94 protein-coding genes, 3 tRNA genes and 1 pseudogene (2 of these 98 cut by a window edge) are annotated in these 112,731 nt (G+C 71.0%); 45 read left to right on the top strand and 53 right to left on the bottom strand.

Annotated features, from left to right (window positions below; translation table 11 throughout):
• The 3 genes from AB0P24_RS04270 to AB0P24_RS04260 all read right to left on the bottom strand — a co-directional run.
• A protein-coding gene (locus tag AB0P24_RS04270; RefSeq protein WP_365790639.1) for a hypothetical protein crosses the window boundary here: on the bottom strand, positions 1-630 show its 5' end (the start). Its footprint begins 648 nt before the window's first position; only the first 630 of its 1,278 coding nucleotides appear in the window; the start codon lies at positions 628-630; the stop codon falls past the left edge of the window.
• 29 nt (positions 631-659) lie between these two features.
• On the bottom strand, positions 660-1,166 hold the full coding sequence (locus AB0P24_RS04265; RefSeq protein ID WP_365790638.1) for a SigE family RNA polymerase sigma factor: 507 nt from the start codon (positions 1,164-1,166) through the stop codon (positions 660-662).
• A 91-nt stretch (positions 1,167-1,257) separates the two neighbouring features.
• Positions 1,258-1,851, bottom strand: coding sequence for a TetR/AcrR family transcriptional regulator (locus tag AB0P24_RS04260; protein ID WP_365790637.1), 594 nt, complete (start codon positions 1,849-1,851; stop codon positions 1,258-1,260).
• Positions 1,852-1,951: 100 nt separating this feature from the next.
• Here AB0P24_RS04260 and AB0P24_RS04255 point away from each other — a divergent pair, with 100 nt between their 5' ends.
• The gene (locus AB0P24_RS04255) at positions 1,952-2,854 is read left to right on the top strand and encodes an NAD(P)H-binding protein (protein ID WP_365790636.1); all 903 of its coding nucleotides are present in this window, start codon (positions 1,952-1,954) and stop codon (positions 2,852-2,854) included.
• 167 nt (positions 2,855-3,021) lie between these two features.
• Here AB0P24_RS04255 and AB0P24_RS04250 read toward each other — a convergent pair whose 3' ends face one another.
• A complete protein-coding gene (locus tag AB0P24_RS04250) occupies positions 3,022-4,191 on the bottom strand; it encodes a serine hydrolase domain-containing protein (RefSeq protein WP_365790635.1) in 1,170 nt (389 codons plus the stop codon).
• 142 nt (positions 4,192-4,333) lie between these two features.
• Between AB0P24_RS04250 and AB0P24_RS04245 the strand changes: the two genes are divergently transcribed.
• Positions 4,334-5,038: a Clp protease N-terminal domain-containing protein gene (locus tag AB0P24_RS04245; protein ID WP_365790634.1), complete on the top strand. Its 705-nt coding sequence runs from the start codon at positions 4,334-4,336 to the stop codon at positions 5,036-5,038.
• A 192-nt stretch (positions 5,039-5,230) separates the two neighbouring features.
• Positions 5,231-5,707 carry a hypothetical protein gene (locus AB0P24_RS04240; protein WP_365790633.1) on the top strand — a complete coding sequence of 159 codons (477 nt, stop codon included), beginning with the start codon at positions 5,231-5,233 and terminating at the stop codon, positions 5,705-5,707.
• Between the two features lie 265 nt (positions 5,708-5,972).
• On the opposite strand, the gene AB0P24_RS04235 is transcribed toward AB0P24_RS04240, so the two are convergent.
• From AB0P24_RS04235 to AB0P24_RS04225, 3 genes are all read right to left on the bottom strand, one after another.
• Positions 5,973-6,650, bottom strand: coding sequence for an SMI1/KNR4 family protein (locus tag AB0P24_RS04235; RefSeq protein WP_365790632.1), 678 nt, complete (start codon positions 6,648-6,650; stop codon positions 5,973-5,975).
• A 334-nt stretch (positions 6,651-6,984) separates the two neighbouring features.
• Positions 6,985-7,179, bottom strand: coding sequence for a hypothetical protein (locus AB0P24_RS04230; RefSeq protein ID WP_365790631.1), 195 nt, complete (start codon positions 7,177-7,179; stop codon positions 6,985-6,987).
• A gap of 8 nt (positions 7,180-7,187) precedes the next feature.
• Positions 7,188-8,039, bottom strand: a complete 852-nt coding sequence (locus AB0P24_RS04225; RefSeq protein WP_365790630.1) for a helix-turn-helix transcriptional regulator — start codon at positions 8,037-8,039, stop codon at positions 7,188-7,190.
• A gap of 263 nt (positions 8,040-8,302) precedes the next feature.
• Here AB0P24_RS04225 and AB0P24_RS04220 point away from each other — a divergent pair, with 263 nt between their 5' ends.
• Positions 8,303-8,959: an ATP-binding protein gene (locus tag AB0P24_RS04220; RefSeq protein WP_365790629.1), complete on the top strand. Its 657-nt coding sequence runs from the start codon at positions 8,303-8,305 to the stop codon at positions 8,957-8,959.
• Positions 8,960-9,034: 75 nt separating this feature from the next.
• Here AB0P24_RS04220 and AB0P24_RS04215 read toward each other — a convergent pair whose 3' ends face one another.
• From AB0P24_RS04215 to AB0P24_RS04200, 4 genes are read right to left on the bottom strand one after another with little or no spacing between them, the layout of a single operon-like run.
• Positions 9,035-10,900 (bottom strand): DUF1998 domain-containing protein, encoded by a 1,866-nt coding sequence (locus AB0P24_RS04215; RefSeq protein WP_365790628.1) that lies wholly within the window; start codon positions 10,898-10,900, stop codon positions 9,035-9,037.
• Positions 10,897-14,151, bottom strand: a complete 3,255-nt coding sequence (locus AB0P24_RS04210) for a helicase-related protein (protein WP_365790627.1) — start codon at positions 14,149-14,151, stop codon at positions 10,897-10,899. Before AB0P24_RS04210 ends, AB0P24_RS04215 begins: the two co-directional genes overlap by 4 nt.
• Positions 14,148-16,052, bottom strand: a complete 1,905-nt coding sequence (locus AB0P24_RS04205) for a UvrD-helicase domain-containing protein (RefSeq protein ID WP_365790626.1) — start codon at positions 16,050-16,052, stop codon at positions 14,148-14,150. The genes AB0P24_RS04210 and AB0P24_RS04205 overlap by 4 nt, the downstream gene beginning before the upstream one ends.
• On the bottom strand, positions 16,049-20,524 hold the full coding sequence (locus AB0P24_RS04200) for a DEAD/DEAH box helicase (RefSeq protein WP_365790684.1): 4,476 nt from the start codon (positions 20,522-20,524) through the stop codon (positions 16,049-16,051). Before AB0P24_RS04200 ends, AB0P24_RS04205 begins: the two co-directional genes overlap by 4 nt.
• A gap of 87 nt (positions 20,525-20,611) precedes the next feature.
• Between AB0P24_RS04200 and AB0P24_RS04195 the strand changes: the two genes are divergently transcribed.
• On the top strand, positions 20,612-20,773 hold the full coding sequence (locus AB0P24_RS04195) for a hypothetical protein (RefSeq protein WP_365790625.1): 162 nt from the start codon (positions 20,612-20,614) through the stop codon (positions 20,771-20,773).
• Positions 20,774-21,032: 259 nt separating this feature from the next.
• On the opposite strand, the gene AB0P24_RS04190 is transcribed toward AB0P24_RS04195, so the two are convergent.
• A complete protein-coding gene (locus AB0P24_RS04190; protein WP_365790624.1) occupies positions 21,033-21,161 on the bottom strand; it encodes a hypothetical protein in 129 nt (42 codons plus the stop codon).
• 604 nt (positions 21,162-21,765) lie between these two features.
• Between AB0P24_RS04190 and AB0P24_RS04185 the strand changes: the two genes are divergently transcribed.
• Genes AB0P24_RS04185 through AB0P24_RS04175 form a run of 3 tightly spaced genes read left to right on the top strand, consistent with a single transcriptional unit; the run spans position 21,766 to position 25,790 of the window.
• Positions 21,766-23,916, top strand: a complete 2,151-nt coding sequence (locus AB0P24_RS04185) for a helix-turn-helix transcriptional regulator (protein ID WP_365790623.1) — start codon at positions 21,766-21,768, stop codon at positions 23,914-23,916.
• A 3-nt stretch (positions 23,917-23,919) separates the two neighbouring features.
• Positions 23,920-24,915 carry a hypothetical protein gene (locus AB0P24_RS04180; protein ID WP_365790622.1) on the top strand — a complete coding sequence of 332 codons (996 nt, stop codon included), beginning with the start codon at positions 23,920-23,922 and terminating at the stop codon, positions 24,913-24,915.
• On the top strand, positions 24,912-25,790 hold the full coding sequence (locus AB0P24_RS04175) for a DUF6339 family protein (protein WP_365790621.1): 879 nt from the start codon (positions 24,912-24,914) through the stop codon (positions 25,788-25,790). The genes AB0P24_RS04180 and AB0P24_RS04175 overlap by 4 nt, the downstream gene beginning before the upstream one ends.
• Positions 25,791-25,807: 17 nt before the next feature.
• Here AB0P24_RS04175 and AB0P24_RS04170 read toward each other — a convergent pair whose 3' ends face one another.
• From AB0P24_RS04170 to AB0P24_RS04155, 4 genes are all read right to left on the bottom strand, one after another.
• On the bottom strand, positions 25,808-27,163 hold the full coding sequence (locus AB0P24_RS04170; RefSeq protein WP_365790620.1) for a DNA cytosine methyltransferase: 1,356 nt from the start codon (positions 27,161-27,163) through the stop codon (positions 25,808-25,810).
• An 11-nt stretch (positions 27,164-27,174) separates the two neighbouring features.
• Entirely contained in the window at positions 27,175-28,170 is a 996-nt protein-coding gene (locus AB0P24_RS04165; protein ID WP_365790619.1) for a DNA cytosine methyltransferase, read from the bottom strand.
• On the bottom strand, positions 28,167-28,568 hold the full coding sequence (locus AB0P24_RS04160) for a very short patch repair endonuclease (RefSeq protein ID WP_365790618.1): 402 nt from the start codon (positions 28,566-28,568) through the stop codon (positions 28,167-28,169). Before AB0P24_RS04160 ends, AB0P24_RS04165 begins: the two co-directional genes overlap by 4 nt.
• A gap of 396 nt (positions 28,569-28,964) precedes the next feature.
• Positions 28,965-29,978, bottom strand: coding sequence for a hypothetical protein (locus AB0P24_RS04155; RefSeq protein ID WP_365790617.1), 1,014 nt, complete (start codon positions 29,976-29,978; stop codon positions 28,965-28,967).
• A 56-nt stretch (positions 29,979-30,034) separates the two neighbouring features.
• Here AB0P24_RS04155 and AB0P24_RS04150 point away from each other — a divergent pair, with 56 nt between their 5' ends.
• Positions 30,035-30,325 carry a DUF1905 domain-containing protein gene (locus tag AB0P24_RS04150; protein WP_365790616.1) on the top strand — a complete coding sequence of 97 codons (291 nt, stop codon included), beginning with the start codon at positions 30,035-30,037 and terminating at the stop codon, positions 30,323-30,325.
• Positions 30,326-30,368: 43 nt separating this feature from the next.
• Here AB0P24_RS04150 and AB0P24_RS04145 read toward each other — a convergent pair whose 3' ends face one another.
• Both AB0P24_RS04145 and AB0P24_RS04140 read right to left on the bottom strand, forming a co-directional pair.
• Complete coding sequence (locus AB0P24_RS04145; RefSeq protein WP_365790615.1) at positions 30,369-31,475, bottom strand: alpha/beta hydrolase; 1,107 nt, start codon at positions 31,473-31,475, stop codon at positions 30,369-30,371.
• A 97-nt stretch (positions 31,476-31,572) separates the two neighbouring features.
• Entirely contained in the window at positions 31,573-33,045 is a 1,473-nt protein-coding gene (locus AB0P24_RS04140) for a beta-1,6-galactanase (protein ID WP_365790614.1), read from the bottom strand.
• A gap of 327 nt (positions 33,046-33,372) precedes the next feature.
• Between AB0P24_RS04140 and AB0P24_RS04135 the strand changes: the two genes are divergently transcribed.
• Positions 33,373-34,143: a class E sortase gene (locus AB0P24_RS04135; RefSeq protein WP_365790683.1), complete on the top strand. Its 771-nt coding sequence runs from the start codon at positions 33,373-33,375 to the stop codon at positions 34,141-34,143.
• A 46-nt stretch (positions 34,144-34,189) separates the two neighbouring features.
• Here AB0P24_RS04135 and AB0P24_RS04130 read toward each other — a convergent pair.
• Positions 34,190-34,549 (bottom strand): annotated as a pseudogene (locus tag AB0P24_RS04130) (signal peptidase I); the annotation flags it as partial.
• Positions 34,550-34,635: 86 nt separating this feature from the next.
• The gene (locus AB0P24_RS04125) at positions 34,636-35,841 is read right to left on the bottom strand and encodes a glycosyltransferase (RefSeq protein WP_365790613.1); all 1,206 of its coding nucleotides are present in this window, start codon (positions 35,839-35,841) and stop codon (positions 34,636-34,638) included.
• A gap of 212 nt (positions 35,842-36,053) precedes the next feature.
• Here AB0P24_RS04125 and AB0P24_RS04120 point away from each other — a divergent pair, with 212 nt between their 5' ends.
• Entirely contained in the window at positions 36,054-36,743 is a 690-nt protein-coding gene (locus AB0P24_RS04120; protein ID WP_365790612.1) for a hypothetical protein, read from the top strand.
• 435 nt (positions 36,744-37,178) lie between these two features.
• Here AB0P24_RS04120 and AB0P24_RS04115 read toward each other — a convergent pair whose 3' ends face one another.
• Genes AB0P24_RS04115 through AB0P24_RS04090 form a run of 6 tightly spaced genes read right to left on the bottom strand, consistent with a single transcriptional unit; the run spans position 37,179 to position 43,892 of the window.
• Positions 37,179-38,189 (bottom strand): oligopeptide/dipeptide ABC transporter ATP-binding protein, encoded by a 1,011-nt coding sequence (locus AB0P24_RS04115; protein ID WP_365790611.1) that lies wholly within the window; start codon positions 38,187-38,189, stop codon positions 37,179-37,181.
• Positions 38,186-39,250: an ABC transporter ATP-binding protein gene (locus AB0P24_RS04110; RefSeq protein ID WP_365790610.1), complete on the bottom strand. Its 1,065-nt coding sequence runs from the start codon at positions 39,248-39,250 to the stop codon at positions 38,186-38,188. The genes AB0P24_RS04115 and AB0P24_RS04110 overlap by 4 nt, the downstream gene beginning before the upstream one ends.
• Complete coding sequence (locus tag AB0P24_RS04105) at positions 39,243-40,211, bottom strand: ABC transporter permease (protein WP_365790609.1); 969 nt, start codon at positions 40,209-40,211, stop codon at positions 39,243-39,245. The genes AB0P24_RS04110 and AB0P24_RS04105 overlap by 8 nt, the downstream gene beginning before the upstream one ends.
• Before the next feature lie 4 nt (positions 40,212-40,215).
• Positions 40,216-41,235 carry an ABC transporter permease gene (locus tag AB0P24_RS04100; RefSeq protein ID WP_365790608.1) on the bottom strand — a complete coding sequence of 340 codons (1,020 nt, stop codon included), beginning with the start codon at positions 41,233-41,235 and terminating at the stop codon, positions 40,216-40,218.
• Positions 41,232-42,971: an ABC transporter substrate-binding protein gene (locus tag AB0P24_RS04095; protein WP_365790607.1), complete on the bottom strand. Its 1,740-nt coding sequence runs from the start codon at positions 42,969-42,971 to the stop codon at positions 41,232-41,234. The genes AB0P24_RS04100 and AB0P24_RS04095 overlap by 4 nt, the downstream gene beginning before the upstream one ends.
• 24 nt (positions 42,972-42,995) lie before the next feature.
• On the bottom strand, positions 42,996-43,892 hold the full coding sequence (locus tag AB0P24_RS04090) for a proline iminopeptidase-family hydrolase (RefSeq protein WP_365790606.1): 897 nt from the start codon (positions 43,890-43,892) through the stop codon (positions 42,996-42,998).
• Positions 43,893-44,220: 328 nt separating this feature from the next.
• On the opposite strand from AB0P24_RS04090, the gene AB0P24_RS04085 reads away from it, so the two are divergent.
• Complete coding sequence (locus AB0P24_RS04085) at positions 44,221-44,937, top strand: FCD domain-containing protein (RefSeq protein WP_365790605.1); 717 nt, start codon at positions 44,221-44,223, stop codon at positions 44,935-44,937.
• Between the two features lie 188 nt (positions 44,938-45,125).
• On the opposite strand, the gene AB0P24_RS04080 is transcribed toward AB0P24_RS04085, so the two are convergent.
• Positions 45,126-46,439: an MFS transporter gene (locus AB0P24_RS04080; RefSeq protein ID WP_365790682.1), complete on the bottom strand. Its 1,314-nt coding sequence runs from the start codon at positions 46,437-46,439 to the stop codon at positions 45,126-45,128.
• Positions 46,440-46,600: 161 nt separating this feature from the next.
• Here AB0P24_RS04080 and AB0P24_RS04075 point away from each other — a divergent pair, with 161 nt between their 5' ends.
• Both AB0P24_RS04075 and AB0P24_RS04070 read left to right on the top strand, forming a co-directional pair.
• Positions 46,601-47,128: a helix-turn-helix domain-containing protein gene (locus AB0P24_RS04075; protein ID WP_365790604.1), complete on the top strand. Its 528-nt coding sequence runs from the start codon at positions 46,601-46,603 to the stop codon at positions 47,126-47,128.
• 129 nt (positions 47,129-47,257) lie between these two features.
• Positions 47,258-48,115 (top strand): fumarylacetoacetate hydrolase family protein, encoded by an 858-nt coding sequence (locus AB0P24_RS04070; RefSeq protein ID WP_365790603.1) that lies wholly within the window; start codon positions 47,258-47,260, stop codon positions 48,113-48,115.
• A 105-nt stretch (positions 48,116-48,220) separates the two neighbouring features.
• Here the strand turns inward: AB0P24_RS04070 and AB0P24_RS04065 are convergent, their stop codons facing one another.
• Together AB0P24_RS04065 and AB0P24_RS04060 are read right to left on the bottom strand one after the other, a co-directional pair.
• Complete coding sequence (locus AB0P24_RS04065) at positions 48,221-48,721, bottom strand: heme-degrading domain-containing protein (RefSeq protein WP_365790602.1); 501 nt, start codon at positions 48,719-48,721, stop codon at positions 48,221-48,223.
• A complete protein-coding gene (locus AB0P24_RS04060) occupies positions 48,721-49,800 on the bottom strand; it encodes a Gfo/Idh/MocA family oxidoreductase (protein ID WP_365790601.1) in 1,080 nt (359 codons plus the stop codon). Before AB0P24_RS04060 ends, AB0P24_RS04065 begins: the two co-directional genes overlap by 1 nt.
• 111 nt (positions 49,801-49,911) lie before the next feature.
• Between AB0P24_RS04060 and AB0P24_RS04055 the strand changes: the two genes are divergently transcribed.
• The 8 genes from AB0P24_RS04055 to AB0P24_RS04020 all read left to right on the top strand — a co-directional run bounded on the left by AB0P24_RS04055 (position 49,912) and on the right by AB0P24_RS04020 (position 60,197).
• Complete coding sequence (locus tag AB0P24_RS04055; RefSeq protein ID WP_365790681.1) at positions 49,912-50,967, top strand: ROK family transcriptional regulator; 1,056 nt, start codon at positions 49,912-49,914, stop codon at positions 50,965-50,967.
• Between the two features lie 235 nt (positions 50,968-51,202).
• Complete coding sequence (locus tag AB0P24_RS04050) at positions 51,203-52,210, top strand: hypothetical protein (protein WP_365790600.1); 1,008 nt, start codon at positions 51,203-51,205, stop codon at positions 52,208-52,210.
• A 617-nt stretch (positions 52,211-52,827) separates the two neighbouring features.
• A complete protein-coding gene (locus tag AB0P24_RS04045) occupies positions 52,828-53,607 on the top strand; it encodes an HAD-IIA family hydrolase (protein WP_365790599.1) in 780 nt (259 codons plus the stop codon).
• Between the two features lie 117 nt (positions 53,608-53,724).
• The gene (locus tag AB0P24_RS04040) at positions 53,725-54,291 is read left to right on the top strand and encodes a hypothetical protein (protein ID WP_365790598.1); all 567 of its coding nucleotides are present in this window, start codon (positions 53,725-53,727) and stop codon (positions 54,289-54,291) included.
• A gap of 13 nt (positions 54,292-54,304) precedes the next feature.
• Positions 54,305-54,976 (top strand): class F sortase, encoded by a 672-nt coding sequence (locus AB0P24_RS04035; RefSeq protein ID WP_365790597.1) that lies wholly within the window; start codon positions 54,305-54,307, stop codon positions 54,974-54,976.
• A gap of 341 nt (positions 54,977-55,317) precedes the next feature.
• A complete protein-coding gene (locus AB0P24_RS04030; RefSeq protein WP_365790596.1) occupies positions 55,318-56,346 on the top strand; it encodes a glycoside hydrolase family 6 protein in 1,029 nt (342 codons plus the stop codon).
• Between the two features lie 496 nt (positions 56,347-56,842).
• The gene (locus AB0P24_RS04025; protein WP_365790680.1) at positions 56,843-59,254 is read left to right on the top strand and encodes an SdrD B-like domain-containing protein; all 2,412 of its coding nucleotides are present in this window, start codon (positions 56,843-56,845) and stop codon (positions 59,252-59,254) included.
• A 250-nt stretch (positions 59,255-59,504) separates the two neighbouring features.
• Complete coding sequence (locus tag AB0P24_RS04020) at positions 59,505-60,197, top strand: hypothetical protein (RefSeq protein ID WP_365790679.1); 693 nt, start codon at positions 59,505-59,507, stop codon at positions 60,195-60,197.
• Positions 60,198-60,204: 7 nt separating this feature from the next.
• Here AB0P24_RS04020 and AB0P24_RS04015 read toward each other — a convergent pair whose 3' ends face one another.
• The gene (locus AB0P24_RS04015) at positions 60,205-61,545 is read right to left on the bottom strand and encodes a right-handed parallel beta-helix repeat-containing protein (RefSeq protein ID WP_365790678.1); all 1,341 of its coding nucleotides are present in this window, start codon (positions 61,543-61,545) and stop codon (positions 60,205-60,207) included.
• 90 nt (positions 61,546-61,635) lie between these two features.
• On the opposite strand from AB0P24_RS04015, the gene AB0P24_RS04010 reads away from it, so the two are divergent.
• On the top strand, positions 61,636-62,793 hold the full coding sequence (locus AB0P24_RS04010; RefSeq protein WP_365790595.1) for a Dyp-type peroxidase: 1,158 nt from the start codon (positions 61,636-61,638) through the stop codon (positions 62,791-62,793).
• A gap of 18 nt (positions 62,794-62,811) precedes the next feature.
• Here AB0P24_RS04010 and AB0P24_RS04005 read toward each other — a convergent pair whose 3' ends face one another.
• The 3 genes from AB0P24_RS04005 to AB0P24_RS03995 form a co-directional block, all read right to left on the bottom strand.
• Positions 62,812-64,746 (bottom strand): kelch motif-containing protein, encoded by a 1,935-nt coding sequence (locus tag AB0P24_RS04005; RefSeq protein ID WP_365790594.1) that lies wholly within the window; start codon positions 64,744-64,746, stop codon positions 62,812-62,814.
• Complete coding sequence (locus AB0P24_RS04000) at positions 64,743-66,719, bottom strand: cellulose synthase catalytic subunit (protein ID WP_365790593.1); 1,977 nt, start codon at positions 66,717-66,719, stop codon at positions 64,743-64,745. The genes AB0P24_RS04005 and AB0P24_RS04000 overlap by 4 nt, the downstream gene beginning before the upstream one ends.
• A gap of 468 nt (positions 66,720-67,187) precedes the next feature.
• A tRNA-Lys gene (locus AB0P24_RS03995) sits at positions 67,188-67,261 on the bottom strand.
• A 186-nt stretch (positions 67,262-67,447) separates the two neighbouring features.
• Between AB0P24_RS03995 and AB0P24_RS03990 the strand changes: the two genes are divergently transcribed.
• The 5 genes from AB0P24_RS03990 (at position 67,448) to AB0P24_RS03970 (ending at position 73,025) form a co-directional block, all read left to right on the top strand.
• Positions 67,448-68,749 carry a peptidoglycan-binding protein gene (locus AB0P24_RS03990; protein WP_365790592.1) on the top strand — a complete coding sequence of 434 codons (1,302 nt, stop codon included), beginning with the start codon at positions 67,448-67,450 and terminating at the stop codon, positions 68,747-68,749.
• A 57-nt stretch (positions 68,750-68,806) separates the two neighbouring features.
• Positions 68,807-69,937, top strand: coding sequence for an SPFH domain-containing protein (locus AB0P24_RS03985; protein WP_365790591.1), 1,131 nt, complete (start codon positions 68,807-68,809; stop codon positions 69,935-69,937).
• Between the two features lie 131 nt (positions 69,938-70,068).
• Positions 70,069-70,674 (top strand): lytic polysaccharide monooxygenase, encoded by a 606-nt coding sequence (locus tag AB0P24_RS03980; RefSeq protein WP_365790590.1) that lies wholly within the window; start codon positions 70,069-70,071, stop codon positions 70,672-70,674.
• 129 nt (positions 70,675-70,803) lie between these two features.
• The gene (locus tag AB0P24_RS03975; RefSeq protein WP_365790589.1) at positions 70,804-71,277 is read left to right on the top strand and encodes a DUF3592 domain-containing protein; all 474 of its coding nucleotides are present in this window, start codon (positions 70,804-70,806) and stop codon (positions 71,275-71,277) included.
• 140 nt (positions 71,278-71,417) lie between these two features.
• The gene (locus AB0P24_RS03970; RefSeq protein ID WP_365790588.1) at positions 71,418-73,025 is read left to right on the top strand and encodes a long-chain-fatty-acid--CoA ligase; all 1,608 of its coding nucleotides are present in this window, start codon (positions 71,418-71,420) and stop codon (positions 73,023-73,025) included.
• 70 nt (positions 73,026-73,095) lie between these two features.
• Here AB0P24_RS03970 and AB0P24_RS03965 read toward each other — a convergent pair.
• The 6 genes from AB0P24_RS03965 to ehuB all read right to left on the bottom strand — a co-directional run bounded on the left by AB0P24_RS03965 (position 73,096) and on the right by ehuB (position 77,378).
• Positions 73,096-73,169: transfer RNA gene (locus tag AB0P24_RS03965), tRNA-Lys, on the bottom strand.
• A gap of 110 nt (positions 73,170-73,279) precedes the next feature.
• Positions 73,280-74,038, bottom strand: coding sequence for an IclR family transcriptional regulator C-terminal domain-containing protein (locus tag AB0P24_RS03960; protein WP_365790587.1), 759 nt, complete (start codon positions 74,036-74,038; stop codon positions 73,280-73,282).
• A gap of 269 nt (positions 74,039-74,307) precedes the next feature.
• The gene (ehuA, locus tag AB0P24_RS03955) at positions 74,308-75,090 is read right to left on the bottom strand and encodes an ectoine/hydroxyectoine ABC transporter ATP-binding protein EhuA (RefSeq protein ID WP_365790586.1); all 783 of its coding nucleotides are present in this window, start codon (positions 75,088-75,090) and stop codon (positions 74,308-74,310) included.
• Positions 75,080-75,730, bottom strand: coding sequence for an ectoine/hydroxyectoine ABC transporter permease subunit EhuD (gene ehuD / locus AB0P24_RS03950; RefSeq protein WP_365790585.1), 651 nt, complete (start codon positions 75,728-75,730; stop codon positions 75,080-75,082). Before ehuD ends, ehuA begins: the two co-directional genes overlap by 11 nt.
• The gene (gene ehuC, locus AB0P24_RS03945) at positions 75,727-76,443 is read right to left on the bottom strand and encodes an ectoine/hydroxyectoine ABC transporter permease subunit EhuC (RefSeq protein WP_365790584.1); all 717 of its coding nucleotides are present in this window, start codon (positions 76,441-76,443) and stop codon (positions 75,727-75,729) included. The genes ehuD and ehuC overlap by 4 nt, the downstream gene beginning before the upstream one ends.
• A complete protein-coding gene (gene ehuB / locus AB0P24_RS03940; RefSeq protein WP_365790583.1) occupies positions 76,440-77,378 on the bottom strand; it encodes an ectoine/hydroxyectoine ABC transporter substrate-binding protein EhuB in 939 nt (312 codons plus the stop codon). The genes ehuC and ehuB overlap by 4 nt, the downstream gene beginning before the upstream one ends.
• 47 nt (positions 77,379-77,425) lie before the next feature.
• Between ehuB and AB0P24_RS03935 the strand changes: the two genes are divergently transcribed.
• Positions 77,426-77,920: a DUF3830 family protein gene (locus tag AB0P24_RS03935; protein ID WP_365790582.1), complete on the top strand. Its 495-nt coding sequence runs from the start codon at positions 77,426-77,428 to the stop codon at positions 77,918-77,920.
• Between the two features lie 310 nt (positions 77,921-78,230).
• Here AB0P24_RS03935 and AB0P24_RS03930 read toward each other — a convergent pair whose 3' ends face one another.
• A complete protein-coding gene (locus AB0P24_RS03930) occupies positions 78,231-79,637 on the bottom strand; it encodes an amidase (RefSeq protein WP_365790581.1) in 1,407 nt (468 codons plus the stop codon).
• 17 nt (positions 79,638-79,654) lie between these two features.
• Positions 79,655-80,608, bottom strand: coding sequence for a D-2-hydroxyacid dehydrogenase (locus tag AB0P24_RS03925; RefSeq protein ID WP_365790580.1), 954 nt, complete (start codon positions 80,606-80,608; stop codon positions 79,655-79,657).
• A 160-nt stretch (positions 80,609-80,768) separates the two neighbouring features.
• Between AB0P24_RS03925 and AB0P24_RS03920 the strand changes: the two genes are divergently transcribed.
• From AB0P24_RS03920 to AB0P24_RS03910, 3 genes are all read left to right on the top strand, one after another.
• Positions 80,769-81,569, top strand: coding sequence for an aspartate/glutamate racemase family protein (locus AB0P24_RS03920; RefSeq protein WP_365790579.1), 801 nt, complete (start codon positions 80,769-80,771; stop codon positions 81,567-81,569).
• On the top strand, positions 81,566-82,297 hold the full coding sequence (locus AB0P24_RS03915; protein ID WP_365790578.1) for a decarboxylase: 732 nt from the start codon (positions 81,566-81,568) through the stop codon (positions 82,295-82,297). The genes AB0P24_RS03920 and AB0P24_RS03915 overlap by 4 nt, the downstream gene beginning before the upstream one ends.
• 401 nt (positions 82,298-82,698) lie before the next feature.
• Positions 82,699-83,796, top strand: coding sequence for an LLM class flavin-dependent oxidoreductase (locus AB0P24_RS03910; protein ID WP_365790577.1), 1,098 nt, complete (start codon positions 82,699-82,701; stop codon positions 83,794-83,796).
• Here AB0P24_RS03910 and AB0P24_RS03905 read toward each other — a convergent pair.
• Positions 83,766-85,619, bottom strand: coding sequence for an EAL domain-containing protein (locus tag AB0P24_RS03905; protein ID WP_365790576.1), 1,854 nt, complete (start codon positions 85,617-85,619; stop codon positions 83,766-83,768). The genes AB0P24_RS03910 and AB0P24_RS03905 overlap by 31 nt on opposite strands.
• A 374-nt stretch (positions 85,620-85,993) precedes the next feature.
• Between AB0P24_RS03905 and AB0P24_RS03900 the strand changes: the two genes are divergently transcribed.
• On the top strand, positions 85,994-87,208 hold the full coding sequence (locus tag AB0P24_RS03900; RefSeq protein WP_365790677.1) for a M6 family metalloprotease domain-containing protein: 1,215 nt from the start codon (positions 85,994-85,996) through the stop codon (positions 87,206-87,208).
• Between the two features lie 73 nt (positions 87,209-87,281).
• Here AB0P24_RS03900 and AB0P24_RS03895 read toward each other — a convergent pair.
• The 7 genes from AB0P24_RS03895 to AB0P24_RS03865 all read right to left on the bottom strand — a co-directional run bounded on the left by AB0P24_RS03895 (position 87,282) and on the right by AB0P24_RS03865 (position 93,861).
• Positions 87,282-87,355, bottom strand: a tRNA-Lys gene (locus AB0P24_RS03895).
• Positions 87,346-87,954, bottom strand: coding sequence for a bifunctional DNA primase/polymerase (locus AB0P24_RS03890; RefSeq protein ID WP_365790575.1), 609 nt, complete (start codon positions 87,952-87,954; stop codon positions 87,346-87,348). The genes AB0P24_RS03895 and AB0P24_RS03890 overlap by 10 nt, the downstream gene beginning before the upstream one ends.
• 105 nt (positions 87,955-88,059) lie before the next feature.
• Positions 88,060-88,422 (bottom strand): hypothetical protein, encoded by a 363-nt coding sequence (locus tag AB0P24_RS03885; RefSeq protein WP_181806901.1) that lies wholly within the window; start codon positions 88,420-88,422, stop codon positions 88,060-88,062.
• Between the two features lie 254 nt (positions 88,423-88,676).
• On the bottom strand, positions 88,677-90,032 hold the full coding sequence (locus tag AB0P24_RS03880) for an AAA domain-containing protein (protein WP_365790574.1): 1,356 nt from the start codon (positions 90,030-90,032) through the stop codon (positions 88,677-88,679).
• A 184-nt stretch (positions 90,033-90,216) separates the two neighbouring features.
• Positions 90,217-91,812, bottom strand: a complete 1,596-nt coding sequence (locus AB0P24_RS03875) for a hypothetical protein (protein ID WP_365790573.1) — start codon at positions 91,810-91,812, stop codon at positions 90,217-90,219.
• On the bottom strand, positions 91,803-93,011 hold the full coding sequence (locus tag AB0P24_RS03870; RefSeq protein ID WP_365790572.1) for a hypothetical protein: 1,209 nt from the start codon (positions 93,009-93,011) through the stop codon (positions 91,803-91,805). Before AB0P24_RS03870 ends, AB0P24_RS03875 begins: the two co-directional genes overlap by 10 nt.
• Positions 92,908-93,861 carry a phosphatase PAP2 family protein gene (locus tag AB0P24_RS03865; protein ID WP_365790571.1) on the bottom strand — a complete coding sequence of 318 codons (954 nt, stop codon included), beginning with the start codon at positions 93,859-93,861 and terminating at the stop codon, positions 92,908-92,910. The genes AB0P24_RS03870 and AB0P24_RS03865 overlap by 104 nt, the downstream gene beginning before the upstream one ends.
• Positions 93,862-94,084: 223 nt before the next feature.
• Here AB0P24_RS03865 and AB0P24_RS03860 point away from each other — a divergent pair, with 223 nt between their 5' ends.
• The gene (locus tag AB0P24_RS03860; protein WP_365790570.1) at positions 94,085-94,681 is read left to right on the top strand and encodes a histidine phosphatase family protein; all 597 of its coding nucleotides are present in this window, start codon (positions 94,085-94,087) and stop codon (positions 94,679-94,681) included.
• Positions 94,682-94,922: 241 nt separating this feature from the next.
• On the opposite strand, the gene AB0P24_RS03855 is transcribed toward AB0P24_RS03860, so the two are convergent.
• A complete protein-coding gene (locus tag AB0P24_RS03855) occupies positions 94,923-96,392 on the bottom strand; it encodes a hypothetical protein (protein ID WP_365790569.1) in 1,470 nt (489 codons plus the stop codon).
• A 254-nt stretch (positions 96,393-96,646) separates the two neighbouring features.
• On the opposite strand from AB0P24_RS03855, the gene AB0P24_RS03850 reads away from it, so the two are divergent.
• Together AB0P24_RS03850 and AB0P24_RS03845 are read left to right on the top strand one after the other, a co-directional pair.
• Positions 96,647-97,024 (top strand): hypothetical protein, encoded by a 378-nt coding sequence (locus tag AB0P24_RS03850; protein WP_365790568.1) that lies wholly within the window; start codon positions 96,647-96,649, stop codon positions 97,022-97,024.
• A gap of 36 nt (positions 97,025-97,060) precedes the next feature.
• Positions 97,061-97,933, top strand: coding sequence for a fused MFS/spermidine synthase (locus AB0P24_RS03845; RefSeq protein WP_365790567.1), 873 nt, complete (start codon positions 97,061-97,063; stop codon positions 97,931-97,933).
• Between the two features lie 167 nt (positions 97,934-98,100).
• On the opposite strand, the gene AB0P24_RS03840 is transcribed toward AB0P24_RS03845, so the two are convergent.
• Positions 98,101-98,625, bottom strand: a complete 525-nt coding sequence (locus AB0P24_RS03840) for a hypothetical protein (protein ID WP_365790566.1) — start codon at positions 98,623-98,625, stop codon at positions 98,101-98,103.
• Between the two features lie 98 nt (positions 98,626-98,723).
• On the opposite strand from AB0P24_RS03840, the gene AB0P24_RS03835 reads away from it, so the two are divergent.
• From AB0P24_RS03835 to AB0P24_RS03825, 3 genes are all read left to right on the top strand, one after another.
• Positions 98,724-99,434 carry a response regulator transcription factor gene (locus AB0P24_RS03835; RefSeq protein WP_365790565.1) on the top strand — a complete coding sequence of 237 codons (711 nt, stop codon included), beginning with the start codon at positions 98,724-98,726 and terminating at the stop codon, positions 99,432-99,434.
• Positions 99,431-100,849, top strand: a complete 1,419-nt coding sequence (locus AB0P24_RS03830) for a HAMP domain-containing sensor histidine kinase (protein ID WP_365790564.1) — start codon at positions 99,431-99,433, stop codon at positions 100,847-100,849. Before AB0P24_RS03835 ends, AB0P24_RS03830 begins: the two co-directional genes overlap by 4 nt.
• Positions 100,850-100,981: 132 nt before the next feature.
• On the top strand, positions 100,982-102,460 hold the full coding sequence (locus AB0P24_RS03825) for a cellulose binding domain-containing protein (RefSeq protein ID WP_365790563.1): 1,479 nt from the start codon (positions 100,982-100,984) through the stop codon (positions 102,458-102,460).
• A gap of 58 nt (positions 102,461-102,518) precedes the next feature.
• On the opposite strand, the gene AB0P24_RS03820 is transcribed toward AB0P24_RS03825, so the two are convergent.
• The gene (locus AB0P24_RS03820) at positions 102,519-103,934 is read right to left on the bottom strand and encodes a GH1 family beta-glucosidase (RefSeq protein ID WP_365790562.1); all 1,416 of its coding nucleotides are present in this window, start codon (positions 103,932-103,934) and stop codon (positions 102,519-102,521) included.
• A gap of 628 nt (positions 103,935-104,562) precedes the next feature.
• On the opposite strand from AB0P24_RS03820, the gene AB0P24_RS03815 reads away from it, so the two are divergent.
• The 6 genes from AB0P24_RS03815 (at position 104,563) to AB0P24_RS03790 (ending at position 111,354) form a co-directional block, all read left to right on the top strand.
• On the top strand, positions 104,563-105,879 hold the full coding sequence (locus AB0P24_RS03815; protein ID WP_365790561.1) for an extracellular solute-binding protein: 1,317 nt from the start codon (positions 104,563-104,565) through the stop codon (positions 105,877-105,879).
• Entirely contained in the window at positions 105,879-106,028 is a 150-nt protein-coding gene (locus AB0P24_RS03810; RefSeq protein ID WP_365790560.1) for a hypothetical protein, read from the top strand. Before AB0P24_RS03815 ends, AB0P24_RS03810 begins: the two co-directional genes overlap by 1 nt.
• 534 nt (positions 106,029-106,562) lie before the next feature.
• Positions 106,563-107,555, top strand: a complete 993-nt coding sequence (locus AB0P24_RS03805) for a sugar ABC transporter permease (protein WP_365790559.1) — start codon at positions 106,563-106,565, stop codon at positions 107,553-107,555.
• 14 nt (positions 107,556-107,569) lie between these two features.
• Complete coding sequence (locus AB0P24_RS03800; RefSeq protein ID WP_365790558.1) at positions 107,570-108,490, top strand: carbohydrate ABC transporter permease; 921 nt, start codon at positions 107,570-107,572, stop codon at positions 108,488-108,490.
• A 255-nt stretch (positions 108,491-108,745) separates the two neighbouring features.
• Complete coding sequence (locus tag AB0P24_RS03795; protein WP_365790557.1) at positions 108,746-110,203, top strand: GH1 family beta-glucosidase; 1,458 nt, start codon at positions 108,746-108,748, stop codon at positions 110,201-110,203.
• A gap of 95 nt (positions 110,204-110,298) precedes the next feature.
• On the top strand, positions 110,299-111,354 hold the full coding sequence (locus AB0P24_RS03790; protein WP_365790556.1) for a LacI family DNA-binding transcriptional regulator: 1,056 nt from the start codon (positions 110,299-110,301) through the stop codon (positions 111,352-111,354).
• Positions 111,355-111,420: 66 nt separating this feature from the next.
• Here the strand turns inward: AB0P24_RS03790 and AB0P24_RS03785 are convergent, their stop codons facing one another.
• Positions 111,421-112,731, bottom strand: partial view of a hypothetical protein gene (locus AB0P24_RS03785; RefSeq protein WP_365790555.1) — the 3' portion only. 135 nt of this gene lie beyond the right edge of the window; 1,311 of the gene's 1,446 nt are visible here — the last part of the coding sequence; its start codon lies off the right edge, out of view; its stop codon occupies positions 111,421-111,423.

Genomic DNA, 112,731 nt, shown 5'->3' with positions numbered 1-112,731 from the left:
GCGCCGGTCGGGGTACTCGTACCCCTTCACGACGGTGACGACGGAGGCGTCGGCCAGATGGCTGGTGACACAACTGTCGTAGGAGACGTACACCTTGTCGGGGCACTGGGTGACCTGACGGGCGTCGTTCCCGCCGGGCAGCACCCGGTTCACGGCCACGCTGATGGCGGCGGCGCCGTGCCCGTCGTCGTACACGACCTGCGCGTACGGCGCCACCAGCGGGTCGCTCGCGTCGACGCCCCGCCCCTGCGCCTTGCCGAACTTCCCCCCGGGCAGCAGCTTCTCCAGCGTGCTGATCATCTCGTCCGAGGTGACGCCACGGGCGGTGGGGGAGAGCGTGGGGTACGGGGTGGTGCGCACGGCGGAGGGGGACTGTCCGGACGACGACCCGCTCCAGGGCACCAGCAGCGCCCCGCCCACACCGGCCAGCGCGACACCGGCGGCGCCGCCCAGCACGGTGGCCCGCCGCCGCAGCCGTCGCCGCCGCCCCCGCGCCGCACCGGCGGCGACGAGCGCGCCCCGGTCGGCCTCGAAGGTGTCGCCGGCGTCGTGCAGGGCGGCCGTGAGCCGCACCTCGAAGGCCTGGTCGTTACCGCTGTCGCTGTCGTTGTGCCGCTGCTCCACGGGCATGACGAACCACCGTTTCCACAAGGTTGATGTCAGGAGCGGGCGTACTCGGCGAGGTCCTCGCCCAGCAGTTCGCGCAACCGCGCGAGGGCGCGCACGCACCGCGTACGGACGGCGGCCGAGCTCATGTTGAGCGCGTCCGCGGTCTCGTGCACCGACCGGTCCTCCCAGTACCGCAGGACGACGACGGCCCGGTCCTTGGCGGGCAGCCGCGCCAGCGCGTCGAGGAGGGTCAGCCGCAGCGAGGGATCGGCGCCGGTGTCGGCCAGCTCGGGAAACGAGTCCCGGGCCCGCTCCCTGCTGCTGAACCGCCGCCGGTGGGCGAGAAAGGTCCGGCTGAGGACGGTCTGCGCGTACCCGGCGGGGTTCTCGGCACGGGAGACCCGGCCCCAGCGGACGTAGATCCGCCCGAGGGCCTCCTGCACCAAATCCTCCGCGAGGTGGGTGTCCCCGGCGGTGAGCAGACAGGCGGACCGGTACAGATGCCCGGCCCGTGCCGCGGCGAACTCGGCGTAGTCCTCGCCGGCCTTCTGACTCATCCGCAAGCTTCCCCCGTTCCCGGCACTCTGCCGCTCACCTCACTGATGCGGTGGGCCCGGGAAAATGTTTCAAAGGACTTTCAGGGGAATCTCACTGGAGCGAGTCGAGCCAGTGCAGGAGACGGGCGCCTTCGCGAGTCATGACGTCCGGGTCGCGCAGCGCGTGGGCCATCAGCGACATGCCCTGGTAGCCGGCGACGAGAGTGAGGGCCAGGTCGTCGGGGTCGTCCGGGCCGGACAGTGCCATCTCACGGAACTGACGTGCGGCCCAGTCCAGCAGCCGCCGGATCACCGCGCCGGCTTCCGCGTCGAGGGTCCCGTCAGCGCGCTTGCCGAGTTCGGCGGCCAGGGTGCCGGTGGGGCAGCCGTACCGGGCGGCGACGGCACGCTGCTCGACCCACGCCTCGACCAGCGCCCTGAGCCGGTCGCGCGGGTCGGGCAACCGGTCGAGCCGGCCGGTGAGTTCGTCGAGGTACGCGGTGTGCTCGGAGAGGGCGGCCTGGACCAGCTCGTCCTTGGTCTTGAAGTAGTAGTAGACGTTCCCGACCGGGACGTCGGCCTCCCGCGCGATGTCGGCGAGCGTGGTGCGCTCGACGCCCTGCTCGTGCAGGACCTTGGCGGCGGCCGCCATCAGCCGCTGCCGCTTCTGCGAGGCCCGCGCCCGCCGATCTACTGAGTTGGTCACCCAACTGACTATAGACAGCCGCGGGGTTGTCCGTGCTAGCGTCTGCGTCAGCCGAGTAAGTTAGTCAGCTAACTAACTAGCTAATCAAGGGGAGACGGCAATGATCACGGTGACGGGTGCGACCGGCAACATCGGCCGGACACTGGTGGACCTGCTGGCCGAGGCGGGCGAGGAGGTGGTGGCGGTGTCCCGGAGCCCCCGGGACTCCCGGGACCCCCGGAGTCCCCGGGACTCCCGGATCCCCGGGCATCCCCGGCAGGCGTCGTCCGCCGTCCCCGGCGTCCGGTGGGCCGAGGCCCATGTCGGGGACGCGGCGAGCATGCGGGAGCCGCTGACCGGTGCCCGGGCCCTGTTCATCGTCCTGGGCGGCGAACTCAACGCCTTCGGCGAGCACCCGAAACTCCTGCTCGGGGCGGCCGCGGACGCCGGCGTCGAACGGGTCGTCCTGGTCTCCTCCCAGGTCAGCGCGACCCGCCCGGAGGCACCCTCACACGCCCGCCTGCGCGAGTACGAGGCGGCGGTACGCGCGTCGGGCCTCGACTTCACGATCCTGCGCCCCGGCGGCTTCGCGTCGAACGCCTTCGCGTGGGCCGAGGCGATCCGCACCAAGCGCACGGTCTTCGCCCCGTTCGCCGACGTGGCCCTCCCGGTCGTCGACCCGGCGGACATCGCGGCGGTGGCGGCGAGGGCGCTCCGCGAGGACGGCCACGGGGGCCGCGTGTACGAACTGACCGGCCCGGAGCCGATCAGCCCGCGTCAGCAGACGGCGGTGATCTCCGCGGCCCTGGGCGAGAAGGTGACGCTCGTGGAACTCCCTCGCGAGGAGGCCCACGCGGCCATGTCCCGCTTCATGCCGGAGGAGGCGGTCACGGGCACCCTGGACGTCCTGGGCGCACCGCTCCCCGCGGAGCTGAGGGTCAGCCCTGACGTGGAGACCGTACTGGGGCGCCCGGCGGGCGGGTTCGGGGGATGGGTGGGGCGCAACCTGCCGGCGTTCCGGTAGCGGGTGTCCTGGGCGCACGGAGTTCTGTACGCCCAGGACACCCACGGCGGCCGGGATGGCTGGGGTGGCCGGGATGACTGGAGTGGCCGGGCTGGCCGGGCACCGCGGCGAACTCACCCGCTCTCACCCGCTCTCACCTGTTCTCCCCCCTTCCCACCCGTTCCCGGTCACAGCGCGGCCCGCACCGCCTCGACGAGCGCGGCGGCACGCGTGTCCTCGGCGCCCTCGACGATGCTGTTCATGACGTACCCGAAGGCGATGCCGTGCTCGGGGTCGGCGAAGCCCAGCGACCCGCCGCGGCCGGGGTGGCCGAAGGCGCTGGGACCGGTCAGGGGGTTGGTCTCCACCGGCAGCATGTACCCGGAGGCGAACCGGACCGGGAACATGATGACCTTGTCCACCCCGGCAGCCTGCTCCGCGGTCGCCGACGCGAGCGTCTCGGGGCTGAACAGCCGCACCCCGTCCACCTCCCCGATCAACGCGGCGTACATCCGCGCGAGGCCGCGGGCGGTGCCGATCCCGTTGGAGGCGGGCAGCTCCGCGGTCTGCACCTCGGCCGAGTTGAAGTCGATCTCGACGGGGTCGGTGACGGTGAACGCCCTGTTGCTCAACGACCGCGGATCCTGTAGCGCGGCGACGAACTCCCGCGCCTCGGTCGGCACGAGCTCCAGCGGTACGGTGCTCAGGTCGACCTCCGGCTTCGGATACACCATCCGGCTGACCCGCCCGCGCTCGGCCGCCGGCAGCCCGATGAAGAAGTCGAGGCCCAGCGGCCCGGCGACCTCCTCGGCGAAGAAGCGCCCGGGCGTACGGCCGTCCACCCGCCGGACGACCTCCCCGACCAGCCACCCGAAGGTCCGCCCGTGATACCCGTGCGCGGTCCCCGGCTCCCACTCCGGCCGCTGCGCGGCGAGGGCGTCGACCATCGGCTGCCAGCGCAAAGCCTCCGCCAACGGCACGGGCGGCTCGACCGTGACCACCCCCGCCCGATGCGACAACAACCACCGCACCGGGATCTCCGCCTTCCCCGCCGCCCCGAACTCGGGCCAGTAGGCGGCCACCGGCGCATCGAGGTCCAACTCCCCACGCTGGGCGAGCAGATGCGCGACGGTGGCGGTGGCCCCCTTCGTCGCCGAGTACACGAGCTGCAAGGTGTCCCGCTGCCACTCCCGCCCGGTGTCGGGATCGGCGACCCCACCCCACAGATCCACCACCGGCCGCCCGTCCCGGTACACGCAGACGGCGGCTCCGACATCCCCCCGCTCCGCGAAGTTGGCGCGGAACGCCTCCCGTACACCCTCGAACCCGTCGGCCACTTCCCCGTGGATCGTCGTCATGCCGTCATCCTCGCATCGAGCCCGCTGCTTTCAACCGGCGTTTTCCCCGCACGAGTTGGTGCCACGGGCAGCGCTCTGACGGATCGCCAACAATCGTCAATTGCAAGTTGACGACGCGGGATCGTCAATTTAAAGTTGACGCATGAGCCCACTCGACATCAGTCTCGCCGACCTGATCGCCCGACTCGACGAGGAACTCCCCGACGCCAGCGAACTGGCCCGCATCAGCGAGGCCCGGCTACGCGCCCAGACCCTGTCCGACCTCGGTGACCAACTCATCGACCACTACGTCAGCAAGGCCAAGCAGACCGGCGCGTCCTGGACCGAGATCGGTGACGCCATCGGCGTGTCCAAGCAGGCCGCCCAGCAGCGCCACGCGCCCACCGCGTTCGAGCGGTTCACCAACCTGAACAGGCACAGCATCGTGCTGTCACAGGAGGCCGCCCGCACGCACAAGCACGACGCCATCGGCACCGAACACCTCCTGCTCGGCCTCCTCGGCGAACCGAAGGGCCTGGCGTACGAGCTGCTGCTCGCGAAAACCGAGTCCGAGCAACCCATCCGCGACGCGATCCAGGAAGCCCTGCCGCCGGCCGGGAAGAAGGCGCCGCGAGGCCACATCCCGTTCCACCCGGAGAGCAAGGAGGCCATCGGCCAGGCCCGCCGCGCGTCATCCGACCTCGGCCACGACTGGGTCGGCACCGAACACACCCTCCTGGGCCTCATCCGCGTGGTGCAGAGCCCGGCCGCCCAGATCCTGCGCGACCTCGGCTTCACGTCGGAGGAGTTGCACGAGACGGTGAAGACCGAGATCACCAGGCGCCGGGCCGCGGACGGCAACCGGTGACGAGGCGACCGGCCGCCACGGGGGACCGGCTCGACCGGTCCCTCAAAGGCCCAGGCGCCTCAGGCCCACCGGCAGAGACCGGCCCGCTGGGCAGCCGGCGGCCCTGGCCTGTTCCCGCTCGGTCTCCGGCCTGCCCGGCATGAGACAGTCGGGCACCACCGGCCACTGAGCCCTGCCGAAGAGAAGAGCATCATGAGAACGCTGCCCGCCGTCACCGGTCGCGATGAGTTCGACGCCCTGGTTGTCAGGACCGACTACGAGGACGACCGCACCTGGCAGGACGTGACAGCGGCCCTGCTGGCTCCTTGGGGAGACGGTGCGTACGAGGCACGCGTCCACTTCGTCGACGACCCGGCCTGGGCGGACGCGACCGCCGAGGACATACTTCCCGTGGTCTCCGCCGACGAGAACCTCGCCGTGGTGTTCCTGGCCGACCGCACGACCATGCGGACCGAGGGCCACCCGCTGCTCGCGATCACCACCCTCACGCGGGAGGAGTGCGTGGACGACGAGGACTACGACCAACTGACCGAGTTCGGAACCGAGTTCCGCACCACTCCGGCAGGCGTCCACGACGTCCACGCGAACCTCGGCATCGGCAACCTGGGCTTCGAGGAGTACGCGGCGTGGGCCCACGACGACGCCGAGGGGATCTACCGGTCCGCCTGACGGAGGACCGGCGCCCGGCGCGTGGACTCAGAGTTTGGGCTCCACGGGAAACGGCAACTTGTCCCGAAGGCGTGGGCCGACAGGAATACCAACGCGCCGTAGGTCGCGCTGACCCGCCTGTCGCCCAGGGGCCCACAGCCGGTGAAGAGAGCCGCGAACCACCCGACGAGCACCCACCCCCGAAAGGTGATGGGTGCGGTTCCTTTGCGGGGAAGGGTTGAGCAAGCCGCTGTGCGGGGAGCGGGCCAGAGTCACCGGCCCTTGATCATCGAGCTGCTCCCTCGCGTTGCTCGAGCCACGCGAGGTACCAGCTGTGGAAGGTGTGACGGTTTCCGTTTGCGTCGACGTACGCCTTGAAGGGCGGGTTGACCGCGCAGTCCCGGTCGCGGAGTTCCCCGCGGTGTGGGCCGACGACGACGAGCCAGCCGGTCATCCCGCATCCGTTGTCGCTGATGTGGATCGCACCCCGCCCGCGTTCCAGGTGCCAGACTTCGTCGCCGGCGTCGCCGAAGACCTTGCGGTAGTCGTCCAGATAGTCGTCGTCTTCGTCACGGGTGGTGGGTTCGTACCCGGCGGCGCGGAGGGTTGCTATCTGTTGGTCGGCCCAGTCTTCCGTTTCGACGAACGGCCCACTGGGGTCCAGCAGCCAGGGATTCTCCTCGTCGTTGTCCCAGACCCATCCCCACTTCCCGTCGATTCGGCGCAATGATGTGAGCTCGAGTGCCGGTCCGGGGCCGCCGGCTCCGACCTCCGCCAGAAACGTGCGGTACTCGTCGGGGAGCGCGACACCGAACTGCGCTTCGACCTCGGCGATCTCCGCGGGAGTCAGGATGGGTTCGAATGTCGGGTAGTGAGATGGCCCATGGCCTCGGACCCGACGCTCGGCCTCCTCCACGGCGATGACGCGTTCCCGAACTCCCGACCAGTGCACGTGTGTGTTCACGACTCTCCTGTCGACGGCGGGACGGACATTAGTCCCTGCCACCGACATCCGACCTGCCTCCGGGGTGTGTTCGCGGCTGCTCGTCTCTACCGTGGTGATCGAGGTGAGGTGACAGATGGGCTCGCCGTTCGAAGAGTTAGAAGCTCATCGACGCTTCGTAGCCACGTGCACAGCATGATCTGCCGACGCCTCTGCACTATGGCCCCCGTTCATCCCCTGCGGCTCGTCTGTTGTGACCAACTGTCCTAGGGAGTACGGGCGGTGCCAACAGCGGGTTGGTGTTCGAAGAGGCGAGTAGTTCCAGGCATCACTGAGCAGGCGTTCGCTGCGGCCCTCACCTCAGCAGGTGGTCCGCCTTGCCGGCCTTGATGTCGAGGATCATGGTTCGCAGAGCGTCCCGACTGTCGGTGATGAAACGGTCCTCCTGGCCGTTCACCGCTATGAACGCGTTGCCCGAGTCGTCCACGCCTATCCGGAAGCACGAGTTGCCTTCCCCGCAGAACGGCTCTTCCCACTGAATCTCTGGCATGACGTCTCCTAGAGTTCGCGCGCGATGGTATGGATGAAGGCTCTTGAGTCGTCGGGGGACAGTGCCAGTTCCTCCATCCGGTTCAAGTGAGCGCGGTACTTGGTCAATTCTGCCTCTCCGTAGAGGAAGTCCGGGCCGTGGGAGTTGTCGATCTGCACGGTGTCCAGCTGCTCCGTCGGCCCTTCCGCGTACAGAACGGTCTGTCCTGCACCTGGAAAAGCTCCGCTGGTGAAGGGGACGACCAGAACCGTGCGGCCGTCCCTTTCGGACTGGTCCAGCAGGTGTTCGAGCTGCGCCCGGCTGACCCTGGGGCCTCCGAACTGCATCCGTAGCGCCGCCTCGTGGACGATCCCGGTGAAGGCGGGTGCAGCCTCGGAGGCGAGGACCTCCTGACGGTTGTTGCGGTGGGCCGCCCTCAACGTCACCTCATGTTCGGGTAGTTGCGGAAGGACGGCGCGGAAGACCGCGAGGGCGTAGTCGGTCGTCTGGAACAGGCCGGGAATGTGCACCGTGCATGCGGTACGCATGCGAATGGCCTGCCACTCCAACTCGGCAATGTCCAGCAGCCCTTGAGGAAGGGTTCCGCGATACCGCTCCCACCAGCCCGAGGTGCTGGGGGAGGCCATTTCGACCAGGGCGGCCACGTACTTCTCGTCGTCGCAACCGCAGTGGTGAGCCAGGGTGCGCAGGCGGTCCTCGCTGATGTTCCGGACCCCCGACTCCATGTTGGAGATCTTTCCTCGGTCCACGCCGAGGAGATTCGCGGCCTGCTCCGCGGACACGCCTGCGGCCATCCGCATCCTGCGCAACTCGTGACCGAGGCGCCTCTGACGTTGCGTCGGTACTGCCCTCGGGGCCATGTCGATCCTTCCGTTTCGGGCTCGGAGGGCAGTCTGCCGTGCCGGGCGACTCGTGAGCCACGATCGAGCTAATTTGCCGAAGGAGGTGGCAAATTTGCCGGACGTTCTTCTAGCTTGGACAACGCGCCGCTCACGCACAGCGAGCAGAAGCGCATCGCGTATGCCCCTGTTCTCTCCTGCCCTGGGAGGGGTGGCCTGCGCCAGGGCGACAGGCCACTGCTTCACGAGCAGCGCAACGGAACAGGCGGACCAAGGAGTTGGACATGGATTGCGGTGGATGTACGCCGAGAAGGCCTTGGGATCATTCTTTCTCTGCCGAGCCGGCGGAAGTAGCGGCGCTGCGGCGCTTGCTTCGGACTCATCTGGGCCTCTGGGGGCTCGCAGAGTTGACGGAGTCGGCCCAGCTCTGCCTGAGCGAACTGGTCTCCAACGTGATCACTCACGTGGGCCCCGGCACCCCGACGACGCTCTCCGTCTCCGTCAGCGGTACGCGTCTGCGCATCGAAGTCCATGATCCCGACACTCGGGCCTTACCGTGTCTGATCGACTCGGCCGGCGACGCCGAGGCGGGGCGCGGTATGTCTCTCGTAGCCGCGATGTCCGAGCGCTGGGGCGTGCAACTCCTGCCCGATCGCAAGATCACGTGGGTCGAACTCGCGTCGGAACTGACGGAGGTGAACGGCCATAGCAAGGACGTCCGGGTCTCCAGGGCCACGAGTTGCCTGCACCTCTACACTGCGGGGCTGCCGACCCACCTGTCGGGATCGAGCAGGCTGAGTGTCATCGCAGCGGAGGAAGTGGCGATCGACGTCATCGCCGATGTTCTCCACTGGCTTCGAGCCCATGGCCATGACGCCGACGAGGCGCTCGACCGCGCTCAGATGCAGTTCGAGGCGGACACGTTACGACCCGCACGGTGACGCGAGGATCTCTGCCTTGCCAAACAGGTGAAGACGCCGATCCGTGGCGGCGTCTTCACCAAGGCAAGGCGGGCGTCAGGGATTCAGGATGCCGGCGAAGAAGCCCACTTCGGGCTCGTCCGGGGTTCCGACGAGCAGCGCTCGATCCAAAAGGATGTTGTTGTGCTCGCAACTCGTCTCCGGGAGCATCACACAGGCATGGCAGGCCGCCAGGTTGATTCCACCGGCGCCGGACGCCTCGGTCTCCATGCAGAGCGGGTCCGAGGAGCACCACTCGGCGCGGCGGACGGCCGAACGGACTGTGCGAGCGAGAATCTCCGGCTCACCTTGAGCGACTAGGCCACCCAGACTGCCCGCGGAATCGCTCGTCGCCGTGTAGACGAGCACCCCGGCCATGTCGTCGGCGGCGTAAAGGCGTTCGCGCAGGGACGCGGCCGGATAGCCCGCCTCCAGGCTCCACTCGTTGATGAGGACATGGGCCAAGGTGTGCAGCAGCACCATGCGAGGGGTGGCGGGGGAGGGGAGGACGCGGCTCGGGTCTTCGGCCCGCTGCTCCAGCACCCGCTGGTGGGCGGCACGCATCCGTTCGATCCGGGCTGCCACCGCCGGAGCCTTCTCCCAGGCGTCCAGCCGGTCCTCGTCCAGGCGGAGGAAGACTCCCTCGCCTCGCACCTCCATGGCCGGGAGCCAGCGCAGGGGGCGTTCGGACAGGGGCATCTCCTTGGAGTCGGTCGTCGACTCGGCGTCGACGAGCCGGGTGAACGCCTTGAGGGCGCGCACCTCGCGGAGCTTCTTGACCAGCATCGGGCCGGTGACACCGAGTGGATCGAGCAGGCTCTGGTCGCCCAACGGGGTCTCGCAGACGAACTGCTCGTCGCGGGTGTGCTCGCTCTCGTCGTTGCCCGCGCGGAGACGCTCGTACTCCTTGTTGCGGAGGGCGCGGTAGCGGTGGTCGAAGGTGGGGGCCGCCTCGCCGTCGGGGTCCTCTTCGCGCTCCGCGTCGAGCAGCGCCATCACCTCGTCCAGCGGCACGGGACACTTTCCCTTGAACACACCTTTGAGATAGATCTCGACGTGGTCGCGCTCGTCGTACTCACGAAGCGCGTCCCAGTGTTCCGCAAGTGGATCCGCGCGGCCGTCGCTCCACGGCGGGATGGAGAGCGCAGACTTCAGCACCGGTTGCCATACCGCAGAAGAACCGCGCTGCAACGTGCGCAGGGGAAGTCCGCACTCCTGGACCGGGGCGGAGGCACCGAGCCATGGACGGGGGCCTCGGCACTTGAGGCCCAGGTCCTTGAGCGCGTTCCTGCGGAAGGAACCCTCCATCGAGACCTCGGGAGCCTGCCCACAGGTGCAGGAGACCAGGATGGAGCGGAGCGAGGCAGTGTGACCGGACGTGCGCAACTTGAGCTTTCCTCCGCACTGTGCCGTCGGCGAGGCACCACGGTCTTTGGAGCGGTGCACCCACTGCCAGTACGGAAACTCACCGAGATGTCCGGCCTCGCACGCGACGACGAAACGGGAGGGGACCAGGTCGACCTCACATGTGCCGCAGACGCTTCTACCGGCGGGCGGGTTGAAGTCGCGGTGCCGCTGCAGGTCATTGCATTCCGGGCAGGAGTGCATCAAGGGGAAGCGGCGGACCCGGAGGCCGTCCTTGCTGGTGTCGTCGGAAGCGGGCGGCAGCCGGAAGTAGTCGACGTCGAGCAGCCGGGCCAGGCGCCGTTCGTGGATCCGCGGGGACTCGTCACGACTCCAGCTCTGCTCGGCCTCGTCGAGCCCCGAGACGATGAAGGACTCATGATCGACGGCGATCAGCGAACCTACGCCGTAGGTGGTGATCGCCTGGGCGCGACGGACCGCACCCCGCCGTGGAAGGTTGTGGGCGGGTGCGGCGCCGTTCGTACCGGTCCGGCGACGGCGGGCGGGAGGCGGGGTCATCGGGTTCCCTCCATGAACAGGGCGGTCTCGGCGTCGACGTCACGCAGGCTCCACAACGTGGACCACGCGTCCACGTCCTCGGACTCGTCGTCGTACGCCTTCAGCAGCGAAGGAGTACGACGGCCCCTCTGGGGTTCGAACAGCAGGCCGCTGTGGATGTCGGCTTCCTTGCACCACCAATCGACGAACTCGTCGAAGGCCTGGGACACGGCATCGCTCTCCTCCGGGGTGACCGCCTCGACGCGTTCCAGGAGGATCGACTTGATGCGACCGCGAAGCACGTCTTCATAGGACTCGACCTGGCCGGCGCCCTCATTGGGGCGGGCCGCCGGGATCATGATGCGGGCGAGGGCGACGATCACCGCGTGCAGGCCCCGGTCACGGGAGCGGGCGGAGAACGGGGTGACGGAGGTGGACTCGACCTCGCGGTACAGGGCCGAGTGGAAATGCTGGAAGCTCTCGTAGTGGGAACGGTCCCTGGAACGCGTCGAGTTGAGCATGACCGCGACCAGGCCGGGGTGTGCGCGGCCGACCCGGCTGGTGGCCTGGATGTACTCGGCGGTCGTCTGCGGTTGGCCCATCACGGCCATGAGACCGAGACGGTCCACGTCCACACCGACCGCGATCATGTTGGTGGCCAGGAGGACGTCCACGGCGTCGTCGTCGGGCCACCGCTTCTCGATGCCCTTGAGGCGGGTGGGGATCTCGCTGGCGTCGATACGGCTCGTCAGCTCCGAGTAGTTGGCGACCGCGCGGACCTCCACCCCCTCGCGCGCGGCGAGCAGCTCCAGGTAGGCCACCACGTCGTCATGGACCTGGAGTTCGGCCGCGGACAGCAGCCGGAGGCTGTTGAAGTAGCCGACGAGACTCCAGTACGCGTCGCGCACCTCGTCCTCGGTCTTCGCCTGCTTGGCCCGGTGCAGCAGGGTGGCGTACGTACGGATCAGCAGGGTTGACTGACTGGTGCCGGGGGCCAGGAGGCCGACGTAGCGTCGGCTCGCTTTCTCCTCGCGTGGTGTCTCCACGGCGAACCACGAGTCGCGGGCATCCAGGCCGGCGGGCGGGAACTGCCGTACTTTGCGGGCGAATAGGTGGCGTCCCTGGTCGGCGGCGCGACGGATGGTCGCTGTGGAGGCGATCACCTTGGGCCGGTCGGCCAGGGCGTCCACGGCGGTCTCGTAGAGGCCGGTGAGAGTTCCCAGTGGGCCGGAGATCAGGTGCAGTTCGTCCTGAACGATCAGCTCCGGGGGAGGGGTGCCGTCAGCCGGGTCGTCGAGGTTGAAGAGTGCGGAGGTGGCCGGCCGCCACGGCATCGACGCGAACTTGTCCACGGTCGCGATCACCAGGGTCGGCCGTGCGTCGTACACCGACTCGTCGATCAGGTGGACGGGCAGGCCGTCGGCGAAGTCGCAGCCCACGCCGGGGCATCGGACGTACATCCGCTTGGCGTCCTCGTCGACTTCGTAGTTCCGTGCGTCGAGGCGGGTCCCGCACCAGGGGCAGGCGTGCAACTGGACGGGATTCTCGGTGGCGAGGCGCTTGTCGAGGTTCCTCTGCAGTTCGTCGAGCTTCAGTCCGGCGGCGGCCAGTGTGTTGGGGGTGGCAGAACGCCCCACCCACATGCCGACGGAGAACTCATCATGGCCCAGCTCGGGTGTCCGGCGTCGCATGTGCTCCATGGCGCAGAGCAGAATCGCCGCCCGCTCGAACTGCTGAAGGGTGAGCAACCGCAGCGTGTAGCGCATGAGGACTGTAACCCCACCGCCGTTCGAACCCTTACGGATGCGACGCAGGAACGACGTGAGGGCGATCAATCCGAGGTAGGCCTCTGTCTTGCCACCGCCGGTCGGGAACCACAGCAGGTCGGACACGTGCCGATCGTCGTGCGCAGGGTCGTCGATGCCGGCCAGGCAGAGCAGCAGGAACGCGACCTGGAACGGGCGCCAGCGGCCGGCGGCCGGGACGGGGACGCCGACTCGGCCGTCCTTCACCCACTTGCTGCGGGCGCGCTGCTCCGCCATGGCGCGGTTCGCGAGGCGGAACGCACGCATGAGGTCGGGCTTGGTCCGCAGCAACTCGATGCCTTCACGGATACGGTCGAGTGCCTCGCGGCAGGCGCTCACCTGGTCCCGGGCGGGCTTCTCGTAGACGGTGCCCGTCAGAGCGTCAGCTTCGGCCGACTTACGGTCGATCCAGTGTTCGTAGCCCGTGGCCAGCCCTTCCAGAGCGTCCACGATTTCGGCGTCGGACTGCTCGGCCAGTCCCAGCATCGACAGTGCCGAGCTGTCGATCTCCGGGTTGGAGTCGGTCAGCAGCACCTCCACCGTGGGCACGAACTGGCTTCGCACCTCGGGGACAGCCGGCGTTTCGGCCTCGGTCATACCGATCGGCTGGGGAGTCCAGTCCCACTCGGCGGCGCATCCATGGCCGACTGCGAAGGTCGGGGCGTGGCGGTGCAGCAACCGACTCGCGGCGATCTCGGGGTCGTGGGCGGCGGCCGGGGCCGGACGCTCGACGAAGGCGGTGGAGCCGTCGGCGGCCCGGACCGTCAGACCGCACTGGAACAAGGAGAAGGCGTCCTGAAGATCCCGCTCGCCGACTTTCTGCCTATTGATCAGCGTGACCGTGACCGTGACGGTGTTGTTGACTTGATCGAAAGGGCGGACGTTGACGTGCAACGCGACTTTCGGAGTGAGTTTGATCGTCTTCTTCGGATCCGGTTGGGTCACGTCGATGTGCTGGTCGGGGAGGTCGAGTTCCTTGCGCCGCCACTGCTCCCGCTGGTCGGCGGTGGTACGGGCCTCGGCGCGGCGGGCCGGGACGGGCTTGCCGTCGGCATCGGTGGGTTCGTAGACGGCCGCGCGGGCGGAGACCACGATGACTTCGCTTATGGTCGGGCGGACTGCGAAGGTGAGACCCATCGAGGAAGGACGCCTGTCCCCTGAAGCGCCCACCTCCTGCGCGGTGCCGGACTCCTCGACGTCCTCCCGGGTGAGCAGAGGGGCAGCGTCCAGGCCTTCCTGCTCGGCCGCGTCCTCGTCCTTCCGTTCCTTCGCGGCTTTGTCCGCAGCACGCGGATACAGCACGCCGGTCAGATAGCGGTCAATCGGCGCGTCCTGGGCGAGTACCTCGCCCTTGTCGTCCGGCTTGGCATCCGTGGTGGGGCCGAGGAGTTCACGGCGGAGCCCCACCAGAAGTTCTTCGTCCCGGACCCGGTAGTGCTCGGCGTGGGGACCTGACACCTGCGTCATGCGCGCTGCTCCTCGTAGTCGTCGGCTCGCCGGTACCGGCCGATGCCTGTGATCCGCGGGGCGATCCACACACCTCGCTCACCGAGTCCGGCGTTCGTGCCGGCCGCAGGACTGCCCGTCACGGTCTCCAGGGTGTCGATCCGCAGGTCGTGGATCTCGTCGGGCCACCAAGGGTCCCAGGTGCGGTTGACCTTCTGTACCTGGAAGAGATCCTCGCGGAACCGCTGCGAGGCCTCCCCGATCTCCTTGCCGTCGTGCATCAGGGCGTACGGGGGGCTCTCGACCTCGCTCATCGGCAGGTCGTGGCGCTTGCGCAGCAGCACCTTCTGGCCGGGGCGCACCTGTTCAAGGAGATACGCCTGGGTGGCGACGGCGTCGCTCTGCTGGCCGGGCGGGTCGTCCCGGCAGACGTCTCCCGCCTCGGCGACGATTCCGTACCTGTCGTACGACCGCCATGACCCGAGGTATAGACGGCCATTGCGGCTGCTCCCCGCCCGCTTGAAGTGCGGCAGTTCGGGTGCGGCCACGTGGTACAAGTCCTGGCGGGCACGCGTCATGGCCACGTACAGGGCGCGTGCTTCGGCGGGAAGGTCCAACTCATCCTGGTATCGCTTGTGCAGCTCGGCGAGGGTCGGCGGCGTCAGGACGATCACCCTGTCGAACTCCAGCCCCTTGGCTCGGTGCACCGTCGAGACGACGACGCGGGCCTTCTCCGGGTCGGCCGCTTCGTCCGGGAACCTGCCCTCGGCGACCGCGCGGCGCAGTCGATCCAGATCGAGCATCGCGCGCCCCGCTCCGCGCGCGACCCTACGCAGCACTGTCCACAGGGCGGCGGCGTCGGGTTCGTAGGGGAGAGGGATCTCTGAGAGGAGCGTACGGAACCGGTCCTCGGTGAGGCCGGTCGCCTCCGTGCTGCGCAGCAACTCGGCCACCCAGTAAGGCACCGGACGCTCTTCCAGGGGACGTCGCAGCCGATGGTCGATGCCGTGCGCGTGAAGCAGCCCGGAGGTCACGAGGGCTTGCTGATTGTCGCGGGTGAGGACGGCGCAGGTGTCGGGGAGGTCCCGCAGGCCGTCCAGGGTGAACTCGTCGGCGAGGTCGCCCATGCCGTTCACCGGATCCAGCAGGAGATCGCGCAGTTCGTCGTAGAGCGTTCCCGCCTCGTCCGGATCGCTCAGCTGCTGGAGACGGGGGCCGTGCGCCAGTGCGATCCGGGCCTCGGCGGTGGTGGCCCGGAAGTTCCGCGTGAGACGCAGCTCCACCAGATCGTCGGGGTAGGAACAGCGCAGCCAGTCGAAGAACCGACCGGTCTCGTCGGCACGTTCGCCCAGGTCCGCGATCTGGAAGCCGTACACGGACTGGGCGGCGTCTCCGACGACGGTGAAGCCGCAGCTGTCCTGGTACCGGTCGAGAAGCGTCTCCACCAGCTCGCGGCGCCCGCCCAGCAGGTCCTGCACCTCGTCGATCACGACATGGGCCGGTGGCACCGCGTCGCCGACCTCCAGCGCGCCCTTCTCGATCGCGCGGGTCGCGGCCGCGATCCGCTCGTCGAAGCCGACCGCGCCCCACTCGCCGTCCGGCTGTGCCTGAAGGAGCACCTCGTAGGCCCACGCATCGAAGGTGCGGGCGCGTACTCGGTGAGCTCGTTCCCCGTGCCGAGAGATCCGTTCACGCAGTTCCCGAGCCGCCGCTCGGGAGAAGGTGAGCACCAGGATCTCGGCCGCCTCCAGCGCCTGTTCGGGGTCCTCGTGGCCGCACAGTGCGTCGAGCCGGCGTACCAGGGTGTGCGTCTTACCCGCCCCGGCGCCCGCGGTGACCAGGACACGCGCGTCCCAGGGCTGTTCGACGACGGCCAGTTGCTCGTCGGTGAGCGGGGGGCTGTCCTGGTAGACGTCGGTCACTTCCGGCTCCAGAGGTGCTCGAACTGCGTGAAGGCGAGGTGCGTGTCGAAGTTGGCGATGTTGTCGCTGACGTTGAGGATGAGACAGCTGTCCTTGCCGCCGTTCAGTGGTCCACGCAGTCCACGACCGATCATCTGCTGGTACACGTTGGTGCTGTAGACCGGCCGGGCCACGACCACGACACGAGTGGCAGGTGCGTCGAATCCCTGGGTGAGCACACCGTAGTTGGTGAGGACTCGGATGCGTCCGTTTCGGAAGTTCTCGATGCGGTTGCGGCGGTCCTGTGTGCTCGTCGTCGAGTCCACGGCGGCGGACGGGACACCCCGGTCGTTGAGCATGGCGGCCAGGTATTTGGCGTGGTCGACCGATGTGGCGAAGAGCAACGTGGGCCAGTCCTCGGGCAGATCGGCCACGGAGTCGACAATGCGCCGACTGCGCGCGTGGTCATCGGCGAGCCGCTGTTCGGCTGAGCGGGAGAGCATGGCCATGCGATCGGCGTGCGTCTTCTCGTCCCGTGTGAGTTCGATACGACCGCCCTCAAGGGTGCGGTGCTCGACCTGGGCCAGGATGCGCCAGTCCTGGAGGTCGCGATACGGGTCGCCCGACGGGAACACTCCTTCGTCGAGTCGCCGATTGCCGAAACGGCTGACGAGACGACGGGTCTCCTCCTCGTTGGTGTTCCGGAACGGGGTGGCGGTCAGACCGAGTAGATGCCGGTTGGTCTCGTACTGGGTGAGTCCCAACTGGGCGAGGATCTCGGTGTATCGCTTCGAGATGGCGGTGTGAGCCTCGTCCACGATCACCAGCGCGGCCTGGCGCAACCAGGCGTACTGGTCGGTGTCCAGGCACCGCTCCAGTTTGGCGTCGGTCGCGACCACCAGGTGCGGGTGGTCCACGACATTTCCCACCTCGTAGGTGCTCCACAGCCGACTGATGGTCAGCGGTCGTTCGGCACCGACCTTGTTCCAGACGAACTTCCAGCTCTGGACTGCCTGTTCACACAGCTCCTCGGTCTGGGCGATCCACAGCAGCGGACCCTTCAGGTCGCCGACCCGCTTCACCCAGCGGATCACGGCCTCGGCGGTGACCCGGGTCTTGCCGGCGCCGGTCGGCAGCGACAGCATGCCGCGCTGGGGCGCCAGTCGGTCGAGCATGGTGGAGATGTTCCGAACCAGGTCCTCCTGGTAGCCGTGGAGGCGGGGGAAGTCCCGAGGGCCCTCGACGGTCTCGAACGGTGGCGGAGACGGAGTCTTCGAACCGGCGAACGCGACCGGCAGCCTCATCTCCGAGACGAACGCGATGGCTGCGGACGAACCCCCGTACGCGACCGGTGCATTGGGAAAGCGCGCCTGGATGTCGCGGGCGTGCTGCTGGAGCACTCCGTCACCGTGCGCGTTGAACGCCATCTGCGCGATCCGGCGCCCGGAGGGCTCCACGCCGTCGGTCGCCTGCATCTCGGCCTCCATCAGTCCCTCGGGGAGGCCGGCCCGGAGTGCGTCTGCACCGATCAGCAGCTCGATCTTGGTCACCACGTCCGCGGCCTCGCGCACGGCCTTCTGCGCCGCCTTCAGCTCGCTGTCACGAGCCATGCGGTCCTGGTGCTCCAGGACCGCACGGCAACCGGCGGCGCCGAGACCGAGGCCGAGTTCGCGGTCGATGAGACGAAGCATCGGCTCGGGCTCCAGCGGCACGCGGACCTTGACGGTGCCGTCCTGGCGCACGGCGTCCAGAGGGGAGGCGTGCGTGCCGTTGGGCGTACGGACGACCTCCTCCAGCTCGCTGCACCTTTGCACCATGCTGTTCCGTTGCCCGCTGTTCAGGCGCTGCCGCAGGGCAGGGAAGAGCTCGACCAGAGGGACGGGGTCACCCTCCGGTTCTTCACGGGTCTCCCGGCTGATCACGTCGGCATAGCGGAGCATCCCCCACTTCTCGATCATCAGCTCGGCATCCTCGGCGGTCGGCACGAGGAGCGCAGGGAGCTGTTCGGCGCGCAGCGCTTGGTACTGAGCGGTCCCGACGGCGACGGTGATCTCGCCGTCTGGCCGCGTTTCCCATGTGTCGCCGGTCCGGCAACGGGTCAGCGAGTCCTCGGGGAAGTTCGCGCCGAACCGGGTCAGCATCACGTAGGTGGCGCCGACGAAGGAATCGTCTTCGCTGCGGGTCACCTCGTCGAGGAGCGCGTCCCAGCGGTCGGCGGGGACCTCGTCGACGGTGGTCGGGAGCCTCAACTTACGGGCCTTCTCCGGAGAGATCTCGGCCACCGGCAATACGTCGCGGTAGGCGGCGAGCTGAGGGCCGACGGCTTCCTTCAGCGGCTTGATCCCCTGGGAGGTGACGGCCGTCCCGTACTTCCACAGCATCCACCGGATCGGTGAGGCGACCGGTTGCCGGGTGTTGGTCTGCGTACCGATCTGGCGCGTCCAGTTGTCCACCACAGCGTCGTCAGGCAGCACCTTCAGGAAGGCGGCGCGGGATTCCTCGGAGAGCCCGCGGAAGAGATGGAGCGGGCCGCCGATCGGGGCGCCATCGGTCTTCATCCGGTTCAGCGCGGGGCGCGGGGCGCTGCTGTCCAGGCGGCGCAGGTAGGAGGTGTGGAGGGCTTCGCGGTACTCGTCGTACCACGCCTCGCCCTCCTTGGGCCGAATCCCGCCGATCGGTCGTTCCCGCAGACCGACCTGGGAGAAGAAGGGGGTGTCGTCGGAGTGGAACGCCATGTCGACGGCGATGCTCGGGTCCCGCTTCGCGTCGGCCACGACACCCGGCAGCATGCAGTCCTCTACCGGCCGGAACCGACCGTCGGCGGTGCGCACCCGGAGCGTCGAGCGTGCCGCGGGCACCCGCTCCAGGACCTTGTGGGTCAGGCGACTGACCCCGGCCTGACGGAACAGCTCCCAGAACTGCTCCCAGTCCGACTGGCTGTAGTGATCAAACCCCTGATCGAGAACGCTGTCGAACCGACCCTCGACATCGGCCTCTCGAATGCCCAGGACGTCAAGCGCGTGCGCCAGCGAGGGGTCCTGGGCGAGCTCGTCGACCACGTACACAAGGGACTCGCGCAGGCCGTCCTGGTCGGTGCGGCGGTAGACCTTGCCGTGCACAGGTGCGACGAGTCCATGCTCCTCGGTGAGGACGATGTGGGCTTTGCGGGCGTCCTCGACGAACGGCGACCCGACCTCGATCATGTCGGCGAGGATGCGGACTGCCGTCGCGGATGCCTGCGCGGTGCCGCTCTCGACAAGGGCCTCCAACCAGTCGCGAACGTCGGATCGTTGGTGCTTGGCTGCATCAAGGATGTGCTCGACCTTGCCGGAGCGCAGAGAATTCGCTTCGACGCTCGGATGCAGCCAGTTCACCGGACGGTTCGGGCATTCGTGCCACCACCGCAGCCAACGCAGCAGAGACTTCGATTCCTTCCGCGGGTCCTTGGGACGCGGATGCACCCGCAGCTCCGTCGGCACGCGCAGCACGCCGTCCTGGTCAGGAAGTGATGCGTTCACCGCGGTACGCATCCAGATCTCTTCGGTCAGGAACTCGTCCGCCCAACTGATCGCCTCCTTCACACGGCCGGGCAGCAGGGGAAGGTGGGCGGCCGGGTCCTCGACGGTTGCCAAGGCCGGGAGCGATTCGACGACCAGCTGCGCCGCCGCTCGGATCATCTCCTGGTTGAAGGGCGAGGAGTCGAGGAGATTCTGCCGGTCCTCATTCGTCTTCCAGGCGCCGTTGAGAATGCCGCTCAGCGACATCTCGTACTTGGTCGGGAAGAAGGACCAGAACTTGCCGCGTCCACGTGATTGCGGGCTGACGTACAGGCCGCTCTCCCGATCCTTCTCCAGGGCCGGGACGGCCCACGCGAGGTCGAGTGAGAGCCGGTCGTGCAGTTCTCCGGCATCGTCGCGGGCCGCCGGACCGGGTTCGTGGCACGTGGTGAACACGCGCCACTGGTCGGTGGTGACGGCCTTCCCTGTCCGCTCCTCGACCACTGTGTGCAGGTCGCCGCTCTGCCGGGCGGTCAGCGTCCGGCGGGCCATGGGCCGGGGCCGGCGGTCCTCCAACACGACCTTCGCAACGTGCGGTGAGAAGAGTTGGAAGCCGGCCGGGAACTCCTCGCGGGGTTCGCCCTGGTCCTTGCCACGTCCGCCGTGCATGTCTCGGCCCAGCCGGTCGTCGGCCTTCGGGAGCAAGGGCAGGCGAACGACGGTGGTGGCCCAGCTCAGCAACTCGTTCAGGACGTGATCGGAGGCGCGCTCGGCCTGCACGTCCAGAGGCCGGGCCATCCGCAGCACGGGGGCGTCGAACTCCGGGCCGTAGCGTGCCGTCATGCCAGGCACGGACTTGATCTGCTCGTACGACCAGGCGCGGTCGAATCCGAAACTTCCGGTGGTGCTGAAGAATTCCGGTGCATCGGTCACCACGAGAACCGATTTGACGCCCACACCGAAACGCCCGATCTGGCCCCCACGCTTCTTCGACATACTCATCCGAAGAATTGTCTCCGCGCCTTCCGGGGTTACCGGATTACCCTCGTTCGCGCAGTACAAGTGGGTTTCCGTGAGGACGACATGAACTCGTCCGCCCTGCTCGTCGGCCATCTCATCCGCCGCGTTCTGGACGAGTTCGAAGAGCTGGCGGTCGCCATATCCGCCCTGAGTGATCCGGCGCTCGCCATTGGCGTGTTCGGCCACGAGACCGGGGTCCACCGCATAAGTCTGCAGGACGCGTGAGGATTGTTCGAGAACGGTTTGCTCTACCGAAAGGAACGAAGACGGCACTGCTCTGCACTCCTGGGTCGTAAAGGTCCGAGTGAAATATCAGTGATGGGGCAGGCCGCGCCGGCTTCGTCGAAGCCGGCGCGCGCCTGTCGTGGTGCTGGGTATTGGCGTCACAGTGCGTAGGAGAATGTGAAGGTGTAGAGGGGTTCGTTCACGTTGGCGAGGACCTGGTCAAGGCTTGACCTGCCCTTCTGCTGCCCGGCTCAGGTGTTCAGGCGGTGGGGGACTGGTCCGGCGGAAGTCCGGGGACCATGCCGTCAGGAAAGTCCTTCTCGGACAGGTCGTAGTACTGGAGAATGCTCATCACCTCGGCCTCGGTCTTGGCCGCGCTGATTTCCAAGTCGAATGAACTCAATTCCCGAGATGAAAACAAGAAGTCGTTGTATCCCTGCTCAATCATTGTTGGCATACCCCTATTCAGGTTGCACAGGGGTAAATTGGGCACGCATCCCCCCGCGAAAATGGATGAAATCAGTGTCGAATCGGCCCGTAGGGACTCTTGTTGGCTGAGGACACTAGCGCTTTCTGGCCCAGTGTCGCCAGTCCTTCGTCGAGATACTTCCGTAGCGGTGGAGGCGACTTGGTGTGTGCCTCGATTTCTGTTGCGCGGGGCTGAATTGGGATGCACTTCTCCCCCGGCCGCCCAGTCTTCCCCAATTCGGGTTTCGTGAGCGAGATGGGATCCCCATCGTCAACAACGGTACCGGTGGTCACACGAACGTGCAACCCAACTCCCGCTCGTTTAAGGGGAGTTAATTGCTCCGTTCATGGAAACCCCGCATGCGTGGCGATAGTTGGCTATTCAGGGCAAGTCGGACACCTGGTTGAAGAGTTCCGTACGGCAGGATCGATCAACTCCCGGTTGACGCTTCATGGTTTGTCAAATTAGCCTCGTGGTCCACAGCACACGAGCGGCGTGAACTCCTAGAAAGAGCAGGTGACGCGTGGAGACAGGCGAGGAGTTCGGGCCCTGGTTGGCCCGACAGCTCAAGCTCGCGGGGAAGACTCAGGCCGAACTGGCCGACGAGCTCCAGCTGACTCGGGCCGCCGTGTCCGCCTGGATCACGGGCCGGTCGACGCCTCGCCCCACCGTGATGACAGACATCGCAAAGGCGCTCGGCACCGACGTCGGGACGGTTCACACCCGTACTACTGACACCCAGGCTGGCCTCCCGGTGACCTGGTACCACCGCCCGGGTTACCCCGACGGTGGCCGTGACCTGGGCAATGCCGCAGCCTTCGCCTTCGACGCCGACGTGCAGGTTCTCGCTCGCGAGACTTGTCAGAACAGCCTCGACGAGCGGCTGACGGAGAACGGCCGCCCGGTCCGGGTCCGTTACACCCTGCACGAGCTCACCGGTGAGGCCCTGGACTCCTTCCGTGAGGCGATCCTCTGGAACGATCTCTTCCCGCACTACTCCGCCGTCTCGGAGGCCGCCGGTAGCCAGAAGGTCGGTCGGGTCGTGGACGCCGGGGTGCGCGACATGTACGAGAAGGGCCGCCTGGTCCTGCTGCGTGTTGACGACTACAACGCTTCCGGGCTCATCGGCGACGACTACGCGGACGGCAAGTTCGCCGCGGTGGTCAGGCGCCAGCTGGAGAGCCTGAAGTCCGGCCCCGGCGCGGGTGGTTCGTACGGCCTGGGTAAGGCGACGCTGTGGGCCACCAGCGCCCTCGGACTCGTGCTCATCAACTCGACTCTGTCCGTGCCTCACGAGGGACGTACCGAGCGAAGGGTCATCGGCCGTCTCGAACTGCCGTGGCGGGAAGTGGACGGCGAGCCGTACGCGGGTCCGGCCTGGTTCGGGCGCCCCGATCCCGATTCGCCCGGTGCCATGGTCGCCCGTTCCTGGTGGGCTGACGAGGAGACCGTCGCACGCCTGTATCTGACCAGGGAGAGCGACGAACCCGGTACCTCCTTCCTCATCGTCGGCGCGCACGACGTCGCCAGTCTCGAGAGCAGGTCCGACGCCGACGACGAGTCCGACGGGGTCGAGGACGGCGACGAGGACACGCGTGACATCCGCAAGATGCACGGTCGCCTGGTAGAGGCGCTGGGACGTGACTTCTGGGCCGCGATGACCGGCGGAGGCAGCCGGCTTCCCCTCCTGGAGGTCTCTGTCCGCGCCTTCCAGAACGGCAAGGAGGTCGTGCCGGAGAAACAGGTCGACCCCTCTGTCGAGCAGCCCGCCCGGACCCGTGCCCTGAGGGCGCACTACGAGGGCACCACGGTGGATCGTCTCACCGAGGCCGGGCAGGTAGCGGCGCGGAACGTCCCGCTGAAGCTGCCGCTCTCCGGCGGAGCACACGGGACGCTCGGTACGCACCAGGCGGTCCTGCTGGTCACCGAGGCCGACGGGGATAGGGACGGCGATGGAGGGAAGAACCAGGTCCACTCGCTGCGCGGCAACCGCATGACCGTCAGGAGGGCTGGGGTCCAGAGGCTGCCGCTCGGGACCAACCCCTTCCAGGCCGTTCTGCTGGTGGGCGAGGCAGCCGGAGAAACGGCTCCTTTCGCGAAGGAGGCCGAGGAATTCCTGCGTGCGGCGGAACCGCCTGAGCACGACCGCTGGGGACAGACGGAGGAGCTGACTCTGCGCTGGTCCCCGACCGCTTATCGGCGGATCGGCGCGCTCACGGCTGAGGTCAACAATGCGGTCAGGGAACTTGTCGCGCGTCCGAAGCGCACCAGCCGCGAGGGCGGGGAGGTCGTGCGCAAGGCGTTGACCGTGAGAACGAGGCCCAAGGCGAAGACGCCCGCCGGGCCGGTGGTTCCGCTGCTGGACAAGCTCGACGCGACAGTCGGCGACGAAGGGGAGTGGCGGATCACCGCCGAGGTGAGCATCCCGCGTGGCGACGAGATCGTCCCGATGGTGCCGGTCGCGCAACTGGATGTGCGGTCCGGAGGCCGTCCGAAGCTGGACTGGGCGGAACTCGTGGCTGTCGAGGGCTGCGAGGTGGAGGACGGGATCCTCCGCTTCACTCCCGGCGCGCGTCGCGCGAAGTTCCAGGGATCCACCGATGTCACCAGTCATCCGGTCAGGACCGCGCTCACCCGCCTCGTCCTCGAACTCCGCGCCGGAAAGGGGGAGTGACGCGTGAAGATCTACCCGTACAAGAGGCTCAACCGGCCGATCGCTCTCAGAGTGACCTCGGTCTCCCTCAAGCTCTCGGACGGCACCCGTGACCAGCTGGAGACCACCGCGTACTCGACCCAGCAGCAGTCCGTCGCGCTCGGCATCGCCGGCCACACCGACTGGGTGAGCGCCACGATCGGCCTCTCGGCGACGCTGCCACCCGGCGGGAACGCGCCGGACTCGGCCTGGTCCGATCTGCGTGTCCTCGCCGTGCTGACCGACGGCGAGACCAACGTCCGCACCTCCGCGGATCTCACGCTTGACGCAGAGGGCGGACGGGACTGGTCGGGATCGCTGGAGGTACTCCGCGACGACCACTTGGGTCGGGCCTCCCTCGCCGTGTACGCCGTCGGGACGGTGGACGGAGTACGCGGACGGTCGATCGCCGAGACCGACCGGAGCTGGATCGTCGACACGGTCTCCGACGAGCCGGTCCGTGGACTCCAACTGGACGTCCAGACAGCATCTTTCAAGAGAAGCTCCCGGGAGTGGCTTCAGGCCTATGCGGACGCGCCCTGGATCGTGGACGTCTCGGCCAGAGTCCCCACCGTGTTCGTGAACACCGACGTCGAGGGTGTCATCGGGCTGCTGGACAGCAACGGCTCGGGAGTGGACAGCAAGGTACGTGACCTATTGGTCGCCCAGATGGCCACCGACGTCTGGACCGCGGTGTTCCACGGTGCCATCGGCGATCTGGAGGTGGAACCTGGCGGGAGCCCGGTCTTCCCGACCGACTGGCAGGGCGAGGTGCTGCGGGAGATGCTCCCGGACGTCGTTCCCGGCGTACACGTCGAGGAGGCCCTACGGCAGGTGCACCGCCGACGTACCGGCGAATCGGGCTGGGTCGAACTACAGACCCGTATCCACTACGCGGCGGTCCGCCGTGCCGATGCCACCAAGGCGCTTGCCTATGTGATCCGCAGTCTGGAACAGATGAACCGGGAGAGCGAGACGTGATCACGCAACCGAACCACGTACCGGAGCGCCTGGCGCTGCTCGCCACCTCGGCTGTCGATCCGTTCCTCACCGAAGAGCTGCTCAGGGGCGAACAGGTTCACGGCGGCATCGACCTCGCCAAGGTCGTCGAGCCGCTTCCCGAGGACGACGCCAGATGGTGGGTCGAACCGATCCGGAGTCTGGTGGAAGACGCCATGTTCGAGTTCCGGGAGGACCGCACCCGAGCCGACGCATGGCTCGCGCCACGGCTCCACGCGACGCTGCGCCTGACACGGCGAGAAGCGGCGGACAAGCGTCTGTGGAATCACATCGCCTTGGCTGTGGCCCCTGACTACGTCGTATGGCGCCACCTGCCGGAACCGACGGTGAACAGGCCGGAGACACGCGTCGCTGCGGAGCGTTTTCGTGGCCCCGCGGACCGTCAGTGTTTCTCCCGTCTGTGGTGGGCGGCGGAACTGTTCCGGAACGGATCGGACTACCAGCCGGTCGAGGTCGCATGCGGAAATCAGGACCTCATCCACACCGTTCTACGGATGGATGTGATCGACCACCGTCCCACCGCCCAGGCGCTGGTTCGTCTTCTGGAGAGTGGGTCAGTCACTACCGGACGAGAGATCAATGGTCTCGGCGTCGCGATCAGTACGGCCGGAGCGACCCTGACATATGACGTCCTCGCACCGGACGAGCCCAGAGACCCCACGCATCTGCGCGACTGGATCGCGGAAGCGGAATCGGCGCCACCGGTCGAGCGGTACGAACTTCCGAAGGGGCCCGACGAGGACCCCGTGCCGGAGGATTCCGTGGCCGCGCTCACCAGCTACTTTGCAGAGCTGTTTGAGACCGCGCCGGTCAGGGGCCGGAAGATCGGGGACTGACCGGCGCGGCGCTCGGGCTACTTGGTTGCCGCCTTCTTGCTCTTGTTGCTCTTGCGCGGGCGCATGGAAGAAGGCGGCGGCACCTGGTCCTTGGCCTGAGGACACCTGTCGGTGCAGGCGTCGGCGGCCCCGCAGCCGTTGCTTCGCAGCTTGGCCCGCTGCTCCTCCGTGGCCGGCTGCCAGGGCTTCCTCAGCGCCTCCGGGTCCGGCTTGGGAAGTCCGAGAGCGGAACTCAGCAGGTGCGCACCGAACAAGGGTGGTACGGCATTGCCCACCTGCTGGGCCTGCGCCGTACCGGACCACGGATAGTCCGGCGGGAAGCTCTGCAGCATGCCCGCTTCGTTCATGCTGAACCGCGGGCCTTCGTGGACGACCTTCTCGTTGAGATGCTCGAAGACCACGAAGCGGGAGATACGGCCGGTGACGGTGGTGGCGGGCTGCTGGTCGGTCCGCACTCCACGCCTCCCCGGGTGTCCCGAACTGCCGTAGTTCGAGCGGACCAAGAATGGAGTGACACGCCCGGGATGTGATCCCACCGGGTCCGAGAGGGCATCACGCATCGACCTCCAGGGGAGCCTGCCCTCGTCGCTTTCCGACGTGGCGCCCTCGTCCAGTGTCGGCTGAAGGACCTGGTCAGGTACGCTCGTCAAGTTGTTGCGGTTCCATTCCTTCGGATCGTAGGAACGGTGTGTAGGGGAGGGGAGCGAGGGCTCGCCGAGTCCTTCCCGCCGAGCGATCAACACCGCGCGAGATCGCGTCTGCGGTACCCCGTAGGTCTCGGTGTCCAGAACGCCGACGACGACCTTGTATCTGGTCCCGTCGGGGAGTCCTGTCTCAGCCAGCACCTTGGCGTAGTGCTCCCAGAGCGGAGCCACTGCGGGGACCTGCTCCAGGACGATCACATCGTACGGTCGGTTCTCGCGATTGGGGCTCCGCGTTGCCTGAATCGCGTACCGGAGGGGTTCGAGAACCAGTGCGGTGCGTGGATCGGGGAGGTCCTTGAGTTCTTCGTCGATCTTCTTGTCCGAGTCACCTGGCATCAGACGATCGATGTACTTCTTGACTCTGTCCAAGGCCTGGCGCCCGGCGCCGTGCCCGGCCACCGAGTACGTCTGGCACGGAGGGCCGCCGGCGAGGACGTTGATCTCCGGCGGCAACGACTCGAAGGCATCCCTGCGTATCGCGCTCACATCGGCGTGAAGGGTGTCCAGTCCGGCGGCGTACCGGGTCAGGCACGCGCTCCTGTCCCACTCGATACCGAGACTCGGGATGTCGAGCGAGTGACCGGCGACGTCCAGCCCGCCGGGACCTGCGAAGAGGTCAAGGACGCGAGGCTGGTCGAGGATGGGCTTGTGGGACGCCGTGCTGGTCATGTGGCGGAAGTCTAGCCGGCCGAGGGGACTGGTGGATCCAGAATGAGCGCTGCGGCGACAGCCCGCCCCAGCGCTTTCCCCACGGGCGGTGGTGTCGCGTGGCCGATCTGGCGGTACCGGGCGGTCTTCCGCCCGGTGATCTCCCACGTCTCGGGAAAGCCTTGCAACAGCGCCGCCTGCCTGGGCGTGATCTTCACCATGTGGTCCCTGCCGAGTTCGGGATCCCATACGAAGTCCCCGTCCGGAACCTCGTCACCCACGGTGTGACCGTTGACGCCCATGGTCGCCCAGGTCTGCTTTGCTCCCGTGGGTCCCAGGTCTGCGCCGCCCCGGTTCTTCGAGCCGCCGACCAACGTCGGAGCCGGTCGATCGGCCTGGGCGGCCCAGCGGGCGGCGTCCCGCCAACCGCGGGAGGCCATGGACGGTCCCAGAACGGCACCGACCGTCATCGGCTGTTGCACCGTCGGTGCGGGCGGCCGGAACGCCTCGGCCCACTGGCGCCCGATGGCGACCAGGACGCCCTGCTTGCGGTTCTGGGGGACGCCGAAGTCGACAGCGTTCACGACAAACCAACTGAACTCGTACCCGAGGTGAGCCAGTTCGGCTCGCGCGAACTCACGGAACTGCTGGTAGGCGTCCGAGTATGCGAGCCCGGGGACGTTCTCGATGAGTACCGCACGAGGCCTGATCGCATGGACCAGGTAGACCGTGGCCCTCAACAACTCTTCCTCGGCAAGCGAATCCGCGCGTCCGACGGTCGCACTCGACTTTACTCGTGGCAGGCCGGCCGAGAGGAGATCCACGTCGAGGCTCACGGGGTGCTCGGCCGGATCGAAGTCCAGCAGGTCGGTCTGAAGCACTTCCCAGTGCGGTCGGTTCGCCCGCAGAGTACTGACGGCGAGTTCGTCGTCGTCCAGCAACAGGCGCGGCTCGAACCCTGCCTGCTCCAGTCCGAGGGCGAGCCCACCGGCCCCTGAACACACGTCGACGAAAGTCAGTCCGCTCATTCTCTTCTCCCCCGTATCGCTTCCGTCCGACGCTGCTCCACAGCCGCCGCCACCCGTGCGGCCACTTTCCCAGGAGCCTCGTGCTCCCAGAATCGCAGCACAGTCCAGCCTTCCGCGATCAGATGCTCGGTCGTCTCTCGGTCGCGGGCCATGTTCCGATCCAGCTTGCGGCGCCACCAGTCCGCGTTGGCCTTCGGGTGAGTGGCGTGCTGGGGACAGCCGTGCCAGAAGCAGCCGTCGATGAGAACCGCGACCTTGGCCCGCGTGAAGGCCACGTCGATCCGTCGCCGGGGCATGCCCGGCACGGGGTACTCCACGCGATAACGCAGTCCGGCCGCGTGCAAAAGCCGTCGTACGGCCAGCTCGGCCTCCGTGTCTTTGCTCACCTGCTTGCTCATGCGGGCGGAAACGGCAAGAGAGGAGGGGACGAGATTGGGCACGGGATCATCCTGCCGGCGTAGGTGGAGCGGCGTGTAGCCAGGGAGGGACTCGCCCCATTGGAATGGGCGACATCGGCAGAGGGGCCGCCCGCTTCTTTCCAGTGTCGTGCCTCCGCGTCCCGCCTCAAGGGCGCTCCCGCTCCGCTGCGCTCCGCGTCCGCGTCGGCTGCGCCGATGGCCCTGCGGGCCACCCTTGACCCGGGCCGCTCCAGCACGGGGGAGAAGCGAGCGGGCGGCCCGGGGAAAGTGGGCGGCTTTCCGGGGTGTGCCTGGGGTGGGCCGTGGTTGGGGGCGCGTCGGACCGGTCGGGCACGCCGGGTGGGATGGCGGCTCGCCGGTCGGTCGGGGAGGGGCCTATGCGCCGTGGCAGGCGTCGTACGGCTGGTCCTGGCCGCACCAGCACTCCGACGTCCGCTGCGGCGGCCAGGCCACCGCCCGCCCCCGCGCCGCCAGGGTCGTCGCGTACTGGGGGAGGAGGGTGGTGTCGCTCGGGGAGGAGCCCTCCGATGCCGCGAAGGCCTCGTAGGAGGGGACCGTGCCGGTGACGATGCCCAGGTTTCCGGTGCCGGAGGCCGAGAGTTCGCGGAGGGAGGACTCTATGGTCGCGAGGTGCTCGGGGTGGGAGGGGTATTCGGCGGCCAGGTCGGGGTACGCCGACAGGAGTTCCGTCAGTTCGGTCGCCGGCCAGTGCAGGACCGCTACCGGGAAGGGGCGGGAGAGGGCCTCGCGGTGGGCGCCGAGTTCGGCGCGGAGGCGGGAGATCTCCGCCGCCAGTTCCTCGGGGTTGTCCGAGCCCAGGGACCAGACGCGCTTGGGGTCGTGGAGTTCGTCCAGGGAGATGGAAGAGGAGGAGTGGAGGGTGTCGGCGCGGGCGTCCCAGTCGTCGTGGGGGAGGCCGAGCATGCGGCGGACCCGGTGGCGGCCGATCAGCACCGGGTGCGTGGCGTAGGGGGGGTCGGTGACGTCCGTGAGGAGGAGGGTGGCCGCCTCGGTGAACGTGTCGTGCGCCGCTTCCAACTCGTCGTGGGATTCCAGGGATTCGGCGACGATCACCCAGGGGGCCGGGTCCCTGGGGGCCGTGGTGCGGATGCCGTCGATGATCGCCCGTGCCTCGGCCTCGTGGTCGTACTCCCACAGGTTCGACGCCTTGAGGGCCCGGACGAGGGGCGCGTTCTCCAGGGTGTCCGGGGTGGCGAGGAGGCGGTCGTAGAGCGCGGTGGCGGCGGGGCGGTCGTCGGCCAGTTCCAGGTGGGCCGCGGCCTGGAGGAGCAGGGCCTCGGCGTCCTCCGGGTACAGGCCGGCGGTCCGCTCCAGGCGTGCCGCTTCGGCGGTGTGGTCGACGTTCTCGGCAGGCGTGTCGGGGCGCATGAACGACACCGTACTGCCCGTCGGTGACATAAGGAGAGATGGGCGAGACTCCTCTCATGCAGCTTTCCTTCGGCGGGCAGGTCATCGAGTGGCGGGGGCCCGCGCCGTACTACTTCGTTCCCGTGCCGCAGGACGAGTCCGAGGACATCCGGGCCGTGGCCGCCATGGCGTCCTACGGGTGGGGGGTCATACCCGTCGAGGCCCGGATCGGGGGCGTCGTCTTCGAGACTTCGCTCTTTCCCAAGGACGGCGGGTATCTGCTGCCGCTCAAGAGTGTCGTGCGCAAGCCGGAGGGGCTGTCGGTGGGGGATCAGGTGCGGGTCGAGATGACCGTCCGCCTGGGGTGAGGAGGGGCCGGGGACGCGGCGGGCCCGCACCCCCGGCCCCTGCTCACGCGGCCGGGACCACCCGTGTCGTCGACGTGACGCCCGGCAGGGGGCGTTCGCCGGTCAGGGTCGGCAGGGCGGAGCGGTCACCGTAGAGCTCGAAGCGGTAGAAGGCGGTCGCGTAGGTGGTGAGGGCGTTCTGCTGGGTGGCGGGGGTCAGTTCCCGGGCGGGGCAGGTGCTGTCGTCCTCGCCGAAGAGGGCGGGGGGCGTCCACGCGGTGTTGTAGTAGTTGTGGTTCGCGTTCGACAGGGACACCGAGTAGTCGGTCGCGGTGTTCAGGCCGGTGACGTCGCCCAGGTACTCCTGGCCCGCCTCGTGGACCGCGCCGTCGCAGGAGCTGGTGACCACCGTGAACGGCAGCCTGGTGATGAGGGTGTCGCTGTGGTCGCCCTCCGGGTCGTCGAACTTGACCGGTGCCAGGCCCAGGACCGCCCGGACGCGCACGCCGGCCGGCCATTCGTCGCGGTGCTTGTCGGACGCCTGCCACATCACGCCCTTTCCGCCGCGTGAGTGCCCGAGCGTGCCGACGCGGCTCATGTCGACGTGGCCCGTGAAGGGCGGGGAGACGGGGCGGCCGGAGGCGGTGGTGAAGTGTCCTGCCAGGGGGCCGGTGCCGGTGGCGGACAACTGCTGCCAGAGCCGCAGGTGTTCGTTGATGAGCCGGGCCCGGTCGCCGTAGTCGAAGGACGTCATGTTGATGCCGTCCGCACTGAGCGATACGACGACGAAGCCGCGGGCGGCGAGCGCGGCGCCCAGGTAGTCGTAGCCGCGGTAGCTGGGGAACGGCCGTGAGCCGGCCGGGCAGGGCCAGGTGTCGGCGTCCTGGGCGTCGCAGGCCCACCAGGAGCCGTGGGCCATGACGATCAGGGGGAGCCGGCCGGTCAGGTGGCGTGGGTAGTGCACGACCGCGCGCAGCTCGCTGACCGTGCCGGACTGGGGATCGGTGAACGCCGTGTCGCCCAGGTCGTATGCGGCGACCGAGACGGGGACGGCCGGAGTGTCGCCGTTCTCGGCCCGTGCCGGCACCTGGGCGGCCGCCGTCAGGGCGGCGGCCATGAACAGCAGTGCGGTCAGCAGGCGGAGCGCCGGGCTGTGGAGTCGTAACCTCATGTCTCACTCGACGTTCGCCACGCCTCCGGCGTTGCCTCCATGCCGGGACTGGGCGCACGGCCACCGGAGTCAGGCCGTGCGCCCCCGTCGCGCCCCTCTAGATCGTGACCCCGTCGATCTGTAGCGTCTGCACCGCCTTCGCCGCCACCGACACCGCCACCGTCTTCCCGGACAGGTAGGTGTCCGAGTACGACTTGTACGCGTCCCCGCCCGTCGTCACCGTGTTCCAGCGGGGGACCAGGCCGCCGGAGCCGCCGGTCACCGTGGTGAAGCCGGAGAGGTTGAAGGTGAAGGTCTGGGCGGACGTGGCCGTGTTGAGGGCGACGATGACCAGGCGCTTCGCCGAGGAGTCGTACGCGGCGACGGCGTTGCTCACGCCCGTGTCGAGGATCTTCATCCCCGGGCGGATGTGGCGGCTGAACTGGGCCATCACGTAGTACTTGGTGGTGACCGCACCGGCGGCCAGAGTGCTCGCGTCGTAGGCGATCATCGCCCAGTTCGTGGAGGGGTCCATGACCTGCCAGTAGACCCAGGCGGTGGGGTGCAGCCAGCGGAAGTCGTAGAGCAGGTTGAAGGCCATGGTGTAGCCGGTGCCGTCGTTGTCGCCGGTCTCGGAGTTCCACAGGGCCTTGCCGGCCGTCGTCACGACGTCCGTGTAGAGCAGGTCGCGGCGGCCGCCCGAGCCCTGGTAGCCGTGGACGTTCACACGGTCCACGTAGCCCTTGGTGGTGGCGGAGAAGGCGCTCCAGGTGGTGCGGGCCAGGTCGTAGCTCGTCTCGTCCGAGGCTGAGATCTTGGTGCCGGTCAGGCCTCGGCTGTTCAACTCGCTTCGGAGGTAGGGGAGTACGGCTGCCTGGACCGTCGAGTCCATGTGGCAGCCCTCCTGGGTGCCCGTCGCCGTCCACCAGGAGGACGACGGTTCGTTGAAGGCCTCCACCGTCGCGAAGTTCACGCCCCAGTTGTTCTTGGCGTACAGGGCCACGGAGGCCAGGTGGGAGGCGTGCTGGCGGTAGTTCCAGGACTGGAGGTTGTTGCCGCCGTCGGAGGCGCCGGACGGGTTGTGGTTCAGACACATCCACCACATGGGGGAGTTGGCGAAGAGCTCGGCCGTCGCGCCGCGGTTCACCGCCTTCACGAGCATGGCGCGCTGGGTGGCGTCGGCGGTCCAGTCCCAGGCCGAGGAGGTGGGGTCCTCGTTGTTCCAGTCCTGCCAGTAGCCCTCGATCTGCTTGAACGCGGGGATGTTGGCGGAGGCGACCATCGTCGTGCCGCCCACGCTGTTCCAGCTGCTCGCGCCCAGGTTGTAGCGGGCGATGTTCAGGCCCAGGCCGGGGAGCGAAGTGCCGCTGTACGTCGTCGACTTTGTGGTGAAGAAGATGTCGGCGAAGTCGTCGCGGGTGCCGAAGACGTTGCCCCACCAGGCCAGGGAGGTGCCCCAGCCCTCCCAGGTGCCCCAGGAGGTGGACGGGCTGACGGCGATCGTGGCGTCGGCGCGGGCCGTGCCGGTGGCCAGGGCGCTGCCCAGGAGGCCGCCTCCCGCGGCGGCCAGGAGTGTTCTGCGTCGGATCATGGCTGCTTCTCAACCTCTCCGTGCGGCTCAAACACCGGTTCCCGGACCGGCGTCGACTCGTCCCCCCGCATGCCAACAGGAAGCATCAGGTGTGGCGTGTGAGGTTGTCGAGGGTTGTGACCGTGCTTTCTGACAGTGCTTTCTAAAACCAGTGGAGAAAGCGCGGGTGGGGAGGTCCGGTGACGGGAGGTCCGGTGGCTCTGGTGAGTTGGCGGCGGGCGCCTTATCGTGCGGGACCGACCGGGTCGGCAGGGCCGACCAGGGGCCGGCGAGCCCGGCCGGGGCGGCCGGGTCGGCCGGGGCGGCGGGAGGTGCGCGGTGCGGGTCGTGGGGCACGGTGAGCGGCGGTGGCGGGCGCGGCGCCGGCGGGTGCTGTGGACCGGGGGCGAACTCCTCGTCACCGTGGGCGTGGTGCTCATGCTCCTCGTCGTGCACCAGCTGTGGTGGACCAACCGGGAGGCGAAGCAGGGGGCCGAGCGGAAGGTGGAGGCACTGGAGCGGGAATGGGGGGACTCCGGGAGCGGCAGTGGTTCCGGTGGCTCGGGCGGCGGAGCGAAAGGCGGCTCCGGTACGACCGGTTCCTCGTCGGCCAGTCGTTCCGGCACCGGGCGGCAGCAGCCGTCGTACACCACCCGGGTCGTCGCCTCCCAGGCGTACGCCGTCCTCGTCGTCCCGCGGCTCGGGCTGCGCGTCCCGGTCGCCGAGGGGGTCAGCAAGCCGAAGGTGCTCAACCACGGGTACGTCGGCCACTATCCCGGCACCCAACAGCCGGGCCAGGCCGGGAACTTCGCCCTTGCGGGGCACCGCAACACCCACGGCGAGCCGTTCCGCTACCTGCCCCGCCTCCGGCGCAAGGACACGATCGAGGTCGAGACCAGGTCGGCGACGTACACCTACGTCGTGGACCAGATCCTGCCGCAGACCTCGGCGCGTGACTCGGGGGTGGTCAGGGCCGTACCGCGTTCGATCGTGAAGCCGTCGTACGGGTACCAGGAGCCGGGGTACTACATCACGCTGACCACCTGCACGCCCGAGTTCACCTCGCGGTACCGGATGGTGGTGTGGGGGAAGCTGGTGTCGACGCGGCCGCGGGCGTGACGCCGGGAAGCGGCCCGGTCCGCGCACTCGCCGGGTCTTCCGCGTGCGGTACCGCGTATCCGGACACGGAAGGCCAGCGCACGGTCAGCACCACGGAATCGTCCTCGGCCGCCCAGGAGTGATCCACCCCCTGGCCCCAGACGACGTAGTCGCCCTGCTCTTCCAGCAGGACGCTACGGCCGGGGAACTCCAGGCGGAAACGGCCCGAGACGAGGACCAGGAGAGCCGTGCGCACCTCGCCCGTCACCCACTGGTCGCGTCGCTCACCGCGCGGATGGACGCCCCACTTGACCTCCACGGCGTCGCTGTGGCGAGGATCCCCGTGCTCCCTGAAATGGCCGAGCAGCCATCCCCGGTCCGCTGTCGCGTCCTTGCCGGCGTTGCCTACGTACACGCGGTCTTCCATGCGCCCGAACGCTAGCAGCCGGCCGCTCGGCCGGCTCGGGACGCGAACGGAGCCCCGGCCGGCTTCCCGCCGGCCGGGGCTCCTGCTCACCGGAGGGCGTCGACCAGCAGGTTCGCGGCCACCGCCGCTCCGTCGGTGCGGATCTCGGCGCCCAGCGCCTCGGCGCGCGCACGGGTCTCGGGTGCCAGGGCCGTCTTGAACGCCAGGCTCAGGGAGTCGACGGCCGGAGCGGGACCGTCGAGTGCCGCGCCGATGCCCAGGTCCGCCACCCGGCCGGCCCAGTACGGGTTGTCCGACAGCTGGACGGCCACCACCACCTGCGGGACGCCAGCCCGGGCGGCCGTCGCCGTGGTGCCCGCGCCGCCGTGGTGCACCACGGCGGCCACCTCGCGGAACAGACGCTGGTGGTTGACCTCGCCGACGGCGAAGCAGTCGTCCCGGTCGTCGACCAGGCCGAGGTCCGCCCAGCCGCGGGAGACGAGTGCGCGGTAGCCCTGTGCGCGGAGCGCCTCGATGACCGAGCGGGCGATGTCCTGCGGCGGGATCATGCTGCCGAAGCCCACGTAGACCGGCGGATCGCCCGCCTCCAGGAAGCTCACCAGGTCGGCGGGGAGCGGCCGTTCGTCCGGCAGGCTCCAGGTGCCGGTCTGTGTCACGTCGAGGCCCGGGGTCTCGCGCCACGGTCCCAGGGCCGGGTCCGCCGCCAGCCACGGGCGGTCGGTGAGGACGTGGTCGCGGACGTTCTCCACCGGTGGCAGGCCGATCGACGCCCGGTGGTCGTTGAGGGTCTCGCCGAACTCCGCGTTCACGGCGCGGGCGTCAAGCTCCCAACGCGTCCGGTTGTCGGGCACCTCCGGCTCCGGCCAGCCCGGTCGCGGCGGCGGGGCGTGGTACGGGGACGGCAGGTGGACCGCCGCGTAGCTCGCGTACACGTAGCGGACGCCCGCGGCCTCGGCGGCGGACCGCGCGGCTATCTGGGCCAGGCCGGCCGCCACCAGGGCGTCGCATCCGTCGAGCGCCGCGGGGAAGACGTCGAACTGCGTGCCGACCAGCTCGGTCCGGTACCGGGACAGGTCCGCCGCCGACGGCAGGGCCGTGCCGCGCATCAACTCGCGGACCGGCGGGCCGACGGGCACCGGTTGTATCCCGAGACCGTCCAGGCGCTGTGCGAACTCCTCGTCCGGCGGGACGCACATCCGCACCTCCACGCCGAGCGCCCGTAACCGCACCGCGAGTGCCACCAGCGGTTCTACATCGCCACGCGTTCCGTATGTGGACAACAACACCCGCATTCCGCGCCCTCTTTCGCTCCGGCTTCCCATGCGTTTCGGTCCGTACCCTCCGGGGCTTCGGGCAATGCCCGTTTACGGCGTTGCGGTCGGGCGTAGGAATATGCGGGCAGCAGGGCGCCGTCCTCGGTGGCCGCGGGGAGCGCCGGCGTGCCTTCCAGGCCGGCTTCCGATCGTCAACACAACCTGAGGGCTGCTCCATGCATGGTTCGTCAGTGTTCATACCTGATGTTTCGGTCATCCTGCCCTGCGCTGGATTCGGAACGCGATTCAGCGCGCCCTACCCGAAGGAGTTGCACTGCCTGGCTCCCGGGGTCACGGTCCTGGACCGCAGTCTGGAGGCCGTTGTCAACCTGGCGAAAAGCGGACTCAATGTGCGTCTGGTCGTCGTGTTCGGGGCGCATAAAATGGACACCGTGCGTTATCTCGCGCGTTATGCGGAGACCTTTCAAATGGTTTTCGTGTACCAGAACGAGTCGTTTGAACCGGGTCTCGACGGAGCGATCCGGTCCGCCCTGCCCATGACGCAGGGGCCGGTGGCGCTGGTCCTGCCTGACATCGTTGTTTCCGACGCGGACGGCGCCGGCAGTCTCCTCGCCGCGCTGCGGCACACGGCGGTGACGGGGTGGAGCGTCGTGGCCGCCGAAGAGCGGGATCCCGGCATCCTGCGGCAGATGGGCGCGCTGGCCGTGGTCGAGACGGGCGGCTTCCTGACGGTGGGGGCGGCCATCGACAAGCCGACGGATCCTTCGGGCTTCAACGCCTTCTGGGGCATGGTCGCGGCCGCCGAGAACGAGGCGCACCGGTTACCCGACGTGGTGGCGGAAGGGGCGGCCAGCCCCCTGGCCGGTGCGGTCGCTCACATGGTGGAGCAGATCGTCAACTACAACACTCCGGAGGGCTGAACTGCCGGGCGCCGACCTCCCGGGCGCCGGGCGCCCGGCGCCGGGCGAACGGCTCGGGTGGGGCGGGGCAGGGCAGGTGCGGGCCGCGCTGCCGGAGGCGAGCCGGCAGGCGGTGGCCGGGCGAGCCGCGCCTTGACGCCGACCGCGCGGTGCCTCGGGTCGTGCGAGCCGCTGAAACGGATCGTGTGTAGTAGACAGACGGATGTGTGAACTCCCGCTCACGATGGCGCCCGCCCCGCCGCCGTCCGCTGGTGTCAATGCGGCCGCGGGCGTAGAGCCGAAGAGACGCGGAGTGCCGCGGCCGAGGTCCCGGAGCGCTTGCCGATCTGTGCGCCGGCAGTCGGCGGGCGGCCGCCAGGTCGGGCGGTTCGCCTGGCGGGAGAGTGGATGGCCCGGGATCTCGATCCCGGGCCGTCTGTCGTTCTGTCGTCCTGTTCAGTCGGCCAGCGGGAAGTGGCAGGCCACCTGGCGGCCGGAGGTGGCCGGTGCGAGCCGGGGGCGTTCCGTCGTGCACCGCTCCCGGGCGTAGGGGCAGCGGGTGCGGAACGGGCAACCCGTGGGCTTGTCCGCAGGGTTGGGCACCTCGCCCGTCAGGACGATCCGTTCCCGGGGCGGCCCGTCGTCCGCGAGCCTGCCGTCGTCGATGTCCGGGACCGCCGACAGCAGGGCCTGGGTGTACGGGTGGGCGGGGGCCGTGTACACCGCCTCCGTTGCGGCGAGTTCGACGATCTCGCCGAGGTACATGACGGCGATCCGGTCCGACACGTGCCGTACGACGCCGAGGTCGTGCGCGATGAAGACGTAGGTGAGGGCGAACTCCTCCTGGAGGTCGGCGAACAGGTTCAGCACCTGGGCCTGGATCGACACGTCGAGCGCGGACACCGGTTCGTCGGCGACGATCAGCCTCGGGTTGGTGGCCAGGGCTCGCGCGATGCCGATGCGCTGGCGCTGGCCGCCGGAGAACTCGTGCGGGTACCGGTCCAGATGGGCCGCCGCCAGCCCTACGACGTCGAAGAGCTCGGCGACCCGCCGGCGCACCGCGCCCGCGTCGCCGTACCGGTGCACGAGCAGCGGCTCGGCGACGATGTCCCCGGCGCGGCGGCGGGGGTTGAGGGAGGCCTGCGGGTCCTGGAAGACCAACTGCATGCCCGGCCGTACCGGGCGCAGCCGGCGCGTGGAGAGGGTCGAGATGTCCTGTCCGCCGAACTCGATCCGCCCGCCGGTGAGTTCCGTGAGCCGGACCAGGCAGCGGCCCAGCGTGGACTTGCCGCAGCCCGACTCGCCGACGACACCGAGGGTCTCGCCGCCGCGCACCTCCAGGGAGACCCCGTCGACGGCGCGCAGGACCCGGCGCGGGCCGCGCAGAGGATAGTGCTTGGTGACGTCCGTGGCGCGCAGCAGCACCTCGTCCGCGGCAACGGTCGTCCCGTCCTGTGCTGTCGTCACGACGCCACCTCCGTGTCCCTGCCCTGCTTCTCGTCCTGCTCCCCGCTCTGTTCTTCGCCGGCCGCTCGTGCGGTCAGCCGCAGTCCCGCGCGGTCGTCCGGCGGGAGCCAGCACGCGTCCAGGTGGGAGGCGTCGTCGCCGAGGGTCAGCACGGGCCGCTCATCGCAACGGTCGTGGCGCAGCCGGCAGCGCGGGGCGAACGCGCAGCCCTCCGGGAGGGCACCGGGTGAGACCGGTACGCCCGCGATGGTGGGCAGCCTGCGCAGCCGGGGACCGCCCACGCGGGGCACCGAGTCCAGCAGGCCCCACGTGTACGGGTGCCGCGGGCCGTGGAACACCGCCCGCCGGGGGCCCTCCTCGGCGGCCCGGCCGCCGTACATGACGAGGACCCGGTCGGCGATCTGCGAGACCACGCCCATGTCGTGGGTGATGAGCACCATCGCCGAACCCCGGGTGTTCAACTCCCGCATCAGATCGAGGATCTGCGCCTGGACCGTGACGTCCAGCGCCGTGGTCGGTTCGTCGGCGATCAGCAGCGCGGGATCGCAGGAGAGGGCCATCGCGATGACCGCGCGCTGGCGCATGCCGCCGGAGAACTCGTGCGGGTAGGCGTGCACCCTGGAGGCCGCGTCGGGGATGCCGACGTCGGAGAGCAGTCGTACCGCGCGGGCCTCGGCCTCCTTGCGGGAGACCCGCTCGTGTGCCCGGATCTGCTCGGCGATCTGCCAGCCCACGGTGTAGACGGGGGTCAGTGCCGTCATCGGATCCTGGAAGACCATGGCGATCTCCCGGCCGCGTACCGCCCGCATCTCCTTGCCGGGCAGGGTCAGCAGGTCCCGTCCCCGGAAGCGGACCTCGCCCGAAACGGTGACGTTCGGGTTGGTCAGCAGCTGCAGCACGGCCAGCATCGACACGCTCTTGCCCGAGCCCGACTCGCCCACCACGCCCAGGACCTCGCCGGGCGCGACGGAGAAGGAGAGTCCGTCGACGGCGGTCACCAGGCCTTGGCGGGTGCGGAACCGCACCCTCAGGTCACGTACGTCCAGCAGGGGTTCAGGCATGGCGGGCCCTCGGGTCGAGTCGCGCGTACAGGATGTCCACCAGGGCGTTGGCCAGGACCACGAAGAACGCCGCGTACAGCACGGTCCCCATGATCACCGGCAGGTCGAGGTTCTGGAGGGCGTCGTAGGTGAGCTTGCCGATGCCGGGCAGCCCGAAGACCACCTCGGTCAGCAGCGCGGCCCCGCCGACGAGCGCGCCGAAGTCCAGGCCGAACAACGACACGATCGGGATCAGGGAGCAGCGCAGCGCGTGCCGGAGCAGGATCCGCCGTTCCGAGAGGCCCTTGGCGCGGGCCGTGCGGACGTAGTCCTCGCCCAGCGCGGTGACGACCTCGCCGCGCAGCAGCCGGGCGTAGATCCCGGCGTACAGCAGGGCCAGGGTCAGCCAGGGGAAGAGCATGTGCAGTGCCCACTGGCCGGGGTTCTGGCCCAGGCCGACGTAGCCGGGCGGCGGCACCCAGGAGAAGAGGGAGTCGTGGAACTGCTTCTGGGTGAGGAGGTTGACGACCTCGCCGAGCCAGTAGGCCGGCAGGGAGACGCCGACGACACCGACCAGCATGATCAGCGGGTCGGCGGCCTTGCCGCGCAGGGTCGCCGCCGCCGTGCCCATGAGGATCCCGGCCGTCATCCAGATCAAGGCCGCGCCGACGACCAGCGAGAGGGTGACGGGGGTGGCCTGCAGGATCTGCGGGATCACCTTGGAGCCGCGGTTGACGAACGACTCCAGGTCCCGGTCGATCAGCAGGTGCCGCATCATCAGCAGATAGCGGACGGGCAGCGGCCGGTCGAGGCCGAAGGAGTGCCGCACCTGGGCGAGGGTCGCCGCGTCGGCGTTGCGGCCCGCGATCCGGGCCGCCGGGTCGACGCCCGGGGTGGCGAAGAAGATCAGGAACACCAGCACGCTGATCGCGAACATCACCAGCAGGGCCGAGCCGAAGCGTTTGAGGGCGAAGACGAGCATGGGGTCACATCCCTCCGCGCAGCCGGGCGCTCGGGTCGAGGGCGTCGCGCACCCCGTCACCGAGGACGTTGAGCGCGGCCGTGGTCAGCGCGATCAGCAGACCGGGGGCGATGGTCACGGCGGGGCGGGTGTAGAGCAGCCCCAGACCGTCCTGGATGATCGTGCCCCAGCTGGCGTCGGGCGGCTGGACGCCCACCGACAGGAAGGACAGCGCCGACTCGGTCAGCATGGCCAGCGCGGTCATCAGCGGCACGAACACGATGGCCGTGGGCACCACGTTGGGGAGCACCTCGCGACGCAGGATGCGCGAGGTGGGGGCGCCGGAGCCGATGGCCGCCTGGATGTACTCCTTGTTGCGCAGTACCAGCACCTGACCGCGCAACGGCCGCGCGATGTACGGCACGTAGATAGCCGCGATGATCGTGATCGGCAGCCAGAGACTTCCGGCCTCCACGGTGACGGGGCCCAGTGTGAGGCCGTTCGTGAGGAGGACCACCGAGAGACAGATGGCCAGCAGGTACACCGGGAACGCCCAGATGACGTCCAGGATCCGGGAGACGACCGAGTCCACGACGCCGCCCGCGTACCCGGCGACCACTCCTACGGCCGTTCCGACGGCGCAGGTCAGCAGGGCCGCCGTCACCCCGATGAACAGGCTCGTCCGGCCGCCGTACAGCAGGCGGGCCATGACGTCGCGGCCCTGGTTGTCGGCGCCGAGGAAGTAGTGGGCGGGGTTCCAGGTCGGGCCGATGGGTGTGACGCCGAGGCCGAGGCCGGTGCTGCTCGGGGTGAGCACCGGCACTGTCTTGCCGTCGACGACCGTGGTGCCGGAGACATCGGACCGGAACGGGTCGGTGTGGGCGATGTGGTCCGCGTACAGCGGTGCGCACAGAGTCGCCAGTACGACGAGGAGCAGGACCGCGGCGGCGGCCAGTGCCGACCTGTTGCGGAGCAGGTCGGAGGCGGCCGTCCGCCAGGGGCCCGGCGAGCGCGGGGCCCCGGTCGACGGGGCAGCAGGGGTCACTTCACCCACAGTTGCCCGACCAGCATGTAGAACTGCTTGCTGAACCGGTAGTCGCCCACCCGGCGCGAGGTGAAGTCGATCATCTTCGGGTTGATCAGCGGGACCACCGGCGACTCGCCCATGATCTCCTGGTCGATGGCGCCCCACTGCTTGTCCGCGCTCGTCCGGTCGGTCTGCGCGGTCTTGATCGCCGTCTGCATCCGGGCGTCGACACTCTTGTCGCAGAACCCGGAGATGTTGATGCTGGAGTCGCTGCCGGGGTGGTAACTGGCGCAGGACAGGAGCACGTTGAGGAAGTCGGAGGCCGCCGGATAGTCCTGGTACCAGGAGGTCAGGGCCAGCTGCACCTTGTTCTTGGTGTTCTGGATGTAGGTGAACTGGATGTTCGCCGACAGCGGCTTGAGCGTCGCCTTGTAGCCGAGCTGGGTGAGCAGGCTCTGGAGGTACTGCCCGATCGATTTGTTGACGTCGTCGTCCTGGACGACGATCCCGACCTCCTGCCCGGCCGTGCCGGACTTCTTCACCAGCTCCTTGGCCTTGGCGAGGTCCGCGGCCTTCCAGGTGGTGCCGCCGCCCTTGGTGTAGTCGCACGTGTCGACGTGCCCGGGGAAGCCGGGCGGCAGGATCGTGCAGGCCGGTGAGGCGAGGTTCGTGCCGCCGTACAGCCGGACGACCGCGGACCGGTCGACCGCGTAGTTGATCGCCTGGCGTGCCAGCTTGTTGTCGAACGGCGCCATGTTGACGTTGAGCGTCGCGTACCAGAACGCGGTCAGCGGGTTCACGTGCGCCTGGGAGGCGTACTTGGTGCCGATCTCGTTGAGCCGGTCGGCGGGCGGCGCGTCGAACATCCAGTCCGCCTGGCCGTTCTCGATGGCGGTCACCTCCGACTCGACCGTCTGGCCGAAGGTGTAGTCGACGGCGTCGGGGTAGGCCTGGGGCTGTGCCTCGCGCGACCACTCCTTGAAGTGCGGGTTGCGGACGAGTTCGAGCGCCCGGTTCGGGTCGTAGGAGGCCGCCATGTACGGGCCGGTCGACGGGAGCGGTTGGGTGCCCGCGTCCTTCGCGGGCGAGTCCTTCGGCACGATGCTGGCGTGCGGGACGGCCAGCTTGTACTCGAACTCCGGGTCGGCGGCGGTCAGGTTGACGGTGACCGTGCCGGTCTTCGCGTCGCCGATCACGCCCTTGGGCAGGGTGCAGGAGGCAGGCGTCTTCAGGCAGGCGTCGGCGCCGACGATGCCGTTGTAGAAGGTGCCCGCGGTGGGGCTGGAGACCTTGAAGATCCGCTCGAAGGACGCCACCACGTCGTCGGTGGTCAGGGCCTTGCCGTTGGAGAAGGTGACGCCCTTGCGGAGGGTGAAGGTGTAGGTCCTGCCGCCGTTGGAGACCTTCGGCATGGCCGTGGCCAGGTCGGGGACGACGGTGAAGGACTTCTGCCCGTTCACCTTCTTGAAGGCGAGCAGTCCGTCGTACATCGACTGGTACAACTGCCAGTACTGGAGCGTGTAGTTGACCTGCGGGTCGAAGCTGCCCGCCGCCGCGTGCGCGACGAGCTTCAGGGTGCCGCCCTTGTGCTGCGGCTGGAAGGCGGAGGAACCCGAGCCGGAGGAGGAGGCGCCGGGATTCGAGGAGGAGCCGTCGTCGGAGGACGAACAGGCGGCGGCGGTCAGGGCGAGCGCCACGGTGGCGGCGGCGAACGCGCCCCGTCTGGCGCGGTGCGGTAGGACACTGCGAGGCATGGCGGGGAACTCCTTGGTCGGGAATCAGTCGGTGGAGTCGAGGAACTCGCCGACGACCCGGAGGTAGAGCTCCTCCTCCTCGACGTGCGGCATGTGGCTCGAATGCTCGAACATGTGCCAGCGCACATCGGGGATGCGGTCGGCGAAGGGGCGGACGGTGTCGGGAGTGGCCTCGTCGAACCGTCCCGACACCAGCAGGGTCGGTGCCTCGATCAGGTGCAGCCGGTCGATGACGGACCAGTCCTTGAGGGTGCCGACGACGTGGAACTCGTTCGGGCCGTTCATCGTGTGGTACACGGTCGGATCGGCCTCGATGGTGTCCCAGGTCGCCTGTACCTCGGGCGGATTGGGGGTGAGGCGGCAGACGTGGCGCTCGTTGAAGACCTGTTCGGCCGCCCGGTAGTCGGGATGGTCCGTGGTGCCGGCCGCCTCGTGGGCGAGCAGGGTTCGCTGGACCTCCTGCGGCAGTGCGGCGCGCAGCTCGGCCGCCGCCTTGAGCCACAGCTCCATGGACGCCGGGGAGTTGGCGATGACCAGGCCGCGCAGGCCGGGCGGGCGGCGCACCGCGTGCTCGGCGGCGAGCATGCCGCCCCAGGACTGGCCGAGGAGGTGGTAGGCGTCGGCGATGCCCAGTTCCCCGAGCAGGGTGTCGAGTTCGTCGAGGAAGAGCTGGACGGTCCAGAAGTCGGCGCCCTTGGCGGGCAGATGGGTGGAGCGTCCGGTGCCGAGCTGGTCGTAGTGGATCACGGGGCGGCCCTGCCGGGAGATGCCCGCGATGCTGAGCGTGTAGGAGTGACCGGCGCCGGGGCCGCCGTGCAGGACCACCAGGGGTGTCCTGCCCGGTTCGCCGGTGATCCGGTACCAGGTGGAACAGCCGTTGAAGTCGACGGTTCCGGTGTGGTTCGGTTCGGGGATCGCCACGGGGAAGCCTCCCAGACCGGCCGGAATCAGCCGACCGCTGTCTGAAAAATAGGTGGGGTGTGACGGATGGGTGAGATAGTGATGGGGAAAAAGGTCAGTCCACAAGACCTTTTGGCTGGGACGGGGCAAGACGTAACGGGGGGTTTACGTGGCTCACGTCCGTTTACAGAAGCGACGATTTTGGGGAGGACAGCTGACATCCGCACCTGAACCAGCCGGAGCGTCAGGGGCACCCGAGGTATCCGGGTCCCGGGGTGCCGGTGACGAGTACTCGCGCCTGATCGACCGCGTCCTCCTCGGCGGCAGCCCGTCGTCGGCGCTGCGCCCGGTGCGGGTGACCTCGGCGGTCGACGAGGTCGCCGACCGGCTCCTCACCGCGATCGCGGTGGGCGACTTCCTGCCCGGCGAACGGCTGCCGGCCGAGCGTGAGCTCACCGGGCTGCTGCATGTCAGCCGCCCCACCGTGCGCGAGGCCGTCGGGCGGCTCCAGGCCCTCGGGGTCATCGAGATCCGCCGGGGCCGCAACGGCGGGGCGTTCGTGCGGGACAGCTGGAGCGAGTCGTCCGGGGCCGCGGTCCGGCGGACGCTGCTGCCCCGTTGGGAGGAGTTCGAGCAGCTCTTCGACCTGCGTGGGCTGGTGGAGGGCATGGTGGCCGCGACGGCGGCACGGCGCCGGCGGCCCGAGGATCTGGCGCCGATGCGGGAGGCCCTGTCCGCGCATCTCTCCGCGACCACGCCCCGCGAGGAGCAGGCCGCCGACAGCGCCTTCCACCTCGCCATCTGCGAGGCCACCCACAACCCTCAGATCGCCCGGCTCAGCCGCGAACTGCTGACCCGGATCAGCCTCGGCTTCCCGATCGAACCGTGGGGGAAGGGCGAGCGCAGCCACTTCCACCGGGCGGGCGAGGGGCACACCGCCCTCTATGAGGCGATCGCGGCGGGGGAGCCGGAGCGGGCGGAGGAGATCGCCCGGGAACACTTCATGATCAGCGCGGAGATGATCCGGGGGGTGCTGGCTCGGGTGAGGGGGGAACAGGCGGGGTGAGGCCGGGCCGGGGGCCGCAGCGCAGGCGCCGGGGTGGCGGCGGTCGTTCGTGGGGCTCGCGTGGGGTCGCAGTGGGGGGCCGGGGTGGCCGGGAGCGGGGGGTGCGCGTGTGGTCGGTGCCGTGGTGGCGGGCGATGTGCGGGGTGGGGGTGAAGGGGGTGCGGGGCGGGGGCCGTCGGCGGTTCCTGTCACCCGCGCTCCCGCAGTGCCACCACCCCCGCCGCCCCCAGCGCCGCCACGCCGGCCGACACCGCCATTGCCACGTCCGCCCCGTGGGCCAGGCCGCCGCCGGACGACGTGGCGATGGCGATGGTCAGGGCCACGCCCGCGCAGGAGCCGATGTAGCGGAAGGTCTGCTGGGCGCCCGAGCCCATCGCGGCCCGGGTGGCGGGGACGGACTCCACCGCCAGGAGGGGGAGCGCGGCGTTGAGGAGGCCGCTGCCCACGCCGCCCAGCACCAGGCCCGGCAGCAGCCGGGGCCAGGAGCCCGCGTCCAGGGCGCCCAGCATGGTCAGCGCGCCGCCCGCGTGGAGCAGGAAACCGGCGGCGAGTTGCCAGCGCGGTGCGACCCGGCCCGCCAGGCGCTTCGCCTGGAGCGCCACGGTGAAGGACAGGCCGGACCAGAGCAGGAACAGCCACGCGGTGTCCATCGCGGACATCCCCAGCGTCTGTTGCAGCAGCGCCGGCAGGTAGCTGAACAGGCCTATCACCGTCAGGCCCGTGACCAGGCCGCTGAGGGAGGAGACCAGGAAGCGGGGGGTGCGGAAGAGGGCCAGGTCGATCATCGGGGTGGGCGAGAAGCGGCGCTCGATCAGGGCGAAGGCGCCCAGCAGGACGAGTGTCGCCGCCAGCAGCAGGGCCACCGGTGCGCGCAGCCAGCCGTCCCGGCCCAGGGTCAGGGCGGCCACCAGGGCCACCAGTGCCAGGCCGAAGGTCAGCGCCCCGGCGATGTCCGGGCGGCCGCCGCGGGGTGAGCGGGACTCGGTCAGTGTGCGGAAGGAGACCCCGGCCACCAGCAGCGCGGCGGCGCCCAGGACCGCGTACGCCACCCGCCAGCCGGGCATCGCGCCCGCGACCAGCGGGCCGAGGGCGATGCCGCCGCTCACGAACGCGCCCCACACGCCCGTCGCGTGCAGCCGGCCGCGCGGGCTCGGGAACGCGGCCACCAGCAGGCCCAGGCTGCTCGCCAGGATCGCCGCGCTGGCCGCGCCCTGCGCCACCCGGGCCAGGGTGAACGCCCAGGTGGAGGTCGTCAGGCCGCCGAGGGCGGTGGTCAGGCCGAGGGCGAGGGTGCCGGCGACGAAGACGCGGCGGCGGCCGTAGTCGTCGGCCAGGCTGCCCGCCACCAGGAGCAGGGCGGCGAGGCCGAGCGGGGTGCCGTTCAGCAGCCAGGCCTGGGCGGAGAGGGGCGTGTGCAGGGCGGCGACAGTGTCCGGGAGCGTGACCACCGGGGCGGTGTACGTCATCAGGGCCACGGCGGTCGCGGCGCTGGTGAGGGCCAGGGTGGGGCGGCCGCTCCGGGTGGGGGCGGCGGCGTCTTCCGTGACGGGCGCAGGGCCTACACGCTTCACAGTTCTTTCATTGAACCCAGTCATGGAGGTACCGTAACACTGCTGGTTCGTTCATTGAACCTACTGCTGGGAAACTGACTAAGGTGGACCCCATGGCACTGGGCAAGGACTACGCGACACAGGAGTGCTCGATCGCCCGCGCGCTGGAGGTCGTCGGCGAGCGCTGGACCCTGCTCGTGGTCCGCGACGCGCTCTACGGCGTACGGCGCTACAACGACTTCCTCGTCCACCTCGGCATCCCGCGCGCAGTCCTGTCGGCCCGCCTGAAGACGCTCACCGAGGAGGGGATCCTGGAGAAGCGCCGGTACCAGGAGTCGCCGCCCCGGGACGAGTACGTCGTCACCGAGCGCGGGATCGCGCTGTGGCCCACGCTGCGCGCCCTCGCACTCTGGGGGCGCGAGCAGCTCATGGACCGCCGGCTGCGCTACTTCCGGCACGCTGACTGCGGGACCGAACTCGGCCCGTACGGCGAATGCCCCGCCTGCGGAACCGTCGTACCCGTCGCGGACGTTCTCATCACGCCGGGGCCGGGACTCGACCCCGACCCGGCGGACCCGGTCAGCCGGGCGCTCCTCAAGCCCAAGAGGCTCCTGGAGCCGCTGGAGACGGAGCACGTGTGAGCGGCCGCCCATGGTCCAGTACGTGAACAAGCTCTTGCCCGCTGCACGTCCATCTTGGAGGATCGACCAGTCCTCCGATGGCTGCACCCATCGGCCGGGCGACTGCTGTCAAGGGAGATGGTGACGACCATGAAGCTGCTGCGAGTCGGTACGGCGGGGGCGGAGCGCCCCGCGCTGCTCGACGCCGAGGGTGTCCTGCGGGACCTGACGGGGATCGTCGACGACATCGACGGGGCACTGCTCGCCGACGACGCGGCCCTCGGCCGGGTCCGGGCCGCCGCCGACGCCGGGGAGCTGCCCGCGCTCGACGCCACCGGGCTGCGGATCGGGCCGCCGCTGGGGCGGATCGGGAAGGTCGTGTGCATCGGACTCAACTACCACGACCACGCCCGCGAGACGGGGGCCGAGCCGCCGGCCGAGCCGGTCGTCTTCTTCAAGGCCGCGGACACGGTCGTGGGGCCGCACGACACCGTGCTGGTGCCGCGCGGGTCCGTGAAGACCGACTGGGAGGTGGAGCTGGCGGTCGTCATCGGGCGCACGGCCCGCTACGTGGCCGACGACGAGGACCCGCTGGCGTACGTCGCCGGGTACGCCGTGGCGCACGACGTCTCCGAGCGGGAGTTCCAGATCGAGCGGGGCGGGACCTGGGACAAGGGGAAGAACTGCGAGACGTTCAACCCGCTCGGGCCGTGGCTGGTCACCGCGGACGAGGTCGGCGATCCGCAGGACCTGTCGCTGAAGCTCTGGGTGAACGGCGAGCTCAAGCAGGACGGGACCACGGCCGAGCAGATCTTCTCGGTCGCCGAGGTCGTGCGGTACGTCAGCCAGTTCATGGTGCTGTACCCGGGGGACGTCATCAACACCGGGACTCCGGCGGGGGTGGCGATGGGAGCGCCGGAGCCGAAGCCGTTCCTGCGGGCCGGGGACGTGGTGGAGCTGGAGATCGCGGGGCTTGGCCGGCAGCGGCAGGAGTTGAAGAACGCCTGAGTGGCAGCGGGTGCTCTGCGCGGGCGGGTGCAGCTTCCTCGTGGTTGCTCGCGCAGTTCCCCGCACCCCTATTGGTCGGCTACGCCGCCATCCAATATTTGTCTGCTACGCCTCCAAAAACCTCTCCAGCGCCTCCACCACGAAACGGTGGTCCTGGAGTTGGGGCAGGCCCGAGACCGTCACGGCGCCGATCACGCCCACGTTCTCCACGGTGATCGGGAAGGAGCCGCCGTGGGCCGCGTACTTGTCCGGATCCAGGCGGGAGGACTCCTCGAAGGTCGTGCCCTTGGCGCGGAAGCGGGCGCCGACCAGGTAGGAGGGCGAGCCGTAGCGCTCGACCACGGCGCGCTTGCGAGTGATCCAGGCGTCGTTGTCGGGAGTCGAGCCGGGCAGGGCCGCGTGGAAGAGCTGCTGGCCGGCGCGGTGGATGTCGACGGCGACGGGGGCCTGGCGCTCCCGGGCCATCTCCACCAGCAGGGTGCCGAGGGCCCACGCGTCGTCGTTCGTGAACTGCCGGAACACCAGGCGGCGTTCCTCCTTCTCCAACTCCTCCACGGACGGGGTGAGTTCGGGGATGGTCTTCGGGGTGAGCTGCGGGTGCTGCATCAGAGGGTCACCGTCACCTTGTCTCGCGCCGAGCGGCGGGCTGCTTCCAGTATGTCCAGGGCGGCGGCCGCCTCCAGCGCGGTCACCGGGTTGGGACCCTCGCCCCGCAGGGCACGGGCCACGGCCGCGTAGTACGCGGGGTAGTCGCCGGGGAGGGTGGGGACGGCGCGGCCGCCGCCGGTGACCGGGGACTCTCCGGCGCCCAGACGGCCGTAGCGGGACTCCGGTTCGAGGCCCCAGGCCTGGTCCGGGGCGCCCGGGCGCCTGCCCGCGCGCAGGGCGTCCTCCTGCGGGTCCAGGCCGTACTTGACGTAACCGGCCTTCGAGCCCAGCACCCGGAAGCGCGGGCCGAGTTGGGCCGCCGTCGCCGAGACGTAGAGGTGGGAGCGGACGCCGCTCGCGTGCGTGAGCGCGATGAAGGTGTCGTCGTCGGTCTCGGCGCCGCTCCGGCGGATCACCGACTCGGCGTACACCTCGGTGGCGGGGCCGAAGAGGACCAGGGCCTGGTCGACGACGTGGCTGCCGAGGTCGTAGAGGAGACCTCCGATCTCTGCCGGGTCGCCGGACTCGCGCCAGCCGCCCTTGGGCTGTGGGCGCCAGCGTTCGAAGCGGGACTCGAAGCGCCAGGGGTCGCCCAGCGAACCGTCTTCGAGGAGGCCGCGCAGGGTGAGGAAGTCGTTGTCCCAGCGGCGGTTCTGGAAGACCGAGAGCAGCAGACCCTGCTCCTCGGCGAGGGCGGCCAGCTCGCGTGCCTCGGCGGCGGTGCCGGCGACCGGCTTGTCGACCACGACCGGCAGGCCCGCCTTGAGGGCGGTCGTCGCCAGCGGGACGTGCGTCCTGTTCGGGGACGCGATGACGACGAGGTCGAGCTCGGCACTCCGGTCGAACAGCTCGTCGGGGCCGGCGACGGTCCGCACGTCCGGGAACTCGGCCTCGGCCCGCGCCTGCCGCTCGGGGTCCGAGGTGACCACCGTGTCCAGGGCGAGGCCCTCGACGGCGGCGATCAGGGGGGCGTGGAAGACGGATCCGGCGAGGCCGTAGCCGATGAGGCCGACGCGCAGGGGAGGGGCAGCTGTCATGCCTCCCACTTTCGCAACGCTGTTGCCAAAGTGCAAGTGGGAGGGAGAATGGATGGCGTGAACAGGACGAGGAGCGGGCGGCCGGGTGCGGCCGGGGCGAATCTGCCGGCCATGCGCAGCCACAACACCGCGCTGGTGCTGGACCTGCTGCGCACGGCGGGGGAGGGCGGCATCAGCCGGCTCGAACTGGCCGAGCGGACCGGGCTCACTCCGCAGGCCGTCAGCAAGATCACCGCCCGGCTGCGCGAGGAGGGCCTCGCCGCGGAGGCGGGGCGGCGCGCGTCCACGGGGGGCAAGCCGGCCACCGTACTGCGGCTGGTGCCGGACGCCGGGCACGCGGTGGGGATCCAGCTGGACCGGGACGAAGCGCGTGCGGTGCTCGTCGACCTCGACGGCACGGTGGTGGCGGCGCGGCGGGCGGCGGTGGACCTGGGGGCCGGGGCGGAGGCCGTGCTGGGCGCGGTCGTGGAGCTGGCCGGGGAGCTGGTCGCGCGCGGCGGCGACTCGTTGCTCGGGGTCGGGGTCGGGGCACCCGGTCCGCTCGACCACGGCCACGGGGTGCTGCACCGGGTCACCGGGTTCCCCGAGTGGGACGGTTTCCCGCTGCGGGACGCGCTCGCCGAGCGGCTCGGGGTGCCGGTCGTCGTCGACAAGGACAGCAACGCGGCGGCCCTCGGACTCGCCGTCGGCGGCGAGGGCGGCTCCTTCGCCTGCCTGCTCCTCGGTACGGGGCTGGGCGCCGGCCTGGTGATCGGCGGCACCGTGCACCGGGGGGCGCGCACCGGAGCCGGGGAGTTCGGGCACCAGGTGGTCCAGCTCGACGGGCCGCCCTGCCACTGCGGCGACCGCGGCTGCATCGAGGCGCTGTGCCTGGCGGCGGTGGCCCGCGGCGACCTGGCCGAGGCCGCGCGGGTCCTCGGCGTCGGCGCCGCGAACCTGGCCGGCCTGCTCGACATCGACCTCGTGCTGCTCGGCGGCCGGACGATCGCCGCCGCGCCGGAGCCCTTCGTACGGGGGGTCGCCGCCGTCCTCGACGCCCACACCCGGCGCGAGGGCAGCCTGCGTACGACGGTCCCCGTGCGCCTCGCCCCCGGCGGCGGCCAGGGGGTCGCGGAGGGCGCGGCGCAACTGCTGCTCGCCCCGCTGTTCGGGCGGGCGGACGGTTGACGGTGGACGGTTGACGGCGCGGCTGACGCCGGACGGCGGAGGGCTGACGGGGGAGGGCTGACGGCGCGGCTGACGCCGGACGGCGGAGGGCTGGCGGTGGCGGGTTCACGCCGGACGGTTGACGGCGCGGCTGACGCCGGACGGCTGACGGCAGAGGGCTGTTCGGGCGGACTCCGGCCGCCGTGCGGAGTGGCGGCCGCCCGGTCACGGCGGTGCGCGGCAGGATCACATGATCATGCGATGGACCACGTACCTGTCCCCCTGCCTGGCCGCCGCAGCCGTCACCGCCGCCGTGCTCGCCTCCGCACCGCGGGCGACGGCCGCCCCCGCCGTCGCCGAGGCGTCCTGCACGGGCGCCGACGATCAGAACTTCCCCCTCACCACCCGCCTGCACGGCGGCCCCACGTCCTACGACCCCGGTGGCGGCTACGGCACCTGGTACCTCGACCTCACCAACACCACCGGCCGCATCTGCGCCGACGTCCACCCGGTCGTCGTCCTCGTCGACGACAAGCGTGTCCTCAAGCCGTCCCAGACCGAGCTGGAGTTCTACGACGGCCCGCGCACCCGCCCGGTACCGCTGACGCAGACCGACGAGTCCGAGCTGGTCGGCGTGTTCGACGGGGCCGACTTCCCGGGACTCACCGTGGCGCCCGGGGCGACCGTATCGGTCAAGGTGCGACTCGCCGTCACCTCCGACGCCGTACCGAACGGCGTCACGGTCAACGCGGCCGTCGTCCAGCGGCGTGGGTCGGACGGCGAGTGGGTGGGGGAGTCGAACGACTACCGCTTCGGTATCGCGGGCGAGGCACCGCCACGGCCCACGAGCCTCGCCCCCGCCGTGCCGACCGGCGGCTCCTCGACGGCCGACCCGCGGACGCCTCGGGGGACCAGCCCCCAGAGCCCTGACAGTCCCGGCACCAGCAGCCCGGGGGCCAGCGCCGAAGCGACCCCCGGGAGCACCCCCGCCGCCTCCCCCGGCGGCAGCGCCCCGGCCCGCACCGACGAGGCCGGAGGAGCTGACGAGGCCGGAGGAGTCGACGAGGCCGGAGGAGCCGGGGAGGGCCAGGGAGTCGGGGACGGCCGCGGGGCCCTGGACGCCGAGGGTGCCTGGGAGGCCGGGGAACGCGCCCGCGAGCTCGCCCGCACCGGCACCGGAGTGGCCCGTGGGCTGCTCGCGGCCTCCGCCGCCCTGCTCGCCGTAGGAGCGAGCGCGTTCCTGCTGGCACGCCGGCGGCGGTGACCCGCATCCGGCCTGGGCGGCGGCCACCCGCGGTCCGCGCGACCGTGCCGGTGCCGGCGGTGACGCCTGTCCGGGCGGGCGGGTGTCGATGACGGCGGTGCCCCCTGTCCCGGCAGGCGGGTGCCGTCTGCGGTCATCCCCGCGTGGGACCGCCCGAATGACCAGGCGTCCGGCACCCCCGGCATCCGCTCCGCTCCGGCAGGCGGTGACGGCGGATCTGCGGGAGTCGAAGGATCCGCCGGTGCAAGGGCACGACGCGGCGTCGCACTGCGCGCCGGAGGACGCGGTGTCGCTGCCCGCAGGGGGGCGCGCCGTGGCTGAGGTCGTTCGTCGGCCGCGTGTGGTGCGTGGCTTGTCGCGCAGTTCCCCGCGCCCCTTCAGGTGGGCTGCGGTGCCGCCTGTCGCAGGGCCCGGGCTCGGTCGGCGTTCGACAGGAACCTGACGTCGTACGTCGCGGTCCGGAAGCCGGCGACCGGGAGCTGACCGGCAGGTGAACCGGGCATTCCCGGGTGATCCGGTGTGTGTCTAGTCTGGGGGCGTCGGTACGCCGTGGTTCCGGCGCCCCAGCTCACGTATGTCCCGCACGTACGCCATCCGCACGCCAGGAGACGCACCACATGGCAGAGCGCAAGCCCATCGAGTCGTGGCTCACCGACATGGACGGGGTCCTCATCCACGAGGGGGTCCCGATCCCCGGAGCGGACGCCTTCCTGAAGAAGCTGCGGGAGTCCGGACGGCCCTTCCTGGTGCTCACCAACAACTCCATCTACACCGCCCGTGACCTGCACGCACGGCTGCGCCGGATGGGGCTCGACGTGCCGGTGGACAACATATGGACGTCGGCGCTGGCCACCGCCCAGTTCCTGGACGACCAGCGGCCCGGCGGCAGCGCCTACGTCATCGGCGAGGCCGGCCTGACCACCGCGCTGCACGACATCGGGTACATCCTCACCGACCACGAGCCCGACTTCGTCATCCTCGGCGAGACCCGCACCTACTCCTTCGAGGCGCTGACCAAGGCCGTACGGCTGATCAACGACGGCGCCCGGTTCATCGCCACCAACCCCGACAACGTCGGCCCGTCCACCCAGGGCGACCTGCCCGCCACCGGCTCGGTCGCCGCGCTGATCACCGCCGCGACCGGCAAGAAGCCGTACTTCGTCGGCAAGCCCAACCCGCTGATGATGCGGGCCGGACTCAACGCGATCGGCGCCCACTCGGAGACCTCGGCGATGATCGGCGACCGGATGGACACCGACGTCCTCGCCGGCCTGGAGGCCGGCATGCGCACCTTCCTGGTGCTCTCCGGCGTCACCCAGCCGGACGACGTCGACCGCTACCCCTTCCGGCCCTCCGAGGTCGTCGAGTCGATCGCGGACCTCGTCGACCTGATCTGAACCGCCTCCGACCGGCGGCCACCAAACCTGTCACCACCCGTACGGAGCAACAAGGCGCCCCCCGAGGATGCGGGGGCGCCCGGTGCGGGGGAGCCTCCAGATATCTGGAGGTTCACGATGGGCTCACTTCGCCTCACTTTCTGTACCGGACTCCTGGCCTGCGCCGCCGGACTCGCCCCGACAGCCGCCCACGCGGCGGACGGCCAGGGCGTCACCGTGACCCCGGCTTCCCCGCCCGCCGGGTCCGTCGTGGCGCTGCGGGTCAGCGGCTGCTCCGGTACGACCGGCACCGCCGCCTCGACGGCCTTCGTCTCGGACGCCCGGCTCGGCGGCACCGGCGGCGCCCTGACCGGCCGGGCCCAGGTCCGCTCCACGATCGGCGCCGGCACCTACACCGTGCATGTCAGCTGCGCCGGCTCCGCCGCCACCGGCAACGTCAGCGTCGTATCGCAGTCGTCGTCGCAACTGCCGCAGTCGCTCCGGCAGGACGTGCCCGGTGCGGTGCCCGCCTCGCCGGTCGCGCCCGTGCACGCGGGCGGCGGCGGCACCGCGCCGCTCACTTCGGCGGAGTCCCGCTCGGCCGGTCCCGACACCGCGCAGGCGGTGACCGGCCTGCTCCTCGCCGCCTTCGCCGCGGCCGCCGTCGGGCTGCTGAGCGTCCGCCGCGGCCGCGGCTCGCGCTGAGGACGGGAGCACGATGTCCGACGACACCGAACGTTCCCCCGGCACCGGACGGCTGCTGACCGGGGTGGCCTGGGCGATCCTGCTGCTCGGGCTGTGGCTGTGGGGCCGCGGGGTCACCGAGATACCCGACGGGATGACGGGCCCCACCACGGGTGACGTGGCCGCCGTCGGCCGCCCCCCGTCCGGCCCCGAACTCCCGCCCGCCGCCAAGCCGTTGACCTCGGCCGTACCCGAGCGCGTCGACATACCGGAACTGGGCGTGCAGGCCCCCGTGGTGGCCCGCGGCCTCGACCGGGACGGCGGGATCGACCCGCCCCCCTTCGACCAGCCCGGCGTGGTCGGCTGGTACGGCTCCGGGACCGGCCCCGGCGCGGCCGGCACCGCGGTCCTGGTCGGGCACGTCGACACCGAGACCCGGCCCGCCGTCTTCTACAAGATCAGCACGATGCGCCCCGGCGAGACGATCCGCGTGGTCCGCGCCGACAACACGGTCGCCGAGTTCACCGTCGACGACGTCCGGGTGCTGCCCCGCGACCACTTCGACGCGCAACAGGCCTACGGGACCCGGGAGTCGGGCCGTGCCGAGCTCCGTCTGATCACCTGCGGCGGAACCTTCGACCGGACGACCCACAGCTACACGGCGAACGTGGTCGTCTCGGCGTACCTCACCGGCACCTCTGTATAGGGCGTCCGTACCGGGCCCGCCTGTGGCCCGGTCGGCGGTCCGCTCCGCTGAGACCGCCGACCGGTCCGGTCCTCGACCACGCGCGCCCGGGCTGCGGGAGCGACCCGGCGTCAGGCGCGGGAGGCTGGGAAGGCGGACCGGGGGCCGGGCCGCCCGCAAACGACTCCAGAGGGCGACGGGCGCCGGGCCCGGGTTCCCGCCCGCCAAGCCCCCTCCGCCCGTCAACTCGCCCGTCGCGCAGGGCTGTAACAGCTCACCGACAAGGGTTGGGCGATCTCGTGGCGAGTGCGGTGGGTATGTCACGATTGGGCTCTGGCCAAGTGCACCCAGGGGGGAATTGGATGTACGACAGCAGGGGGGCCCGGGCGGCGGCCCGGGCCGGGGCGCTGGGGGCGGCGCTGCTGCTCGCCGGCTGCTCCTCGGGCGGCGGCTCGGGCGGGCCCGGACCGGCCGCGAGTCGGCAGGCGGCGATCACCCAACAGCCCAAGGAGGCGGACCCGTTCTGGGTGAACCCGGACTCCAACGCGGCCCGCCAGGTGAAGGCCTACGCGCAGGCCGGCAAGGACGGCGACGCCGAGCAGATCCGCAAGATAGCGGCACAGCCGACCGGCGAGTGGATCGGCCCGGAGAACCCGGAGCAGGAGGCGCGCGGCTTCACCGAGGCCGCCCAGAAGTCCGACCGCACCGCCCTCCTGGTCCTCTACGACATCCCGCACCGCGACTGCGGCCGGTACAGCCAGGGCGGCGCCGCCGACGGCGACGCGTACCGGGCGTGGATCGACCGGGTCGCGGACGGCATCCAGGACCGCCCCGCCACGATCGTCCTGGAACCGGACGCGGTACTGCACCTCGTCGACGGCTGCACCCCTGCCCGATTCGCCGAGGAACGCTACGACTTGCTGCGCGGCGCGATCACCAGGCTCAAGTCCCTGAAGAACACCAGGGTCTACCTGGACGCGGGCAACGCCGGCTGGGGCCGCCCCGACCAGATCTACCAGCCCCTCCAGCAGGCAGGCGTCGGCCAGGCCGACGGCTTCGCGGTCAACGTCTCCAACTTCTACTCCACCCAGGACTCCCTCACCTACGGCAAGCAGCTCTCGCGGAAGGTCGGCGACAAGCACTTCGTCATCGACACCAGCAGAAACGGCAACGGCCCGTACGCGGGCGGCGCCCCGGACGAGCGGTGGTGCAACCCGCCGGGCCGGGCCCTGGGGGAGACGCCGACGACGAGGACGGCCGACCCGCTGGTGGACGCGTACCTGTGGGTCAAACGCCCGGGGGAGTCGGACGGCACCTGCAAGGGCGGCCCGCAGGCAGGCGATTGGTGGCCGACTTACGCCTTGAAATTGGCGCAGGGGTCGGATAACTAGGCCGTATTCGAGAGGCATTCGATCTCGCGCCCGCGGCCGTACATTTCACTGTCGCACTTCATTTCGGTCACCGTTCTCCGGGTGTTCGGATATTTTCGCTGATCCGATGGATGCCAAGGATTCTGGTGGTGACCGCGAGACTCAAGCGGATAGGATGTCGCGCGCTGCTCGCAATGGCGATCGGTGAGGTCGGTGGTGGGGTGAAGGCATCGTGACTGAGCTGCGGGAACGCGTGTTCGCTTTTCCCGGTCCGCGATGCTTACAATTCACCCACAATATCATCAGACGATCATCACAATCGGTCCATGCCGCGGCAGTGGGCCCTTTTTCTTTTCCGCGATGTGCGGCGAGAAGCGGCCCCTCTGTTTTCACGACGAGAAGTATGGAGTGTGATGCCATGAACCGGGTCGGCAGAGACCCGCGCCGGTTACCCTGGGGGCTCCTGGAGCCGCCGGCGCGCATCGGGTTGTCAGTTCTTCTGCTGGCGGGCGGCGCCATGGGAGCGGCGGCCGGACCGGCCACCGCTTCGACCGCCGACGGCACGCTCACGGTCCAGGTGCTGCGTGACTTCTTCGGCACCGGCGTGATCAACGCGACGATGGACGTGCCGCAGCGGGGCATGAAGGTGAAGATCTCCGACCCCGCCGGGCACGACGTCACCGGCGTCACGGATGCCACCGGGAAGGTCGTGGTGTCGGGGTCGACGAAGCTGAGCGGCGGCCGGTACCGCGTCGACGTCAGCGTCCCGGCGCCGTACAGCGACTATCTGCGGGCGGCGCCCGCGTCGACGGCGGACAACCACTTCGACAGCTTCACGTCGTTCGCGGACGTGTCGGACGGAAAGAACGCCTCGGTGGTGACGGGGGTGTGGGATCCGGCCGACTACACGCTGCCGGACTCACGGTACTTCGTACCGGTCCAGAACGGCGCAGGCGGAACCGACACCCGGGCCCTGGTGGCGTTCGGGACGGAGACCCGGGGCACGTGTCCCACCGATGTGGCGTGCCCGGCCACGCTGGCCACGCAGAACCAGGTGGGCACGACGTTCGGGCTGGCGTACGACAAGTACCGGACCCGGCTGTTCCAGAGCGCGTTCGCCCGTCGGTACGCCCCCTACGGGCCGAAGGGCGCCGGCGCGATCTACACGGTGCCGGTCAACGGCTCGGGTGCGCCGAAGCTGTTCGCGCGGGTGCCGGCCGCCGCGGTGACACCGCACGACTCCGCCAACATGATCAAGGATCCCGGGTTCACCGACGCGCCGGGCAAGGAGAGCATCGGCGGTCTGGCACTGTCGGAGGACGGCTCCACGCTGTACGCGGTGAACCTGCTGACCCGCAGCCTGGTGAGCTTCGACGCCACCGGGACCACCGCCGCGCTGCCCAAGTCGGTGGTGCGGATCCCGGACCCGGGGTGCGCGAGTTCCGGCGACTGGCGGCCGTTCGGACTCTCCGTCCACGACAACACCCTGTACGTCGGCGGCGTGTGCAGCGCGGAGAGCACACAGCAGCGCGCGGACCTGAAAGCCGTCGTCTACACCTATGACGGCAAGCGGTTCACCACGGTGCTGACCCACGCGCTCACCTACAAGCGCGGCAGCGTCTTCGGTTCCGGCGACAAGGCCACCCACTGGAACCCGTGGAACACCAGCCTGGCCACGTGGGACGAACGGAGGACGGCCCCCGACAGCAACAACTTCATCGATCCGCAGCCGGAGCTGGCCTCCCTCGCCTTCGGCCGCGACGGCTCGATGATCCTGGGTTTCCGCGACCGGTTCATGGACGTGCTCAGCTGGGGAGGGCTGGACCCCCGCCCGGGGTCCCCCACGGCGGAAACCGGCATGTCCGGTGGTGACATCACCATGGTCTGTGCCACTTCCACCGGTGAATACCAGTGGGAAGGCACCGGGAGCTGCCCCAACCACGCCACCCCCGCCAACAACGGCGGCCAGGGCGCCGACGTCGTCGAGTACTTCCCGGGCGACTTCTACGCCAACGCGCACCAGGAGACCGCGCTGGGGTCGGTGGCCTACATCCCGCGGCAGCAGTCGGTCGTCAGCACGGAGTTCGACCCGGTCGTCAACGTCGCGACCTCAGGCACCGGGTACTACGACATCACGACCGGTCAGGGCCCGGGCAACGCCCCGACCCACAACGGGTTCCAGTTCGTCAGCCAGGAACAAGGCGGCGGGTTCGGCAAGGCCGGCGGCCTCGGCGACATCGCGTACGCGGCGGCGAACGCGCCGGTCCAGATCGGCAACGTCGTCTGGTTCGACGGCGACCACAACGGGATCCAGGACCCCGGGCACGTGCTGCTGCCGGGGGCGACGATCAACCTGCTGGACGCGAACGGCAAACAGGTCGCCACGACCAGGACCGATGCCGCCGGCGAGTACTACTTCGGTGGTGTCGGCGCCGCGTACGAGCTCACGCCGGGCGCGAAGTACACGGTGCAGTTCGACGTGTGCACCGCGGACACCAGCAAGGTGCCCGAACAGCCCCCGGCGAGCAAGCTGAGGTTCACACTCCCGCGAGCCGGCGCCGACCGGGCGCACGACTCCAACGTGACCCCGCCGACCACCGGCCGGTTGTGCAACGGCTACGCGCCCGTCACGGCACCGGACAAGCCGGGCGGCGTCGATCACACCATCGACGCCGGGGTGTACATCCCGAAGGCGACCCCGACGCCGTCGCCGACTCCGAGCCAGACGCCGAGTTCGCCGCCGGCCTCCGCGCCGCCGTCGTCCGCGCCGCCCGCCAACAACCCGGCCCCGGCCGGTGGCAGTTCGGGTTCGCTGGCACACACCGGTGTGACCGGGCTGCCGGGGATGCTCGCCCTCGTCGGTCTGCTGGTGGGTGCGGGTGTGGTCGTCGCGTTCCTGAGCCGGAAGCGCCGCGCCCAGAAGCACTGAACGAACGGAACACCTGTGATCTGCCCGCCCGCGGCCCGGATGGCGCGGTCGGGCAGATCACGTCTCGGCGGCGCCGCGACCGCACGGCGGCCGGGCGGGGTGGTGACGGAGAGGATGGATCGGAAGAGTGTCAGCGTCGAGCCGTGTGCGCAGTGCGATAGGCAAGCAACCTCTACCAGCTCGTGCGGCTGACCGGCGCCGGTGGCTGCGGCCACGCCGGGCGGCGGCCATCGGCGCGGTGGCCGTCGCGATGGTCGCCGCGGTGACCGTACTGCTGCTCACCGTCGGCAGCTCCGGCCCCGACGGTCCGCGCGCACTGACGTCGGACGAGGCGAACCAGCTGGCGATCACACGGTTCCGCAACTACGAGGCGCACGGCCGCGCCGTGACGATCACCGTGCCGAGCACCGCCGGCGGGCTGGTCGTCACCGGGTCCGTCGACTACCGGGGCAAGCTCGGTTACGGCGTGGTGCACGGCAGCGGGCGCGGCACGTCCAGCGACGGGCTGATCGAGTGGACGGCCACCTCGGTGTTCTTCCACCCGATGGGGAACGCCCCGGCGCACGCACCCGCCTCGCCGCCCGCCTCCGGCTGGTACGGCCGTCCGCTGCAGTCGTCGGGCAGCTCGCTGGACAGTTCGCTGACCATCGCGCTCGGTCTCGGCAGCGACCGGCCGGACAACGCCCAACTGCTGCCGCAGAACGGCGCCGCCTGGTGGGGACGGGACGAGGTGGACGGGCACCGGGTGGACGTCATGACCGGGCCGTCCTCCCGTGCACGCTCCGGTACGGCGGGGAGCGTGCGCTACTGGGTCGGTTCGGACGGCACCATGTACCGGGTCCGCGTCAGCGTGGGTTCCGAGCCGCAGCCGGTGGTCATCGATTTCGACACCCACAAGTACGTTCCCGTGAAGCCGGTCCCCGGAGCCACCCCGACGCGGTAGCCGCGGCTCAGGACGTCCGCACCCGCGCGTTCGCGGCGAGCAGGGACGCCGACGGCAGGGGGACGCCCGCCGGATCCGGCAGGGCCGGAACGGCCGGGACGGCGGTGGCTCCCGCGGTGCGGGCGCCGGGGAACTGCGGCTGGGGACCAGGCGCCGCGACCTCCGTGAACGGGATGCCACCGGGTGCCGTCGGCATCGTCCAACGGCCGGCCGGTGAGAGCGACCCGGACCCGAGCGGGCAGGACGCGGTCGTCGCGAGCCGGGCGGGCACGGTGGTCCGCAGATCGTTGCCGCGCAGGCAGTTGCCCCGGCCCCGGGTCGCGGTGGGGAACGTCCAGCCGACGTCGACGCCGTTGCCGGTGAACGTGTTGTCCACGATCTGGTTGCCGTCCGGAGGCAGGTCGGCGGTCGCGGTGATCACCAGGCCGGCGTTGCTGTTGCCGGTGACGCGGTTGCGGACGAACCGGTTGTCGCTGCCGCCGTCGATGCCGATGCCGGTGCCCCAGCCGCCGTCGGCCTGCTCCGGGGTGGCCGACTGCTGGTTGGCGGCGATCAGATTGCCCGCGATGACGGCGCCCCGCTGCGGAAGCAGCTTCTCCTGGTGGTCGGAGTCGGTGGTCAGGCCGACCCGGTTGCCGACCAGGCGGTTGCCGACCACGTACATGTCTCCGCCGGCGTTGGTGCCTTCGTAACCGACCGCGTTGAGTTCGGCGACGTTGTCCCGCACCACGATCCGACACGGCTTGCACTGCCCGACGTAGATCCCCGAGTCGGCCCCGCCCGACGCGTACGAGTGCTCGATGACACCGTTCTGCGCGGAGAACGCGTAGATCCCGTACAGACCGTTGCGGGTGGCGGTCACATACGAGACCAGGAACGACTTCAGGAAGGTCACGGGCTCGTCGCCGGTGTCGTAGCCGCCGCTCTGCCCCGGCAGCCCGGCGGCCGCCTTCGCCGAACCGGTGACCAGCACCCCGTTCTGCGTGTTGTTGCGCACGGTCAGGTTCTCCACGGCCACCCCGGGGGCCGCGACGACGACACCGTTCGGCTGCCGCAACCGCCCGTCGATGACGACCTTGTCCCGGGACGCGCCGCGCAGAGTGACACGAGCCGTGTCGATCCGTACCGACTCGTGGTACACGCCGGGAGAAACCAGCACCAGGTCACCGGGCCGGGCCAGCGACACCGCGGCCGAGATCGTCGGGGCATCGCCGGGCACCCGGATCGTGACATGCGCACCGGCCGGCCGCCGGCCCTGGCCGGATCCGCCGTCACCCCCGCCGCATCCGACCACAAGCGTCAGCGTGCCCACCACCGCGGCCAACACGCGAAGAGCTAATCGAGGCATGATCCCAGTCTGGTGCATGGCATACCGATTCCACCCGCGAATAGCGAAGTTGACCGACAGGCACGATCCGGTTGTGGCACTCTGCACATCATGCGCCGAGCCGATCACCATCCGTCACGCCGCACGTTCCTCGACGCCACCGGCGCCGTGATGGCCGCCGGCCTGGCCGCCGGATGCACATCGGACTCCGCCCGGCCGGACCGGGCCGCCCCCGCCCCGGCGGGCACGCCGGCGCCGGTTCCGGCGACGGGCCGCCATCAGGCGGGCATCACGCTTCCCCAGCCGGCCCAGCCCAACCTGCTCGCCGTGGTGGCCGACCTCGGTGCCTCCGTGGCTCCCGGCCCGTTGCTGGCCGAACTCGGCCAGGCCGTCCGCGCCCTCACCGCGGGGACCGACCCGCGGCTGCTGGGCCTGCCGCCGGGTGACCTCACCGTGACCGTCGGCGTGGGTCCCCGGCTGGTGCGCGCGGCCGGTGCCTCGCTGCCCGGGGCGGCCGACCTCCCGCGCTTCTCCCGGGAGCGGATCGCCCCGCACGCACGCGGCGGGGACCTGCTGATACAGATCTGCGCCGGGGACGCACTGCTCCTGCCGGTCGTCGCCGCCGCGCTCCTGGACCAGGCCGGTGACCGGATCCGCGAACGCTGGCGCCAGTCCGCACGCCGCGGTGCGAACGTGCCCCTCGGGGGCGGCCGCACCGCTCCACGGAACCCGCTCGGATTCATCGACGGCATCGTGGGCCCGCACACGACCGCCGAACAACAACGCGACCTGTGGCTGGCCGGGCCCCCCGCGGTCGCCGGCGGCACCCTTGCCGTACTGCGGCGCATGGAACTCGACCTGCCGCGGTTCGCCGCCCTGTCCGTGGCCGAGCAGGAAGCGGTGTTCGGGCGGCGCCGGGCCAGCGGCGTCCCGCTCTCCGGCGGCTCCGCCGCCGACGGTCCTGAACTCGGGGCCAAGACGGCGGACGGTCGCTATCTCGTCCCCGCGGACGCCCATGTGCGCAGGGCGCACGCCACCGCGGTCGGGGTCGGGCTCATGCTCCGCCGCTCCTACAGCACCGACCAGCCCGCCCCCGGCCTGCTGTTCATCAGCTTCCAGAACGACCTGCGGACCTTCACCGCCACCCTCACCAACATGGACAACTCCGACGCGCTGCTGTCCTTCACCACCGCAACCGCCAGCGCGACGTTCCTGATCCTCCCCGGCTTCGACCGGCGACACCCGCTCGGCTCCACGCTGTTCGGCTGAGCGGGTGTCCCCGGAGCGCTACGGCACCTTCACCCACCGCGCCTTGCTGGGCGTCCCCCGATCGTCGTCCACGAACAGCATGTACCACCCCGACGGCACCAGATTCCGGTTCCCCGGCACCGTCACGGTGACCTTGCTCCCCGACGTCCTGAAGTCCAGCGCGACGCTGCGCTGGTCCACATCCGTCACATGCGTGGTCGCGCTCGGCCGGATCAGCCGCACCTTCTTGACGGCCGACGCGTGCCGTGACGTGAACGTCCCCGACCCGCCGCGGGCGATGGTCTGCGGCCCCCCGCTCAGCGACGGCCGGGAGCCCCGGTACAGATACGGCGGCGTGTAGATCTCGATCCGCTGCTCGAAGACCCCCGGCCTGGTGTTCGCCTTGTCCGCGAACAGCGGGTTGGAGCCGAAGAACATGACCCGCCCGTCGGGCAGCAGGACCGACCCGGAGTGGTAGTCGCGGCCCACCAGCGGATCGGCGACCCGCCGGAACGAGTTCGTCGCCGTGTCGTAGATCCGGGCCTGCTTGATGTCGGAGGCGCCGCGCCCCCGGTAGTCCTCGGACCCGCCCGACACCAGCACGCTGTCGTCCGGCAGCACCGAGATCTGCGGATACCGCGTTCCCTTCGCCAGCGAGGGGCCGTCCACGAACTTCGGGTGGGCGGCCTTCAGGTCGATCAGCCGCGTCCTGGCGGTCGACAGCCCGGACTCGCCGACCCCGCCGCCCCCGACCACCAGGTACCTCTCGTCCTGCGCCGGAGGCAGCAGCACGGTCCCGGACGTCTCCAGCATGTCCGGGTCGCTGAGCCCGGACAGCCTGGTGAACCGGTTGGTGCCGACGTCCCAGATCCCGGGGTCGCGCCCCACGTCGTCCGGGCCGTACCCGGCGTTGGAACCCGAGTAGAAGAGCTTGCCGTTCTGAAGCAGGAACAGCGCGGGGTAGGTCGGGAACTGGCGTTTGTACCTGGTGTACGTCCAGGTCTTCGTCCTCGGGTCGAAGACCTCGTTCTTGCCCGGCACCAGCTGCCCGATGTCGTCGAGCCCCGAGACGCTCAGCACCTTGCCGTCCGACAGCGTGGTGAGCGTCGGATACCAGCGTGCCTCGTTCATCGGGTCGACCTTGATGTACTTCTCGGCGACCGGATCGAATTCGTAGGCGTTCCTGAGGCCCTCGAAGTCCCGCTTGTCGAGCCCGAGTTTGTTGGCGATGCCGTACGTGTTGCGGGCGTCGGCGCCGGTGAGGCCCTGGACGCGGTAGTTGTCCTCGGTGCCGGTCTCGTACTTGGTGCCCTGTTCGGGCGCCTCGACGACGACCCGGGCGTAACCGGGGTTGTTGCGCAGGTACGTGCCGGCCTTGTCGAAGACCTTCGTCGCGCGCGGGACCAGTACCGGGTCGTCGGAGACGAACGTCTTGCCGTTCTGCCTGCCGGTGAACCGCGTGCCCTTGGGCAGGGTCATCGGTTTGTCCGGGTTCTCGTTGTAGAGGATCATGACGCCGCCGGCCTTCCTGACGTCGCCCTTGAGCTTCTCGTACCGCTTGGTGCCGCCCGCGATCAGGACGTTGCCGTCGGCGAGCTGGGTGTGCCCGGTGCAGAACAGGTCCGCCGGGGTGGGCACCTTCTTGACCGTGCCCTTGACCGGGTCCCAGATCCGGCTGTCGTAGATCTTCGCGTCGAAGTTGTCCTGGTTGTTGCCCGAGCCCGCGACCAGCAGCACCTTCCCGGTGTGCAGGAGCACCGCGTGGATGGTGTCCTGGCGGTACTCCTTCGGGAACTCGACGATGTCCCAGTGGCCGTTCGCGGCCTTGTACTCCGGTCTGTTGATCTTGTACTGGTGGTACCGCTCGGTCCCGAAGCGGTACAGCCACGGTCCGTTCATCCCGGCCAGGGCGAGAAAGACCACCGTACTGATCGCGAGCCGACGGGCCCGGCGGCGGCCGGCGCTGTCGTTCATTCCTCAGCACCCCCCAGTCCGCCACGTCCGCCCAGTCCGCCGAGCGCGATCCGCACGGTCTGTTCCACGGGAGTGCCGGCGGGCGGCGTCCAGGCCGGCCGCTGCCGCGGCGCGTGCCCGGCGGCCAGGTACCCGGCGGGCACCGCGTCCTCCGGCTCGGCCACCGCCACGGGCACCGCGCGTTCCCTGCGCAGGGTGTACCGCCAGAGGAGGATCGGGGCCGCCGCGATCAGCAGCGCCAGCGACGCCCAGGTCAGCATCGCCGGCTGCGCGTGGCCGGTGAGGAGGCCGGCGACGAGTGAGCCGCCGAAGACCAGGATGAAGAACCAGTGGATGCGGAACGTCCCGAAGACGGTGTCCGGGCTGGCCGACTCGCCTTTCGGCGTGACCACGAACCTGCTCTTGCGGCGCAGTACCGCGTCCATGAGCGAGCGGGCGTAGACGGGCGCGGACAGGGCCGACATCACCATGCCGGCGACCCCGCCGGAGCCCTCCGGCTCGTGCGGGGAGACGTTGTGCCGGCGGTTCCAGACGTAGAGGCCGATCTGGAGCGCGGAGGCGTTGCCGTAGAGCATCAGCCACACGGCGGGATCGATGTTCACGCCCGAGGCGCCCAGGCCCAGGAACAGCGCGCAGCTCAGCGCGGCCAGGATCCAGTTGAGGGCGGACATCGGGTAGAAGATGATCATCATCGTGTAGTTGAGGAGCTTGCCCGGACCCAGGCTGAACAGGCCCTTCCAGTACTGCTTGAGGATCGTCTCGTACGTGCCCCGGGACCAGCGGAGCTGCTGCGTGAAGAAGTCGGTCCAGGCGTTCGGGCCCTCGCCGACCGCGAGCACGTCCGGGGTGTAGACCGAGCGCCATCTCCGCCCCGTCGCCGGGTTCTTGGCGCGGTGCATCTCGAAGCCGGTCGCCATGTCCTCGGTGATCGAGTCGTACAGGCCGCCGATCTGCTGGAGCGCCCGGATCCGTACGGCGTTGGAGGTGCCGACGAACATGGGGGCGCCGTAGCGGTTGCCGGCGCGCTGGATCAGGGCGTGGAAGAGGAACTGCTGGGACTCGGCGGCCTTGGTGACGAACGTGTCGTAGTTGCCGTAGACCTGCGGGCCGATGACGAAGCCGACGTCCGGGTCGCGGAAGTAACCCAGCATCCGCTCCAGGTAGTTGGGGAGCGGGACGTGGTCGGTGTCGACGGAGGCGAAGAAGTCGTACTCGTCGCCGTGCGCCTCCAGCCAGGCGTTGTAGTTGCCGTGCTTGGTCCTGGCGCGGTGCGGGCCCTGCGGCTGGTTCCACCGCTCGACGCCCTTGCGGGTGAAGTGGCGCACGCCCAGGCGCGCGCAGACCTCCTTCACCTCCGCGTCGTCGCCCTCGTCGAGCAGCCAGACGTGCAGCAGCCCGCGATGGCGCAGCCGGGTCGCCGCCTCAAGGGTCCGGGTGACCATGTCGAGGGGTTCCTTGCCGGGCACGAACGTGGTGATGAAGGCGACCCGGGTGCCGGTCTCCGGGACCACCGGGACCGGGTCGCGGGCGACCAGGGTGGCGTGCGCGTTGGACAGCACGTTCATGCAGCGGAAGAACTCGATCAGGCCGATCGACACCAGCATCACGATGTCGAGGGCCGGCAGGAAGTGGTACGCCGGGTGGTCCCGCTGGGTCCAGTGCTCGGGCCGCAGGAGCCAGGTCAGCAGGACGAGTGAGAGCAGCGGGGCCGCGCCCAGCATCAGCGCGGCGCGGACGCGGTGCGGTTCCTGGGAGAGCAGCGAGCGGTAGCGCACCCGGTAGGGCCTGCTCGGGTCGGGCTGGGTGAGGGGGCCCGCGAGCCGGCTGTAGTGCTCGTAGTCGTATCTGGGCAGGGTCTTCTTGATGCGGCCCAGGGCGCCGGCGGTGGTGCGGTGCCCGGGCAGCCGGAGCTGTGCGGTCCGTGACGGGTCGTATTCCTGTTCCTGCCGGGCGCCCATCGGCGTCGACGTCATGAGTCATCCCCCCACACGCAGGTCAGCGCGTGTTCATCGGTCTCGGCGCCCGCTCGGATCCCCCTCGACCCTGCCGGGCGCGTCAATGACGTGGCACAGTCGTCCCACGGAAAGGGACACGGACCGTGACCGTCCGGTTGCAAGGTGCCCCCCTCGGCACCGGTTCATGGCCGGGGCCCCTCACCCCGCAGATCTGGCAACCGGCTATCTACCCCCCAAGTGCCGCGAAACACCGGCACTTTGGACATCCAGGGTTCTACGGTGCTCAGCATGATCGCAAGAGCGAAACGCGGTGTTTACCGGACATACGTGTTCATTATGGAGCGTGTGGGGATTGTGTGGATCGCTCGTGTCGGTTGTTGACATAAGGGGGCAAGAGACGGAAGAGGGTGTCGAAGTGGCCTCGTGTCACCGACGGGATGTACGCCAGAAGGCCCCCCGCTGCGCGGAGGGCCTTCTGGGTGTCGGTGCGCCGCCAGGGACTCGAACCCCGGACCCGCTGATTAAGAGTCAGCTGCTCTAACCAACTGAGCTAGCGGCGCCTGCTGACACCGAGAACTGTACCCGACCGGGAACCGTGCTCCTGACCATCGGCCACCAGGGCGACCTCCGTCCGCCCCCTGCCGTACATCATTCGGACCGTCAGCATGCGCACCGGGACCACGATTGGGAAACTCATCAACGTGCACAGTTCCGGATATATCCGCCCGAAGTGTGAGGGGAATCGCATGCCGGCCCCGGTATTCGAGGAATTCGACCCCGCGGACACCTGCGAATGCCCCGGCTGCGTCCACTGGCGGCGGGTCGGTCCCGCCCCGCTGCCGGGCCGCTTCGGCGGGCACCCGGCCGCCCGGAGCGTCCTGGTCGTGGCCGCCGCCGCGTCCGCCGCCCTCGCCGCGAGCGCCCCGACCGCCGCCGCCCACGGCACCCCGTCCGCCCCGCACCGGTCCGCCGCCCCCGCGGACCCCGAGCCCGAGACCCCGCAGGGCACCAAGTCCCCCCTGCACGGACCGGCCGGCACACCCGTGCCGGGCCCGGTCACCACACCCCCCATCACCCGCACGCAGATCATCAACCGGGCCAAGACCTGGGTCGCCGCCTCGGTGCCGTACAGCATGTCCCTCTACTGGACCGACGGGTACCGGCAGGACTGCTCCGGCTATGTCTCCATGGCCTGGGGGCTGACCGGCAACGAGTGGACCGGGAGCCTCGACCAGTTCGGCACGAGGATCACCAAGGAGGAGCTCCAGCCCGGCGACATCCTGCTCTTCCACAACCCGGACAACCCGGAGAAGGGCTCCCACGTCGTGATCTTCGGCGGCTGGACGGACTACACGCGCACCTCCTACACGGCCTACGAGCAGACACCCCCGCACGTCCACCGCCAGTCCACGCCCTACGCCTACTGGGCCAACTCCGCCAAGTACGTCCCCTACCGCTACAAGGGCCTGATCGCGGACCCGGGCGCGTCGGGCGCCCCGGCCGGGAGGACGTCGGTGCCGTTCCCGGGGGCGGCCTACTTCGGGCCGGGCGCCGACAACAAGTACGTCACCCTCCTGGGGCAGCTGCTGGTCGCCCGGGGCGCCGGCAGCCACTACGGCAAGGGTCCGGGGCCGGTCTGGGGCCCCTCCGACCAGCGGGCCACCCAGGCCTTCCAGCGGGCCCAGGGCTGGACCGGCGCCGCCGCCGACGGCCTGCCGGGGCCGCGCACCTGGGAACTCCTCGCCACCGGCAAGGGCAAGAGCATCAAGCCCGCCACCACGGCCCCGCCCGCCCCCGCCTCGCACGGGGTGCCGGGCTACCCCGGCAAGAACTTCTTCCGCCCGGGCACCGCCAACGACCACATCACCCAGCTCGGCAGGCAGCTGATCAAGAAGGGCTACGGCCGTTTCTACCCCGACGGTCCGCATCCCGCCTGGGGCGAGGCGGACCGCAGGGCCGTCGAGGCGTTCCAGCGCGCCCAGGGCTGGCGCGGCGGCGCCGCCGACGGCTACCCGGGGCCGGAGACCTGGCGCCGCCTGTTCCCGTGACGACCCCGACTCCCTGAGGACCACCCGAAGCATCTGGCGCGGAGGCTGGAGGCAGGCATGAGTACGACCACCGCACACACCCCTGAGTCGGACGGCCCCCCGGACGGCGGGCCGCCCACCCGTCCGGCTCCCCGGCTGATCCAGAACGAGGTCACCACCGAGATCCCCGTCCATCTGCTGTTCCGCGACGACCCGGATCCGGTGTCGGTGCCGCTGCGCCCCGCCGTGGTCGGCCGCCGTCAGGGCACCGGCGAGCAGCCCCGGCTGCGCCGCCCCTTCCCGGCCAAGCCCCGGCCGGCCGCCGCCGTCGACCCCGACCTGGTGGAGCGCCCGGCCCGGGTGCTGCCCGGTGCGGCCGGCGTGTGCGCCGGGCTCGGCGGAGTGGCCGGGGGGCTTGCCACCTCCTGGTGGGCGGGGCTGCTGCCGGCGCTCGCGGCGCACGCGCTGCGCCTGCCGGCGTCCGGGGGCGCGGGGCTCGGCCCGGCGCAGTGGGCCGCGTACGCCGGTGCCGGCGCGCTCGGCCTGACCGGCTTCGCCGGGCTCGCGCGCGGGACGACCGGAAGGGCCTGGGTGCTCGGCATGTTCGGCCGCTACCGGGGGACGGTACGGCGCACCGGCCTGCTCTGGGTCAACCCGCTGGTGCTGCGCCGCCGGGTCGACGTGCGGCTGCGGCACTGGCGCAGCCAGGAGATGCCGGCGGCGGACGGCAACGGGGTCGCGCTCAGGGTCGTCGTCCTGGTGGTGTGGCGGGTGCGGGACACCGCGCGGGCGGCGCTCGGCGTCGAGGACCACGAGACGTATCTGCGCGAGTGCGTGGAGGCCGCGCTGGCACGGGTGCCGGTGGAGCCGCCGGGCACGGCCCGGAGCTCGGTGGAGATGGCGAGGGACGCGCTGACCCGGCTGGTCACGGCGGACGCGGCGGGCATCGGCCTGGAGGTGTTCTCCGTGCAGCCGGTCCGGGTGGAGTACGCCCCGGAGGTCGCCCCGGCCATGCACCGCCGCCGGATCGCGGCGCTCGACGCGCAGCAGCGGGCCACCATGCTCACCTCGGTCGTGGACTCGGTCGAGGACACGGTGACCCGGCTGACCACGCGCGGGCTCGTCGACCTCGACGACTACGAGCGCAAGGTGCTGGTGCGGGACCTGACGGTGGCGTTCTGTTCGGGACACAACACCTCGGTGCCGTGAGGCCGGGAGGCCGGGAAAGGTATGGACACCCTTTTTGGTATGGACATGCTCAAGTGCTGGCAATAATCTGGGACTTGGTCTAGACCTGCACGGCTCAGTGAACATCCCCCACGTTCTCCAGGAGCGGCAGCATGCGTAAACGGACCAAGGTGTCGGCCGTCGTGCTCGGCGCGGCGACCGCCGGAGCCTTCGCGCTCTCCACCGGCGGCGCCAGCGGGCACGGCTACACCGACCTCCCCATCAGCAGGCAGAAGCTCTGCGCGGTCGGCACGGTGACGAACTGCGGCGACATCCAGTACGAGCCGCAGAGCGTCGAGGGCCCCAAGGGCTTCCCGGCGGCCGGACCCGCCGACGGCCAGATCTGCAACGGCGGGCTGAGCAGGTTCGCCCAGCTCAGCTCGCCGACCACGCCGTCGGGCGGCGCCTGGCCGACGACGAAGGTGACGGGCGGTCAGACGTACACGTTCCGCTGGCAGTTCACCGCGATGCACGCCACGACCGACTTCGAGTACTACGTCACCAAGCAGGGCTGGAACCAGAACCACGCCCTCGCCCGTTCGGACCTCGACACCACGCCGTTCCTCACCGTCCCCTACAACGGCCAGCGTCCGCCGGCCACCCTCAGCCACAGCGGCACCCTGCCGACGGGGCTGAGCGGTCACCACGTGATCCTGGCGGTCTGGACGATCGCCGACACGGGCAACGCGTTCTACGCCTGTTCGGACGTCACGTTCTGACCCGGGTCGTTCGACGACCGGGTAACACCGATGTGATCTGAGCTTCGCTTGAGGACCCGCCGCGGGCCGCGGGGGTACGTTCCCGGCACGCCGGTCAGTCGGACCGGTGTTCGGAAACGGGGGACTCTCATGGGCCTGATGGAGGCGTTCTTCTACATCATTCCCGGCATCTTCGTCATCGTCGGTGTCCTCGGGGTGGTCGGGACGCTCCGGCGGTCGAGCGAGATCAGCCGGGCGTGGCGTCACGGGCGTACCGCCGAGGCCCGCTGTCTGCGGTCGTACACCACGACCAGCGGCGGTGGCGGGGACACGGCCGTGACGACCACGCTGCACCATGTGTACGAGTTCACGACGGCCGAGGGACGTACCGTCCGCATCGACGAGAGGAACGGGCGGTCCACCGTCGTCGAGGGTGACTTCGTCACGGTGCACTACCTGCCGGAGCACCCGGAGAAGGCCACGGCACAGCCGCCGGCGCAGGGGAGGCTGGCCGTGGGGACGGGGTGCATGGTGGCGTTCTTCGTGGTGTTCATCGTGTTCGCGCTGGTTTTCATGGGCACGGCGCATTTCATCTTCTCGACGGCGGACGGTTTCGCCCCGTGAGTGCCGCGAACGGGGGGGGTGGGGCGGCGCGGGCCGGTGGGGCTGGTCGCGCCCCCGCGGCGGAGCCGCATACAGGTACAGCCCCGCGCCCCTGACGGGGCGCTGCACATCTGACGATGTGTCAGTTACGCTGCTTCCTCATGGACTCCGACAGGCGCACGATCGCTGAAGCAGTGGCCGCGCGGTGGGGTGACCATCGGCCCGGGCTGTGGTTCGAGGAGCAGGTGCTGACGCACCACGAGGTGGCCGCCGGTGCCGCGGCCCGGGCGGCGCTGTTCGGCGATCTGCTGCCTGACGGCGCCGTGCCCCACATCGGGGTCCTGCTCGACAACACCCCGGAGTTCCCGCTCTGGCTCGGGGCCGCCGCGCTCGCCCGGGCCGCCGTGGCCGGGGTCAATCCGACCCGCCGGGGCGCCGAACTGGCGCGGGACATCCTGCACAGCGAGTGTCCGGTGCTGGTCACCGAGCGGGCTCAGCTGCCCCTTCTCGCCGGACTCGAACTGCCCGGCGTCCGGATCCTCGTCACCGACGAACCGGAGTACGGCGCCCTCCTCGCCCCTTACCTCGGCGCATTCCCGGACGCCTCCCGGGCCACGCCCGCCGACCGGATCCTGCTCTACTTCACCTCCGGTTCCACCGGGGCTCCGAAGGCCGCGCTCTGCTCCCAGGGGCGGCTCGCGGCGGCCGGGCGTTCGCTCGCCGGGCAGTTCGGGACCGGCGATGATGACGTGCACTACATCTGCATGCCGATGTTCCACGGCAACGCCGTGATCGCCGACTGGGCGCCCGCGCTGGTGGCGGGGGCCGGGACGGCGTTACGGCGGCGGTTCTCGGCCTCCGGGTTCCTGAGCGACGTGCGGCGCTACCGGGCCACCTACTTCACCTACGTCGGCCGGGCCGTGCAGTACATACTCGCCACCGAGCCGCGCCCCGACGACCGGGACAACCCGCTGCGGCTCGGGTTCGGGACGGAGGCCGGGACCGTGGACGCGGCGGCCTTCGCGGAGCGGTTCGGAGTGCGGCTGGTCGAGGGGTACGGGTCCTCGGAGGGCGGGGCGGCGATCCAGTGGTCGCCGGGGACGCCGGACGGGGCGGTGGGACGGGCGGGGCCGGGGCTTGTCGTACTCGATCAGGAGTCGGGGCAGGAGTGCCCGCCCGCCGTCTTCGACTCCGGGGGGCGGCTGCTCAACGGGGAGCAGGCCATCGGGGAGCTGGTGAACCGGGCGCCGAATCCGTTCGAGGGGTACTGGCGGAACCCGCAGGCGGAGGCCGAGCGGCGCAGGGGAGGGTGGTACTGGACCGGGGATCTCTTCTACCGGGACGGGGCGGGCTATCTGTATTTCGCGGGGCGTACTGACGACCGGATCCGGGTCGACGGGGAGAACCTGGCCGCCGCGATGATCGAGAACATCGTGGCCCGGTACGAGGGCGCGGACGCCGTCGCCGTGTACGGGGTGCCGGATCCGGTGACCGGGGACCAGGTGATGGCGACCGTCGCCGGGCGGTTCGAGCCGCTGGAATTCGCCGAGTTCCTGCTGGCCCAGCCGGATCTGGGGACGAAGATGGCGCCCCGGTTCGTGCGGGTGGTCGAGCGGATGCCGGTGACGGCGACCAACAAGATCCAGCGGGCGGCCCTGCGGCGGGAGGGGGTGTGGTGTGCCGACCCGGTGTGGTGGCGGCCGCCGGGGGAGCGGACGTACCGCAGGCTGACCAAGGAGGACGCCGAGGCGTGGCGGGCTGGGCGGTGACCCGCCCAGGCAGGGCGCGCACGGCTCGCAAAAAAATGACCTGGGGTGGAGAACCCCAGGTCATCACAGGTGCGCCGCCAGGGACTCGAACCCCGGACCCGCTGATTAAGAGTCAGCTGCTCTAACCAACTGAGCTAGCGGCGCATGACTCTCGCCGACCGTGGGAATGATCTTTCGACTGCTTCTCGCGGCTGGCGACGAAGAAAATAATACCCGGTCCGGCGGGGTGCTTCCGACCACCGCCGGGGCCTGTCCTAGATGGCGAGGGACAGCAGCACCGGGGCCGCGCTGCGGTTCAGGGCGTCGGCGGCCTGGCGGAGCCGGTGCGCGTGCTCGACCGGCAGGGAGAGGGCCAGGCAGCCCACGGCCGAGCCGGCGGTGATCGGGACCGCCGCGCACACCGTGCCGATGGCGTACTCCTGGAGGTCCAGGACGGGGACCGTCGGCGGCTGTGCCTCCAGGCGGGAGAGCAGCAGCTTGTCGCTGGTGATGGTGCGCGAGGTCAGGCGGGCCATCTTGTGCCGGGAGAGGTGGTCGCGGCGGGCGTTGTGGTCGAGCTGGGTGAGCAGGCTCTTGCCGATCGCGGTGGCGTGCGCGGAGGAGCGGAAGTCCACCCACTCGTTGACCGCGGGGGTGGCCGGGCCGGCCGCGTACTGGCCGATCTTCACCTCGCCGTCGACGTACCGGCTGAGATAGACGGCGGCGCCGACCGAGTCGCGCAGCCGGTCGAGGGTCTGCTGGAGCTGTTCGCCCAGGGCCTGCTCCCGCTCGTGCGCGGAGCCGAGCCGGCGCAGGGTCTCACCGGTCACGTACGCGCCGTCGGCGACCTGCTCGACGTAGCCCTCGCGGCGCAGCATGCGCAGCAGCGCGGTCAGCCGCTCGGGCTCCAGGCCGGTGCGGCGGGCCAGTTCGGTGTCGGTGACGCCGGTGGCGTGCCCTGCCACCGTCTCCAGGACGCGCAGGGCGTCCTGGGCGGAGTGGTACGGGGCGGTCGGCTCGTGCATCAGCGCCACGGTGGTCCCCCTGCGCTCGCTCGGCGGTACTGCTGTGAGAGCACTGCTTGGGCCGCGATCCGGACCGCGGATCCTCTCCACGATAACGGGCAAGAACCCGAAACGGAGGGGGTGTTGGCGAGATTCCCGGCCCTCCCAACTGCGACGAAGACCCTCCGGCATATGCCACCGGAATGACCCGCCCTTCGGACCTCGGGTGATCGAGCGTTCACTTCCTGTACGCAAGGGCGCGGCGCGGGGAAACTTTTACGGCCCGGCGGTGGAAATATCTACAGCACCGCCCCCAGGAACTCCCGGGTCCGCTCGTGCTCGGGCTCGCTGAAGATCCGCTCCGGCGGACCCGCCTCGATGACCCGGCCCGCGTCGAACATCAGGACCTGGTCGGAGATGTCCCGGGCGAAGTTCATCTCGTGGGTCACGCAGAGCATGGTGATGTCGGTGGAGCGGGCGATGTCCCTGAGCACGTCGAGGACGCCCGCGACCAGCTCCGGGTCGAGCGCCGAGGTCACCTCGTCCAGGAGCAGCACCTTCGGCCGCATGGCCAGCGCCCGCGCGATCGCGACCCGCTGCTGCTGGCCGCCGGAGAGCTGGGTCGGCCTGGCGTCGCACTTGTCGGCGAGGCCCACCAGGTCGAGCAGGTCCCGGGCGCGCGCCTCCGCCTCGTCCTTCGGCAGGCCGAGCACGGTCACCGGGGCCTCGGTGATGTTGCGCAGCACGGTCATGTTCGGGAACAGGTTGAACTGCTGGAACACCATCCCGATCTGCTTGCGGACCTCCCGCCGCTCCTTCTCCGACGCCGGGAAGAGCCGCTGTCCGTCGACGGTGATGGTGCCCGCGTCCGGCTTCGCCAGGGTCATCAGCAGCCGCAGGATCGTGGTCTTGCCGGAGCCGGAGGGGCCGATCAGGGTGACGTGCCGGCCCGTCTGCACGGCGAGGTCGAGCCCGTCGAGGACGGTGTTGCCCCCGAACCGCTTGGTCACCCCCTCCAGGCGGATCAGTTCGGTGGCCGCGGTGTCGGTGGTACTCGGCTGCTTGCTGGTGTCAACGGACAAGGCGACGCTCCAGGGTGCGCAGGAGGAGGGAGGCGAGGTAGGAGATGACGATGAAGGCGACGCCGATCACCGTCACCGGCTCGGTGAACTGGAAGTGCTGCTGGGAGAAGAGCCGGGCCTGGCCCAGCATCTCCAGCACGGTGATCGACATCAGGATCGGCGTGTCCTTGAGCATCGAGATCACGTAGTTGCCGAGCGGCGGCACCACCCGGCGCACCGCCTGCGGCAGGATGACCGCGAACCAGGTCCGCCGCGCCGGGAGACTCAGCGCCGTCGCGGCCTCCCACTGCCCCGCCGGCACCGCCTCGATGCCGGCCCGGTAGACCTGCATGGTGTACGTCGAGTAGTGCAGGCCGATCGCGAAGACCCCGGTGGTCAGCGCGGAGAACGTCAGTCCCCACTCGGGCAGCACGTAGAAGAGGAAGAACAGCTGCACCAGCAGCGGGGTGTTGCGCACGAACTCGGTCACCACCCCGACCGGCCAGCGCACCCACCGGGTGGGCGTCCGTATCAGCAGTGCCCACACCAGCCCCAGCGAGAACGAGATCAGCGAGCCGAGGACCAGTGCCTGGAGGGTGACCAGCAGGCCGTCCCAGAAGTGCGGCATGAACTCGCGTACGGCACTCCAGTCCCACCTCACGCGACACCACCCACCCCGGTCGTCTCCCTGCGCTTGCGGGTCCGGGCGGCGTGCTCGTCGCCCGGCTCCTTGCCGATCCCGGCCCGCAGCCGCTTCTCCAGACCGCGCATCAGCCGGGTGATGACGAACGCGATCACGAAGTAGACGAGGAGCAGATACGTGTAGATGTGCGCGCTCTCCTGCAACGCCAGCCGCACCAGGTTCCCGCTGAACGCCAGGTCGCCCATGCCGGTGATGGACACCAGGGCGGTGCCCTTGAGCAACTCCACGAGCAGGTTGCAGTAGGAGGGGATCATCTCCGGCACCGCCTGCGGCAGCAGGATCAGCCGCAGCCGCTGCCAGGGGGTGAAGCTGAGCGCGATCCCGCCCTCCTTCTGCGCCGGGTCGACCGCGCCCAGCGCCCCGCGCACGATCTCCGAGCCGTACGCGCCGTACGTCAGCCCGAGCGCGAGGGTGCCCGCCCACATCGGCACCAGCTGCCAGCCGAAGGCGACCGGCAGCACGAAGAACACCCAGAAGATCATCACCAGCGCCGAGGTGCCGCGGAACACCTCGGTGTAGAGACCGGCGAGAAACCGGACGATCCAGAGCCGGTGCGTCCGCGCCACACCCACCACCAGGGCCACGGCGGTCATCAACAGCCCGCTGAGCAGCAGCAGTTGGATGGTGGTCCAGACACCCTTGAGCACGAGGTCCCACAGTCCCGGGGTCATCCGCTCTTCCCTCCCCCGCACAGCTCCTTCGCCGTGAGGTCGGTCATCTCGGCCTCGGTGAAGCCGAACGGCCGCAGGATCCGGAACAGTTCGCCGCTCTTCTTCAGCTTGCGCAGCTCCACGTTGAAGGCGTCCCGCAGTTTCGTCTCCGCCGACCGGAACGCGAACGCGCCCCCGTCCACGTGCGGTTTCCCGCCCACGAGCGGCGCGAAGGCCTTGGTGGCCTCCGCCTTCGCCGACTTCCTGACGACCGCACGCGTGGTGAGCGCCGTACCGGCGAAGACGTCGACCCGCCCCGCCTCCACGGCGTTCAGCCCGGCGACCTGGTCGGGAACGATCAGGATGTCGCTCTCCTTGTACCCGGCCTCGACCGCGTACTGGATCTCCGCGTAGCCCGTCCCCGTCGCGAACGTCGCCTTCTTCGCGACGACGTCCTTGTAGTCGTGCAGCCCCTTGGGGTTCCCCTTCCGCACGATGAACGAGTCGAGCATCTGGTAGTCCGGGTCCGCGAAGATCACCTGCGCGCACCGTTCCGGGTTGACGTACATCCCGGCGGCCACGACGTCGAACTGCTGCGAGTTCAGCCCGGGAATCAGCGAACCGAACTCGGTCGGCACCGGCTGCACCCGGTCCACCCCGAGCCGCTTGAAGACCGCCTTCGCCAGCTCCGGTGCCTCACCGGTCAGGTGCCCGTTTTTGTCGATGTACCCGAAGGGAATCTCACCGGCGATCCCGAGCCGTACGACACCCTGGGCGCGCAGCCGTTGCAGCAGATCGCCGCCGTCGGTGGCGGCGGCGATGGCCACGCGCGTGCAACCGGCGGCGCCGAGCGCGCCGAGGGCGCCGACCGCGGCGGCACCCGCGAGCACCGCCCGCCGAGAGTGTCTGGATTCATACCCGGATGTGTCTGATTCGTTCCCGTGTGGTGGAGCCATGGCGGCGCGGCTACCCGACCCCAATCGACTTATGCACCATGGAAGGCATGACCGAACGATTCATCGAAGTCTCGCTGGTCAGCCGCGGTGTCACCGCCAAAGCCCGGCTCCTGGACGACCGCGCGCCCCTCACCTGCGCCGCCGTCTGGGACGCCCTGCCCCTGTCGGGCGACGTCTACCACGCGAAGTACGCCCGCAACGAGATCTACGCCCTTTTCCCGCCGTTCGCGCCGACGGAGCCGCCCCTGGAGAACCCGACGGTCACGCCCGTCCCCGGCGACCTGTGCTACTTCTCCTTCACCGGCACGGAGTTGGCCACCAAGGCCTACGGCTACGACCGCGAGGTACGCCCCGGCACCACGCTGGTCGACCTGGCCCTCTTCTACGAACGCAACAACCTCCTCCTCAACGGCGACGTGGGCTGGGTGCCCGGGATCGTGTGGGGACAGGTGGTGGAGGGGCTGCCGGAACTGGCCGAGGCCTGCAACGACCTGTGGCGCAACGGCGCGGCGGGGGAGCGACTGACGTTCCGGACCACGTGAGCCCACGCTTCTCGTGCGGTGCTTGTCGTTCTTCTCCGGCGGTGCCGGCGGTTTTTCTGCGATGGCACCGCCGGTCCTTTCTTCCCGCCGCGACGGCGCTGAGCCGCCCTGGCGTTGTTCGGCGGTGCCGTAACGGCCGTGGGCGTCGTGCCGTTCGCGCGTCTCCGTGGCGCTGCTGGTTTTTTCTTTTCCGCTGCGACGGTGCTGAGCTGCCCTGGCGTTGTTCGGCGGTGCCGTAACGGCCGTGGGCGTCGTGCCGTTCGCGCGTCTCCTGCGGCGCTGCTGGTTTTTCTTTTCCGCCGCGACGGCGCTAAGCCGCCACGGCGCTGTTCGGCGGTGCCGAGGCCACCTCTGCCTCGTACAGGGCGTGGGCCGCCCGTAGGACCAGGTCGTCGTGGTGGCGGGCGGCCACGATCTGCAGGCCTGCCGGGAGTCCGTCGGCGTCCGTCCCGACCGGGACCGTCGCGGCCGGCTGCTGGGTCAGGTTGAAGGGGTAGGTGAAGGGGGTCCAGCCTGTCCAGCGGCGGTGACCCGAACCCCTCGGCACCTCCACACCCGCCTCGAACGCCGTGATGGGCAGGGTGGGCGTGACGAGGAGGTCGTACGACTCGTGGAAGCGGCCCATCCGGCGGCCCAGGTCCGTCCGGACGTCCACCGCGGCGAGGTAGTCCAGCGCGGACAGGCGGGCGCCGATCCCGCAGATCTCCCGCAGCCCCGGGTCGAGTGACTCCCGCTGCTCAGGGGAGAAGCGCTGCGTCACCCGGGCGGCGCCCGCGAACCACAGCGCGTGGAACGCCTCCACCGGATCGCTGAAGTCCGGGTCGGTCTCCTCGACGTACGCCCCGAGTTCCGCGAGCCCCGCCACCGCCCGCCGTACCGCCGCCGCGACGGCGGGAACAACCGCGACCTGGCCCCCCAGCGTCAGAGAGAAGGCCACCCGGAGGCCGCGGACACCCCCGGTCAGGCCCGCCACGAAGGAGCCGGGGGCAGGGCCGAGGGCGGACCAGTCGCGGGCGTCCGGGGTCCCGATCACGTCCAGCATCAGCGCCGCGTCGGCCGCGTCCCGGGTCATCGGGCCGACGTGGGACAGCGTGCCGAAGGCGCTCGCCGGGTAGAGGGGGACACGGCCGTACGTCGGTTTCAGGCCGAAGATTCCGCAGAACGCGGCCGGGATCCGCACGCTGCCGCCACCGTCGGTGCCCAGGGACAGCGGCCCGGCGCCCAGGGCGACGGCCGCCGCGCTGCCGCCGCTGGAGCCGCCGGCGGTGCGGGAGGGGTCGTACGGGTTGCGGGTGATCCCGGAGAGCGGGGAGTCGGTCACGCCCTTCCAGCCGTACTCGGGGGTGGTCGTCTTGCCGATGAACACCGCGCCGTGCTCGCGCAGCCGGGCGACGGAAGGGGCATCCTCGTCCCACCTCCCGTCCACCGAGATCGTCTTCGAGCCGCGCAGGGTCGGATGGCCGCGCATGAGGAGGATGTCCTTGACCGTGACCGGGACGCCGTCCAGCAGCCCCGTCGGCTCCCCTCGCCGCCACCGCTCCTGCGACGCGCTCGCCCGCGCCAGGGCCTCCTCCTCCGTGAGCCGGACGAAGGCGTTGACCTCCGGCTGGATCCGCGCCGCCCGTTCCAGGGCCGCCCGGACCGCGTCCACGGGGCCGAACTCCCCCTTGCGGTAGCCGTCGAGGAGCTGCCGGGCGGTCAGGTCGGTGAGCTTCATGGGCCCCTCCCGGGAGGTCAGTGACCGGGCACGTAACCGCGCTTCTTGTCGACGACGTTCAGCAGGGATCTGCCCGCCGCCCACCGCTCGTACAACTCCACGAACTGGCTGCCCAGTTCGTCCCGCCAGCCGACCGTGTCCCCGCTCATGTGGGGGGAGATGATCAGGCCCGGCACACTCCACAGCGGGCTGTCGGCGGGCAACGGCTCGGTGGCCAGGACGTCCAGCGCCGCGGCGGCGATCCAGCGCCGGGTCAGCGCGCGGACCAGGGCCTCCTCGTCGACGAGCCGGCCCCGGCCGACGTTGATGAAGCACGCCGACGGCTGCATCACGCCGAAGCGGCGCGCGTCGAACATGCCGTACGTCTGCTCGGTCAGCGGGGCGGCCGCGATCACCCAGTCGGCGCGGGACATCAGCCGGTCCAGGTCGTCGGGGCCGTGGATACCGGTGCGCGGGACCCGGCCGACGAGGGCGGTGGTGACGCCGAGCGCCTTGAGGGTGCGGGCGATCGCCCGGCCGATCGGTCCGGTGCCGACCACGCACGCGCGCGTGCCGCCGACCCGGCGCGCCTCGCGGTGGAGCCAGGTCCGCTCCCGCTGGAGACCGAGGGTCCGGGGCAGGTCCTTGGCGATGGCGAGGACCAGCGCGGCCACGTACTCGGCGATGGGCGTGTCGAAGACCCCGCGCGCGTTGGTGACGACCGTGTCGGACGCGGCCAGCTCGGGGCACATCAGATGGTCGACGCCCGCGCTCGCCGTGTGCACCCAGCGCGGCCGCGGCCCCTCGCCCGGCCAGGCCTCGCGGACGGCGTGCGAGGTGAAGTCCCAGACCAGGAGGACGTCGGCCGACGGCAGCCGGGACGCCAGGCCCGCCGCGTCCGTGTGCACGATCCGGGCGCGGCCGGTGAGCCGGCCCAGCCGCGGGGGCGGGTCGGCGTCGAGGACCAGCAGGGTGGGCACGGGCGGCGTCATTCGGGGCGGTCTCCCGGTGTCCGACAGCGTCTGACATGGGCGGACGAAACGTCTCACAGGCACGGATTGACCACGCTGGCACCCGAACCTACCTTCGTCAACACGGGCGTATCCGTCGACCGTTGCCCCTCGACTTCCAGCGTGAGGCCGGTGACTTCCCATGGACGTCTCCTTTCTGGGCGGACCTCGGCCCCAGCGCGGCATCGGTGTCGTGGCGCCCTTCGACTTCGCGCTCGACCGCGAGCTGTGGCGCTGGGTGCCGGACGACGTGTCGCTGCATCTGACCAGGACGCCGTACGTGCCGGTCGAGGTCAGCCTGGACCTCGCCCGGCTGGTCAGCGAGCACGAGACCCTCGGCGAGGCGGTACGGGCGCTGACCGCGGTCGCGCCCGAGGTCGTCGCCTACGCCTGCACCTCCGGCAGCTTCGTCGGCGGCATCGCGGGCGAGCGCGCGATGTGCGAGGCGATGACCCGCTCCGGCGCGGTGCCCTCCCTGACCACCTCCGGCGCGCTGCTCGACGCGCTGACCGAGCTGGGCGTACGACGGCTGGCGCTGGTCACGCCGTACACCGTCTCGGTGACCCGGGCCCTTGAGGAGTACGTCGCGCAGGCGGGCATCCGCGTGGCCGGCTGCGCGTTCATGGGGCTGACCCGGCGCATCTGGCAGGTGCCGTACCGGGACGTGGTGGCCATGGCCCGGCAGGCGGTACGGCCCGGCGCCGCCGACGCCCTGTTCATCTCCTGCACCAACCTCCCCACCTACGACGTCATCCCCCAGCTGGAGGCCGAGCTGCGGATCCCGGTGCTGTCGGCCAACCAGGTCACGATGTGGGCGGCGCTGCGCAGGCTGGGTACCCGAGCGGTGGGCCCCTATCAGGCGCTGATCCGCCACGCGGACGAACCGGCGGTGGCGCGCGAGTGGCCCGTGTTGCCGGAAGAACAGCAGGAAGGATGGACATGACAGCGCTCGGGCTCCTCTATCCGGGGCACTCCGCGGAGGACGACTACCCCCGTATCGAGCAGCTCCTCGGCAGCGACGTCCGGGTGGACGTCGTCCACACCGACATCGGCGAGGACGCGCACCGGGTGGACGCGTTGCGCGAGATGGGGACCGACGAACGGCTGGCTGCCGGGGTGGCCGAGCTGCGGCTCGCGGGCGCGGACGCGGTGGTGTGGGCGTGCACCAGCGGGAGCTTCGTGTACGGCTGGGAGGGCGCCCAGCGGCAGGTCCGCGCGCTCGCCAGGGCGGCGGGGCTGCCGGCGTCGTCCACGTCCTTCGGCTTCGTGCACGCGGCGCGGGAGCTCGGGGTGCGGCGGGTGGCGGTCGGCGCGACCTATCCCGACGACGTGGCGTCCCTCTTCGCCGACTTCCTGCGGGCCGGGGGCCTGGAGGTGACCGGCGTGCGGTCCTCGGGGGTCGTCACGGCGGCGGAGGTGGCGACGTGGGGGGAGGAGGAGATCCTGACCCTGGCGCGGGCGGCCGACACCGGGGCGGCGGAGGCGGTGCTCCTTCCCGACACGGCACTGCACACGGCGGCGCACGTGTCCCTCCTGGAGAAGGCGCTGTCGAAGCCGGTGCTCACGGCGAACCAGGTGACCGTGTGGGAGGGCCTCCGCCTGGCCGACCGCCGGGTGAACGCCCCGGAACTGGGCACGCTGTTCACCCGCGAGCCCCTTGTGCAGGCCTGACCCGGCCGCCGTACCAGGGGGCTCCGCCCCCCGGACCCCCCGAAAACCTTCGCCCACCCACCACCCGACTCGGTAGGGACGAAGAAACCGAGAAAACCCCCAGCCCCGCTCCGCCGCGCCGGCGGTCCAGCGCGTGGGCAGTGGTGCCAGCGGCCCCGGCTGCGGGCAGGCGCGTCGGTCACCCAGCCCCGCTCCGCCGCGCCGCCACGTCAGTCACCCAGCTGCGGGCAGTCGTGCCGCTGGGGCGGCACGGGTGGGCGCAGCGGCACCCTGCAAGCGCCGGTAAGTGAAACCCCGCCCCCAGCCCCGACCGCACCCGCACCCGCACGGAATAAACGGAGACCTCCTCCTGTTATCGCCCTTCAGGACAGCTCACGGCCGTAATTCAGGAGGCTCTCACCGTGTCGGCAGACGAGATCCGGGGCATCACGCACGGGACCGCCCCCGTCCCCCTCTCCGTACTGGACCTGGTGACCGTCGGCACCGGCAGCACCGCCACCGACGCCCTGCGCACCAGCGCCTCGCTCGCGCGGCTCACCGAGGCGCGCGGCTTCCACCGGTACTGGGTGGCCGAGCACCACTCGATGCCCGGCGTGGCCTCCTCCTCGCCCGCCGTGATCCTCGCCCACCTCGCCGCCCACACCGAGCGGATCCGGCTGGGCTCGGGCGGGGTCATGCTGCCCAACCACGCCCCGCTGGTGATCGCGGAGCAGTTCGGCACACTGGAGGCGCTGGCGCCGGGCCGGGTCGACCTGGGGCTCGGGCGGGCGCCGGGGACCGACGGGGCCACCGCCGCCGCCCTGCGCCGCACCCAGACCCTCAACGAGGGCGCCGACGACTTCCCGCAGCAGCTCGCCGAGCTGACCCGGTTCCTCGACGACGACTTCCCGGACGGGCATCCGTACCGGAGGATCCACGCCATCCCGGGGCCGGTCCAGAGCACGACCCCCGGCGGGGTGCAGTCGCCGCACCGGCCGCCGATCTGGCTGCTCGGCTCCTCCGGCTTCAGCGCCCGGCTCGCCGGCATGCTCGGGCTGCCGTTCGCCTTCGCGCACCACTTCTCCGCGCAGAACACCATCCCGGCCCTCGACCTGTACCGGGAGTCCTTCAGCCCGTCCGCCGTGCTCGACGAGCCCTACGCCCTCATCGGTGTCTCCGTCCTCGCCGTGGACGAGGAGCGTGAGGCCCGGCGGCAGGTGCGGGCCGGCGCGGTGAACATGCTGCGGCTGCGCACCGGCCGGCCGGGGCTGTTCCCGGACCCCGACGACGTCGAGGGGCACGAGTTCTCCCCGATGGAGGAGGAGTTCGTGCACTCCTGGACGTCCAACATCGTGCACGGCACCGCCGACGAGGTCCGCGCCGGTCTCGACGACCTCCACAAGCGCACCGGCGCCGACGAGCTGATGCTCACCACGCACGCGCACCGCGGCGAACTGCGCCTGCGCTCCTACGAACTGGTCGCCGACGCCTACGGTTTGCCGACCGGGGTGTCCGCGTAGGTCCGGGTGTCCAGCAGTTCGGAGATACGATCCGCCGTCACCGGCCGGGAGTAGAGCCACCCCTGGCCGGTGTCGCAGCCGATGTGCCGCAGGCGGGAGGCCTGCGCCGAGGTCTCGACGCACTCCGCGGTGACGGTGAGGCCCAGGCGGTGGGCCAGCTGGATCATCGCCTCCACCACGACCTCGTCGGCCGGGTTCGGGCGGTCGCCCGGGTCGTCGTACTGGAAGCCCCGGACGAAGGAGCCGTCCAGCTTGAGGACGGAGACGGGGAGCCGGCTGAGGTAGGCGAGGTTCGAGTAGCCGGTGCCGAAGTCGTCGATGGCGATGCGGACGCCCATGTCGCTGAGGGCCTGGAGGGCCTGGAGGGGGCGGCCCGCCGAGCCCATGACCGCCGACTCCGTCAGCTCCAGTTGGAGCAGGTGCGGGGCCAGTCCGGTCTCGGCCAGGGTCTCCGCGACGTCCGCGACCAGGTCGGAGTCCCACACCTGGCGCACGGCGACGTTCACACTGACGAAGATCGGCGGCTCGCCGGGGTGGTCCAGCTGCCAGCGGCGGGCCTGGCGACAGGCGGTGGTCAGGGCCCAGCGGCCCAGCGGGACGATCGAGCCGTCCTCCTCGGCCAGTCCGATGAACCGATTCGGCGCCAGCGTGCCGAACTGCGGATGGTGCCAGCGGACCAGGGCCTCGACACCGCTGAGCCGGCCGTCCTCCATGCCCACCAGTGGCTGGTATTCGAGCACGAACTCGCCGCGTTCGATGGCCGGGCGGAGCGTGGAGGAGAGCGCCTGCCGGGTCACCAGGTGGGCGTTGCGCTCCGGATCGAAGAGCGTCCAGCGGGACCTGCCGTCGGCCTTCGCCCAGTAGAGGGTCGTGTCGGCGGCCTGCATCAGGCCGTTGGCCGTGGTGCCGGCGGCGTGCCGCTCGACCACCCCGATCGAGGCGGACAGCGACAGCCGCTGGCCGGCCAGGTCGAACGGCGCCTGGAGGGCGGCCAGCACCGACTCGGCCAGATCGGCCAGCTGCTCGGTGCCCGTCGAGTCCTCGACCAGCAGGGCGAACTCGTCCCCGCCGAGCCGGGCCACCAGCGGCGCGCCGGCCCGCGCGAAGCCGGCCTCGTCGGCCACCCGGGTCAGCCGTTCGGCGACGGCGGCCAGCAGGCGGTCGCCGACCCGGTGGCCGAGGGTGTCGTTGACCGCCTTGAATCCGTCGAGGTCCAGGTAGCACAGGCCGATCCGGCCGGTGCCGCTCTGCTCGTACGACTCCGCCTCCAGCGCGGCCGACAGCCGCTCGAAGAACAGGGTGCGGTTGGGCAGCCGGGTCACCGGGTCGTGCATCTGCAAGTGCCGCAGCCGGGCCTGGAGTTCGCGGCGGGCACTGATGTCGCAGACCGAGATCAGCACCCCCGGCGCGTCCTTGGCCAGCGGGGCGATGGAGACCTGGACCCACACCGAGTGCCCGTCGGGGTGCTTCAGCCGCCGGGTGCAGCGCAGCTTCGCCTGCCGGCCGCGCAGGACCTCGCGGTAGGCGTGCCAGGTACGGGCGTCGGAGGCCAGGTCCATCAGGTCGGCGGCGATCCGCCCGGGCAGCCCGGCCCGGTCGGCGCCGATCAGCGTGGCGAACGCCTCGTTGGCGGTGGTCACGAGCCCGTCGCGGTCGACCACAGCCATGGGCAGCGCCGCGGCCGCGAAGGCGTACGCGTATGTCTGTGGTTCTGTCTCGTCGTCTGTCTTCTGGTACGACTTCCGGTAGATATTGTCACTCTCTGTGACGGCGGACCGGTCGAGGTCTGCCGCGGGCGTCGGCCCTTCGGACGTTCCGCTCACCGCTCGCTCCCGCAGTGCACTCGATCTCTGTCCGTGCAGGAAAGTGTGCCGATCATAGATGCTGGCCCGAGGGCCTTCCAGCCACTGTCCAGTGTCCCTGATGAACCGGCGGTTCTGACAGATCGTTTCTGCCCGCACCTGGACGGGTTCTTGGGGGCCACCGGCCGGCTTGTGACGTTCCGTGAGTGACTCAGGGTGTCGGCCGTTCGGGTCTGTCTGATGTGAGCAGGGTGTTCCTCACCCTTCTGGTGCAGATAAACAGGTCATAAGGTGACAAACTCGCACAGGCTGGGGGCGGTGTCCCGAGAACCGCCTCCGGAGGTCCTTCCGTGCCGCGTCTCCTGCTGCGCAGCTCCGCCGCCGTGTTCACCACGATGTCGGCGCTCGTCGCAACGACGATCCTGACCGGACCGTCCGCCGCCGAGCCGTTCTCCACGGCTCCCTGTGCCCTGCACCGCACCGACGCGCACCACTCCGAGGGCGTGGACACCTGGAACGTCGACTACACCCGCCCCACCCACCCGCTGTCGGCCGTGATGGTGTTCCTCTCCTTCCCGGACGCCACCCCGCGGACCACGCCCGCGGAGCTCACCGCCGACCACTTCCCGGCCACCAGCCGGTACTACGAGCAGGCCTCCTACGGGAAGTTCACCGTCCGCCCGCACCCGCTCACCCACTGGCTGCGGATGCCCCGGCCCTCGGTCGCGTACGGCATAAGGCGCGACTGGAGTGTCCCGCTGCGGGCCGCCTACCTGCGGGACGCGTTCGCGGCGGCCGATCCCGAGGTCGACTTCTCGCACTACGACATCGTCTACCTCGTGGCCGACCCGGACGCGCCCGGTGTCGACTCCGACGCCACGAAGGTGGTCAACCTCGACACCCCGGTGCACGTCGACGGCACCGACCTCCGCCGGGTCGTCACCGTCTTCGAGAAGCACCCGCCGGACCGGCTGGTTCTCGCCCATGAGACCGGGCATGTCTTCGACCTCCCCGACCTCTACCACCGCCCGGCGGACGGCAAGGGCGACTGGGACACGTACGTCGGCGACTGGGACCTGATGGGCAGCCAGTTCGGGCTCTCCCCGGATCTCTTCGCCTGGCACAAGTGGAAGCTGGGATGGCTGGATCCGCGCCAGGTGGTGTGCGTCCGGGGGACCGCGCCGGCCCGGCTGACGCTGGAGCCGCTGTCCGCCGGGCCGGGGGTGCCGGTACAGGGGGCGGCGGGCGCCCCGGCCTTCGGGCTCGGCGACGGCACCAAGCTGGCGTTGGTGCGGACCGGGCCCGACACCGTGCTGGCCTTCGAGGCGCGCGGCGCGTCCGGCAACGACAGCGGGGCCTGCCGGCAGGGCATCCTCGTCTACCGGGTCCGCGACGAGACGGCCTCCGGCGGCGGCCCCGTCGAGGTGATCGACGCCCATCCGCACACCGAGGCCTGCTGGGAGAACTCGGTCTACCCGCCGCTGGCCGACGCCCCGGTCGCCCTCGGCGAGAGCTTCACCGTGCCGGGGGACGGTGTGCGGGTGGCGGTGGAGGGGCGGACGGCGTCCGGTGGCTGGAACGTGAAGATCACGCCGGCGCAACCGGACTGAACCCGCGCGGGACCCGTTGACCACAAGGCGAGAGGCCAAGCTCACAGGAGCTTGGCCTCTCGCCTACTTCGCGTGCGCCGCCAGGGACTCGAACCCCGGACCCGCTGATTAAGAGTCAGCTGCTCTAACCAACTGAGCTAGCGGCGCCTGCTGACGTCGTAGACCTTAGCACCCTGATCGGCGGGAGGAAAAATCGATATGCGCACGGTCGAGCGGGCCGCGCGGACCGCCGCCCAGAGCAGGATCTCCGGGCCGGGGAGCCATGGCTGCCGGGTGTCCGGGGCGACCAGCCAGCGGGCGTCGGCCGAGGCGGGGGAGGGGTCGGCGTGCGGCGCCGGGACGGTCACCGCGTCGCCGGTGCCGTGGCACAGCAGCGGCGGTACGGCCTGGCCGCGGCCGCCCCATTCCTCCCAGCCCAGCAGCGACGGCAGCCGGGCGGCGGTGCCGGGGGCGGCGAACAGGAGCATCCGGCCCCGGAACACCGCGACCGGCCCGGACCCCGGCCCCTCGTCCCACAGCCGGTCCAGCATGTGGCGGCCGAAGAGCGCCGGGGCGCTCACCACGTCGAAGGTCATTCCGCAGGGCAGGACGACCGGGGCGTCCGGCCGCTCCTCCCAGAAGGCGAGCGTGCTCCGCGGATACGTTCCTGCGGAGGCCAGCCAGGCGGCTCCGTCGGAGGTGACCCCGGCCGCGTCGCCGAGGTCGCCGAGGTCGCCGGGGAAGGTCTCGTACGGTATGCGGCTCATAGGGATGTGATACCCCTCGTGAACACCCGCTCGCCGTCGGTTGCGGAAAACCCGGGCGGGACGGAGCGGAAGGGCGTATCTTGCCCGCCCGGCATATGCCAACCGCTAGATCTGCTCGGGCCCCTGCCCTTCCCGCCCCCTCAGCAGATCCCGGCCGAACTCGACCATCTTCTTCGCGTAGTCCTCGGTCCACTCGGCCCGCTCGGCGATGTCGGCCGGGGTCAGCCGGTCGAAGCGGCGCGGGTCGGCGAGCTGGGCGGCGGCCATGGCCTGGAACTCCACCGCCCGGTCGGTGGCCACCCGGAACGCCTGGGTCAGCTCCGTGGCACGGGCCAGCAGCGCCCCGGGGTCGTCGATCGACTCCAGGCCGAAGAAGTGCTCGGGGTCGGCGACCGCTTCCACGGGCTCGAAGAGCAGGGGCGCGGGGCGTAGCCGCGGTTCGTTCCGACGCGGCGTGGGCTCCGCCATGTCTGGTCCTCCTCATACGGTGTCGATGACTGCGGTCCGATGACCACCGTCCATTCTCCCGCGCCCGCGCAAGGGGCCCCCAAGGCCGCCGGCTCACTCTGTGCTCGGCCGCCGCCGGCGGGTGTCAGGGGCGGTGGGGTACTCGGTGTTCGGCCAGGTGGGCCAGTATCGCGTGGTTCGCCTCCCAGCCGTCCGGGCTGTGGTCGATGGCCGCCTCCGGCGGCGTGCCGGACTCCGTCCGGCGGGTGGGGGTGTCAGGGGCGGTGGGGTACTCGGTGTTCGGCCAGGTGGGCCAGTACCGCGTGGTTCGCCTCCCAGCCGTCCGGGAATTTCACGAGGGTGCCCAGCTGGACCGGTTCTGTCGACGGGTAGTCGTCCAGCAGGTCGGTCACGCCGGCGCGGCAGATCATGATGCAGGCGTGGCGGTGGCGGGAGGCGAGGACGCACAGGCGGCCCGTCTCCAGGTGGAAGGCGGTGGCGTCCGGGCGGCCGGAGAGCGGATGGAGGACGACCGTCACGTCGTACTCACGGCCCTGGAGGCGATTCGCCGTGTCGACGGTGACATCCGCCGCGCCCAGCTCCGCCAGGGCCGCGCGGACGGCCGCCGCCTGGTCGCGGTGGGCGGTGCCGACGGCGATCCGGTCGGCGGTGAGCGGCGCGGGGTCGGGGGAGCGCTCGGACAGCGCCGCGCCGCCCCGGTCGAGCAGGCGTCGTACCACCGCCGCCACCGCCCGCACCGCCTCCGGGTCGGTGCGCGGGGTGTGCCGGGCGGGCAGCTCCAGCAGGCCCCAGCCGGACTCCGCCGCCTCGTCGATCACCCGGTCGGGTCCCGAGCCGTCGGAGGGGACGGCGAAGGTGAGGCGGCGGTCGCCGTGGCCGGTGCCGCTGCGGAACGGGGTGTACGGGTAGAACGCGCCGGACACGAGCGGGGCCGCGGAGGCCGGCAGACGCCAGGAGACCGGGAGGCGGTGCTGGGGAAGGCCCGGGTTGTGGGCGAGAAGGGTGGAGACGGCGGAGGCCGAGGGGTCGTACGACAGGCCCGCCCACTGTTCGCTGCCCACGATCGCGAACGGGTCCAGCTGGCCGGGGTCGCCCACGAACAGCGCCCGTTCGAACAGGCCGGCCACGGCGAGCAGCGAGTCCGAGCGCATCTGGTACGCCTCGTCGACGATCGCGTGCCGCCAGGGCTGGTCCACCTTGACGTGCGCCCACTTCGCGGCGGTGGACAGCACGACCTGTGTCTGGCCGAGGTCGGCCGCCTTCGCCGACTTGCGGACGCTCGGCAGGTCGTCCAGCGCCTTGTCGTACGGGTCGGCGTCACTGCTGTGGAGGCGGCCGACGGGCAGCTCCGGGTTCTTCTCGGCGAGCCGCAGCACGAGGTCGTCCACCTGCGCGTTGGTCTGCGCGACGATCATCAACGGGCGTCCGGCGTCGGCGAGTTCGAGCGCGGCTCGGACTACGAGCGTGGACTTGCCGGCCCCCGGCGGGGAGTCCACGACCACGCCCCGGTCGGTGCCGTGCAGGGTGTCGTGGAGGATCGCGGCGGTGGCCTGCGCGGCGGCCGTCGCGGGATCGATTTCTTGCGCGTGGCCGATCACGTTCTGTGCCATTCAGGTGACATTCGGTAGTCTTCTGGTGTGCTGAGCGAGAACCAAGCTGGCGCAGCACTTCCGATTTCCAGGGCAAACCGGGCTGGTTCCAACCCGGCTGGTGTCGATCGCGGAAGACTCGGTCGTTCGCCGAGCGATCGAGCGGCGTGAGCCAGGAATTCCTCTCGTCCGTGAGGGGGAGGGTTCAAAGGATGTCCTCCGCGGTCACAGGGTCGGCATTTTCGGGCACGGCGGCCGTCTCACCAGGCGGCCCGCCGTGCGTCCACGGGGTGTCCTCCGGGTCGGGCAGCCTGGCGCCGCCGCGCTGCTCGTGCTCGAACAGGGTGAAGACGAGCCGGTCGCCCTTCTCCGGCACCGAGCCCTCCTCCGGTTCCTTGCCGCGGCCCATCTTGTCCAGGACGCGCAGCACCACGACCCCCTCCGCCTCGTACCCGACGAACTCCGCCGACTGCGGCTTGCCGCCCAGCGAGCGGTACGCCTTCGCCCGCTCGCCGAGCTGGGGCCGGTCCTCCGTGCGCACGGTCACCAGCGGGCGCGGACTGGGCCGCCTGCCCTCGCTGTAGGCCATGACGACATCGAGGACCTCGCCCGCGAACGCCTCCCCGGACAGCCGCCGCCCCGCCATCACCAGCGGGTCGTCGAGCGCCTCCTGGGCGTCGAGGCGGGCCTGCTCCCGCTCGCGGGTGGCCAGTTTGGCGGCCGCGGTCACCGCGTCGTCCCGCCGGGGCTGCGGGGGCTCACCGGCGAGCACCCGGTCCCGGTGGCCGGTGAACGACCAGCGGTCGCGCGTCCACCGCTCCTCGACCCGGGCGCCCTCCGGCAGGCCGCGCAGCAGATCCAGCCCCCGCCAGACCGCGTCCCAGGTGGGCCGGGTACGGCTCTCGACCAGGGCGCGGATCTCCCGCTCGGCGGCGGTGAGGATCGCCAGCCGGTCGTCGGCCTGCAAGCCGTCCTCGGCTTCGGCGAAGGCGGTGCGGGCGCGGTCGTAGCGCTCGAAGGCGGGGGCCAGCAGCTTGTTGTCGAAGGCCGGGTCGGTGGCGGGCCCGGCCGGCGGGCACAGCAGCTGCCCCTCGCCGTCCCGCGCCAGCTCGGCCACCCGCGCGGCCGCCGCGCCCGTGCTGCCCTCCGGAGGGTCGATCCAGGCGAGCAGTGCGCCCAGGTGCTGGTCCTCGACGCCGGACTGGCCGGTCGCCCAGTGCCGGGACAGCAGGTCCGTCATGGCGAGGAGGAGGGAGGAGCCCGGGACCCGGGCACGCTCGCCGAAGTGGGTGAGCCAGCGGCCGAGCAACGGCACCCGGGGCGGCGCCGGGTAGGGCGCCTCCGGGTCCTGCTCCGCGGTGCGCCGGAACCGCGTCGACCGCCCCAGGAGCCGCACGTACTCGATGCCGGCGCGGCCCGGGACGATCAGCTGGGGGGCGTCCGAGCACAGTTCGACCTCGACCTTGACCCGCTTGCCGGTCTGCGGGTCGGTCTCGGTGCGCTCGGCGGCCTCGACGCTGCCCGCGTAGGAGTCGAGGTAGGGCAGGACGACGTCGGCGAGCTCGGCGAGGAAGGCGAACCGCAGGTCCCGGTCGCGCGGCTGGGGCACGACCAGCAGCCGCGGGGCGTCCCGGTCGGTGCCGACCAGGGCGCCGAGCGGGGCTCCGGTCTCGCCGGAGGTGGTGAGCGGGACGAACACCAGCGGATGCTCGGAGAGATGCCGGTGGCGGACGGTCGCGGCGGGCTGCGCGATGCCCGTGCTCACCGCTTCCAGGCGGGCCAGAGTGGTGATCAGGGACACAACGCCCCCTCGGCGTCGGCACCGACGACGGCACCGACGCCGCTCAGCGCCTCGGCGCGCAGGGCCGCCGCCCGGCGCAGGGCCGCCACCGCCGGGTCGGCCGGGTCGCCGCTCTCGCCGCGCGCCGCCGACAGCACGTCCGCGACGGTGGCCAGCCCGCCCAGCTCGGCCCGGGCCGCGCGGCCCAGCGCGGTCACCTCGTCGGCCTCGCGGGAGCGCTGCCGGCAGTGGAAGGCCAGTTCACAGGCGGACAGGCACTCGGGCGCGTAGGCCGCCGGGACGGCGTCCACGGCCGCCGCCAGTTGCTCCGCCGGCAGGTCCGGGGCGAAACAGGTGCCCTCGGGAAGGGTGTCGGCGATGTCCTGGATGCGGGTGAGCCGGGTCAGCTGGCGGGCGGTGACCGCGCGCTGCTTGCGGACGTCCACGGCGGCGGCGGTCGGCAGGTTGGCGAAGTCCTTGGGGCAGACGAGGAGCACGTCGTGGCGCACCCGCGGGGCCGGGGTGAGCCGGGCCGCGACCTGCTCCAGGGCCAGCACGTACACCGCGGCCTGCCGGGCGGCCGCGCCCACCTTCGCCGGGTCGGCGGAACCGTCCAGCATCGGGAAGGACTTGATCTCCACGACCGTCCAGCTGCCGTCCGGGTGCACGACCACCGCGTCCGGCTCCAGGAACGCGGGGGAGCCCGCCACCTCGAGCGCCAGCATCGGATGGTCGAACAGCGCCCAGCCGCCCGCCTCGACGGCCTCGCGCAGCGCCAGCGCCGTACGGGCCGTACGCCCCTCGGGCCCGATCGCGGACAGGTCCGGCACGGCGGCCCGCTCGGCCGGCTCGGCGCCCGGGTCGAGGTGGGCGCGGACCAGGCGCAGCAACTCGGCCCCGCCGTCCGCCTTCACCTTCGCCTCGAAGGCGTTGCCCCGGGTCAGCGCGAACTGCGACTGGCCGAACGCCGACGGCGAGCCGAGGGCGCCCGCCAGCGCGGTCTTGTCCACCCCGGCGCCGTCCAGGATCGCCCGGCGCCTGCACCCCGGGTTGGCGGCGAGCGCCGCGAGGGCGCGCGCGTCCAGGGCCTTGGCCGGGACGTCGGGGCCGCGCAGCTCAGCGAGCCGGTGCCGGAGCGCTCTCCCCCGCGTCGGTGGGGGCGGCGTCCGGTTCGGCTCCGGAGGCGAGCCGGGACTCGCGCTGCGATGGGATTCGCTCACCCGCCGAAGTCTGGCATCCGCCACTGACAATCGGGGAACCTGCGCCGCCCGAGCGCGCTGTGACGAGGGAGGCGCCCGGGGCGATCCGCACCCTGACGAGATCCGCGACCCGCATCACGGACGGCGCCAGCAGGTAGCCCACGCCCATCACGAACACGCCCGCGACCGCGTCCAGGAAGTAGTGGTTGGCGGTGCCCATCACGACGATCGCGGTCAGCAGCGGGTAGGCCACGCCGAGCACCTTGGTCAGGCGGTTGCCGCCGTGGCGCCACAGCATCACCCCGCACCACAGCGCCCAGCCGCAGTGCAGGCTCGGCATCGCCGCGTACTGGTTGGTCATCCCGCCGAGGCCGCGCGGGGCGCTGGCGTCGCCGCCCCACCAGCCGTACGAGCTGTACTGGGCCATCGTGTCGACGAAGCCGTACTTCACGGCCAGCAGCCGGGGCGGGCAGGTGGGCAGCAGGGTGAAGCCGATCAGGCCGATGAACGTCGACGTCATCAGCCAGGTGCGGGCCCGCCGGTAGATCCCGGCATGCTTGCGGAACAGGAAGACCAGGATGACCGGGGTGACCAGGTAGTGCAGCGAGGCGTACCAGAAGTCCGCCGGTACGCCGAGCCACGGCTCGCGCGTGAACAGGCGGTTGAGCGGGTGCTCGGCGTTGAGGCGCAGGTCCTTCTCGATGCGCAGGATCGCCAGGCCGTGGTCGACGGCGGCGGACGTGTTCCCGCGCGCGAGCAGGCGGCCGGCCGTGTAGCAGCCGTACACCAGCAGGATCAGCGGCAGCTCGGTCCACCAGCGCAGCCGGGTTCGCGCAGTCACCTCGGTGCCCGGTATCTCGGTCTGCGGCATCCGACTGCCTCCCCCTTCTCTCGCTGTCCGCGCGGCACCCGGCGGGCCGACCGTGACACTTTACGTTGCGCGAATTTCCCGCCCGTGCGGGGCGCTCAGGAGTCAAAGACGCGGAGAGCGCGCGCCGGGTTGCCCGCGTCCCGCCCCGTTCCCGGCGCCTTCCCAGCCTGGGCGATGATGGAGGTGTCCCGCTTCCGAATTTCTCCCGAAAGGTTCTCCTTCCATGGCACCGCGCATCCTGCTGGCCCGGCACGGACAGACGCAGTGGTCGCTGTCCGGCAAGCACACCGGCAGGACCGACGTACCGCTTCTGGAGGAGGGCCGGCGGGGGGCCAAGCTGCTCGGCGAGCGCCTGCACCGGCCGCCGTTCGACGGCCTCGCCGACGCGGAGATACGCACCAGCCCGCTGGCACGCGCGCGTGAGACATGCGAACTCGCCGGCTTCGGCGACCGCGCCGCCCGCTGGGACACGCTGATGGAGTGGGACTACGGGGCGTACGAGGGCCTGACCCCGGAGGAGATCCAGGCGTCCCGGCCGGGGTGGCTGATCTGGCGGGACGGGGTGCCCGGGGGCGAGTCCCTGGCGGAGGTGACCGCGCGGGCCGACCAGGTCGTCGCCTGGGCGCGCTCCGCCGAGCGCGATGTGCTGATATTCGCCCACGGGCACATACTGCGGTCGATCGGCGCGCGGTGGCTGGGCCTGCCGCTGGAATTCGCGGCCCGGATCCGGCTGAACCCCACGTCGCTGTCGGTGCTGGGGTGGGCGTACGGGGAGCCCGCGATCGAGAGCTGGAACGACTTGGGGCACCTGGCTGGGTGACAGTGGGGTGGGGACGCTTACCGGCGCCGGCAGGGTGCCTCCCCCAGCCTTCGGCCGGGGGGACCCCCAGCGCCCACCCGTGCCGCCCTGCGGCACGGACTGCCCGCAGCTGGGAAGCTGACGCGACTCTACCGCCCCGTCAGGGGCGCGGGGCCGAGTCGATGTGCGGCTCCGCCGCGTGGGCGCGACCAGCCCCCAGGCACCCGCAGCCGTACGACCACCGGCGCCACCCCTGTCGGCCCTACACGCCCCTCGGCGTGGACGCGTGCCGGTCCAGGAACTCCTGGACCCCGCTCGCGCGGCGGTGCGGCAGCAGTACCCGGGCCGTGCCCGCCAGCATTCCCTGGATCCGGGACGACTGGACCTGGTCCAGCAGGTCCAGGACCCGCATGCCCGCCGTCGCCGCCTCGTCGGGCCGGCCCCCGCGTGCGAGGTCGTCGGCGAGTTCCGCGGTGTACAGCGCGATGTTGCGCGTGAAGTGCGGATCCTGCAGGTCTGCGGCCCGGCGCGCGTGCCGGGCGGCCCGTCGCCAGTCGCCCAGCGTGGACCAGCACTGCGCCTCCAGGCCCTCCAGCTCGGCCTCTCCGTAGAAGCTCATCCACTCGGGGTCGGCGTCCGAGTGGCCCCGCTCGAAGAGGGCCTGGGCGCGGGCCAGCGCCTGTTCCGTGCCGGTGCGGTCGGCGAGCCCCGCCCAGCCGCCCGCCTCGCGCAGGGCGAGGAGGGACATCAGGCGGGCCGAGCCGACGGTCCGGCCGACCCGCTGCGCGGCCTGTGCCGCGCGTACCGCCTCCCGGGGGCGCCCGGCGTCGCGCGCGAGGAACGCCGTGTTGCAGAAGGCGTGCGCCTCCAGCCCCGGATCCCCGGTCATCCGCGCTGTCGCCAGCGCCTCCGCGTAGTGCGAGCGGGCGTCGTCGAGGCGGCCGGAGTCATGGGCCAGCCAGCCCACCGAGATGGCCAGTTCACCGGCGCCCGAGTGCAACCGCTCGGCGGTCGTCTGCCGGGTCGCGCCCGCGTCGAGCAGCGCGTACGCCGCGCGCAGCGGAGCCGCCGCGCGCCGGTACAGCCCGTCCGCGCCGTGCCGGTCGTCCAGCAGCCGGATCCGGCGCACGGCCTCCTCCAGGGCGGCCGCGTGCGAGGACCCGGCGCGGCGCACCGGCCGGTCCGCCGCCACGGCGTCGATGGTGAACCCCAGGGGGCCCAGCGTGGCGGCGGCCACCGTGGCGCCCCCGCCGGTCATGAATAGGCGACGCAGCACGTCGCTCTCCTCGTAGTCGTCGTGCGTCTCGTACGGGTCCTGCGGGTTCCGCGTCTCGTGCGGTTCATTCGAGTGGTGCGCGTCCTTTGGGTCATACGGCTCGATGGCCTCCTGCGTCTCACCGGTGGCGAGGGCCGGGGCCATGTCCTCGGGCGGCCGCGCCGCGCGTCCGCGGACGGACGAGCGGGGCGCGAAGCCGAGGTCGGCGAGCGTGCGACCGGGGAACATGTGCAGGAACACCCGTTCGTACGCGTAGTTCGGGCAGCGGATCTCACCCGCCTCGACCCGGCCGATGTAGCGCGCGTCACAGCTCACCCGCTCGCCGATCTCGCGGGCGGCACGCCGTACCAGCGCGGCGAACTCGGCCGGTGAGTGCCGGCCGCGTACCTGCCGGAAGGCGAGGTTCGGCCGTACCGGTCGATCTGGCTGCGGCGAGTTCGTGGTTGGCGACGCCATGGCCGGGTCCTCTCGTGCGAACCGTCGAACCATGCCGGACTCGTGGTGAGTTGTCCGAGTGGATCCTTGATTCCGGCGGGCAAGAAGGTACCTGCTGTGTCGGACCCGTGACGCAGGGTTTAGCTACAAACCGGATATCTCATCCACGATCTGCCATGAACTGCCATCCTTTGCGGCTGACTTCCGCCGTAGCCGTTGACGCTCTGGCGCGTTGGACGTCGTGGACGGCAAGAAGCTGCGTGGTGGAGGCCGGTATGGAGACCAGCCAGAGCAACGATCCGGACGATGCCGGGTGCGACCTTGTGACAGTGCCGGCCCGGCAGGGCCTGGAGGCGGTCGACATCCTGCGCCGGGGAACCGGGGACGCGGTGGGGCCCGTACTCCACGACGACGGCGGCGGCACCCTCGGCTTCGTGGTGCCGGCCGGTACGGCGGCGGGCTGGGACGTTCCCGGCAGCACCTGCACCGAGACCGACGGGTGCGGGCTGCCGCTCAGCCCCGAGCCCCCCGTCGAGGGCTCCGACTGGCTGCTGCCGCCCGGCGAGGCCGACCTGGCGACCGACCCGGCGGTGCTGCGCCGGGCGCTCGGGGAGGCGGCCCGGATGATCGCGGCCGCGGACAGCTGCTGCTGAATTCCCCGGACGGCCGCCGCCTGGGAAGATGGCGGAATGGGCAAGTCCAGTAACTCCCGGCGCCGGTCGGCTGCCGCCGCCGGCGCCGTGGTCGAGACCGTCGACGGCGGCCTCGCCCAGCTCGTCCCCGACCCCGACCGCGGCCGGGCCTGGACGCTGCTCATCGACGGCGCCCCGCAGTCCCACGTCGACCTCGACGACCCCGGGTACCTCTCCTTCGAGTACCAGCGCCGGCTCGGCCACGTGATCGACCTCGTCGCACCGCCGGGCAGGCCCGTGCAGGTCGTGCATCTCGGGGGCGGGGCGTTCACCCTGGCACGGTACGTCGCGGCGACCCGGCCCCGGTCCACCCAGCAGGTCGTGGAACGGGACGCGGCCCTCGTCCAACTGGTACGCCGGGAGCTGCCGTTGGATCCCGGCGCGCGGATACGGGTCCGGTCCGTGGACGCCCGGGAGGGGCTGGGCAAGGTCCCGGAGGGATGGGCGGACCTGGTCATAGCGGATGTGTTCAGCGGGGCACGCACTCCGGCGCACTTGACGTCCACGGAGTTCCTGGACGCCGTGCGGAGGGTGTTGCGGCCGGGGGGTGTCTACGCGGCAAACCTCGCGGACGGGCCGCCGCTCGCCCACCTGAAGGGGCAGATCGCCACCGCGGGGGCGCGGTTCACGGAGCTCGCGGTGGTGGCCGATCCCGCGGTCTGGCGGGGGAAGCGGTTCGGCAACGCGGTGCTGGTGGCGGCCGACGTCCAGCTGCCGGTCGGCGAGCTGACCCGGCGCTGCGCGTCCGACCCGCACTCCGGGCGGGTCGAACACGGGCGGTCCTTGAGGGACTTCACCGGCGGGGCGGTGGCCGTGACGGACGCAGTGGCCGTGGCTTCGCCTTCTCCGCCGCCTTCGGTGTTCCGGTAACGGTGCGGGTGAGTGGGGGCCGGCCGCGCCCACGCGGCGGAGCCGCACATCGATACAGCCCCGCGCCCCTGGCGGGGCGCTGCCCAGCCGTGTCCTACAAGCCGCGGGCAGCACCCGGCAAGCGCCGGTGAGCGTCCCCGCCCCCGGCCCCAGCCGGCCAAGCGCTCTCAGTACGTCTCCACCTGCACCTGCGGCGGGCTGTCGTGCCAGGTGCAGAACACCGACACCCGGTCCGTGCTCCTGCTGAACTCGATGCGGATCCACGTCTGCGTCTTCCAGACCTGCATCGACCAGCCCGTGCCCGGTGTCGCCGACACCAGGGTCGCGCTGGTCTCGCCCAGGTCGAACACCGCCCGGCCGCCGTCGGTGTCGTAGGCCTTGACCTGGCCCGAAGCGGTCGCGGTGGCCGACGGGCTCGGGGTGGGGGCCGGGGGGTGCGCGAGCGTGGGGGCGGGGGTCGCCGACGGGCGTCGGGTGGCGGTGCGAAAGGGGCTCGGCGTGCGGGGCGTGGGCGACGGCAGCGCCTTGGCGCCCTGCGTCGTCGGGTCGTCGTCCGCCGCCGTGACGGGCAGGGCGCGGGGCGGGTCGTAGGCCGTGGCCGCCACCACCGTGTGGACGCCCCACCACGACAGCGTGACCGCCGCGCCCGTGGCGAGCAGCCAGGCCATCACGTGTACGAGTCCTCTGCGCATCGCGGGCCATACTGCCTCAGGGGTACCGCCGTGCGCACTCGACCCGAGTTATCCACAGGCCCCGACCGGCGCCTGCCGCATGGCGTACGGTGCGGCGCATGGCAAGTGTGCTCGTGGTCGAGGACGACCAGTTCGTACGCTCGGCGCTCATCCGGCAGCTCACCGACGCCTCGCACACCGTGCGCAGCGTCGGTACGGCACTGGAGGCGCTGCGCGAGGTCGCCCACTTCCGTTTCGACGTGGTCGTGCTGGACCTCGGACTGCCGGACCTGGACGGCTCGGAGGCGCTGAAGATGCTGCGCGGCATCACCGACGTGCCGGTCATCATCGCCACCGCCCGGGACGACGAGGCGGAGATCGTCCGGCTGCTCAACGCCGGCGCGGACGACTATCTGACCAAGCCGTTCTCCGCCGAGCACCTGTCGGCGCGGATGGCCGCCGTGCTGCGCCGAGCGCGTTCGGGCGGGCGTGAGGCGGCGCCGTCGAGTGTGCTGCGGGTCGGCGGGCTGGCCGTCGATCCGCTGCGCCGGCAGGCCGAGTTGGACGGGGTCCGGCTCGACCTCACCCGGCGGGAGTTCGACCTGCTGGCCTTCCTCGCCGGGCGGCCGGGGGTCGTCGTGCCGCGCAAGGAGCTGCTGGCGGAGGTGTGGCAGCAGTCGTACGGGGACGACCAGACCATCGACGTCCATCTGTCGTGGCTGCGCCGGAAGCTGGGGGAGACGGCGGCCCGGCCGCGGTATCTGCACACACTGCGGGGGGTCGGCGTGAAGCTGGAGCCGCCCGGCGGGGAAGCGAGGCCGGTCGGATGAGATGGGCGCTGGTCAAGGTCTGCCTGGCGGTCACCGCGATGGTCGTGGTCGCCTTCGCCGTTCCGCTCGGCCTGGTCGTCAGGGAGCTGGCCCGCGACCGCGCGTTCTCCAACGCCGAGCGGGAGGCCGCCGCCGTCGCCCCGGCCCTGTCCATCACCACCGACCAGGACAAGCTGGAGCGGGTGGTGGCCTCGGCCGGCGCCGACCGGGGCATGGCCGTGCACATACCGGCGGCCGGCGGCCAGGCCGCCGTCGACATCGGCCGGCGGCGCGCCGCCGATCAGGACATCGCGGCGGTACGGAAGCTGGGGCGGGCCTCCACGACCGGGGTCGACGGCGGGTCGACCCTGCTGCAACCGGTCGCGCTCAGCTCCGGTGCCATCGCGGTCGTCGAGGTCTACGTGCCCGAGTCCGAGGTGACCAACGGGGTCGGCACGGCCTGGGCGGTGCTCGCCGCCGTCGGCCTGGCGCTGATCGTCGGCTCGGTCGCGGTCGCCGACCGGCTGGGCGTACGGATGGTGCAGCCCGCCCAGCGGCTGGCCGAGGGCGCGCACGAACTGGGGGAGGGCAAGCTGGGGGCACGGGTGCCCGAGGAGGGGCCGGACGAACTGCGGCTCGCGGCGGTCGCGTTCAACTCGATGGCCGATCAGGTCGTACAACTGCTCGCCAACGAGAGGGAGCTGGCCGCTGATCTGTCGCACCGGTTGCGTACTCCGCTCACCGTGCTGCGGCTGAACGCCGCCTCACTCGGGGACGGGACCGCCGCCGAGCAGACCCGGGCCGCCGTCGCGCAGTTGGAGCGCGAGGTCGACACCATCATCCGGACCGCGCGGGAGGCCAAGCCGCAGACGGCGGCCGCGGGGCCGGGCGCCGGGTGTGACGCGGCCGAGGTGGTGCGGGAGCGGATGGGGTTCTGGTCGGCGCTCGCGGAGGACGAGGGCCGCAAGTGGCGGCTGGCCGGCGTGGACCGGCCGGTGCGCATCCCCGTGGCCCGCGCCGACCTGGCCGCCGCGCTCGACGCGCTGCTCGGCAACGTCTTCCGGCACACCGCCGAGGGCACCGCCTTCGCGGTCGACGTGCACAACGCGGAGGACGCGGTGATCGTGCTGGTCTCGGACGCGGGGCAGGGCATCCGGGATCCGGAGGCGGCGATGGCCCGCGGGCGGGGTTCCGGGGCGGCCGGGTCGACCGGGCTCGGGCTGGACATCGTTCGCCGGCTCGCCGAGTCGACCGGCGGGGACGTGCGGATCGGGTCGTCGGTGCTGGGCGGCACCGAGGTGCGGATCTGGATCCAGCTGGACGGCGGGAAGCCGGAGCGCAAGGGGCACCGGGGGCCGGTGCGCCGACGCCGTTCGCGCAGGCAGCCCGGGGATACGGCGAGAAGGGGCAGCGGGAGAATTGGTCTCGACCTTTAACCGTTTCCGATGCCTTCCTTAAGCGCGTCCTAAGATCCTCAACCGCCGTCCCTATCAGGCTGTTTGTCCGATTGCCGGTCGCTAGCGTGCTGCCGCACCCCACCCCCTCCGGCAGGCGAAGGCAGGCACGGCATGAGTACGCACCGGCGCAGAATCAGCGGCAGGAACAAGGTCATAGGCGGTCTGGTCGCCGCGGCCGTGGTCGGTGGCGGGGCGGTCCTGTTCAGCGGCATCGCGCAGGCGGCCGGGGTCGACGCCGCGTACACGAAGACCAGCGACTGGTCGACCGGGTACACCGCGCAGTACGTCGTCACGAACAACAGCGGTGCCAGGGAGCAGGGCTGGACCCTGGAGTTCGACCTGCCGGCCGGTGCCAAGCTCAGCTCGCTGTGGAACGCCGAGTACACCGTGAGCGGCCGGCACGTCACCGTGAAGCCGCCGAAGTGGGACACGGACGGCCTCGCGGCAGGCGAGTCGGACACCGTCGGCTTCGTGGTCAACGGCAGCGGGGACCCGACCGGCTGCCGAATCGACAACGCGAGCTGTTCGGCGGACGGCACGGCGACCCCGGAGCCGAGCGGCCGCCCGACGCAGTCCGCGACCCCGACGCAGTCCGCGACCCCGACCCCGACGGCCACGGCCTCCACCCCCGCCACCCCCACCCCGACGGCCACCCCCACCGCCTCCCCGACCCAGAGCACCGGATCCGGCACCACCGCCTCCGCCGGCTTCGCCCCGTACGTCGACACCTCCCTCTACCCGGCGTTCGACCTCCTCGCCGCCGCGAACGCGACCGGCGTGAAGAACTTCAACCTCGCCTTCGTCACGGACGGCGGCGGCTGCACCCCCAAGTGGGGCGGGGTGACGGACCTGGCGAGCGATGGCGTGGCGTCCCAGATCGGCGCCCTGCGCGCCAAGGGCGGTGACGTCCGGGTCTCCTTCGGCGGCGCCTCCGGCTCCGAACTCGCCACCACCTGTTCCTCGGCGGACGCGCTGGCGACGGCGTACGGCAAGGTCGTGGACGCCTACGACCTGACCAAGGTCGACTTCGACGTGGAAGGCGGCGCGCTGCCCAACACCACGGCGAACACCAACCGCGCCAAGGCCATCGCCGTGCTCCAGGCGAGCCACCCCGGCCTGGACGTCTCCTTCACCCTCCCGGTGATGCCGGAGGGCCTCACCCAGGACGGCGTGAACCTGCTTTCCAACGCCAAGGCCAACGGTGTGAAGATCAGTACCGTCAACATCATGGCCATGGACTACGGCGCCTCGTACAACGGCGACATGGGCACCTACGCGACCCAGGCCGCCACCGCCACCCAGGCCCAGATCAAGAGCGTCCTCGGCCTCTCCGACTCCGCCGCCTGGAAGTCGGTCGCCGTCACCCCGATGATCGGCGTGAACGACGTCTCCTCGGAGGTCTTCAAGGTGGACGACGCCACCCAGCTCGCCGACTTCGCCAAGGCCAAGGGCCTCGGCGGGCTCTCGATGTGGTCGGCCACCCGCGACCAGCAGTGCGCCGGCGGCGCCAAGTCCACCGCCGACGCCACCTGCAGCTCGATCGTCCAGGACAAGTACGCCTTCTCGAAGGCCTTCGCCGCGATCGGCTGAGCGGTCCCGGTGAGACGGGCGCGGCACACCTGCGGGTGCCGCGCCCCGTGGCCTTCTGTCAGGCCGGCGGCAGGGTGCCCGTGCGGGCCGCCTCCGCGTACCAGCGGGCGCTCGACTTCGGGGTCCGGGCGAGCGTCGCGTAGTCGACGTACACCGCGCCGAAGCGCTTCCCGTACCCGTACGCCCACTCGAAGTTGTCCATCAGGGACCACAGGTAGTAGCCGCGCACATCCGCCCCGTCGCTGATCGCCCGGCGCACCGCCGAGAGGTGGCCGCGCAGGTACGCGATGCGCTCGGGGTCGTGGACGTTGCCGTCCGGGTCGGGCTTGTCGTCGTAGGCCGCGCCGTTCTCGGTGATGTAGAGGGGCAGGCCCGGCGCCTCCCGGCTGTAGCGCATGATCAGCTCGTGCAGGCCCGTCGGGTCGATCGTCCAGCCCATCTCCGTGCGCTCGCCCGGCGTCTGGTGGAAGGTGACGTCCTCGGAGCCCGGCCACGGGGAGTGGTCGCTGGCGCCGTGGCCGTCCGCGCGCGGCCCGGCGGTCGTCCGGGCCGTCGCCGACACCAGCGCGGGCGTGTAGTAGTTCAGGCCGAGGGCGTCCAGCGGCTGGTGGACGGCGGCGAGGTCGCCGTCCCGGACGTACGACCAGTCCGTCACCGACGCCGTCGCCTCGAACAGCGAGCGCGGATAGGAGCCGTGCAGGATCGGGCCGTGGAAGACCCCGTTGGCCAGGTCGTCGATCCTGCGGACCGCCGCCAGGTCGGCCGGGTCCTGCGACAGCGGCCGTACCACCGCGGAGTTGAGGCTGATCGCGACCTGGTTGCGGGCCGGCATCACCGCTCGCAGCGCCGAGGCGCCGAGGCCGTGCGCGAGGTTGAGGTGGTGCGCGGCGCGCAGGGTGGCCGCCGGATCGGTACGGCCGGGCGCGTGCACCCCGGAGCCGTACCCCAGAAAGGCGCTGCACCACGGCTCGTTGAGCGTGGTCCACTGCTCCACCCGGTCGCCGAGCGCCTCGCCGACGATCTGCGCGTACTCGGCGAACCGGTACGCGGTGTCCCGCTCCGGCCAGCCGCCCGCGTCCTCCAGTTCCTGCGGCAGGTCCCAGTGGTAGAGGGTGAGGACGGGCTTGATGCCCTTGGCCAGCAGCTCGTCGACCAGTCGGCGGTAGAAGTCCAGGCCCACCTGGACGGCCGGGCCGCGGCCGGTCGGCTGGACGCGCGGCCAGGAGACGGAGAACCGGTAGGCGCTCAGCGAGAGGTCCGCCATCAGCGCCACGTCGTCGCGGTAGCGGTGGTAGTGGTCGACGGCGATGTCCCCGGTGTCGCCGCCGGCGGTCTTGCCCGGTGTGTGGCTGAAGGTGTCCCAGATCGAGGGGGTGCGGCCGTCCTCCCGCACCGCCCCCTCGATCTGGTACGCGGAGGTCGCGGCGCCCCAGAGGAAGGCGGGAGGAAAACTCTCGGTCAGCGGATCGGGCATGGAAGCGCTCCCATGGTGTCGGCTGGCGCCATTATGCATGGGAGCGCTCCCATGGCAAAGAGGGGCAGCCGGCTCCCGTGGTCGCACCAGGGGTGCCGGGCCTCCAGTTCACCGAAGGCGCTCCGAAAAGCCCATCGTTCACCTCTCGGCGCCCGGTCCGAGCGTGCCGCGCCCGGGTCCCGGAAACCCCGAGCGTGCGGCGATGTGCCGCGCCCCCCTTGGGGTGTCGGCGGTCGTCGCGCCTGTGACCTGCGTGATTCCTGGATGAGGCAGGCTGATGTCGCGCCGGTGAAACGCCCCGGTGCGACACGTTCCCGTGACGTCCGGAACACGCTTAGGCAACAACGCCGTTTTCAAGTCTTGACAGTCGGCCCGACAGGAACCAGTCTTCCGGCATGCCGCGTGGGAGCGGTCCCACGGGAAGCCGGGGAATCTCTCCCGTGCGGAGCGAACCACCCCATGGCCTATCCCTCTGTCGTCACCGAACCCCGTTGACCAGCACCTTTTCACCGCACGTACAGTGCTGTGGGCTGGCCGCTGCTCGCACCGAGAGGGCAGGTCCGGATCGCCGGTCCCCGGCGGTCTGATTCCTGAGATCCCGTTCCCCACTGGAACAAGGAGTAGTGGAATGCGCATCACCCGTACCGGTCGTCGCGGCCACAGAGCGGCGGCCCTGACCACAACGGTCCTGACCGCCTCGGCACTGCTGCTGACCGGCTGCAGCAGCAACAGCGACTCGGACGCCTCGGACTCCAACGGGAACATCACTCTCACGGTGGCGGACTTCGGGCAGTTCGGCTACAAGGAAGCCGACCTGTTCGCGAAGTACCACAAGCTGCACCCGAAGATCACGGTGAAGGAAGAGACCACCGCCAACGAGCAGGACTACTACCCCAAGCTCCTTCAGCAGCTGAACACGGGCAGTGGCCTGGCGGACGTCACCGGCATCGAGGTGGGCCGTATCAAGGAGGTCGTCGACACCCAGGCGGCCAAGTTCACCGACCTGAGCAAGACGATCAACGTGAGCGACTGGGTCTCCTGGAAGGAGAAGCAGGCCACCGCCTCGGACGGCACGGTCATCGGCGCCGGCACCGACATCGGCCCGATGTCCCTGTGCTACCGCCGGGACCTCTTCCAGCAGGCGGGTCTGCCCACCGACCGCGACGCCGTCGCCAAGGCCGTCGCCGGCGGCTGGGAGGACTACCTCAAGCTCGGCGAGCAGTACAAGAAGAAGGCTCCGTCCGGCACCTACTTCATGGACTCCGCGAGCGCCATGTACAACGCGGTCGTCAGCTCCTCCGCGAAGCAGTACTACGACGCCGACGGCAAGCCGATCTACAAGGACAGCCCCTCCGTGCAGCAGGGCTGGAACCTGGCCGCCGAGGCCGCGTCGAAGAAGCTGACCCACGGTCTGGCGCAGTTCACCGACGCCTGGACGGCGGCGCTGCGCAAGGGCAGCGTGGCGACCGTGGCCTGCCCCGCCTGGATGGCCGGGCAGATCTCCACCAACTCCGGTGACGCCTTCAAGGGCAAGTGGGACATAGCCAAGGCCCCCGGCTCGACCGCGGCCAACTGGGGTGGCTCCTTCCTGGCCGTGCCCAAGAGCGGCAAGCACGCCAAGGAGGCCGCCGAGCTCGTCAAGTGGCTGACCGCTCCGGAGCAGCAGGCCGAGGTGTTCAAGGCGATCGGCGTCTTCCCGTCCAACAAGGGCGCCTACGACCTGGACAGCGTGAAGAACGCGACGCTCCCGTACTTCAACAACGCGCCGATCGGCCAGATCTACGCCTCCGAGGCCCAGTCCATCCCCGAGGCGGTGCTCGGCCCGAAGGACGCGACGATCAAGGACACCATCTCCACGCAGATCAACAACATGGAGCAGCGGGGCACCAAGCCCGCCGACGCGTGGAAGGCCGCGACCGAGGCGATCGACAAGGTGATCGGCTGATGACCCGCGCGGTGCGGGTGGCTCCGCCGGCCGCCCGCACCGCGCGCTGCGGTGCGTGGGCCGTCCGCGTTCCGCACCGGGACCGGTCGGCACCGGCCGTCCCGCCGCGCGGCGTCCGGCACCGGTGCCTGCCGTACGGCGGCCGGTAGCCCGGCGTACGAGGTTCCGGTGCCCGGCGCGTGGGTAGGACGCGCCGGGCACCGGCCACGCCGTGTCTCCCGGGCCGGTGACCGGCCCGGGAGACACGGACACCGGCAGGCCACGGACTCGGAGAAGCGGTTCCTCACCGAGTCCGGGCCCGCAGTACGAACCCGGCGTCGGGCTCGTAGTTCGAGTCCGACGCAGAGTCCGCAGTTCGAGTCCGGCGTCGGGCCCGTAGTTCGAGTCCGACGCGGAGTCCGCAGTACGAGTCCGCAGTTCGAGTCCGGCGTCGGGCCCGTAGTACGAGTCCGGCTCCGGCCCCGCAGTTCGAGTCCGGCGTCGAGCCCGCAGTACGAGTCCGACTCCGAGCCGCAGCCTGGGCTCGGGCCCGCGGCCTGGGCCCGAGCCCCCAGCCCTGAGTCCGGGCCCCAGCCCGGAACCCGGGCCCGCAGTCCGCCGGCCGGCCGCCCGGTTCCGTTCCGGCGGGAGACCCCGACATCCCCGCCCCGTATCCGGCCGAACCCCCAGGAAGGAAATCCCCCGTGGCAACGACGACACCCACACGGGGTGCCCCCACCCCGCCCGCCGGCGGCTCCGGTGCCGCACCGAACGGACGCGGCACCTGGCGCAGCCGGCTGTGGCGCTTCGACGACCTCGCGTCCCCGTACGCGTACATCGCTCCGTTCTTCCTCATCTTCGGTGCCTTCGGGCTCTACCCGCTCCTCTACACGGGCTGGATCGCCCTGCACCGGGTGGAGATGACGAGCCTCAGCACGTCTGAGTGGGTCGGCTTCGACAACTTCACCAAGATCCTCCAGGACTCGGAGTTCTGGACGGCCGTCACGAACACCTTCCTGATCGGCGTCATCTCGACCGTCCCGCAGCTGCTCGTGGCGCTGGGCCTCGCCCACCTGCTCAACTACAAGCTGCGCGCCAGCACGTTCTGGCGGACGGTCGTCCTCACCCCGTACGCCACCTCGGTGGCGACCGCGGCCCTGGTCTTCGCCCTGGTGTTCCGGGCCGACGGCGGCATCCTCAACTGGGTGCTGCACTTCGTCGGCATCGGCAACACCGACTGGGGCAACGGCGAATGGACCTCCAAGATCGCCATCTCGGTCATCGTGATCTGGCGCTGGACCGGCTACAACGCGCTGATCTACCTGGCGGCCATGCAGGCCGTGCCCACCGACCTGTACGAGGCCGCCGCGATCGACGGGGCGACGCGCTGGCAGCAGTTCCGCAAGGTGACCATCCCCTCGCTGCGGCCGACGATCCTGTTCACCATCGTCATCTCGACCATCGGCTCCATGCAGCTGTTCGGTGAGCCGCTGCTGCTCCAGGGCGGCACGCTCGGCTCCACCGGCGGCAACGAGCACCAGTACGAAACCCTCAGCATCTACCTCTACAACTACGGCTGGAAGCTGGGGCATCTCGGTCCGGCCGCGGCGGTGGCCTGGGCCATGCTCGCCCTGCTGCTGCTCATCGCCCTGATCAACTGGATCGTCGGCCGGCTCGTGCGCAAGAGCGCGGCCTGACGGGAGCGATATCGATGACCACGACCAGCCCCACCAACACCGCACCGGGCCTCGACCCGGTGCCGCCGGCCGCCTCCCCGGCCCGGAACCGCGTCCGTCTCAAGCTCGGCGCCGGGCAGCAGCTCAAGGGCGGCCCCCTCACCTACCTCGCCCTGGTCGTCGTCGGCCTGGGCTCGATCTTCCCGCTGTACTGGACGCTGGTGGCCGCCTCGCACGACCAGCAGCGCGTCCTCGACAGCCCGCCGCCGCTGCTGCCGGGCGGCAGGCTGTGGAGCAACCTCCAGACCGCCTGGGAACAGGCCCACCTCGGCAAGGCCATCGTCAACAGCGTCATCGTGGCGGGCTGCATCACCGCGGCCACCCTGTTCTTCTGCACGCTGGCCGGCTACGCCTTCGCCAAGATGCGCTTCCGCGGCCGGGGCGCCCTGATGACCGCCGTCATCGCCACCCTGACGATCCCGCCGCAGCTCAGCGTGGTCCCGCTGTTCATGATGATGGCGGACATCGGCTGGGGCGGAAAACTGGAGTCGGTGATCTTCCCGACCCTGGTCGGCGCCTTCGGTGTCTTCTTCATGCGCCAGTACCTGCTGGAGGCCCTGCCCTACGAACTCATCGAGGCGGCCAAGGTGGACGGGGCGTCCAACATCCGCATCGTGTGGAACGTGGTGCTGCCCGCGGCCCGGCCCGCGATGATGGTGCTCGGCATGCTCACCTTCGTCCAGGCGTGGAACGACTTCTTCTGGCCCTTCCTCGCCCTGAGCCAGGACAACCCCACCCTCCAGGTCGCCCTCGGGCAGCTCAGCGCCTCCTACACCCCCGACCAGAGCATCGTCATGGCCGGCGCGCTGATCAGCACCCTGCCGCTGCTGCTCGTCTTCGTGGTCTTCGGCAAGCAGATCGTCGGAGGCATCATGGCGGGCGCCGTCAAGGGCTGACGCCGGGCGGGCCGCCCCACCCGTCTCCGGCGGCCCGTCCCACCGCGTTCCGGCGGTCCGCGCAACCCGCCGTCCCGTACGGGTCCGCCCAGGCGGGGGCCCGTACCCGGCCGGGCGCCCGCGTGCGACCCGGCCGCCCCTCGCCGCAGCAGGACCGTGTCCGATTCCCTTTCCCCCTTTCCCCCTTTCCCCCTATCCCCCTATCCCCCCTTTCCCCCTTCCCTTTCCCCACGCCACTTCGGGAGCGTTCTCACGATGACCGCCGTACGAACCGAGACCACTGCCCAGTCGGCCTCAGACGCCTCCTTCCCGCCCGGCTTCGTCTGGGGTGCCGCCACCGCCGCGTACCAGGTGGAGGGCGCCGCCGCCGAGGACGGTCGTACGCCGTCCATCTGGGACACCTTCAGCCACACCCCCGGGAAGGTCCGCAACGGCGACACCGGTGACATCGCCGCCGACCACTACCACCGGTACAAGGACGACGTGGCGCTGATGAAGGACCTCGGCCTCAAGGCCTACCGGTTCTCCGTCTCCTGGTCCCGGGTGCAGCCCACCGGCCGGGGGCCCGCCGTCGAGCGCGGCCTGGACTTCTACCGGCGCCTTACCGACGAACTCCTCGAAGCGGGCATCACCCCGGTCGCCACCCTCTACCACTGGGATCTGCCCCAGGAGCTGGAGGACGCGGGCGGCTGGCCGCAGCGGGACACCGCGCACCGCTTCGCCGACTACGCCGAGATCATGGCCCGGGCGCTGGGGGACCGCGTCGGTGTGTGGACCACCCTCAACGAGCCCTGGTGCAGCGCCTTCCTGGGCTACGGCTCCGGCGTGCACGCCCCGGGGCGCACCGACCCGGCCGCCACCCTGCGCGCGGCGCACCACCTGAACCTGGCCCACGGGCTCGGGATCGGGGCGCTGCGGGAGAACCTGCCGTCGACCGCGCAGACCTCCATCACCCTCAACCTGCACCAGGTGCGCCCGCTCAGCGACAGCGCCGCGGACGCCGAGGCCGCCCGCCGTATCGACGCGGTCGGCAACCGGGTCTTCACCAGCCCGATCCTGGACGGCGCCTACCCCGAGGACCTGCTCGCCGACACCGGGCACCTCGTGGACTGGGCGGAGCTGGTGCACGACGGCGACCTGGCCGAGATCTCCCGTCCCATCGACCTGCTCGGCGTCAACTACTACTCGCCGACCGTGGTCTCCGCGGCCGCCGAGGGCGGCGCCAGTACCCGCGACGACGGCCACGGCGCCAGCGCCCACTCGCCGTGGACGGGCGCCGACGACGTCGCCTTCCACCTGGCCAACGACCAGCTCACCGCGATGAACTGGGCCATCGACGCGAGCGGACTGCACACCCTGCTGACCGGCCTGGCGGCCTCGCACCCGGCGCTGCCGCTGATGGTCACCGAGAACGGCGCCGCCTTCGACGACTACATCTCGCCCGAGGGCCGGGTGAACGACCCGCAGCGGATCGCCTACCTCCACTCCCACCTGGAGGCCGTCCGGCAGGCCGTCGCCGACGGAGCGGACGTGCGCGGCTACTTCCTGTGGTCGCTGCTGGACAACTTCGAGTGGTCCTACGGCTACTCCAAGCGCTTCGGCGCCGTCTACGTCGACTACGGCACCCAGCGCCGCATCCCCAAGGCGAGCGCACACTGGTACGCGGAGGTGATCCGCCAGAACGCGCTGCCGAGCACCGGTGAGCAGGGCTGACCCGGTACGGCCCTGGGGGGCGACGGGGCCCGGAGCGGCCGGGTCACGGCTGTTACATTTCCTGGCCTGAGGGCTGCGAACGGAAGGCGGCGACTATGGCGGTCAAGGGTGAGCGGGGCCGGGGCGCTCGGCGGCCGACCCTGGAGGAGGTCGCCGCCCGGGCCGGCGTGGGCCGCGGCACGGTGTCGCGGGTGATCAACGGCTCGCCGCGGGTCAGCGACGCGACCCGCGCGGCCGTGGAGGCGGCCGTCAACGAACTCGGCTACGTCCCCAACACCGCCGCCCGCGCGCTGGCCGCCAACCGCACGGACGCGATCGCGCTGGTCGTTCCCGAGCCGGAGACCCGGTTCTTCGCGGAGCCGTACTTCTCCGACATGCTCAGCGGCGTCGGTGCCGAACTCTCCGACACCGAGATGCAGTTGCTGCTGATCTTCGCGGGCAGCGACCGCGAGCGGCGCAGGCTCGCCCAGTACCTGGCCGCGCACCGGGTGGACGGGGTGCTGCTGGTGTCCGTGCACGCCGACGACCCGCTGCCCGACCTGCTCGCCCAGCTGGAGATCCCGGCCGTGATCAGCGGCCCGCGTTCGGCGGAGGAGACGCTGACCTCGGTGGACTCCGACAACTACGGCGGGGCCCGGTCGGCCGTGGAGCACCTGCTGGCCCGCGGCCGCCGCACCATCGCCCACATCACCGGCCGGCTCGACGTGTACGGAGCCCAGCGCCGCGTCGACGGCTACCGCGACGCCCTGCTCGACGTCGGCCGTGAGCCGGACGAACTCCTGATCGAGCCGGGTGACTTCACCGAGGAGGGGGGCCGGCGGGCGATGGCCCGGCTGCTGGAGCGCGAGCCCGGCCTCGACGCCGTGTTCGCCGGCTCCGACGTGATGGCGGCGGGCGCCCGCCAGGTGCTGCGCGTGGCGGGCCGCCGTATCCCCGAGGACGTGGCGCTGGTCGGGTACGACGACTCGGCCATCGCCCGCCACATGGACCCGCCGCTCACCAGCGTGCGCCAGCCGATCGAGGAGATGGGCCGCGCGATGATCGACCTGCTGCTGGCCGAGATCGCCGACCGGCGTCCGGCCGCCGCCCGGGGACCGGAGCGCCGGCACGCGGTACTGCCGACGGCGCTGGTGACCCGGGCGTCCTCCTAGTTCCTCCAGGTCGACGCGCGGTGAAGTCCCGGGTGCGCGGCCGGACGCGGTCCGCCGCCACTCCGCTCAGGCCGGCACCGTGAGCTTGAGGTCCAGCACAGGGATGTCGACGCGGCCGTCGCCGTCGGTGTACCAGCGCCAGTGCGCGTCCTGGGCCTCCCCGTAGACGAGCCCGGTCCAGCCCGCACCGCCGGGGCCGCACAGGGCCGCCAGTTCGGCGGCCTGCCGCCCGCTCGGCGTGCCCGCCACCACGACCAGCCCCCTGAGCGGCCGACGCGAGGCGGCACCGCGCACCGTGCCCCGCACGGGAACCGAAGCGGCCGCGGCCTGAGCGGGAGCGACCTGCGGCACCTGCCGGAGGCCCGGCGGCACGGCGAGCGGCGGAGCGTCGGCCGCTGCGCGCAGTACGGTCACCGAAGTGCCCGGACGGGTACGGGCGATCTCCGCCAGCAGGTTCTGCACGACGTCACGCGCCACCAGCTTCTCACCGGTCACGCTGAGGACCCCGTCCAGGCGGCTGAGGTCGACGAACACGGGCCGGCCGTCGGTGTCCGTGCCGGGGCGGACCAGGCAGGCCGTGGTGACGACGGCCCGTGCGGCCGGGCCGTCGTCGGCCGAGGGCTGCCGGTCCGGTGCGGACGCGGGGCGGCGCCAGCGTGTGCTGCCGACGCTCGTCCACGGAGCCACGGCCGTATCGGAGGCCGCCAGCCACACCGTCGTGCCGGCGTCGTCGACGCTCAGCGCGTGTACCGGCCGCTCGGACTCCCCGTGCGTGGCGGTGAACTCGCCGAGGGCGCCGTAGGCACGCCGTACGGAGTCCACGTCCGCGTCGAACCAGCGGCTGGTCGCCCGCCGATGCGTCAGCAGGCGGCGCCGGCGTACCGGTTCGCCCAGCCTGCCCAGGCCCCGGCGGGCGGCGGCGAACCAGGCACCCACCTTCCGGCGGGCCACGATGCCCGCGGTGACGAGGGCGAGCAGGATCGCGCCGAGCAGCGCGATCGCGGCGGCCAGCGGGATGGTGAGCATGGTGGACTGCCCGCCGCCCGCGCCCGGCGGAGCCGACGAGCCGGAGGCCGGGGGAGCGGAGGCACCGCTCTGGCCCCCGGTGTCCCTGGCCAGTTGCACCCCGGCTCCCGAGGCGTCCGTCGGCAGCCGCAGTATCCAGCCCGGGTGCAGCTGGTCGCCGGGACTGCTGAGGGCACTTCCGTCCTTCTGCGTCAGACCGCGGTTGAGGTCGAAGATCTCGTCGGCCCGCGCCGCGTCTCCCAGGGTGGCCGCGGCGATCGACTGCAACGTGGCGAGCTGCCCGCCGGTCTGCGCCGGGTCCTGGACCACGAACACCTTGATCAGGTCGTCGCCGGAGGGCGCCGCCGCGGC

Origin of the sequence: Streptomyces sp. NPDC086519 (assembly GCF_040686075.1) — a bacterium.
Lineage (GTDB): Bacteria > Actinomycetota > Actinomycetes > Streptomycetales > Streptomycetaceae > Streptomyces > Streptomyces shenzhenensis.
This window is presented reverse-complemented; position numbering and strand designations above follow the sequence as displayed.

What these genes read in the sequence shown, in the direction of transcription:
- AB0P24_RS04125 (WP_365790613.1), bottom strand. Translation starts at nt 35,841, where the DNA reads ATGCGGGTGTTGTTGTCCACATACGGAACGCGTGGCGATGTAGAACCG.
- AB0P24_RS04230 (WP_365790631.1), bottom strand. Translation starts at nt 7,179, where the DNA reads ATGCCAGAGATTCAGTGGGAAGAGCCGTTCTGCGGGGAAGGCAACTCG.
- AB0P24_RS04255 (WP_365790636.1), top strand. Translation starts at nt 1,952, where the DNA reads ATGATCACGGTGACGGGTGCGACCGGCAACATCGGCCGGACACTGGTG.
- AB0P24_RS04195 (WP_365790625.1), top strand. Translation starts at nt 20,612, where the DNA reads ATGAACTCGTCCGCCCTGCTCGTCGGCCATCTCATCCGCCGCGTTCTG.
- AB0P24_RS04240 (WP_365790633.1), top strand. Translation starts at nt 5,231, where the DNA reads ATGAGAACGCTGCCCGCCGTCACCGGTCGCGATGAGTTCGACGCCCTG.
- AB0P24_RS03920 (WP_365790579.1), top strand. Translation starts at nt 80,769, where the DNA reads ATGGACGTCTCCTTTCTGGGCGGACCTCGGCCCCAGCGCGGCATCGGT.
- AB0P24_RS03900 (WP_365790677.1), top strand. Translation starts at nt 85,994, where the DNA reads ATGTCGGCGCTCGTCGCAACGACGATCCTGACCGGACCGTCCGCCGCC.
- AB0P24_RS04070 (WP_365790603.1), top strand. Translation starts at nt 47,258, where the DNA reads ATGAAGCTGCTGCGAGTCGGTACGGCGGGGGCGGAGCGCCCCGCGCTG.
- AB0P24_RS04225 (WP_365790630.1), bottom strand. Translation starts at nt 8,039, where the DNA reads ATGGCCCCGAGGGCAGTACCGACGCAACGTCAGAGGCGCCTCGGTCAC.
- AB0P24_RS03890 (WP_365790575.1), bottom strand. Translation starts at nt 87,954, where the DNA reads ATGAGCCGCATACCGTACGAGACCTTCCCCGGCGACCTCGGCGACCTC.
- AB0P24_RS03845 (WP_365790567.1), top strand. Translation starts at nt 97,061, where the DNA reads ATGGGCAAGTCCAGTAACTCCCGGCGCCGGTCGGCTGCCGCCGCCGGC.
- AB0P24_RS03975 (WP_365790589.1), top strand. Translation starts at nt 70,804, where the DNA reads ATGGGCCTGATGGAGGCGTTCTTCTACATCATTCCCGGCATCTTCGTC.
- AB0P24_RS03985 (WP_365790591.1), top strand. Translation starts at nt 68,807, where the DNA reads ATGAGTACGACCACCGCACACACCCCTGAGTCGGACGGCCCCCCGGAC.
- AB0P24_RS04105 (WP_365790609.1), bottom strand. Translation starts at nt 40,211, where the DNA reads ATGCTCGTCTTCGCCCTCAAACGCTTCGGCTCGGCCCTGCTGGTGATG.
- AB0P24_RS04265 (WP_365790638.1), bottom strand. Translation starts at nt 1,166, where the DNA reads ATGAGTCAGAAGGCCGGCGAGGACTACGCCGAGTTCGCCGCGGCACGG.
- AB0P24_RS03880 (WP_365790574.1), bottom strand. Translation starts at nt 90,032, where the DNA reads ATGGCACAGAACGTGATCGGCCACGCGCAAGAAATCGATCCCGCGACG.
- AB0P24_RS04025 (WP_365790680.1), top strand. Translation starts at nt 56,843, where the DNA reads ATGGGAGCGGCGGCCGGACCGGCCACCGCTTCGACCGCCGACGGCACG.
- AB0P24_RS03860 (WP_365790570.1), top strand. Translation starts at nt 94,085, where the DNA reads ATGGCACCGCGCATCCTGCTGGCCCGGCACGGACAGACGCAGTGGTCG.
- AB0P24_RS04000 (WP_365790593.1), bottom strand. Translation starts at nt 66,719, where the DNA reads ATGACGTCGACGCCGATGGGCGCCCGGCAGGAACAGGAATACGACCCG.
- AB0P24_RS03790 (WP_365790556.1), top strand. Translation starts at nt 110,299, where the DNA reads ATGGCGGTCAAGGGTGAGCGGGGCCGGGGCGCTCGGCGGCCGACCCTG.
- AB0P24_RS03885 (WP_181806901.1), bottom strand. Translation starts at nt 88,422, where the DNA reads ATGGCGGAGCCCACGCCGCGTCGGAACGAACCGCGGCTACGCCCCGCG.
- AB0P24_RS04140 (WP_365790614.1), bottom strand. Translation starts at nt 33,045, where the DNA reads ATGATCCGACGCAGAACACTCCTGGCCGCCGCGGGAGGCGGCCTCCTG.
- AB0P24_RS04020 (WP_365790679.1), top strand. Translation starts at nt 59,505, where the DNA reads ATGGTCGCCGCGGTGACCGTACTGCTGCTCACCGTCGGCAGCTCCGGC.
- AB0P24_RS03840 (WP_365790566.1), bottom strand. Translation starts at nt 98,625, where the DNA reads ATGCGCAGAGGACTCGTACACGTGATGGCCTGGCTGCTCGCCACGGGC.
- AB0P24_RS04050 (WP_365790600.1), top strand. Translation starts at nt 51,203, where the DNA reads ATGCGATGGACCACGTACCTGTCCCCCTGCCTGGCCGCCGCAGCCGTC.
- AB0P24_RS03930 (WP_365790581.1), bottom strand. Translation starts at nt 79,637, where the DNA reads ATGAAGCTCACCGACCTGACCGCCCGGCAGCTCCTCGACGGCTACCGC.
- AB0P24_RS03835 (WP_365790565.1), top strand. Translation starts at nt 98,724, where the DNA reads ATGGCAAGTGTGCTCGTGGTCGAGGACGACCAGTTCGTACGCTCGGCG.
- AB0P24_RS04200 (WP_365790684.1), bottom strand. Translation starts at nt 20,524, where the DNA reads ATGTCGAAGAAGCGTGGGGGCCAGATCGGGCGTTTCGGTGTGGGCGTC.
- AB0P24_RS03970 (WP_365790588.1), top strand. Translation starts at nt 71,418, where the DNA reads ATGGACTCCGACAGGCGCACGATCGCTGAAGCAGTGGCCGCGCGGTGG.
- AB0P24_RS03820 (WP_365790562.1), bottom strand. Translation starts at nt 103,934, where the DNA reads ATGCCCGATCCGCTGACCGAGAGTTTTCCTCCCGCCTTCCTCTGGGGC.
- AB0P24_RS04060 (WP_365790601.1), bottom strand. Translation starts at nt 49,800, where the DNA reads ATGACAGCTGCCCCTCCCCTGCGCGTCGGCCTCATCGGCTACGGCCTC.
- AB0P24_RS03815 (WP_365790561.1), top strand. Translation starts at nt 104,563, where the DNA reads ATGCGCATCACCCGTACCGGTCGTCGCGGCCACAGAGCGGCGGCCCTG.
- AB0P24_RS04170 (WP_365790620.1), bottom strand. Translation starts at nt 27,163, where the DNA reads ATGACCAGCACGGCGTCCCACAAGCCCATCCTCGACCAGCCTCGCGTC.
- AB0P24_RS03825 (WP_365790563.1), top strand. Translation starts at nt 100,982, where the DNA reads ATGAGTACGCACCGGCGCAGAATCAGCGGCAGGAACAAGGTCATAGGC.
- AB0P24_RS04215 (WP_365790628.1), bottom strand. Translation starts at nt 10,900, where the DNA reads ATGACCCCGCCTCCCGCCCGCCGTCGCCGGACCGGTACGAACGGCGCC.
- AB0P24_RS04095 (WP_365790607.1), bottom strand. Translation starts at nt 42,971, where the DNA reads ATGCCTCGCAGTGTCCTACCGCACCGCGCCAGACGGGGCGCGTTCGCC.
- AB0P24_RS03980 (WP_365790590.1), top strand. Translation starts at nt 70,069, where the DNA reads ATGCGTAAACGGACCAAGGTGTCGGCCGTCGTGCTCGGCGCGGCGACC.
- ehuC (WP_365790584.1), bottom strand. Translation starts at nt 76,443, where the DNA reads ATGACCCCGGGACTGTGGGACCTCGTGCTCAAGGGTGTCTGGACCACC.
- AB0P24_RS03795 (WP_365790557.1), top strand. Translation starts at nt 108,746, where the DNA reads ATGACCGCCGTACGAACCGAGACCACTGCCCAGTCGGCCTCAGACGCC.
- AB0P24_RS04245 (WP_365790634.1), top strand. Translation starts at nt 4,334, where the DNA reads ATGAGCCCACTCGACATCAGTCTCGCCGACCTGATCGCCCGACTCGAC.
- AB0P24_RS04210 (WP_365790627.1), bottom strand. Translation starts at nt 14,151, where the DNA reads ATGACGCAGGTGTCAGGTCCCCACGCCGAGCACTACCGGGTCCGGGAC.
- AB0P24_RS03830 (WP_365790564.1), top strand. Translation starts at nt 99,431, where the DNA reads ATGAGATGGGCGCTGGTCAAGGTCTGCCTGGCGGTCACCGCGATGGTC.
- AB0P24_RS04030 (WP_365790596.1), top strand. Translation starts at nt 55,318, where the DNA reads ATGTACGACAGCAGGGGGGCCCGGGCGGCGGCCCGGGCCGGGGCGCTG.
- AB0P24_RS04065 (WP_365790602.1), bottom strand. Translation starts at nt 48,721, where the DNA reads ATGCAGCACCCGCAGCTCACCCCGAAGACCATCCCCGAACTCACCCCG.
- ehuB (WP_365790583.1), bottom strand. Translation starts at nt 77,378, where the DNA reads ATGGCTCCACCACACGGGAACGAATCAGACACATCCGGGTATGAATCC.
- AB0P24_RS04160 (WP_365790618.1), bottom strand. Translation starts at nt 28,568, where the DNA reads ATGAGCAAGCAGGTGAGCAAAGACACGGAGGCCGAGCTGGCCGTACGA.
- AB0P24_RS03925 (WP_365790580.1), bottom strand. Translation starts at nt 80,608, where the DNA reads ATGACGCCGCCCGTGCCCACCCTGCTGGTCCTCGACGCCGACCCGCCC.
- AB0P24_RS04165 (WP_365790619.1), bottom strand. Translation starts at nt 28,170, where the DNA reads ATGAGCGGACTGACTTTCGTCGACGTGTGTTCAGGGGCCGGTGGGCTC.
- AB0P24_RS04040 (WP_365790598.1), top strand. Translation starts at nt 53,725, where the DNA reads ATGGGCTCACTTCGCCTCACTTTCTGTACCGGACTCCTGGCCTGCGCC.
- AB0P24_RS04055 (WP_365790681.1), top strand. Translation starts at nt 49,912, where the DNA reads ATGCGCAGCCACAACACCGCGCTGGTGCTGGACCTGCTGCGCACGGCG.
- AB0P24_RS03810 (WP_365790560.1), top strand. Translation starts at nt 105,879, where the DNA reads ATGACCCGCGCGGTGCGGGTGGCTCCGCCGGCCGCCCGCACCGCGCGC.
- AB0P24_RS04250 (WP_365790635.1), bottom strand. Translation starts at nt 4,191, where the DNA reads ATGACGACGATCCACGGGGAAGTGGCCGACGGGTTCGAGGGTGTACGG.
- AB0P24_RS04155 (WP_365790617.1), bottom strand. Translation starts at nt 29,978, where the DNA reads ATGCGCCCCGACACGCCTGCCGAGAACGTCGACCACACCGCCGAAGCG.
- AB0P24_RS04220 (WP_365790629.1), top strand. Translation starts at nt 8,303, where the DNA reads ATGGATTGCGGTGGATGTACGCCGAGAAGGCCTTGGGATCATTCTTTC.
- AB0P24_RS03800 (WP_365790558.1), top strand. Translation starts at nt 107,570, where the DNA reads ATGACCACGACCAGCCCCACCAACACCGCACCGGGCCTCGACCCGGTG.
- AB0P24_RS04150 (WP_365790616.1), top strand. Translation starts at nt 30,035, where the DNA reads ATGCAGCTTTCCTTCGGCGGGCAGGTCATCGAGTGGCGGGGGCCCGCG.
- AB0P24_RS04075 (WP_365790604.1), top strand. Translation starts at nt 46,601, where the DNA reads ATGGCACTGGGCAAGGACTACGCGACACAGGAGTGCTCGATCGCCCGC.
- AB0P24_RS03855 (WP_365790569.1), bottom strand. Translation starts at nt 96,392, where the DNA reads ATGGCGTCGCCAACCACGAACTCGCCGCAGCCAGATCGACCGGTACGG.
- AB0P24_RS04010 (WP_365790595.1), top strand. Translation starts at nt 61,636, where the DNA reads ATGCGCCGAGCCGATCACCATCCGTCACGCCGCACGTTCCTCGACGCC.
- AB0P24_RS04045 (WP_365790599.1), top strand. Translation starts at nt 52,828, where the DNA reads ATGGCAGAGCGCAAGCCCATCGAGTCGTGGCTCACCGACATGGACGGG.
- AB0P24_RS03915 (WP_365790578.1), top strand. Translation starts at nt 81,566, where the DNA reads ATGACAGCGCTCGGGCTCCTCTATCCGGGGCACTCCGCGGAGGACGAC.
- AB0P24_RS04110 (WP_365790610.1), bottom strand. Translation starts at nt 39,250, where the DNA reads ATGCCTGAACCCCTGCTGGACGTACGTGACCTGAGGGTGCGGTTCCGC.
- AB0P24_RS03850 (WP_365790568.1), top strand. Translation starts at nt 96,647, where the DNA reads ATGGAGACCAGCCAGAGCAACGATCCGGACGATGCCGGGTGCGACCTT.
- AB0P24_RS03990 (WP_365790592.1), top strand. Translation starts at nt 67,448, where the DNA reads ATGCCGGCCCCGGTATTCGAGGAATTCGACCCCGCGGACACCTGCGAA.
- AB0P24_RS03935 (WP_365790582.1), top strand. Translation starts at nt 77,426, where the DNA reads ATGACCGAACGATTCATCGAAGTCTCGCTGGTCAGCCGCGGTGTCACC.
- AB0P24_RS03865 (WP_365790571.1), bottom strand. Translation starts at nt 93,861, where the DNA reads ATGCCGCAGACCGAGATACCGGGCACCGAGGTGACTGCGCGAACCCGG.
- AB0P24_RS04005 (WP_365790594.1), bottom strand. Translation starts at nt 64,746, where the DNA reads ATGAACGACAGCGCCGGCCGCCGCCGGGCCCGTCGGCTCGCGATCAGT.
- AB0P24_RS04145 (WP_365790615.1), bottom strand. Translation starts at nt 31,475, where the DNA reads ATGAGGTTACGACTCCACAGCCCGGCGCTCCGCCTGCTGACCGCACTG.
- AB0P24_RS04015 (WP_365790678.1), bottom strand. Translation starts at nt 61,545, where the DNA reads ATGCCTCGATTAGCTCTTCGCGTGTTGGCCGCGGTGGTGGGCACGCTG.
- AB0P24_RS04035 (WP_365790597.1), top strand. Translation starts at nt 54,305, where the DNA reads ATGTCCGACGACACCGAACGTTCCCCCGGCACCGGACGGCTGCTGACC.